General features: G+C 67.6%; 122 protein-coding genes, 3 tRNA genes and 1 pseudogene (1 of these 126 running past the window's edge). 30 read left to right on the top strand and 96 right to left on the bottom strand.

Annotated elements, in window-relative coordinates; translation table 11 throughout:
• Nucleotides 1-82 precede the first annotated feature (82 nt).
• Nucleotides 83-1147 (top strand): LacI family DNA-binding transcriptional regulator, encoded by a 1065-nt coding sequence (locus AB0J62_RS05740; RefSeq protein WP_363864813.1) that lies wholly within the window; start codon nt 83-85, stop codon nt 1145-1147.
• Here the strand turns inward: AB0J62_RS05740 and AB0J62_RS05745 are convergent.
• From AB0J62_RS05745 to rplM, 4 genes are all read right to left on the bottom strand, one after another.
• Entirely contained in the window at nt 1077-1898 is an 822-nt protein-coding gene (locus AB0J62_RS05745) for a LysR substrate-binding domain-containing protein (protein ID WP_363864815.1), read from the bottom strand. The genes AB0J62_RS05740 and AB0J62_RS05745 overlap by 71 nt on opposite strands.
• A gap of 77 nt (nt 1899-1975) precedes the next feature.
• Nucleotides 1976-3322: a phosphoglucosamine mutase gene (gene glmM, locus AB0J62_RS05750; RefSeq protein ID WP_363864817.1), complete on the bottom strand. Its 1347-nt coding sequence runs from the start codon at nt 3320-3322 to the stop codon at nt 1976-1978.
• Nucleotides 3323-3329: 7 nt separating this feature from the next.
• Complete coding sequence (gene rpsI / locus AB0J62_RS05755) at nt 3330-3851, bottom strand: 30S ribosomal protein S9 (RefSeq protein WP_137258674.1); 522 nt, start codon at nt 3849-3851, stop codon at nt 3330-3332.
• A 35-nt stretch (nt 3852-3886) separates the two neighbouring features.
• Complete coding sequence (gene rplM, locus AB0J62_RS05760) at nt 3887-4330, bottom strand: 50S ribosomal protein L13 (protein WP_130441431.1); 444 nt, start codon at nt 4328-4330, stop codon at nt 3887-3889.
• 286 nt (nt 4331-4616) lie between these two features.
• Between rplM and AB0J62_RS05765 the strand changes: the two genes are divergently transcribed.
• The 8 genes from AB0J62_RS05765 to AB0J62_RS05800 all read left to right on the top strand — a co-directional run bounded on the left by AB0J62_RS05765 (nt 4617) and on the right by AB0J62_RS05800 (nt 12783).
• Entirely contained in the window at nt 4617-5903 is a 1287-nt protein-coding gene (locus tag AB0J62_RS05765) for a citrate synthase (protein WP_238160463.1), read from the top strand.
• A 102-nt stretch (nt 5904-6005) separates the two neighbouring features.
• Complete coding sequence (locus AB0J62_RS05770; protein WP_363864821.1) at nt 6006-6809, top strand: SDR family NAD(P)-dependent oxidoreductase; 804 nt, start codon at nt 6006-6008, stop codon at nt 6807-6809.
• Between the two features lie 32 nt (nt 6810-6841).
• Nucleotides 6842-7420: an AAA family ATPase gene (locus AB0J62_RS05775; RefSeq protein ID WP_363864823.1), complete on the top strand. Its 579-nt coding sequence runs from the start codon at nt 6842-6844 to the stop codon at nt 7418-7420.
• A 65-nt stretch (nt 7421-7485) separates the two neighbouring features.
• Nucleotides 7486-8487, top strand: coding sequence for a LacI family DNA-binding transcriptional regulator (locus AB0J62_RS05780; RefSeq protein ID WP_363864825.1), 1002 nt, complete (start codon nt 7486-7488; stop codon nt 8485-8487).
• Between the two features lie 45 nt (nt 8488-8532).
• Nucleotides 8533-9783, top strand: a complete 1251-nt coding sequence (locus AB0J62_RS05785; protein ID WP_363864827.1) for an extracellular solute-binding protein — start codon at nt 8533-8535, stop codon at nt 9781-9783.
• The gene (locus AB0J62_RS05790; protein ID WP_363864829.1) at nt 9780-10631 is read left to right on the top strand and encodes a sugar ABC transporter permease; all 852 of its coding nucleotides are present in this window, start codon (nt 9780-9782) and stop codon (nt 10629-10631) included. Before AB0J62_RS05785 ends, AB0J62_RS05790 begins: the two co-directional genes overlap by 4 nt.
• Nucleotides 10624-11451 (top strand): carbohydrate ABC transporter permease, encoded by an 828-nt coding sequence (locus tag AB0J62_RS05795; protein WP_363864831.1) that lies wholly within the window; start codon nt 10624-10626, stop codon nt 11449-11451. The genes AB0J62_RS05790 and AB0J62_RS05795 overlap by 8 nt, the downstream gene beginning before the upstream one ends.
• Before the next feature lie 9 nt (nt 11452-11460).
• Nucleotides 11461-12783, top strand: a complete 1323-nt coding sequence (locus AB0J62_RS05800; protein WP_363864833.1) for a sulfatase-like hydrolase/transferase — start codon at nt 11461-11463, stop codon at nt 12781-12783.
• Between the two features lie 66 nt (nt 12784-12849).
• On the opposite strand, the gene AB0J62_RS05805 is transcribed toward AB0J62_RS05800, so the two are convergent.
• Nucleotides 12850-13305, bottom strand: coding sequence for a nuclear transport factor 2 family protein (locus tag AB0J62_RS05805; protein ID WP_363864835.1), 456 nt, complete (start codon nt 13303-13305; stop codon nt 12850-12852).
• 121 nt (nt 13306-13426) lie between these two features.
• Here AB0J62_RS05805 and AB0J62_RS05810 point away from each other — a divergent pair, with 121 nt between their 5' ends.
• Nucleotides 13427-13975 (top strand): helix-turn-helix domain-containing protein, encoded by a 549-nt coding sequence (locus tag AB0J62_RS05810; RefSeq protein ID WP_363864837.1) that lies wholly within the window; start codon nt 13427-13429, stop codon nt 13973-13975.
• Nucleotides 13972-14979: a hypothetical protein gene (locus AB0J62_RS05815; protein WP_363864839.1), complete on the top strand. Its 1008-nt coding sequence runs from the start codon at nt 13972-13974 to the stop codon at nt 14977-14979. The genes AB0J62_RS05810 and AB0J62_RS05815 overlap by 4 nt, the downstream gene beginning before the upstream one ends.
• Here the strand turns inward: AB0J62_RS05815 and AB0J62_RS05820 are convergent.
• The 64 genes and pseudogenes from AB0J62_RS05820 to AB0J62_RS06135 form a co-directional block, all read right to left on the bottom strand.
• On the bottom strand, nt 14976-16727 hold the full coding sequence (locus AB0J62_RS05820) for a hypothetical protein (protein WP_363864841.1): 1752 nt from the start codon (nt 16725-16727) through the stop codon (nt 14976-14978). The two genes, AB0J62_RS05815 and AB0J62_RS05820, sit on opposite strands and share 4 nt — an antisense overlap.
• A gap of 38 nt (nt 16728-16765) precedes the next feature.
• Entirely contained in the window at nt 16766-18448 is a 1683-nt protein-coding gene (locus AB0J62_RS05825) for an ATP-binding cassette domain-containing protein (protein WP_363864843.1), read from the bottom strand.
• A gap of 60 nt (nt 18449-18508) precedes the next feature.
• Entirely contained in the window at nt 18509-19273 is a 765-nt protein-coding gene (locus AB0J62_RS05830) for a hypothetical protein (RefSeq protein WP_363864845.1), read from the bottom strand.
• Nucleotides 19266-19808 (bottom strand): SigE family RNA polymerase sigma factor, encoded by a 543-nt coding sequence (locus AB0J62_RS05835; RefSeq protein WP_134107211.1) that lies wholly within the window; start codon nt 19806-19808, stop codon nt 19266-19268. Before AB0J62_RS05835 ends, AB0J62_RS05830 begins: the two co-directional genes overlap by 8 nt.
• A 5-nt stretch (nt 19809-19813) precedes the next feature.
• Nucleotides 19814-20428, bottom strand: a complete 615-nt coding sequence (locus tag AB0J62_RS05840) for a methyltransferase (protein WP_363864848.1) — start codon at nt 20426-20428, stop codon at nt 19814-19816.
• On the bottom strand, nt 20421-21233 hold the full coding sequence (gene truA / locus AB0J62_RS05845; protein WP_363864850.1) for a tRNA pseudouridine(38-40) synthase TruA: 813 nt from the start codon (nt 21231-21233) through the stop codon (nt 20421-20423). Before truA ends, AB0J62_RS05840 begins: the two co-directional genes overlap by 8 nt.
• Before the next feature lie 61 nt (nt 21234-21294).
• Nucleotides 21295-21831: a 50S ribosomal protein L17 gene (gene rplQ, locus AB0J62_RS05850; RefSeq protein ID WP_363864852.1), complete on the bottom strand. Its 537-nt coding sequence runs from the start codon at nt 21829-21831 to the stop codon at nt 21295-21297.
• A gap of 68 nt (nt 21832-21899) precedes the next feature.
• Nucleotides 21900-22925: a DNA-directed RNA polymerase subunit alpha gene (locus tag AB0J62_RS05855; RefSeq protein ID WP_130384620.1), complete on the bottom strand. Its 1026-nt coding sequence runs from the start codon at nt 22923-22925 to the stop codon at nt 21900-21902.
• Nucleotides 22926-23028: 103 nt separating this feature from the next.
• Nucleotides 23029-23637, bottom strand: a complete 609-nt coding sequence (gene rpsD / locus AB0J62_RS05860) for a 30S ribosomal protein S4 (RefSeq protein WP_363864854.1) — start codon at nt 23635-23637, stop codon at nt 23029-23031.
• A 26-nt stretch (nt 23638-23663) separates the two neighbouring features.
• Nucleotides 23664-24071, bottom strand: coding sequence for a 30S ribosomal protein S11 (rpsK, locus tag AB0J62_RS05865; RefSeq protein WP_131286332.1), 408 nt, complete (start codon nt 24069-24071; stop codon nt 23664-23666).
• Between the two features lie 35 nt (nt 24072-24106).
• Complete coding sequence (rpsM, locus tag AB0J62_RS05870; RefSeq protein ID WP_130441462.1) at nt 24107-24478, bottom strand: 30S ribosomal protein S13; 372 nt, start codon at nt 24476-24478, stop codon at nt 24107-24109.
• A 182-nt stretch (nt 24479-24660) separates the two neighbouring features.
• Entirely contained in the window at nt 24661-24774 is a 114-nt protein-coding gene (rpmJ, locus tag AB0J62_RS05875; protein ID WP_008361054.1) for a 50S ribosomal protein L36, read from the bottom strand.
• 33 nt (nt 24775-24807) lie between these two features.
• Entirely contained in the window at nt 24808-25029 is a 222-nt protein-coding gene (gene infA, locus AB0J62_RS05880) for a translation initiation factor IF-1 (protein ID WP_012923661.1), read from the bottom strand.
• Nucleotides 25030-25127: 98 nt separating this feature from the next.
• Complete coding sequence (locus AB0J62_RS05885; protein WP_363864857.1) at nt 25128-25910, bottom strand: hypothetical protein; 783 nt, start codon at nt 25908-25910, stop codon at nt 25128-25130.
• 23 nt (nt 25911-25933) lie between these two features.
• On the bottom strand, nt 25934-26386 hold the full coding sequence (locus tag AB0J62_RS05890; RefSeq protein ID WP_363864859.1) for a DUF1707 domain-containing protein: 453 nt from the start codon (nt 26384-26386) through the stop codon (nt 25934-25936).
• A gap of 63 nt (nt 26387-26449) precedes the next feature.
• Nucleotides 26450-27271 (bottom strand): type I methionyl aminopeptidase, encoded by an 822-nt coding sequence (gene map / locus AB0J62_RS05895; RefSeq protein WP_363864861.1) that lies wholly within the window; start codon nt 27269-27271, stop codon nt 26450-26452.
• Nucleotides 27272-27281: 10 nt separating this feature from the next.
• The gene (locus AB0J62_RS05900) at nt 27282-27854 is read right to left on the bottom strand and encodes an adenylate kinase (RefSeq protein ID WP_363864863.1); all 573 of its coding nucleotides are present in this window, start codon (nt 27852-27854) and stop codon (nt 27282-27284) included.
• Nucleotides 27854-29155 carry a preprotein translocase subunit SecY gene (gene secY / locus AB0J62_RS05905; protein WP_134107199.1) on the bottom strand — a complete coding sequence of 434 codons (1302 nt, stop codon included), beginning with the start codon at nt 29153-29155 and terminating at the stop codon, nt 27854-27856. The genes AB0J62_RS05900 and secY overlap by 1 nt, the downstream gene beginning before the upstream one ends.
• A gap of 135 nt (nt 29156-29290) precedes the next feature.
• Nucleotides 29291-29731 carry a 50S ribosomal protein L15 gene (gene rplO, locus AB0J62_RS05910; RefSeq protein ID WP_130441472.1) on the bottom strand — a complete coding sequence of 147 codons (441 nt, stop codon included), beginning with the start codon at nt 29729-29731 and terminating at the stop codon, nt 29291-29293.
• Between the two features lies 1 nt (nt 29732).
• Nucleotides 29733-29915, bottom strand: a complete 183-nt coding sequence (rpmD, locus tag AB0J62_RS05915; protein ID WP_020388092.1) for a 50S ribosomal protein L30 — start codon at nt 29913-29915, stop codon at nt 29733-29735.
• Nucleotides 29915-30514: a 30S ribosomal protein S5 gene (gene rpsE / locus AB0J62_RS05920; RefSeq protein ID WP_134107195.1), complete on the bottom strand. Its 600-nt coding sequence runs from the start codon at nt 30512-30514 to the stop codon at nt 29915-29917. Before rpsE ends, rpmD begins: the two co-directional genes overlap by 1 nt.
• A 106-nt stretch (nt 30515-30620) precedes the next feature.
• On the bottom strand, nt 30621-31004 hold the full coding sequence (gene rplR / locus AB0J62_RS05925; RefSeq protein ID WP_363864867.1) for a 50S ribosomal protein L18: 384 nt from the start codon (nt 31002-31004) through the stop codon (nt 30621-30623).
• 3 nt (nt 31005-31007) lie between these two features.
• The gene (gene rplF / locus AB0J62_RS05930; protein ID WP_363864869.1) at nt 31008-31550 is read right to left on the bottom strand and encodes a 50S ribosomal protein L6; all 543 of its coding nucleotides are present in this window, start codon (nt 31548-31550) and stop codon (nt 31008-31010) included.
• A gap of 27 nt (nt 31551-31577) precedes the next feature.
• Complete coding sequence (rpsH, locus tag AB0J62_RS05935) at nt 31578-31985, bottom strand: 30S ribosomal protein S8 (protein WP_134107189.1); 408 nt, start codon at nt 31983-31985, stop codon at nt 31578-31580.
• 91 nt (nt 31986-32076) lie between these two features.
• Nucleotides 32077-32262: a type Z 30S ribosomal protein S14 gene (locus AB0J62_RS05940; RefSeq protein WP_012923674.1), complete on the bottom strand. Its 186-nt coding sequence runs from the start codon at nt 32260-32262 to the stop codon at nt 32077-32079.
• 1 nt (nt 32263) lies between these two features.
• On the bottom strand, nt 32264-32836 hold the full coding sequence (rplE, locus tag AB0J62_RS05945; RefSeq protein WP_134107186.1) for a 50S ribosomal protein L5: 573 nt from the start codon (nt 32834-32836) through the stop codon (nt 32264-32266).
• Nucleotides 32836-33225, bottom strand: coding sequence for a 50S ribosomal protein L24 (rplX, locus tag AB0J62_RS05950; RefSeq protein ID WP_134107184.1), 390 nt, complete (start codon nt 33223-33225; stop codon nt 32836-32838). Before rplX ends, rplE begins: the two co-directional genes overlap by 1 nt.
• A gap of 1 nt (nt 33226) precedes the next feature.
• Complete coding sequence (rplN, locus tag AB0J62_RS05955; RefSeq protein ID WP_012923677.1) at nt 33227-33595, bottom strand: 50S ribosomal protein L14; 369 nt, start codon at nt 33593-33595, stop codon at nt 33227-33229.
• Nucleotides 33596-33686: 91 nt separating this feature from the next.
• The gene (rpsQ, locus tag AB0J62_RS05960) at nt 33687-33983 is read right to left on the bottom strand and encodes a 30S ribosomal protein S17 (RefSeq protein ID WP_134107182.1); all 297 of its coding nucleotides are present in this window, start codon (nt 33981-33983) and stop codon (nt 33687-33689) included.
• Nucleotides 33980-34258 carry a 50S ribosomal protein L29 gene (gene rpmC / locus AB0J62_RS05965; protein WP_134107180.1) on the bottom strand — a complete coding sequence of 93 codons (279 nt, stop codon included), beginning with the start codon at nt 34256-34258 and terminating at the stop codon, nt 33980-33982. The genes rpsQ and rpmC overlap by 4 nt, the downstream gene beginning before the upstream one ends.
• Nucleotides 34258-34677: a 50S ribosomal protein L16 gene (rplP, locus tag AB0J62_RS05970; protein WP_134107178.1), complete on the bottom strand. Its 420-nt coding sequence runs from the start codon at nt 34675-34677 to the stop codon at nt 34258-34260. Before rplP ends, rpmC begins: the two co-directional genes overlap by 1 nt.
• 3 nt (nt 34678-34680) lie before the next feature.
• Nucleotides 34681-35544: a 30S ribosomal protein S3 gene (gene rpsC, locus AB0J62_RS05975; RefSeq protein ID WP_134107176.1), complete on the bottom strand. Its 864-nt coding sequence runs from the start codon at nt 35542-35544 to the stop codon at nt 34681-34683.
• Between the two features lie 160 nt (nt 35545-35704).
• Nucleotides 35705-36145 (bottom strand): annotated as a pseudogene (gene rplV / locus AB0J62_RS05980) (50S ribosomal protein L22); the annotation flags it as partial.
• A gap of 52 nt (nt 36146-36197) precedes the next feature.
• On the bottom strand, nt 36198-36479 hold the full coding sequence (gene rpsS / locus AB0J62_RS05985) for a 30S ribosomal protein S19 (protein WP_130441496.1): 282 nt from the start codon (nt 36477-36479) through the stop codon (nt 36198-36200).
• Nucleotides 36480-36494: 15 nt separating this feature from the next.
• Entirely contained in the window at nt 36495-37328 is an 834-nt protein-coding gene (rplB, locus tag AB0J62_RS05990) for a 50S ribosomal protein L2 (protein ID WP_130441498.1), read from the bottom strand.
• On the bottom strand, nt 37328-37633 hold the full coding sequence (rplW, locus tag AB0J62_RS05995; protein WP_130441500.1) for a 50S ribosomal protein L23: 306 nt from the start codon (nt 37631-37633) through the stop codon (nt 37328-37330). Before rplW ends, rplB begins: the two co-directional genes overlap by 1 nt.
• Nucleotides 37630-38322 (bottom strand): 50S ribosomal protein L4, encoded by a 693-nt coding sequence (rplD, locus tag AB0J62_RS06000; RefSeq protein ID WP_363864876.1) that lies wholly within the window; start codon nt 38320-38322, stop codon nt 37630-37632. The genes rplW and rplD overlap by 4 nt, the downstream gene beginning before the upstream one ends.
• On the bottom strand, nt 38319-38978 hold the full coding sequence (rplC, locus tag AB0J62_RS06005) for a 50S ribosomal protein L3 (protein ID WP_134107168.1): 660 nt from the start codon (nt 38976-38978) through the stop codon (nt 38319-38321). Before rplC ends, rplD begins: the two co-directional genes overlap by 4 nt.
• 16 nt (nt 38979-38994) lie before the next feature.
• A complete protein-coding gene (gene rpsJ, locus AB0J62_RS06010; protein ID WP_012923688.1) occupies nt 38995-39303 on the bottom strand; it encodes a 30S ribosomal protein S10 in 309 nt (102 codons plus the stop codon).
• A gap of 358 nt (nt 39304-39661) precedes the next feature.
• Nucleotides 39662-40855 carry an elongation factor Tu gene (gene tuf / locus AB0J62_RS06015; protein ID WP_134107166.1) on the bottom strand — a complete coding sequence of 398 codons (1194 nt, stop codon included), beginning with the start codon at nt 40853-40855 and terminating at the stop codon, nt 39662-39664.
• 72 nt (nt 40856-40927) lie between these two features.
• Nucleotides 40928-43039: an elongation factor G gene (gene fusA, locus AB0J62_RS06020; RefSeq protein WP_363864879.1), complete on the bottom strand. Its 2112-nt coding sequence runs from the start codon at nt 43037-43039 to the stop codon at nt 40928-40930.
• Nucleotides 43040-43110: 71 nt separating this feature from the next.
• Complete coding sequence (gene rpsG / locus AB0J62_RS06025) at nt 43111-43581, bottom strand: 30S ribosomal protein S7 (RefSeq protein WP_131286359.1); 471 nt, start codon at nt 43579-43581, stop codon at nt 43111-43113.
• Complete coding sequence (gene rpsL, locus AB0J62_RS06030; RefSeq protein WP_130384649.1) at nt 43581-43955, bottom strand: 30S ribosomal protein S12; 375 nt, start codon at nt 43953-43955, stop codon at nt 43581-43583. The genes rpsG and rpsL overlap by 1 nt, the downstream gene beginning before the upstream one ends.
• A 559-nt stretch (nt 43956-44514) precedes the next feature.
• Nucleotides 44515-45672 (bottom strand): nuclear transport factor 2 family protein, encoded by a 1158-nt coding sequence (locus tag AB0J62_RS06035; protein ID WP_363864881.1) that lies wholly within the window; start codon nt 45670-45672, stop codon nt 44515-44517.
• A 311-nt stretch (nt 45673-45983) separates the two neighbouring features.
• The gene (locus AB0J62_RS06040; protein WP_363864883.1) at nt 45984-49844 is read right to left on the bottom strand and encodes a DNA-directed RNA polymerase subunit beta'; all 3861 of its coding nucleotides are present in this window, start codon (nt 49842-49844) and stop codon (nt 45984-45986) included.
• 68 nt (nt 49845-49912) lie between these two features.
• Nucleotides 49913-53395, bottom strand: a complete 3483-nt coding sequence (gene rpoB / locus AB0J62_RS06045) for a DNA-directed RNA polymerase subunit beta (protein WP_363864885.1) — start codon at nt 53393-53395, stop codon at nt 49913-49915.
• Between the two features lie 263 nt (nt 53396-53658).
• Nucleotides 53659-54351 (bottom strand): hypothetical protein, encoded by a 693-nt coding sequence (locus AB0J62_RS06050; RefSeq protein WP_363864887.1) that lies wholly within the window; start codon nt 54349-54351, stop codon nt 53659-53661.
• On the bottom strand, nt 54351-54821 hold the full coding sequence (locus tag AB0J62_RS06055) for a hypothetical protein (protein ID WP_363864889.1): 471 nt from the start codon (nt 54819-54821) through the stop codon (nt 54351-54353). The genes AB0J62_RS06050 and AB0J62_RS06055 overlap by 1 nt, the downstream gene beginning before the upstream one ends.
• 17 nt (nt 54822-54838) lie before the next feature.
• Nucleotides 54839-56128, bottom strand: coding sequence for an MlaD family protein (locus AB0J62_RS06060; RefSeq protein WP_363864891.1), 1290 nt, complete (start codon nt 56126-56128; stop codon nt 54839-54841).
• Complete coding sequence (locus AB0J62_RS06065) at nt 56125-57369, bottom strand: MCE family protein (RefSeq protein ID WP_363864893.1); 1245 nt, start codon at nt 57367-57369, stop codon at nt 56125-56127. Before AB0J62_RS06065 ends, AB0J62_RS06060 begins: the two co-directional genes overlap by 4 nt.
• Nucleotides 57366-58556, bottom strand: a complete 1191-nt coding sequence (locus AB0J62_RS06070; protein WP_363864895.1) for an MCE family protein — start codon at nt 58554-58556, stop codon at nt 57366-57368. Before AB0J62_RS06070 ends, AB0J62_RS06065 begins: the two co-directional genes overlap by 4 nt.
• Nucleotides 58556-59569: an MCE family protein gene (locus tag AB0J62_RS06075; RefSeq protein WP_363864897.1), complete on the bottom strand. Its 1014-nt coding sequence runs from the start codon at nt 59567-59569 to the stop codon at nt 58556-58558. Before AB0J62_RS06075 ends, AB0J62_RS06070 begins: the two co-directional genes overlap by 1 nt.
• Nucleotides 59566-60597, bottom strand: a complete 1032-nt coding sequence (locus AB0J62_RS06080) for an MlaD family protein (protein ID WP_350859598.1) — start codon at nt 60595-60597, stop codon at nt 59566-59568. Before AB0J62_RS06080 ends, AB0J62_RS06075 begins: the two co-directional genes overlap by 4 nt.
• 160 nt (nt 60598-60757) lie before the next feature.
• Nucleotides 60758-62086: an MCE family protein gene (locus AB0J62_RS06085; protein ID WP_363864900.1), complete on the bottom strand. Its 1329-nt coding sequence runs from the start codon at nt 62084-62086 to the stop codon at nt 60758-60760.
• On the bottom strand, nt 62083-62901 hold the full coding sequence (locus AB0J62_RS06090) for an ABC transporter permease (RefSeq protein WP_363865151.1): 819 nt from the start codon (nt 62899-62901) through the stop codon (nt 62083-62085). Before AB0J62_RS06090 ends, AB0J62_RS06085 begins: the two co-directional genes overlap by 4 nt.
• A gap of 13 nt (nt 62902-62914) precedes the next feature.
• A complete protein-coding gene (locus AB0J62_RS06095; RefSeq protein WP_137258634.1) occupies nt 62915-63688 on the bottom strand; it encodes an ABC transporter permease in 774 nt (257 codons plus the stop codon).
• A 115-nt stretch (nt 63689-63803) separates the two neighbouring features.
• Nucleotides 63804-64751, bottom strand: a complete 948-nt coding sequence (locus AB0J62_RS06100; RefSeq protein WP_134107140.1) for an ABC transporter ATP-binding protein — start codon at nt 64749-64751, stop codon at nt 63804-63806.
• Nucleotides 64752-64987: 236 nt separating this feature from the next.
• A complete protein-coding gene (gene rplL / locus AB0J62_RS06105) occupies nt 64988-65377 on the bottom strand; it encodes a 50S ribosomal protein L7/L12 (protein ID WP_134107138.1) in 390 nt (129 codons plus the stop codon).
• Nucleotides 65378-65444: 67 nt separating this feature from the next.
• Nucleotides 65445-66068, bottom strand: coding sequence for a 50S ribosomal protein L10 (gene rplJ, locus AB0J62_RS06110; RefSeq protein WP_363864903.1), 624 nt, complete (start codon nt 66066-66068; stop codon nt 65445-65447).
• A gap of 215 nt (nt 66069-66283) precedes the next feature.
• Complete coding sequence (locus AB0J62_RS06115; RefSeq protein ID WP_363864905.1) at nt 66284-67468, bottom strand: MFS transporter; 1185 nt, start codon at nt 67466-67468, stop codon at nt 66284-66286.
• Nucleotides 67468-68277, bottom strand: a complete 810-nt coding sequence (locus AB0J62_RS06120; protein WP_363864907.1) for an IclR family transcriptional regulator — start codon at nt 68275-68277, stop codon at nt 67468-67470. The genes AB0J62_RS06115 and AB0J62_RS06120 overlap by 1 nt, the downstream gene beginning before the upstream one ends.
• A gap of 79 nt (nt 68278-68356) precedes the next feature.
• On the bottom strand, nt 68357-68761 hold the full coding sequence (locus tag AB0J62_RS06125; protein WP_363864909.1) for a RidA family protein: 405 nt from the start codon (nt 68759-68761) through the stop codon (nt 68357-68359).
• A gap of 15 nt (nt 68762-68776) precedes the next feature.
• On the bottom strand, nt 68777-69511 hold the full coding sequence (locus tag AB0J62_RS06130) for an IclR family transcriptional regulator (RefSeq protein ID WP_363864911.1): 735 nt from the start codon (nt 69509-69511) through the stop codon (nt 68777-68779).
• Nucleotides 69508-70494 (bottom strand): sugar kinase, encoded by a 987-nt coding sequence (locus AB0J62_RS06135; protein ID WP_363864913.1) that lies wholly within the window; start codon nt 70492-70494, stop codon nt 69508-69510. The genes AB0J62_RS06130 and AB0J62_RS06135 overlap by 4 nt, the downstream gene beginning before the upstream one ends.
• A 132-nt stretch (nt 70495-70626) precedes the next feature.
• Here AB0J62_RS06135 and AB0J62_RS06140 point away from each other — a divergent pair, with 132 nt between their 5' ends.
• From AB0J62_RS06140 to AB0J62_RS06150, 3 genes are read left to right on the top strand one after another with little or no spacing between them, the layout of a single operon-like run.
• Nucleotides 70627-71931 carry an amino acid deaminase gene (locus AB0J62_RS06140; RefSeq protein ID WP_363864915.1) on the top strand — a complete coding sequence of 435 codons (1305 nt, stop codon included), beginning with the start codon at nt 70627-70629 and terminating at the stop codon, nt 71929-71931.
• A 1-nt stretch (nt 71932) separates the two neighbouring features.
• The gene (locus tag AB0J62_RS06145) at nt 71933-73522 is read left to right on the top strand and encodes a D-aminoacylase (RefSeq protein ID WP_363864917.1); all 1590 of its coding nucleotides are present in this window, start codon (nt 71933-71935) and stop codon (nt 73520-73522) included.
• A 12-nt stretch (nt 73523-73534) separates the two neighbouring features.
• Nucleotides 73535-74167, top strand: a complete 633-nt coding sequence (locus AB0J62_RS06150) for a bifunctional 4-hydroxy-2-oxoglutarate aldolase/2-dehydro-3-deoxy-phosphogluconate aldolase (RefSeq protein WP_363864919.1) — start codon at nt 73535-73537, stop codon at nt 74165-74167.
• Here the strand turns inward: AB0J62_RS06150 and AB0J62_RS06155 are convergent, their stop codons facing one another.
• From AB0J62_RS06155 to AB0J62_RS06165, 3 genes are read right to left on the bottom strand one after another with little or no spacing between them, the layout of a single operon-like run.
• Complete coding sequence (locus AB0J62_RS06155; RefSeq protein ID WP_363864921.1) at nt 74168-74839, bottom strand: DUF4097 family beta strand repeat-containing protein; 672 nt, start codon at nt 74837-74839, stop codon at nt 74168-74170.
• 20 nt (nt 74840-74859) lie between these two features.
• Complete coding sequence (locus AB0J62_RS06160) at nt 74860-75504, bottom strand: response regulator transcription factor (RefSeq protein WP_363865153.1); 645 nt, start codon at nt 75502-75504, stop codon at nt 74860-74862.
• 1 nt (nt 75505) lies between these two features.
• Nucleotides 75506-76783, bottom strand: a complete 1278-nt coding sequence (locus AB0J62_RS06165; protein WP_363864923.1) for a sensor histidine kinase — start codon at nt 76781-76783, stop codon at nt 75506-75508.
• Nucleotides 76784-76949: 166 nt separating this feature from the next.
• On the opposite strand from AB0J62_RS06165, the gene AB0J62_RS06170 reads away from it, so the two are divergent.
• The gene (locus AB0J62_RS06170) at nt 76950-77459 is read left to right on the top strand and encodes a hypothetical protein (protein WP_363864925.1); all 510 of its coding nucleotides are present in this window, start codon (nt 76950-76952) and stop codon (nt 77457-77459) included.
• Here the strand turns inward: AB0J62_RS06170 and AB0J62_RS06175 are convergent.
• A complete protein-coding gene (locus tag AB0J62_RS06175; protein WP_363864926.1) occupies nt 77446-78567 on the bottom strand; it encodes a hypothetical protein in 1122 nt (373 codons plus the stop codon). The two genes, AB0J62_RS06170 and AB0J62_RS06175, sit on opposite strands and share 14 nt — an antisense overlap.
• 234 nt (nt 78568-78801) lie before the next feature.
• On the opposite strand from AB0J62_RS06175, the gene AB0J62_RS06180 reads away from it, so the two are divergent.
• Nucleotides 78802-79641, top strand: coding sequence for a formyltransferase family protein (locus tag AB0J62_RS06180; protein WP_363864928.1), 840 nt, complete (start codon nt 78802-78804; stop codon nt 79639-79641).
• 63 nt (nt 79642-79704) lie between these two features.
• Here AB0J62_RS06180 and rplA read toward each other — a convergent pair whose 3' ends face one another.
• The 5 genes from rplA to AB0J62_RS06205 form a co-directional block, all read right to left on the bottom strand.
• Entirely contained in the window at nt 79705-80427 is a 723-nt protein-coding gene (gene rplA, locus AB0J62_RS06185; RefSeq protein ID WP_363864930.1) for a 50S ribosomal protein L1, read from the bottom strand.
• Between the two features lie 76 nt (nt 80428-80503).
• Nucleotides 80504-80935, bottom strand: coding sequence for a 50S ribosomal protein L11 (rplK, locus tag AB0J62_RS06190; RefSeq protein WP_363864932.1), 432 nt, complete (start codon nt 80933-80935; stop codon nt 80504-80506).
• Between the two features lie 12 nt (nt 80936-80947).
• Nucleotides 80948-81676 carry a transcription termination/antitermination protein NusG gene (gene nusG / locus AB0J62_RS06195; RefSeq protein WP_363865155.1) on the bottom strand — a complete coding sequence of 243 codons (729 nt, stop codon included), beginning with the start codon at nt 81674-81676 and terminating at the stop codon, nt 80948-80950.
• A gap of 512 nt (nt 81677-82188) precedes the next feature.
• Nucleotides 82189-82431 carry a preprotein translocase subunit SecE gene (gene secE, locus AB0J62_RS06200; protein ID WP_134107100.1) on the bottom strand — a complete coding sequence of 81 codons (243 nt, stop codon included), beginning with the start codon at nt 82429-82431 and terminating at the stop codon, nt 82189-82191.
• 55 nt (nt 82432-82486) lie between these two features.
• Nucleotides 82487-82559: transfer RNA gene (locus AB0J62_RS06205), tRNA-Trp, on the bottom strand.
• Nucleotides 82560-82827: 268 nt separating this feature from the next.
• On the opposite strand from AB0J62_RS06205, the gene AB0J62_RS06210 reads away from it, so the two are divergent.
• The 4 genes from AB0J62_RS06210 to AB0J62_RS06225 all read left to right on the top strand — a co-directional run bounded on the left by AB0J62_RS06210 (nt 82828) and on the right by AB0J62_RS06225 (nt 87138).
• The gene (locus AB0J62_RS06210) at nt 82828-84021 is read left to right on the top strand and encodes a pyridoxal phosphate-dependent aminotransferase (protein WP_363864935.1); all 1194 of its coding nucleotides are present in this window, start codon (nt 82828-82830) and stop codon (nt 84019-84021) included.
• A 79-nt stretch (nt 84022-84100) separates the two neighbouring features.
• Nucleotides 84101-85135 (top strand): adenosine deaminase, encoded by a 1035-nt coding sequence (locus AB0J62_RS06215; RefSeq protein ID WP_363864937.1) that lies wholly within the window; start codon nt 84101-84103, stop codon nt 85133-85135.
• Entirely contained in the window at nt 85102-85704 is a 603-nt protein-coding gene (locus tag AB0J62_RS06220) for a histidine phosphatase family protein (protein ID WP_363864939.1), read from the top strand. The genes AB0J62_RS06215 and AB0J62_RS06220 overlap by 34 nt, the downstream gene beginning before the upstream one ends.
• Nucleotides 85705-85767: 63 nt before the next feature.
• Entirely contained in the window at nt 85768-87138 is a 1371-nt protein-coding gene (locus AB0J62_RS06225) for a TrpB-like pyridoxal phosphate-dependent enzyme (RefSeq protein ID WP_363864941.1), read from the top strand.
• Here the strand turns inward: AB0J62_RS06225 and AB0J62_RS06230 are convergent.
• Entirely contained in the window at nt 87135-87638 is a 504-nt protein-coding gene (locus AB0J62_RS06230) for a hypothetical protein (protein ID WP_363864943.1), read from the bottom strand. The genes AB0J62_RS06225 and AB0J62_RS06230 overlap by 4 nt on opposite strands.
• 279 nt (nt 87639-87917) lie before the next feature.
• On the opposite strand from AB0J62_RS06230, the gene AB0J62_RS06235 reads away from it, so the two are divergent.
• Genes AB0J62_RS06235 through AB0J62_RS06245 form a run of 3 tightly spaced genes read left to right on the top strand, consistent with a single transcriptional unit; the run spans nt 87918 to nt 90519 of the window.
• A complete protein-coding gene (locus AB0J62_RS06235) occupies nt 87918-89225 on the top strand; it encodes a hypothetical protein (protein WP_363864945.1) in 1308 nt (435 codons plus the stop codon).
• Nucleotides 89222-89866 carry a 2'-5' RNA ligase family protein gene (locus tag AB0J62_RS06240; RefSeq protein ID WP_363864947.1) on the top strand — a complete coding sequence of 215 codons (645 nt, stop codon included), beginning with the start codon at nt 89222-89224 and terminating at the stop codon, nt 89864-89866. Before AB0J62_RS06235 ends, AB0J62_RS06240 begins: the two co-directional genes overlap by 4 nt.
• A complete protein-coding gene (locus AB0J62_RS06245; protein ID WP_363864949.1) occupies nt 89863-90519 on the top strand; it encodes a hypothetical protein in 657 nt (218 codons plus the stop codon). The genes AB0J62_RS06240 and AB0J62_RS06245 overlap by 4 nt, the downstream gene beginning before the upstream one ends.
• Here the strand turns inward: AB0J62_RS06245 and AB0J62_RS06250 are convergent.
• The 9 genes from AB0J62_RS06250 to AB0J62_RS06290 all read right to left on the bottom strand — a co-directional run bounded on the left by AB0J62_RS06250 (nt 90513) and on the right by AB0J62_RS06290 (nt 100050).
• A complete protein-coding gene (locus AB0J62_RS06250) occupies nt 90513-92732 on the bottom strand; it encodes an FAD-dependent oxidoreductase (RefSeq protein ID WP_363864951.1) in 2220 nt (739 codons plus the stop codon). The two genes, AB0J62_RS06245 and AB0J62_RS06250, sit on opposite strands and share 7 nt — an antisense overlap.
• An 11-nt stretch (nt 92733-92743) precedes the next feature.
• Nucleotides 92744-93664 carry a MurR/RpiR family transcriptional regulator gene (locus tag AB0J62_RS06255; protein WP_363864953.1) on the bottom strand — a complete coding sequence of 307 codons (921 nt, stop codon included), beginning with the start codon at nt 93662-93664 and terminating at the stop codon, nt 92744-92746.
• A 10-nt stretch (nt 93665-93674) separates the two neighbouring features.
• On the bottom strand, nt 93675-95051 hold the full coding sequence (locus tag AB0J62_RS06260; protein WP_363864955.1) for a hypothetical protein: 1377 nt from the start codon (nt 95049-95051) through the stop codon (nt 93675-93677).
• Nucleotides 95048-95863: a carbohydrate ABC transporter permease gene (locus AB0J62_RS06265; protein WP_134107078.1), complete on the bottom strand. Its 816-nt coding sequence runs from the start codon at nt 95861-95863 to the stop codon at nt 95048-95050. The genes AB0J62_RS06260 and AB0J62_RS06265 overlap by 4 nt, the downstream gene beginning before the upstream one ends.
• A complete protein-coding gene (locus AB0J62_RS06270; protein ID WP_363864958.1) occupies nt 95856-96785 on the bottom strand; it encodes a sugar ABC transporter permease in 930 nt (309 codons plus the stop codon). Before AB0J62_RS06270 ends, AB0J62_RS06265 begins: the two co-directional genes overlap by 8 nt.
• Nucleotides 96785-98044 carry an ABC transporter substrate-binding protein gene (locus tag AB0J62_RS06275; protein ID WP_363864960.1) on the bottom strand — a complete coding sequence of 420 codons (1260 nt, stop codon included), beginning with the start codon at nt 98042-98044 and terminating at the stop codon, nt 96785-96787. Before AB0J62_RS06275 ends, AB0J62_RS06270 begins: the two co-directional genes overlap by 1 nt.
• A 163-nt stretch (nt 98045-98207) precedes the next feature.
• Nucleotides 98208-99233: a UDP-N-acetylmuramate dehydrogenase gene (locus tag AB0J62_RS06280; RefSeq protein ID WP_363864962.1), complete on the bottom strand. Its 1026-nt coding sequence runs from the start codon at nt 99231-99233 to the stop codon at nt 98208-98210.
• Complete coding sequence (locus AB0J62_RS06285; protein ID WP_363864964.1) at nt 99230-99631, bottom strand: MaoC/PaaZ C-terminal domain-containing protein; 402 nt, start codon at nt 99629-99631, stop codon at nt 99230-99232. Before AB0J62_RS06285 ends, AB0J62_RS06280 begins: the two co-directional genes overlap by 4 nt.
• A complete protein-coding gene (locus AB0J62_RS06290) occupies nt 99628-100050 on the bottom strand; it encodes a MaoC family dehydratase N-terminal domain-containing protein (RefSeq protein WP_363864966.1) in 423 nt (140 codons plus the stop codon). The genes AB0J62_RS06285 and AB0J62_RS06290 overlap by 4 nt, the downstream gene beginning before the upstream one ends.
• A gap of 106 nt (nt 100051-100156) precedes the next feature.
• On the opposite strand from AB0J62_RS06290, the gene AB0J62_RS06295 reads away from it, so the two are divergent.
• Entirely contained in the window at nt 100157-100903 is a 747-nt protein-coding gene (locus tag AB0J62_RS06295; protein ID WP_363864968.1) for a hypothetical protein, read from the top strand.
• 93 nt (nt 100904-100996) lie between these two features.
• On the opposite strand, the gene rpmG is transcribed toward AB0J62_RS06295, so the two are convergent.
• From rpmG to AB0J62_RS06315, 4 genes are all read right to left on the bottom strand, one after another.
• A complete protein-coding gene (gene rpmG, locus AB0J62_RS06300; protein ID WP_130384703.1) occupies nt 100997-101164 on the bottom strand; it encodes a 50S ribosomal protein L33 in 168 nt (55 codons plus the stop codon).
• A 63-nt stretch (nt 101165-101227) separates the two neighbouring features.
• Nucleotides 101228-101304 (bottom strand) — tRNA-Met (locus AB0J62_RS06305).
• Between the two features lie 44 nt (nt 101305-101348).
• Nucleotides 101349-101421: transfer RNA gene (locus tag AB0J62_RS06310), tRNA-Thr, on the bottom strand.
• A gap of 122 nt (nt 101422-101543) precedes the next feature.
• Nucleotides 101544-102485 (bottom strand): NAD-dependent epimerase/dehydratase family protein, encoded by a 942-nt coding sequence (locus AB0J62_RS06315; RefSeq protein ID WP_363864970.1) that lies wholly within the window; start codon nt 102483-102485, stop codon nt 101544-101546.
• A gap of 127 nt (nt 102486-102612) precedes the next feature.
• Here AB0J62_RS06315 and AB0J62_RS06320 point away from each other — a divergent pair, with 127 nt between their 5' ends.
• The 3 genes from AB0J62_RS06320 (at nt 102613) to AB0J62_RS06330 (ending at nt 105054) form a co-directional block, all read left to right on the top strand.
• Nucleotides 102613-103239, top strand: coding sequence for a DUF899 family protein (locus AB0J62_RS06320; RefSeq protein ID WP_363864972.1), 627 nt, complete (start codon nt 102613-102615; stop codon nt 103237-103239).
• Nucleotides 103240-103557: 318 nt separating this feature from the next.
• Nucleotides 103558-104475, top strand: coding sequence for a M23 family metallopeptidase (locus tag AB0J62_RS06325; protein WP_363864974.1), 918 nt, complete (start codon nt 103558-103560; stop codon nt 104473-104475).
• A gap of 78 nt (nt 104476-104553) precedes the next feature.
• The gene (locus AB0J62_RS06330) at nt 104554-105054 is read left to right on the top strand and encodes a hypothetical protein (protein ID WP_363864976.1); all 501 of its coding nucleotides are present in this window, start codon (nt 104554-104556) and stop codon (nt 105052-105054) included.
• Here the strand turns inward: AB0J62_RS06330 and AB0J62_RS06335 are convergent.
• Nucleotides 105051-105560, bottom strand: coding sequence for a GNAT family N-acetyltransferase (locus tag AB0J62_RS06335; protein WP_363864978.1), 510 nt, complete (start codon nt 105558-105560; stop codon nt 105051-105053). The genes AB0J62_RS06330 and AB0J62_RS06335 overlap by 4 nt on opposite strands.
• 160 nt (nt 105561-105720) lie before the next feature.
• Here AB0J62_RS06335 and AB0J62_RS06340 point away from each other — a divergent pair, with 160 nt between their 5' ends.
• Nucleotides 105721-106296: a M15 family metallopeptidase gene (locus AB0J62_RS06340; RefSeq protein ID WP_363864980.1), complete on the top strand. Its 576-nt coding sequence runs from the start codon at nt 105721-105723 to the stop codon at nt 106294-106296.
• Here AB0J62_RS06340 and AB0J62_RS06345 read toward each other — a convergent pair.
• Nucleotides 106293-106814 (bottom strand): N-acetyltransferase family protein, encoded by a 522-nt coding sequence (locus tag AB0J62_RS06345; RefSeq protein WP_363864982.1) that lies wholly within the window; start codon nt 106812-106814, stop codon nt 106293-106295. The two genes, AB0J62_RS06340 and AB0J62_RS06345, sit on opposite strands and share 4 nt — an antisense overlap.
• Before the next feature lie 38 nt (nt 106815-106852).
• On the opposite strand from AB0J62_RS06345, the gene AB0J62_RS06350 reads away from it, so the two are divergent.
• On the top strand, nt 106853-107416 hold the full coding sequence (locus tag AB0J62_RS06350; RefSeq protein ID WP_363864984.1) for an XRE family transcriptional regulator: 564 nt from the start codon (nt 106853-106855) through the stop codon (nt 107414-107416).
• Here the strand turns inward: AB0J62_RS06350 and AB0J62_RS06355 are convergent.
• Nucleotides 107383-108903 (bottom strand): FAD-dependent monooxygenase, encoded by a 1521-nt coding sequence (locus tag AB0J62_RS06355; protein ID WP_363864986.1) that lies wholly within the window; start codon nt 108901-108903, stop codon nt 107383-107385. The genes AB0J62_RS06350 and AB0J62_RS06355 overlap by 34 nt on opposite strands.
• Before the next feature lie 64 nt (nt 108904-108967).
• Nucleotides 108968-109576: a TetR family transcriptional regulator gene (locus AB0J62_RS06360; RefSeq protein WP_363864988.1), complete on the bottom strand. Its 609-nt coding sequence runs from the start codon at nt 109574-109576 to the stop codon at nt 108968-108970.
• A gap of 101 nt (nt 109577-109677) precedes the next feature.
• Between AB0J62_RS06360 and AB0J62_RS06365 the strand changes: the two genes are divergently transcribed.
• Nucleotides 109678-110807, top strand: partial view of a TerC family protein gene (locus AB0J62_RS06365; protein ID WP_363864990.1) — the 5' portion only. It continues 79 nt past the right edge of the window; the window shows 1130 of its 1209 coding nt (coding positions 1-1130); the start codon lies at nt 109678-109680; its stop codon lies beyond the right edge, outside the window.

A 110807-nucleotide genomic window follows, 5' to 3' on the forward strand; every position in this document is an offset into this window, starting at 1 on the left:
CGGTAAACCGCTTAACTGAGGCGTTGAAGGACTATGTTCCGTAGGTCACATCGCTGTCAAGAGGTCAGAGGGGGTTGAATCGATGGTCACGATGCGGGACGTCGCTCAGCGTGCCGGGGTGTCGATCGCGACCGTCTCGTTCCTGCTGAACGACACCAAACCGGTGACGGCGGCGACCCGGGCGCGGATCGAGCAGGCGATGGTCGAGCTCGGCTATCGACGCAACATGGTGGCCCGCGCGCTGGCCAGCCGGCGTACGCACATCATCGCGATGGCCTACCCGGCGCTGGAGCACCGGTTCGGGATGTCGACCGCGGAGTTCTTCACCAGCGCGGCCGAGGCAGCGCGTAAGGAGGACTACCACCTGGTGCTGTGGCCGGTCGGCAACGATGGGGTCGAGTTGCGCGAGCTGCTCGGGCAGGGCCTGGTCGACGGCGTGGTGCTGATGGAGGTGCAGCTGGACGATCCGCGGGTCGACGTACTGCAGCAGGCCGGTACGCCGTTCGCGATGATCGGCCGGACGACCGAGCTCGAGGGTTTGTCGCACGTCGACATCGACTTCGACACGACGGTCGAGGATGCGGTCAAGCATCTGTACGACCACGGGCATCGCGAAATGGCCTTGATTTCGGGCGATCTGGACGATCCCCGGTTCCACGCCTACGGCCCGTGGGTCCGGACCGAGGACGCCTATCGGCGGGTCGCGGCGTCGTACGGGCTGCCCGTCGTCGTACTGCCCTGCTCGGACACCACTCAGGCCGGCAAGCTCGCCGCGGAACGCTTACTGACGGAGCATCCGGAGACGACGGCGGTCCTCGTCCTGAACGAGTACGCCGCGCTGGGCGTCGTGTCCGGGCTGAGGCGCAGCGGCCGCGAGATCCCGGCCGACGTGTCGGTCCTGTCCCTGCTGATGGTCCCGGAAACCGCGGCGATGACGGACCCCGAGCTCACGATGATGCGAACTCCGGGTCCCGAGCTCGGCCAGCTCGGCACCGAGGCCCTGATCCGCGAACTCGAAGGCGCCGACCCGCTCCCGCCCCAACTGGTCCCCGCCAAACTCTTCCCCGGAGCGACGGTCACAGCCCCCAAAGCGCCGCGACCAAAGGCCTCCGCAGGTCGCCGCGCCGCACGCAAAGCCCGATCGTAAGCGGCTCCAACTCCCCCGGCACCTCGACCAGCCGCTCCCGCACAACCGACGACTCCAGCACCAGCCGCGGCACAATTCCTGTCCCGCATCCGAGTGCTACCAGCGCGAGTAGCGCTTCATGCCCGTCCGGCTCCGCGGCAACCACAGGCTTCGTCCCTGTCTTCCGGAACCACCGGTACGCCGCCTCCCGGACCAGCCCCCGCGCCGGTACGACGTACGACCCGTCGGGTTCGCTGTCGCGTGCGTGCACCAGCACGAGATCCGTGACAGCAACCGGACGACTCACAAGGGTCTGCGGAAGACGCTTCGGGATGCCGGCGACCGCCGCATCCACGTCGCCCTCGTCGAGTCGCGCGAGCGCGGCCGCCGCGTCACCCGTCCGTACGTCGAGCCGGATCTGCGGATGCGTTGCCCGCAAGGGCTCGAGAAGGTCGGGCAGCAGCGTCTGGCAGGCCGTGACGGTCGCGAAGATCCGCAGGTCGCCGGTCAGCCCGGCCGGCTCGTCGGATCCGGCCCGGTAGTCGTCCCACAGCCCCAGCGCCTGCTCGGCGTACGCCGTGAACCGCCGACCCTCTTCGGTCAGTACGACGCCCCGCGGCCCGCGATCGAGCAGCCGGGCGCCGGCCCGCGTCTCCAGCCGCTGGATCGTGCGGGTCAGCGTCGCCGCGCTGACGTGGCATTCGAGGCTGGTGCGTCCGTAGTTCAGCGTCCGCGCCAGATGCAGGAACAGCTCCAGCTCCCGATGCTCCACGCTCACCACCCTGGCACACGAAATGGGACCTTGAACAAGCTATTGCTTGTCCAAGGTCCCCATTTCGTGTGTTGACGTCAGAGTTTGAGTGAGGTCGCAACCACGTCGGCCAGTGAATGGGCGATCTCGTGCGCGGTGTCCGAGGACTCGGCCTCGACCATGACGCGGACGAGCGGCTCGGTGCCCGACGGGCGGAGCAGAACCCGGCCCGAGTCACCCAGGCGGGAGGTGGCATCCGCGACGGCGGACTGGACTGCGGCATCGGTGCCCGCGCGGTTCTTGTCCACGTCCTTCACGTTGACCAGGACCTGCGGCAGGCGGGTCATCGCGCCGGCCAGGTCGGCCAGGCTCTTCCCCGTCTGCGCGACCCGGGCCAGCAGCATGACCGCGGTCAGCGTGCCGTCGCCGGTGGTGGCGTGGTCGGACAGGATCACGTGCCCGGACTGCTCACCGCCGAGCTTGTGGCCGCCGGCCTTCATTGCCTCGAGCACGTACCGGTCGCCGACCTTGGTCTGCTCGACCGCGATCCGCTCCCGCACCATCGCCTGGACGAAGCCCAGGTTGCTCATCACGGTCGCGACGACCGTGTCGTTCGACAGCCGGCCGCTGTCGCGCATCGCGAGCGCCAGCACCGCGAGGATCTGGTCGCCGTCGACGAGCTCGCCGTTCGCATCCACCGCCAGGCAGCGATCCGCGTCGCCGTCGAGCGCGATGCCGACGTCCGCGCGGTGACCGATCACCTCACGCTGGAGACCCTCGATATGCGTGGATCCGCAGTTCAGGTTGATGTTCAGGCCATCCGGGGCGGCGGCAACCGTGACGACCTCGGCGCCGAGCCGGCGCAGTGCCTCCGGCGCGGTCTGCGAGGCCGCGCCGTTCGCGCAGTCGATGACGACCTTGAGACCGTCGAACCGGTTCGGGGCCGAGCGGACGAGGTGCGAGACATAGGTCTCGAAGCCCTGCCCGTCGTCGGTGACGCGGCCGACGTCGGCGCCGGTCGGGCGCTGCCACTCCTCGTTCATCCGGGCCTCGATGGCGTCCTCGATCACGTCGTCGAGCTTGATCCCGCCGCGGGCCAGGAACTTGATGCCGTTGTCCGGCATCGGGTTGTGGCTGGCGGACAGCATCACACCGAGATCGGCGCCGGTCGAGCCGGTCAGGTACGCGACGGCCGGGGTCGGCAGTACGCCGAGCCGGACGACATCGACGCCGGCGCTGGCAAGACCAGCGACGACGGCGGCTTCGAGGAACTCACCACTGGCACGAGGATCCCGGCCCACAACGGCGCGTGGCCGGTGCCCTTCGAAGGCACCGGCCTCGCCGAGTACGTGAGCTGCCGCGACCGAGAGGTCGAGCGCCAGCTCCGCGGTCAGGTCCACGTTCGCCAGGCCACGGACTCCGTCCGTACCGAACAAACGCCCCATCAGGTGATCAGCGCTTGCTGTACTGAGGCGCCTTACGGGCCTTCTTGAGACCGGCCTTCTTACGCTCCTTGATCCGCGCGTCGCGGGTGAGCAGACCGGCCTTCTTCAGACCCGGACGGTTGGCCTCGAGGTCGGCCGCGTTCAGGCAGCGGGCGACACCGAGCTGCAGCGCACCGGCCTGGCCGGTAATGCCGCCGCCGTTGATCCGGGCAATCACGTCGTACGAGCCCTCGAGGCCCGCGACGACGAACGGCTCGTTCACGTGCTGCTGGTGGACCTTGTTCGGGAAGTAGACGTCGAGGTCCTTCCCGTTGATCTTCCACTTGCCGGTGCCCGGGACGATCCGGACGCGGGCGACGGCCTCCTTGCGGCGACCAGTGGCGCCGGCCGGGTTGATGACCGCGACCCGACCCGTCTCGGCGCGCTGCTCCGGAGCCGGGTTCGTCTCGGAGGTGTAGGCGACCGGGCCCTCGTTGTCGATGGGGACCTCGGGGTCGAACTCTTCGGTCTCGGTGGTGATGTCGCTCACGCTGTGAATCCTCGTTTACCTGGTTCGTCGATCGCTTACTGGGCGATCTGGGTGATCTCGAACGGCTTCGGCTGCTGGGCCGTGTGCGGGTGCTCCGGGCCGGCGTACACCTTCAGCTTGGTCAGCAGCTTCCGGCTCAGGCGGTTCTTCGGCAGCATCCCCCAGACGGCCTTCTCGACGGCCTTACGCGGGTCCTTGTCGAGGATCTCGCCGATCGGCGTCGCGGTCAGACCACCCGGGTGACCCGAGTGGCGGTACGCCAGCTTGTCGGTCCGCTTGGTGCCAGACAGGGCCACCTTGGAGGCGTTGACGACGATGACGAAGTCCCCGCCGTCCACGTGCGGGGCGAACGTCGGCTTGTGCTTGCCGCGCAGCAGGGTGGCGATCTGGACGGCGAGCCGACCGAGCGTGACGTCGGTGGCGTCGATCACGTGCCACTCACGAGTGACGTCAGCAGGCTTCGGGCTGTACGTGCGCACGGTCGTTGACCTTCGTTTCTCAGAGGTTGACTAAAACTGGACGTCGGCGAGCGGTCAGCCGACACGGCAGTGCCTGTAACGGACCTGGAACGCACAACAGCAGCCCAGAATACCGGCGACGGCACGCGTGGGTCAAAGCGAGCCCACACGCCGAGGGGACCCCGGCTTGGAAGCAGCTGAGGACCGCACTAGTTTAGCGGTGAAGATTGCAGTCCGAACCCGCGTCCCGCCGGCTGATCTACCCTCATTCATCCAGGCGATGACGCCAGCTTCCGAAGAGGGCATTGTGACCGAACAGTCGCTCACCGTCCGGGACAACCGGACCGGCAAGGACTTCGACCTTGCCATCACCGATGGCACTATCCGTGCCGCCGACCTCAAGCAGATCAGCGCATCCGACGGCGACGGTGGCCTGGCCACCTACGACCCGGGCTTCGTCAACACCGCGTCCTGCCGCTCCTCCGTCACGTTCATCGACGGCGACAAGGGCATCCTGGAGTACCGCGGGTATCCGATCGAGCAGCTCGCCGAGCAGTCCAACTACCTCGAGGTCGCGTACCTCCTGGTGAACGGCAAACTGCCCAACAAGGCGGAGTACGAGGCCTGGGCCCACGACGTGACGTATCACACGTTCGTGCACGAGAACCTGAAGACCTTCATGCAGGGCTTCCGGTACGACGCACACCCGATGGGCATGCTGCTGGCCTCGGTCGGCGCGCTGTCCACGTTCTACCCCGAGTCGCGCAACATCTTCGACGAGGAGTCGCGGGCGCTGCAGATCCGCCGGCTGATCGCGAAGATGCCGACGCTGGGCGCGTTCGCGTTCCGGCACGCGCAGGGCAAGCCGTACGTGTACCCGGACAACGAGCTCAGCTACACGGCGAACTTCCTGTCGATGCTGTTCAAGATGAGCGAGCCGAAGTACGCCGCCGACGACCGCCTGGTGCGGGCGCTGGAGATCCTGTTCATCCTGCACGCCGACCACGAGCAGAACGCGTCCACCAACGCGGTCCGCGCGATCGGCTCCACCCAGGTCGACCCGTACACCGCGGTGGCCGGCGGGATCGGTGCCCTCTACGGCCCGCTGCACGGCGGCGCCAACGAGGCCGTGCTCAAGATGCTCCGCCGGATCGGTTCGGTAGACAACGTCGGTTCGTTCATCGAGGGCGTGAAGAACGGCGAAGAGCGGCTGATGGGCTTCGGCCACCGGGTCTACAAGAACTACGACCCGCGCGCGAAGATCATCAAGAAGGCCGCCGACGACGTCTTCGAGGTCACCGGCATCAACCCGCTGCTGAAGATCGCCGTCGAGCTGGAGAAGATCGCGCTGGAGGACGAGTACTTCGTCTCCCGCAAGCTCTACCCGAACGTCGACTTCTACTCCGGCCTGATCTACGAGGCCCTGCAGTTCCCGCCGGAGATGTTCACAGTCCTGTTCGCCATCCCCCGCACCTCCGGCTGGCTGGCCCAGTGGCTGGAGATGCTCGGCGACGGCGACCAGAAGATCGCCCGCCCCAAGCAGATCTACACCGGCGCCCGCGGCGTCCAGTACGTCCCCATGGGCGACCGCTGACCCTGTTCCCCAAACCGGCCCCTCGACCACTCCCGGTCGAGGGGCCGTTTGCTGTGTGCCCGCTCTGCGGTTTCTGTCTGTGGGGGCTGTTAGCTTCGGTTGATGGGGACGTTGGTGGGGAAGGTTGCGCTCGTCACCGGGGCGAGTCGTGGGGTTGGGAAGGGGATCGCTCTCGGGCTTGCCGAGCAGGGGGCGACTGTCTATGTGACCGGGCGGACGACGGCTGGCGGGGCGCCGCCGACGCCACTGCCGGGGACTGTCGAGGAGACCGCGGCGGAGGTCACCGCGCTGGGTGGGCGCGGGGTGGCGATCGCGTGTGACCATCGTGATGACGAGCAGACGCGGGCGGCTGTGCGGCGGGTGATTGATGAGGCCGGGCGGATCGACGTACTCGTCAACAACGTCTGGGGCGGTTACGAGTACTTCTGGGACGGTACGCCGTTCTGGGAGGAGGCCGGCTTCTGGACGCAGCCGATCGACCGCTGGGACTCGGCGTTCCAGGCCGGGGTTCGCGCCCACTACGTGACGACTGTCGCGGCAGCTCCGACGATGGTCGCCGCGGGGTCAGGCTTGATCGTCAACGTGTCGTCGGAGGGTGCCGAGAAGACCGACACCGGGGTCGCGTACGGCGCGGCGAAGGCGGCCACCGATCACATGATCGCGTGCATGGCTCATGAGCTCCGCGACCACGGCGTCACCGCGGTGTCGCTCTATCCAGGCCTGGTCCGCACCGAGTCGGTCCTGCGCGCCGCGGAGTACATCGACCTGACCGTCTCCGAATCCCCACTCTTCGTAGGCCGCGGAGTAGCCGCCCTGGCCGCAGACCCTGACGTGATCCGCCACACCGGCCAGGTGGTCCGCACCGGCGCCCTCGCCGAGGAGTACGGCTTCACGGATATCGGCTGACGCTGCACCGTTCCCGGCGTAGGCTCGTTCGAATGCCTTTCGCAACCCCCACGGACAGCCTCCCGAGCCGTCCTCGTCGCGTGCTGGTGGCCGGCACCTCGGCGTCGGGAAAAACGACCCTTGCCCGAGCCATCGGCGAGCGACTGTCGATCCCGCACATCGAGATCGATGCCCTCTTCCACGGTCCGGACTGGACACCGCGGGAGACCTTCGTGGCCGAGGTCGAGGAGTTCAGTTCCAGGCCCGGGTGGGTCACCGAGTGGCAGTACGACGCGGTGCGTCCGATGCTCGCCGACCGGGCGGACCTGCTGGTCTGGCTCGACCTGCCGAGGGCACTCGTGATGAAGCAGGTACTCCGCCGGACCTGGGGCCGCGGGATGCGGCGGCAGGAGTTGTGGAACGGGAACGTCGAGCCGCCGTTGTGGACGGTGTTCACCGATCGCGACCACATCATTCGCTGGGCCTGGACATCGCATCACCAGAACGCGGAGCGGGTCCAAGAGCTGCACGAACGGCGGCCGGAGTTGACGATCGTCCGGTTGCCGAGCCATCAGGCTTCGCAGAGCTGGCTCGACGGGCCGGTTCGGGACGCCGCCACGAAGGCTGGTTAAGCGCCCGGGAATTAACCACCGCGCAGTGGTTGATCCTTCCAGCGGGGCTGGTTAATGCTTTCACCATGGTTCGGGCAGGGCGGACGACGCTCAGGGATGTGGCGGAGGCGGCGGGGGTTTCCGTTGCCACCTGCTCCTATGTGCTGAGTGGGCGGGCCGATCGGACCACGCCGTTGCCGGAGGCAACCCGGAAGCGGGTGGAGAGCGCCGCGCAGAAGCTCGGGTACAAGGGGAACACCGCGGCGCGGAGCCTGCGGCGGCAGCGGTCGGAGTTGATCGCGATCGTTTACGCGCCGCCGGTGGGACCGTGGCTCGACCGGCTGACCTGGGAGTGCGAGGACGTCGCCGCCGCGCACGGGTACTCCGTGATCGGCGTCCCGGTACGCCGTCTCGACCGGGCAGCGCAGTCCCTGCGGGTCATCACCCGCGGCCATGTCGACGGCGCGATCTTCACCCCGGGGCTGAGCGACGACCTCGACCTGACCGCGGCCCGCCGTTCGACCCGCGCGCTGATGGCCTTCAGCGACGGCCTGCGAATGCCGGGGGCCGACGTCGTCCGCAACAACGTGCGTACGGCGCTCATGGAGGCGACGTCCTACCTGATCGACGCCGGCCGCGAACGGATCGCCTTCCTGTCCCACACCGGCGCCCCCGAGGATCGCTACCTCGGGTACGTCGATGCGCACCGGCGGGCCGGCCGCGACGTCGACCCGAACCTTGTCCGGGTCGGAGCCGCCTCCCGCGAGGACGCCGTACTCGTGGTCCGTGAGCTGCTGGACTCACCGAGCCCGCCGGACGCGGTCGTCTCCGAGTCCGACCGGGGCGCGTTCGCCGCGTTGCAGGCGGCCGTCGACCGGGGCGTCAAGGTGCCGGACGACCTGGCCGTGATCGGCACCGGCAACACCCGGGAGGCGACGTACTCCCAGCCGCCGCTGACCAGCGTCGGCATGCATCAGCTCGACTTCACCGAGATGGTCGAGGCGCTGTTCGCACGGATCGACGATCCCGCACTGCCGGCCCGGGAGCTGTTCATGCCGTGGGTGCTGAACCACCGCGCCTCCGCCTGACCTCCCAACCACCGCGCCACCGCCTGCCCGTCGAAAGGTTTCGTCATGCCCTCCTTCAACCGCCGCTCGTTCCTCCAGCTCGGCCTCGGCGCCACCGTGCTCGGCGCCGTCGGCTGCTCGCCCGCGAAACCCGCCTCGAAGAAGGCCGACAGCCGGACGTTCACGATCTACTGGAACGCCGGGCACGGCTATCAGGCCTACAAGGAGGTGATCGACCAGTTCGGCAAGGACCACGACCTGCAGATGAACTGGCAGAAGTTCCAGTGGCCGGACCTGACCACGAAGCTGACCGCGGACTTCCGCTCCGGCAACGTGCCCGACCTGGTCGAAGAGGTCAGCGCCGGAACCGGTACGCAGTACGGCCTGGCCGGCAACGTCCTCGCCCTGGACGAGTTCGCGGCGAACGACAAGGCGTTCGGCTTCCCGGACGACTTTCTCGACCAGGCCGTGGTCGCCCGTCAGTACGAGGGCAAGACGTACTCGATCCCGCTGCACCTCACCGCCAACGGCCTGCTCTTCTACAACAAGGCGATGGTCGACACCCCGCCGACGACCTGGGACGAGTTCCTGGAGGCGGCCCGGTCGACCACCAAGGACAAGGTCTCGGGCTGCGCGCTGAACTCCGACGCGAGCTACGCGGCGCCGTTCTACAACCAGCAGCGGGTGGACTTCAGCAACGTCGGCGCCAAGCAGTTCATGATGCCGGACGACGCCGCGGTGAAGGCGCTGCAGTTCATGCAGGACCTGATCTACGCCGACAAGGTCTCGCCCGCGCCGGTCGCGACCACCGACTACTCGGGTCCGCAGAAGCTGTTCTCCGCCAAGCGCGCCGCCATGTTCGTGTCCGGGCCGTGGGACATCGGGCCGATCCGGCAGGGCAGTCCGGACATCGAGCTCGGTGTCGCCGTACCGCTGACCGGCGCGATCCAGTCCGCGTCGATGGCCGGGTCCGGGTTGATGATCCCGTCGAAGGCGAAGGACCCCAAGCTGTCCTGGGAGCTGATCACCAAGCTCGCCGCGGTGAAGGTCGAGCTGGCCGCCACCAAGGAGGCCGGCATGTCGATGCCGCGGAAGAGCTGGGCCGCGGATCCGTCCGTCACCGCCGATCCGAACCTGGCGGTCATCGCCAAGTCGCTCGCGGTCGTGGCCAAGCAGGACATCGCGCTGTCGGCGAGCGGCAAGGCCGCGCAGATCAACGAGCTGTGGAAGAAGGCCTACCAGCAGATGATCATCCAGCACGCGCCGGTCGGACCGACGCTGGACGACTTCCGCAAGCAGGCCGGGGCGGCGCTGTGATCCGTCGCCGGCAGGCGCTGACCGCATGGCTGTTCCTCACCCCGGCAGTGCTGTTCTTCGTCCTCCTGTTCTTCCTCCCGATCGGCAATCAGTTGCTGACCGGCGTGTACGACTCCGACGGCGCCTCGTTCGTCGGCCTGGGCAACTTCAGTCGTGCGTTCGGCGATCCCGAGGTGATGCACTCGTTCCTGATCACGCTCGCGTACGCCGCCGGCACGTTGATCGTCGGTACGGCGGTGGGCCTCGGACTGGCCGTGATCCTCAACCAGTCCCTGCGCGGTCGCACTCTGTTCCGCTCGGTGCTGCTGATCCCCTACCTGACGTCGGTGTCGATCATCGGCCTGCTCTGGCGGAACATCCTCGACCCGCAGGTCGGCATCCTGAACCGGTTGCTCGAGGCGATCAGCCTACCCGGCCAGACCTGGCTCAGCACGCACCCGTTATCCACGATCGTCGGCATCACGGTCTGGTCCAGCGCCGGCTACACGATGGTCCTGTTCCTGGCCGGCCTGCAAGGCATCCCCGGCCTGTACTACGAAGCCGCGCGGATCGACGGCGCCGGGCCGTGGCGACGGTTCTTCGCGATCACGCTGCCCCTGCTCGCCCCGACCACGTTGTTCGTCTCGATCATCGGGCTGATCAGCACGCTGCAGCAGTTCGCGCTGCCATACATCGTGACCGGCGGCGGACCCGGCAACGCGACCTCGCTGTACGCGCACCGGCTGTTCATCGTCGCGTTCAACGACAACGACTTCGGGTACGCGTCGGCGCTTTCGCTGCTGTTGCTGATCGTCGTACTGATCCTGTCCCTCGTGCAGCTGCGGATCGGAGACCGGACCGATGCGTGAACGACTCTTCCCCGGTGACCGCATCGCGGCGTACGTCGTCCTCGTCGCGCTCGCCCTGGTCACCGTACTTCCGCTGCTGTACATGATCGTGCTCGCGCTGCAGAGCGACGGCGAGGTGCAGTCGGGTGATCCGGTGCTGTGGCCGGCCGAGCTGCACTGGGACAACTTCACCCGGCTCTTCGATGCCGCGCCGTTCGGGCGGTTCTTCCTGAACAGCTTGGTGATGGCCGGCGCGATCACGGTCTCGCACCTGATCTTCGATCCGCTGGTCGGGTACGTGTTCGCGAAACTGGAGTTCCCGGGCAAGCGGATCGCGTTCGTCGCGGTGCTGTCGACGCTGATGGTGCCGTTCTTCGTCCGGATGCTGCCGATCTACTCGATCTTCGCGAGCCTGGGCTGGATCGACAGCTACCAAGGGCTGATCGTGCCGTTCCTGATGGATGCCTACGGCATCTTTCTGATGCGGCAGTTCATCCGGCCGCTGCCGGACGAGCTGATCGAGGCGGCCCGGGTGGACGGCGCCGGCGAGTTCCGGATCTATCTGCGGGTGATCCTGCCGCAGTGCAAGCCGGCGCTGGCCGTGCTCGGACTGTTCACCTTCGTCTTCCAGTGGAACGAGTTCCTCTGGCCGCTGATCGTCACCAGCCGGACCGAGATGCGCACACTGCCGATCGGGTTGACGCTGTTCAACCAGGAGTACTTCACGCAGTGGAACCTGACCGCCGCCGGCGCGCTGATCCTGTTCATCCCGACCGCCGTCTTCTTCGTCATCACCCAGAAGTTCCTGGTGGAGGGCATCGCCCTCTCCGGACTGAAATGAGACCTCTTGATGCGCCCTAATGTGATCGTCTTCTTCACCGACCAGCAGCGCTGGGACACCGTCGGGAGCCCGTTGGGCATCACGCCCAACCTCGACCTGATGGCCCGCCGCGGTACGACGTTCGAGACCGCCTGCACCACCAACCCGGTCTGTGCACCGGCCCGCGCCGCGATGCAGACCGGGATGTACCCGACCAACGCCGGCGTCTTCCGCAACGGCGTACCGCTGCCGACGGACGCACCGACGCTCGGGCGCCTGTTCGGCGACGCAGGCTACCGGACGGCGTACATCGGCAAGTGGCACCTGGGCACGCAGGATCCGGTGCCGCGCGACGAGCAGGCCGGATACGACTACTGGCTGGCCTCGAACCTGCTCGAGTTCACCTCGGACGCCTATCGGACCGTCGTGTACGACGGGGACGGCGAACCGGTCTTCCTGCCCGGCTACCGGCCGGACGCGCTGACCGACGCGGCGATCCGCTTCATCACCAAAGCCGACGGGCCCTTCATGCTGTTCCTGTCGCTGATCGAGCCGCACCACCAGAACGAGCACGACGACTACCCGGCGCCGCACGTCTACCGGGACACCTACGCCGGAGCCTGGCTACCGCCCGACCTGGCGACCCTCCCTGGTACCGCGCATCAGCATGCCGCTGGGTACTACGGCCAGATCAAACGTGTCGACGAGTGTCTGGGCCGACTGCGCGACGCCCTCGTCAGCCTCGACCTGACGGACGACACGCTGCTGCTGTACACGTCTGACCACGGCTCGCACTTCAAAACCCGCAACAGCGAGTACAAGCGCTCTCCACATGACGGATCGGTCCGGGTGCCGTTGGTCGTCGAGGGGCCCGGGTACCGCGGCGGCAGTCGCGTCAGCACACCGGTCAGCACTGTGGACGTCGTACCGACGCTGCTGGACGCGGCCGGGATCGCACTGCCCGACCACCTGGACGGCGTACCGCTGCGGGAGTCTGCACGCGACGGTGTGTTGATCCAGGTGAGCGAGTCCGAGGTGGGTCGGGCACTGCGGACAGACCGGTGGAAGTACTACGTGCACGCCCCCTCGGCTGGTGATGTGCCGGCGGCCGAGACGTACGTCGAGCGAGCGCTCTACGACCTCGACGCCGATCCGTACGAGCTGGACAACCTGATCGACAGCGTGAACCACCAGGAGATCGCTTCGGAACTGCGGGAGCAGCTCATGGCCGAGATCGCTCGGGTCGAGGGGCAGTCCGCGACTGTGACGCCGTACCCCGAGACGCGGGATCGTGGGCGCTTCCCGGAGACCACTGTCCGTCGGCTGAACCTGGACGGGCGTCGGCTGGAGTAGGTGAATTGGAGATGGCCCCGGGCGGGCTCGGTACCTCGGTCCGGGGCCATCTGGCGCCTCTGGGGGCTAGGACGTGGCGGGGGTGGCGGACGGTTCCCGGAGGTGGGTGATGAGCTGGTCGACTTCGCCGCGGGCTCGGATCATCGCGAGGTGGTCGATGTAGTCGCGGGACTCGACGATCAGGCCGTCGCGGACCCGGAGTACGAAGATCGCGGGGGCGGTGAACGGCTCGCCGGTCGCCAGCACGGTTCCGGCATACTCGAATTCGGCAACGATCACCTCCGGGTCGGCGGTCTGGTGGACGCGGATGTTGGCCGGCTGGAAGCGGACCACCTCGCTGACCCGCGGGCCGTTGACGCCGAAGTGCTCGACCAGGGCGGCGCGGGACAGCAGCGGGTGGTCGCCGTACGGGCTCATCGGGTGGCGTACGTCGGTCTGCTCGGCGTACAGGCCCGGGAGGACGTCGAAGTCGCGGTCGGCGACGCCGTGGACCAGCTTCAGGAAGACCTCTTCGGGAGTCATCGGATTCCTCACAGGAGATAAACGGAGTGATGACTTCGAATATATGGAGTAACGACTTCGTTTACAACCCTGAGCCGGTTCGCAGCGTCTCTTAGGCTGAGGGCGACGAAGAGGAGCTGGGGTGCGAGCAGACGCGCGCGACAACCGGGCCAGGATCATGACCGCGGCCGACGACGTCTTCGGGCGATCGCCGAGCGCGTCCACCGACGATGTCGCGCGGCTGGCCGGGGTCGGCATCGCCACCGTGTTCCGGCACTTCCCCACCAAGACCGAGCTGCTCGAGGCCGTGCTGACGCTGCGGCTCGAGCGCCTGCGGGACCGTGCGCTCGAGCTGGCCGGCAGCGACGATCCGGGGAAGGCGTTCTTCGAGTTCTTCACGCAGGTCGTGTCCGAATCGGCGTCGAAGCTGGCGATCAGCGAGGCGCTGACCGCGGCCGGCGCAGCTGCCGGCGAGGACGCACGGGCTGCCGGTCGCGGCATGCGGGAGGCATTCAACGGCTTGCTCACCGCGGCGCAGCGGGCCGGCGCCGTGCGATCGGACGCGGAGACGGCCGAGGTGTACGCGCTGATGATCGGCGCGTCCCGCGGCGCGACCGCGGCCAACCTCGAGCCGCGGGTCCGCGACCGGATGCTCGGTCTGATCTACGACGGCCTGGCGCCGCGTTCGTGAGACGCCGCTGGCGCTCCTGGTCCCGCCTCCACCGAGTCCTCGTCTCGATCGCGCTCGCGGTCGTAGTTCTGGTGATCGCCCCCCTCACCACCTACGCAGCCTCACTGAGACTGCAGTACGCCGGTGAGCCGTCAGCCGAGGCGCGCACCCGCAACCACGACGCACTCTGGCTCGGACACGCCTGGGTCGACGGCCGCAAGACCGCCGCCGACGTGACCGCGCTGGCACAGCGCCTGCGAAGCACCGGCATCCGGGATGTGTACGTGCACACCGGTCCGCTCGAGCACGACGGTTCGTTGCCGTTGGCAAAGGTTTCGCCGAAGGCGGCCTGGTTCGTCGACGCGATGCACGCGGCGGCCCCCGCCGTACGCGTGCAGGCCTGGCTCGGCGACGTCGTACAACCGGGCAAGAACCCTGGCATGAACCTCGACGACCCAGCTGTCCGCCGCGAGGTGGTCGCGTCAGCGAAAGCCGTGCTGGCACAGGGCTTCCAGGGCATCCACTACGACTTCGAGCCGGTCCGCTCGGGCTCGAAGGGCTACCTGGCCGTTCTGGACGAGACACGCGCGCTCGGCACCACGCTCTCGGTCGCGGCCGCGCAGATCGACCCACTCTGGTATTTGCATGCCATCCCGATCGACAAATGGTGGTCGCAGGAGTACTTCGCCAAGGTGGCGAGCCGCGTCGACCAGATCGCCGTCATGTCCTACGACACCGCGATGCCGCTGGAGTCCTTGTACGGCGGGTACGTCGCAAAGCAGACCAAGCTGGCGCTAAAGGTCACACCCCCGAACACGGTCCTCCTCATGGGCCTCCCGGCGTACTGGGAGAGCAACCCATCGCACTGGGGCCACGCAGAGACGGTCACCGCAGCAGTCCGCGGCGCCCGGCTCGGCCTGGGCGACTCAAACCGCCAGAACTTCGGCCTGGCTCTGTACGTCGACTTCACCGCGACCGAGGACAACTGGACCGCCTACCGCGACGGCTGGTGTCTCGCGCCCTAGAACGAGTTCCAGCGCGCCAGCACGAGGATCAGTGCGCAGACGGTCAGGAAGACCACATCGATCACCAGACAGGGCGCGACCCGACGACCGACGGCCTCCTCCGGCAGACCGGTGCGAGACCGCAGCCGCAGCGTCTCGAACACTACGGCCACGCGGGCTACCTGCTTCTTCTCGATGCCGCCCACAACGTGCCAGTCGTCCCCACTCTCGAGGTTCAGCCGGTCCTCGTCGACCTCCACCGTCTCGACGGACCGCCAGGGCACGCGCCGCTCGAACCAGCCGCTGCGGATCCACAGGTCCGTCGCGGTGGCCGTCACCCGGTAGAACGTCCGTACGCCGGCAAAGTGAACCAACTGCCCGGCAGTCAGAGTCCCCAGGATCGCCAGGAACCACTCGCCCCACACCGCTAGGGCTCCGATCGCGACGGGTGCCAGCACCAGTACGGCGACGAGCCCTGGGCGGTCCCACCACGGCTTGGTTTCCAGAGGCACCTCCCAGGGCAGGGTCGGCAACTCCTGGGTCGGCTCCAACGGCACGCCCTTGGTTGCTCGAGCGACTCGGTCCTGAGGCAGTCCGGCCGCCGACTCGGTCTGCCATGGCATCCGGCGCGGAGCCCGGAACGGACCTATCGGCCGGAGGACCTGGTCACCGAGCATCAGCGACGGCCAACTGCCCTCCGCCAGTTCTCCTAGCAGCAACGCCTCTCCGCGGTACCGCCCAAGGGTGTCCTCCCACTCCCTCTTCAGCTTGGCCGGCGCCTCGTTCTCCTCCTGGTCCAACGCGTCGAAAGCGTCGAACAGCCGCGCATCGCCCTCGTCGTCGTCCAGTTCGGTGTTCAGGAAACCCAGCAGGACCGCACCATCCGCCGATCGGACCGCGAAGGCGCCGGAGGAATCCGGGTCGATGCGGACCGGAAGGCCTTGCCCCGTCCAGGCTCTGCGCGGGCGGGCCCGGCGGAGGCGGACGTCGCGCAGTACGAACAGGATCGCCAGCACCCAGGCACCGCCCGCGACCGTGTACCAGTAGGTGTAGTCGGCGAGCTCTGCGCGTGGCCGGAGCCAGCCGCTGTCGGCGGGGTCGACGAGGACCGGGATGCCGGCGCCGACGGCGTAGTCGTCCAGCATGGTCACGGTGTGGTGGCGACCGTCAGGCAACTGAAGAACGAGATCCCCGTCGTCGGTCTGACTCTTCACAACAGCTGTCTGCTCGACAGCGCGGCGCAGGTGAGTCTCCTCGCGCTGGTCCTGCCATCGCATCAGACCGAGCGCACCGACGCCCACGAGCACCAGAGCCCCGGCTACGAGGAGCCTGGGGGTCACACCGATCCGGGCGGCCGCCGGAACCCGCACCTCTCGCCGCGGCACACCGGCTGCCATGGATCGTTGCCTCAGACGACTGACAACGAGCCAGACGAGCAAGGCGGTGCACGCCGCGCCGTAGACCGTCCACGCGGTGCGCGCGCCTGCCACATCGTCGTACCGCAGCTCGATGACCAGGAACAGCAAGCCGGCTGCCGCTGCCAGGACCGGCTGCCACCAGAGCAGCACAACCGCCGCGAAGCAGGCGATCAACGCCAGTGAGAAGGTCCGGTCCGGTCCGCACACTGTCGGGTCCTCGACCGAGCACCGACTGGTGTCCGACGCGACCGACACCACGATGGCCGCGACCCAGCCTGCGGGCATCAGCCAGCGGTAGATCCAGCTCGGGACAACGGTGCCGGCCCAGCGAGCGGCCACATCTGCTGTCATCGGAGCTCCCCCTCTACGGTGTGGGAGAACTCTAAGGGTCAGCGTGCGCGCTGGACGCGGCCTTCGTCCCAGACTGGTTCGTCGGGTTCGTAGACAGAGCCGTCGGCGCCGAAGACGAGGTAACGGTCGAAGCCGCGGGCGAACCAGCGGTCGTGGGTCACCGCGAGCACTGTGCCGTCGAAGGCGTCCAGGCCCTCCTCCAGCGCCTCCGCGGATTCGACGTCCAGGTTGTCGGTGGGCTCGTCGAGCAGGAGCAGCGTTGCGCCGGACAGCTCGAGCAGCAAGATCTGGAACCGGGCCTGCTGCCCGCCGGACAGACTGTCGAACGTCTGCTCGGCCGCATGCGCCAGCTCGTACCGGTCCAGCTTGCGTGACGCCAGCTCACGCCCCATGCCCTCACGGTGGTCGTCGCCGCGATGCAGGATCTCCAGCAATGTCCGGCCCATCAACTCCGGGTGCTCATGCGTCTGCGCGAACCAACCAGGACGTACGCGCGCACCGAGCTTCGCGTTGCCGGTGTGCGCCACCGGCGCGATCTTCACCTCACCGACCGGCTGGTGCTCCACATCCGGATCCGAGCCACCATTGGCGAGCAGTCGCAGGAAGTGGGACTTGCCGGACCCGTTCGATCCCAGCACGGCGACACGTTCGCCGTACCAGATCTCCAGGTCGAACGGCTTCATCAGACCGGTCAGCTCGAGCTGGGTGCACACGACGGCCCGCTTGCCGGTGCGGCCGCCGGTGAGGCGCATGCTGACCTTCTGCTCGCGCGGCAACGCCTGCGGCGGCCCGGCCTCCTCGAACTTGCGCAGCCGGGTCTGGGACGCGCGGTAGCGCGACGCCATGTCGGAGTTGTACGCCGCCTTCTGCTTGTACATCAGCATCTGCGCCCGCAGCTTCGCGTGCTCCTCGTCCCACCGCTTGCGCAGTTCCTCGAACCGCTCGAACCGGTGCCGCCGCGCTTCGTGGTACGTCGCGAAGCCGCCGCCGTGCGTCCACGCGGTGTTGCCGGCCGCACCCAGCTCGACAGTGACGATCCGGGTAGCGGTGTTGGCCAGCAACTCCCGGTCGTGGCTGATGTAGAGGACGGTCTTGTCGCTACTGCGGAGCTGCTCCTCGAGCCAGCGCTTCCCAGGTACGTCGAGGTAGTTGTCCGGCTCGTCCAGGATCAGCACCTCGTCCGGCCCGCGCAGCAACGCCTCCAGCACCAGGCGCTTCTGTTCGCCGCCGGACAGCGTCTTCACCTCACGCCAGCGACAGCGGTCGAACGGTACGCCGAGTGCTGCCGTCGTACACACGTCCCACAACACCTCAGCGTCGTATCCGCCGACCTCGCCCCAGTCCGACACGGCCTGCGCGTACTTGAGCTGGGTCTTCTCGGTGTCGTCCTCCATCATCGCCAGCTCGGCCTTGTCCAGCTTGGCCGCGGCCTGCTGGATCCGCTCCGGCGCAACAGCCAGCAGCAGGTCCCGGACGGTCGACGAGTCCCGCACCGAGCCGACGAACTGCCGCATCACGCCCAGCCCACCGGACCGGGAGATGCTGCCGCTGTGGGCCTTCAGGTCGCCCGCGATGATCCGGGTCAGCGTGGTCTTGCCCGAGCCGTTCGCACCGACCAGTGCGACCTTCGCACCGTCCCCGACCCGGAACGTGATGTCGTCCAGCAACACCCGCCCGTCCGGCAACTCGTACCCGACTCCGCCTACGTCCACGTGACCCATCCCCCCAGTCTGACCGCCCCTGGCCAACCCACGCGAGCAGTTATCGTCGCGTCGAGCGAGCTACCAGTCCTTGAGGGCGTTCAGGTAGGTGCCGCCGGACGGGCGGACCGAGCCGGTCATGAACAGCTTGAGCGGGGCCGAGAACAGGCCGTAGGTGTGCGTGCCGGTGAAGAACCCGGCCGACTCACAGCCGTCGTACCAGACCCAGATCTCGCGGATACCGGCCGCGGTGTCGAAGCGGAGCACGATCGCCTCGGACGGCTTGGAGACCTGCGGCGCGCACTTGAACACCGGGAGCTTCGCGTTCCGCTCCGGCAGCACCTTGATCTCGTTCACCACCTGCTGCGCGGTCGCCGCGTTGAACGACTCCTGCCCGAGCAGCCCGGTCCCGCCCTCGGCGAAGCCGTAGCGGCAGGCACGCAGCCCGGTCACGATGGTGTTCAGGTCGAGCCCGGTGCCGGGCGGCACAGCGTCCGGACCCGGAGCCGTCAGGACGGGGTGGTCGACGGGGCATCCCACCGCCTCTACCGAGGGCGCCACGCCTTGTGCCGTATTCGGAGCCGCGGCCTTGCTGTTCCCGCTGGAGTCGCTGTTGCTAGTGGCAACGGGCGAGTCTCCCCCGGCAAAGCTCCACACACCTCCGATCGCAGCAGCAACCAGTACGGCGCCTGCTGCCACCGACCACGTCTGACGACGCCGGTGCACACGTCGACGGGCCTCCCGGGCCAGTCCGGTCGTCTGCAGGTCGCTCTGTCCGGCGGCCTGGTTGTGCAGGGCAGACGTGAACTTGGGGCCGAGCTCCTGCTCAGGGTCGTGCTCAGGCATCCTCGGCTCCTTCCGTGCTCTCGGTACTCAGCGTGGTCTTCAGTGCAGCCAATGCGCGGTGGACATGCGACCGGGCGGTCGCCTCCGCGCAGTGCAGCAGCTGCGCGATCTCGGCGTACGACAGCTCCTCGTAGAACCGCAGTACGACGGCTGCTCGCTGTTTGTCCGGCAGCGTCGCGCACAGCGCCCAGATCGCCTCGGACTCGGCGCGTGCCGCCGTACCGTCGGAAACGGCTCGCGCGGTCCGCACCGGGTCCGCAGCGGGCGCCTCACGGCGACGGAACTTGCGCCACCAGGAGATGTGCGCATTCACCACCATCCGCTTCACGTACGCCTCAGGATCGTCGGCCCGGCTCACCCGGCCCCAGCGCGCACACGCGGTCGTCAGGGCATCCTGTACGGCGTCCTCTGCCAGGTTGGCGTCGCCGGTCAGGACATAGGCGAACCGCAGCAGGGCGTCCGCCTTCTCGCTGACCCACACCTCGAAGTCAAGCGGCCCTGTCCGTGCCTCCGCTGCCACCAAGGCTGCCTCCATACCCCTCAGGACGGCGCCGGGGCCGCGTTCGTTGCACGCAGTACCCGGAACCCTTTGGCGCTGCCGATCCGCTCGCACGGGTAGCCCTGCTCGGTCAGCCAGCGCTGCAACGAGTCGCCGCCAAGGTTCTTGCCGACGACGAACCATGCCACGCCGCCGGGGGCAAGGCGAGTCAGCCAGCGGAGAAGCATCTTGTGGAGCTCCGGCTTACCGATGTGGATCGCCGGGTTCGACCAGATCTGGTCGAACCGCAGGTCCTCGGGTACGTCGTCCGGCAGCGCCGCATGCACCCGCTCGGCAACTCCCGCGGCCGCCGCGTTCACCCCGGTCAGCTCGAGCGCCCGGCTGTTCACGTCGACCGCCCACACCGTCGCCTTCGGGACTTCCAGTGCCAGCGCGCAGGCGATCGGCCCGTAGCCACAGCCCAGGTCGAGGAAGGTGCCGGCCTGCTTCGGCGGCTCGGTCTCCCGCAGCAACACCGCAGTACCGATGTCCAGACGGTCCCGGGAGAAGACACCGGTCGCCGTGGTGAAGACATACGGCTTCCCCCAGATCCGCGCCTCGACGGTACGCCGTACGTCCGCCGACTGCGGGTCCGCCGAGAAGAAGTGGTCACCCACGCTGATGCACCTCTCCCCTGACCTGCCTGGCCTGCAGCGCCCGTGCGGCCAGCTCGTCGTCCGCCGGGTACCGCACTTCCTCCAGCGTCAGCCCGTGTGCCGGCAGCACCGACACCGCCGAGTCACGCACCTTCCCCGCCAGTACGACGCCCGGCCACTCCACGTCCCGCCGTCCGTCGCCCACCGGGATCATCGAACCGACCAGCGCCCGCACCATCGAGTGACAGAAGGCATCCGCGATCACAGTGCCCTCCAGCTGGCCGATAGCAATCCGCCGCCAGGAGAAGTCCAGCAGGGCCCGCACCGTGCTGGCACCCTCCCGCTTCTTGCAGTACGCCGCGAAGTCGTGCTCGCCGAGCAGACCTGCCGCGGCGGCGTTCATGCGGTCCACGTCGAGCGGCCGCCCAACCCGGAGTACATGCCCCCGGGTCAGCGGGTCCCAACCGGCCGGGTCGTCGCACAGGCGGTACACGTACCGGCGGGCCAGAGCGGAGAACCTGGCGTCAAAGCCCTCTGGAGCCGCCGTGACGGCTGTGACAGCTACATCCTCGGGCAGGACGCCGTTCAGCCCTCTCAGGAGCCTCAGCGGGTCTACAGCGCCTTCTACGTCCACGTGGGTGACCTGGCCGCGAGCGTGCACGCCTGTGTCGGTCCGGCCGGCACAAGTCACGATCAGCGGGTCCGGCAGCCGCAGTACGACGCGGATGGCCTCCTCCAGCGTGCCCTGCACCGTACGGAGTCCCTCTTGACGGGCCCAGCCGTGGAAGCCCGTTCCGTCGTACCTGAGGTCTATCCGCCAACGCACACGGCAATCTAACGCAGACAGCGCCCCTCACCGCACGGTGAGGGGCGCTGTCCGGAGGTTGTTACTTGTCCTCGGTCTCCGCCGGAGCGTCCTGGACCTTCTCGTCCACGACGTCCTCGACCTTGGCGTCGTCCTCGACGACCTCGTCCTTCGGCTCCTCGGCCTTCTCCTCGGCCTGCGGAGCGGCCGCCTTCTTGGCCGGAGCCTTCTTGGCGGTCTTCTTCGCCTTCGGCGAGTCGGCCAGCGCCTCGACCAGCTCGATCTTCACCATCGGCGCGTTGTCGCCCTTACGCGGACCGAGCTTGGTGATCCGGGTGTAGCCACCCGGACGGTCGGCGTACCGCTCGCCGATCTCGGTGAAGAGCACGTGCACGACGCTCTTGTCCTTGATCCGCTTCATCACCTGACGGCGCGAGTTCAGGTCACCACGCTTCGCCTTGGTGATCATCTGCTCCGCCAGCGGCTGCAGGCGCTTGGCCTTGGCCGCGGTGGTGGTGATGGCGCCGTGCTCGAACAGCGACGTCGCGAGGTTGCTGAGGATCAGCTTCTCGTGCGCCGGGCTGCCGCCCAGCCGGGCACCCTTGGTGGGGGTTGGCATCTCATAACTCCAGGAATCTAAGGCCCGTCGGGCCGAAGGGTTGTAGGGCCCGACGGGCCTCGGTCAGCTCAGTACTGCTCGGTCTCGGCGAAGCTCTCGTCCTCGTCGTCCGCCTCGTTGCCGTAGGCACCGGACGCGGCGCGGAGGTCGAACCCGGGCGGGGAGTCCTTCAGCGACAGGCCCATCTCGGCCAGCTTCAGCTTGACCTCGTCGATCGACTTGGAGCCGAAGTTCCGGATGTCCAGCAGGTCCTGCTCGCTGCGCGAGATCAGCTCACCCACGGTGTGGATGCCCTCGCGCTTGAGGCAGTTGTACGACCGGACGGTCAGCTGCAGGTCCTCGACCGGCAGGGCCAGGTCGGCGGCCATCTGCTCGTCCACCGGGGACGGGCCGATGTCGATGCCCTCGGCCTCGACGTTCAGCTCGCGGGCCAGTCCGAACAGCTCGACCAGGGTCTTACCGGCCGACGCGACGGCGTCGCGGGGCAGCATCGACGGCTTGGTCTCGACGTCGACCACGAGGCGGTCGAAGTCGGTGCGCTGCTCGACACGGGTCGCCTCGACCTTGTAGGTGACCTTGAGGACCGGCGAGTAGATCGAGTCGACCGGCATCCGGCCGATCTCGGCGTCGGCGGACTTGTTCTGAACGGCGGACACGTAACCGCGGCCGCGCTCGACGACCAGCTCCATCTCGAGCCGGCCCTTCTCGTTCAGGGTGGCGATCTTCAGGTCCGGGTTGTGCACCTCGACACCGGCCGGCGGCGCGATGTCGGCGGCGGTCACGTCACCGGGGCCCTGCTTGCGCAGGTACATGGTGACCGGCTCGTCGTGCTCGGACGAGACGACCAGGTCCTTCAGGTTCAGGATCAGCTGGGTGGCGTCTTCCTTGACCCCGGCAACGGTCGAGAACTCGTGCAGGACACCGTCGATCTTGATGCTGGTGACCGCGGCGCCGGGGATGGAGGACAGCAGGGTCCGGCGGATCGAGTTACCGAGGGTGTAACCGAAGCCCGGCTCCAGCGGCTCGATCACGAACCGCGAGCGGTACTCGTCGACGACCTCTTCGGTCAGGGTGGGGCGTTGTGCGATAAGCAACTTCGTGTTCCTTCTCTGTCGCGACGACCACTATTTGAGGTCGCGAGGGGTGAAGAAGACACCGGTCCGGCTGGCAGCCCTGGGGCCGCCGGCCGGCACGCGGTCAGTTCTTCGAGTAGAGCTCGACGATCAGGTGCTCGGCGACCTGGGTGTCGATCTGCTGCCGGGTCGGCAGCTGGTGGACGAGGATCCGCAGCCGCTCGGGCATCACCTCGAGCCACGCGGGGACGACGCGCTCGGCGTGCGTCTCGCGGGCGATGATGAACGGCGTCGTCTCGGCCGACTTCTGCTTGACATCGATGATGTCGTGCGCAGCCACCCGGTACGACGGGATGTTCACCTTGACGCCGTTCACGGTGAAGTGACCGTGGACGACGAGCTGACGGGCCTGCCGGCGGGTCCGGGCCAGGCCGGAGCGGTAGACCACGTTGTCCAGGCGGGACTCGAGGATCTGCAGCAGGTTGTCACCGGTCTTGCCGGAGCGCCGCGAGGCCTCCTCGTAGTACCGGCGGAACTGCTTCTCGAGAACGCCGTACGAGTAACGCGCCTTCTGCTTCTCGCGCAGCTGGAGCAGGTACTCGCTCTCCTTCGGACGGCCGCGGCCGTGCATACCCGGCGGGTACGGACGACGCTCGAACGCCTTGTCGCCACCGACGAGGTCGACCCCGAGACGGCGCGACTTCTTGGTCATAGGTCCGGTGTAACGGGCCATGGTTCGCTACCTTCCTCTCTCTGGGGTCAGACCCGGCGCCGCTTCGGCGGGCGGCATCCGTTGTGGGCGACTGGGGTGACGTCCTGGATGGTGCCGACCTCGAGGCCGACTGCACCCAGCGAACGAATGGCGGTCTCACGGCCGGAGCCGGGACCCTTGACGAACACGTCGATCTTGCGCATGCCGTGCTCCATCGCGCGGCGTCCGGCAGCCTCGGCGGCCATCTGCGCGGCGAACGGGGTCGACTTGCGCGAACCCTTGAAGCCGACGGTTCCCGCGGAGGCCCACGAGATGACCGCGCCGGTCGGGTCGGTGATCGTCACGATCGTGTTGTTGAACGTGCTCTTGATGTGCGCGTGGCCGGCGGCCACGTTCTTCTTCTCCTTGCGGCGCACCTTCTTCGCGCCGGCCGCGGTGCGGCTCTTGGGAGGCATAGGTCAGTTGCTCCTGGGGTCGACGGTCATCCGGGTCACTTCTTCTTCTTGCCGGCGATCGCCTTACGACGACCCTTACGGCTGCGGGCGTTCGTGCGGGTGCGCTGACCGCGCACCGGCAGTCCGCTGCGGTGCCGGCGACCCTGGTACGACCCGATCTCGATCTTGCGGCGGATGTCCGCGGTCACCTCGCGACGGAGGTCACCTTCGATCTTGTAGTTGCCTTCGATCCAGTCCCGGAGCTTCACCAGCTCGTCGTCGCCCAGTTCGTGGACGCGCTTGTCACCGGAGATGCCGGTGGCTTCGAGCGTCTTCAGGGCGCGAGTGCGACCTACACCGAAGATGTAGGTGAGAGCGACCTCGATGCGCTTGTCGCGCGGCAGGTCGACCCCTACGAGGCGTGCCATGTGGCGGTGTTCCTTTCGTCAGCAGAGGTGTGGTGGCGCGCCGCGTCCCCGCCCGCCTCGGTGAGAAGTTGTTTTCACCGGCAGGGCCCCGGCCTCTGTTCCGGGGGCAACATCCGGGACGTTCTCCCGGATGAGCGTGCGCGCTGTGGTGCGAAAGTGCCTGTGTACTGCGTAGAGCTTTGTCAGCCCTGCCGCTGCTTGTGCCGCGGGTTCTCGCAGATCACCATGACCCGGCCGTGACGGCGGATCACCTTGCACTTGTCGCAGATCTTCTTGACGCTCGGATTGACCTTCATCGAGCTACTTTCTTCGACAGGTGTTGGTGGGTGTTACTTGTACCGATAGACGATGCGACCCCGGGTGAGGTCGTACGGCGACAGCTCCACGACGACCCGGTCCTCGGGGAGGATCCGGATGTAGTGCTGCCTCATCTTGCCGCTGATGTGCGCGAGCACTTTGTGCCCGTTGGACAGCTCAACACGGAACATCGCGTTCGGCAGGGCCTCGACGATGGTGCCCTCGAGTTCGATTACTCCCTCTTTTTTGGGCATGTCCTCGCACTTCTGTAGACGTGACTGGCTATGGCTACAAAGAGCCAAGGAAAAAGTGTACGCCACGCACCCACATGAAACCCAATCGAGCCCTACGGTCAGGTATTGGTGGCCGCCCACTGCTCGCCCTCGCGCCAGACCTGCTCGGGCATCAGATCCAGAAGGTCACAGGCTGCATCCAGCTGTGCGAGCGCAGTGACGGAATCGCGGTACGCCGGGAGGATCGCGACGAACCGGCGCCCCTCGCAGCTGAAGCCGAACGGGGGTACGTCGGCCAGCGCCTCGACCGCCCGCGGGTGCAGGATCGCCATCGCGTGGTCCTCGCGGCCGTTGAACAGGCGGTACTGCGCCGGCAACCCGTCGATGGCGAGCGGCAGCGGCAGCAGACTCGCCGCCGCAACCGGCGAGAGACCGGCGGGCAGGACCTGCAACGGCGGCAGCGGCCGATCCACCTGGAGGTCGAGGAAGTCGAAGCCGAGCTCACGTCGCCCTACCTTGTGCCGGAACCGCCCGGTCCAGAACTCCCGGCCGCGGTGCCGGCCCGTGGTCACGTCCACGATCGCGGCGCCCGGATCGACGTCGAACGGTGGGAACGGCCAACGATCCCGCAGCTCCTCACCCGACGCGCTGATCCGCCAGCCGAGCTGGTGCGCCGTGTCGGCCCACGACTGCTTGCGGCGGCCGTCACCGATCCGCAGCGCCACCGTGAACCCGATCAGCACCAGGAACCAGGCCAGCACGAACCAGCCCACCCAGCGCGGCTCCAGCAGCAGCCCGACGATCGCCAGCGGTACGGCGACCGCGAACCAGATCACGTAGACGACCGCAGACCCCTGATGCAGCTGCCACGCCCAGTCCGGCCGAAGCCGGGGGGCAGCCACGCGGCGACTGACCGGGGCCGCCGTCAACGGCGCCTGCCGAGGCCGCCGAGGGCGATGATCGCCCAGGGAATCAGCAGCCAGACCGGCCAGAAGTGCGGCCAGTGGCCGCCGTTGCCGAGCCCGATCACGAACCAGATCACGACGTTGATCATCACCACGCCGGTGAAGCCACCACCCAGCGCACCGATCCCGTGGCGGTGCGGGCGCGCGTCCTTCTTCCGCTCCGGGAAGTCACCGGGGGCAGGAGCCGGTTTGCTGTCCTGCACGACGGCGGGCGTCTGGTACGTGCGCACCGGCGGGAGGTCCCGCACCAGCGGCTCGAGCTCGCCGTACGTCTGCACGGTGTAGAGCTGGTCGAGGCGGGAGGAGAACTCGGGCTGATCCAGCCGGCCGTCCGCGAACGCGTCCCGCAGCCGTCCGGCGATCTTGTCGCGGTCGGCTTCGGTGAAACGCTGGTACGGCTGGTACTGAGGCATGTCTCAAGTGTGCCTCAGCTCCGGTCCCCTCCGCGTCCCCCGACAGGTGGACCGCGGTGTCCGTCAATCAGCCAGGGGGCCGAAGGTGATGCCGAGCTCGGCCAGCTTGGCCTCGCCGCCGTCGATCGCGGTCAGCACCCACGGTCCTCGCGGAGTGAGAGTGAACGTGTGCTCGGTGTGCGCGGCCGAGCGGCCGTCGTCGGTGACGACCGTCCAGTCGTCCTCGAGCGTGTGGTTGTCCTGCTTGCCGAGGGTGAGCATCGGCTCGACGGCCAGTGCCATCCCCTCGACCAGCTTCGGGCCGCGGCCAGGACGGCCGAAGTTCGGCACGTTCGGCGGCTGGTGCATGGCCGAGCCGATCCCGTGCCCGACGAAGTCCTCGACGATCCCGTACGACGAGTTGGCGCGGACGTGCGCCTCGATCGCCGCCGAGATGTCGGTCAGCCGACCGCCGAGCCGCGCCGCGGCGATCCCGCGCCACATCGACTCCTCGCAGATCCGCGCGAGCTCGAGCAGCTCGTCCGCGGCCTCGCCGACCGGGACGGTGATCGCGGCGTCGCCGTGCCAGCCGTCCACGATCGCGCCGCAGTCGATCGAGATCAGGTCGCCGTCGGCCAGCACGCGACCGCCGGGGATGCCGTGCACGATCTCGTCGTTCACCGAGGCGCAGATCGAGCCGGTGAAGCCGTGGTACCCCTTGAACGACGGGGTCGCGCCGGAGGACCGGATGTTGTCCTCGGCGATCGCGTCGAGATCACCCGTGCTGATACCGGCCTTGACCTCCCCGCGGAGCAGCTCCAGCGTGCGGCCGACCACCAGGCCGGCCTTGCGCATCGCCAGAATCTGCTCGCGGGTCTTGATCTCGATTCCGCGGTCCCTGAACATCTCGCCTTACTTATTCGGTGACGGTCTTCAGCGCGGCGAGCACCCGCTCGCTCACTTCGTCGATCTCGCCGACACCGTCGACCTCCACCAGCAGTCCGCGCTCGGCGTACACCTGCAGCAGCGGCTTGGTCTCGGCGGTGTAGACGTCCTGCCGGTGCCGGACGACCTCTTCGGAATCGTCGGTCCGGCCTTCGATGTGCGCCCGCTTGGTCATCCGCTCGACGAGCACGTCGATATCGGCGACCAGCGCGACCACCGCATCCAGCTTGTGGCCGTGGTCGGCCAGGATCTCGTCCAGCGTGCCCACCTGGGCCAGCGTCCGCGGATACCCGTCGAGCAGGAAGCCCTCGCCCGCGTCGGCCTCGGACAGCCGGTCGCGCACCATGGCGTTCGTGATCTCGTCCGGGACGTAGTCGCCGGCATCCATGTACCGCTTGGCCTCGACGCCCAGCGGCGTCTCGTCCTTGACGTTCGCACGGAAGATGTCGCCGGTGGACACGGCCGGGATATTCAGGCGTTGCGCAAGCACCTTTGCCTGCGTGCCCTTGCCCGCCCCGGGCGGACCCATCAGCAACATTCTCATCAGCGCAGGAACCCTTCGTAGTTTCGCTGCTGCAGCTGAGACTCGATCTGCTTCACCGTGTCGAGACCGACGCCGACCATGATCAGGATCGACGTACCACCGAAGGGGAAGTTCTGGTTCGCGTTCAGCAGTACGAGAGCGACCAGCGGGATCATCGAGATCGCCGCGAGGTAGATCGCGCCCGGCAGCGTGATGCGGTCCAACACGTACTTGAGGTATTCCTCCGTCGGCCGACCCGCCCGGATGCCCGGAATGAAGCCGCCGTACTTCTTCATGTTGTCCGCGACCTCCTTCGGGTTGAAGGTGATCGAGACGTAGAAGTACGTGAAGAAGATGATCAGGGCGACGTACGTCACCATGTAGATCGGGTGGTCGCCCTTGACCAAGTTGCCCTGGATCCAGTTCGACCAGCCCTTGCCTTGCTGGAACTGACTGACCAGGACGGGGAGATACAGCAGGCTGGACGCGAAGATCACCGGGATGACGCCGGCCTGGTTGACCTTCAGCGGGATGTACGTCGACGTACCGCCGAACATCTTCCGGCCGACCATCCGCTTGGCGTACTGCACCGGGATCCGGCGCTGGGCCTGCTCGATGAAGATGACCGCGGCCATGATGACCAACCCGATCGCGATCACCACGACGAACGTGGCAACACCCTTCTGCTTGCGGATGCTCCACAGCTGGGTCGGGAAGGTGGCGACGATCTGGGTGAAGATCAGGATCGACATACCGTTGCCGACGCCGCGGTCGGTGATCAGCTCACCGAGCCACATGATCACGCCGGTGCCAGCGGTCATGGTCAGCACCATCACGCTGATCGTGAACCAGTCGTCCTTGTACAGCAGCGGCTCGGTGCAGCCCTGGAACAGCCGGCCCGGGGTCCGGGCCAGCGCCACGAACGCGGTCGACTGCAGGATCGCCAGACCGACGGTCAGGAACCGGGTGTACTGGGTGATCTTGGCCTGTCCCGCCTGGCCCTCCTTCTTCAGCGACTCCAGCCGCGGGATCACCACGGTGAGCAGCTGCAGAATGATGCTGGCGGTGATGTACGGCATGATGCCGAGCGCGAAGATCGCGAGCTGCAGCAGCGCACCGCCGGAGAACAGGTTGATCAGGTTGTAGAGGTTCGCGTTCGCGCCGCCCTGCGAGATCTTGATACAGGTGTGCAGCGACTGAACGTTCACGCCCGGGGCCGGCACGACCGAGCCGATCCGGAAGATCACGACGATGAAGAGCACGAACAAGATCTTCCGGCGCAGGTCCGGAGTCTTGAACGCGTTGGCAAAGGCGCCTAACACCCTGTCCTCCCACAAGTTTCCCTCGCCGCAGGCACGGCAGGGGCCTAGCTAAGCCGCTGGGCAAGAGACGAGCCAGGGCTCGTCCGACCGGCGCAGGATATCAAGCACCGGGCGTTACGAGCCCTGGACCACGTGTCACACCTCGGTCGTGGTTCCCCCGGCCGCCTGGATCTTGTCCGTGGCGGACTTGGAGAACTTGTGCGCCGAGACCTGCAGAGCCACGGTCAGTTCGCCGTCACCCAGCACCTTGACCGGCTGACCACGACGGACCGCGCCCTTGGCGACCAGTTCGGCTACGCCGACCTCGCCACCTTCGGGGAACAGTTGTCCGAGCTTGTCCAGGTTAACGACCTGGAACTCCACCCGGTTCCTGCTCTTGAAGCCCTTCAGCTTCGGCAGCCGCATGTGCAGCGGCATCTGGCCACCCTCGAACCACTCGGGGATGTTGTTGCGGGCCTTGCTGCCCTTGGTACCGCGGCCGGCCGTCTTGCCCTTGCTGCCCTCACCACGACCCACGCGGGTCTTGGCGGTCTTGGCACCGGGCGCCGGACGCAGGTGATGAACCTTGAGCGCCATGTCAGTCGACCTCCTCGACGGTGATGAGGTGGCGAACCGCACGGACCATGCCGCGAACCTCAGGCTTGTCCTCGTGGACGGCGGTGTCGCCGATCCGCTTGACGCCCAGGGTACGCAGCGTGTCGCGCTGGTTCTGCTTGCCACCGATGCCGGAACGGGTCTGGGTCACCTTCAGGCGTGCCATCAGGACGACACCTCCGCCCGGGCCTTCAGCAGGGCCGCCGGAGCGACGTCCTCGACCGGCAGACCACGGCGCGCGGCCACGGCCTCCGGGGTCTCCAGGCTGCGCAACGCCTCAACGGTGGCGTGCACCACGTTGATGGAGTTGGACGAGCCCAGCGACTTGCTCAGGATGTCGTGGATCCCGGCGCACTCCAGTACGGCGCGCGCCGAGCCACCCGCGATCACACCGGTACCGGGAGCGGCCGGACGCAGCATCACAACGCCTGCGGCCTTCTCGCCCTGGACCGGGTGCGGGATGGTGCCCTGGATCCTCGGCACCTTGAAGAACGCCTTCTTGGCCTCCTCGACGCCCTTGGCGATCGCCGCGGGCACCTCCTTGGCCTTGCCGTAACCCACACCGACGGTGCCTTCACCGTCACCGACGACCACGAGGGCGGTGAAGCTGAAGCGACGACCACCCTTCACGACCTTGGCGACACGGTTGATGGCTACCACGCGCTCGATGTAGGCGGTCTTGTCCGCCTGCTGACCGCGACCACCGTCGCGGCCACGGCGCTCACCACCGGCGCCGCCTCCGCGACGCTGCTGGCCTCCGCTCATTTCATCTCCTCGCTTCGCTCGGCGATTCCATTCGCGGAGCGCTGCTGTGCTTTCTGGTTCACTCGCTGGCGCTCGCTCACGGAACTACCTTCTTCCCTTGTCGCCATCAGAAGCCGAGCCCGCCCTCGCGGGCGGCGTCGGCCAGGGCTGCGATGCGGCCCTGGTACTTGTTCCCGGCCCGGTCGAACACGACCGAGTCGATCCCGGCAGCCTTGGCCCGGTCGGCGATCAGGCCACCGACGGTCTTGGCCTTGTCGGTCTTGCTGGCCTCGGCGCCGCGCAGGTCGGCCTCCATGGTGGAGGCGGAGACCAGCGTCTTGCCGGCCACGTCGTCGATGACCTGAACGAACAGGTGCCTCGAGGACTTGGTGACCACCAGCCGCGGCCGCTCGGCCGTGCCGCTGATCTTCTTCCGGACCCGGATCTGCCGACGCAGCCGGGAAGCCGTCTTCTTGGCGGAGTGCTTGTGCGGACGCAGTCCGATCGCCATGGGTTACTTACCAGCCTTTCCGACCTTGCGGCGCACCTGCTCGCCGGCGTACCGCACACCCTTGCCCTTGTACGGCTCGGGCTTACGCAGCTTGCGGATGTTGGCGGCGACCTCACCGACCGACTGCTTGTCGATGCCGATCACCGAGAACCGGGTCGGCGCCTCCACGTTGAACGTGATGCCTTCCGGCGCGTCCACCGTGATGGTGTGGCTGTACCCGAGCGAGAACTCCAGCTGGGTCGGTCCCTTGGCCAGGACGCGGTACCCGACGCCGACGATCTCGAGCTTCTTCTCGTAGCCGTCCGTGACACCGGTCACCAGGTTGGCGATCAGGGTGCGGGACAGACCGTGCAGTTCCTTGCTCTTGCGCTGGTCGTCCGGACGGGTGACGGCGATCGCGCCGTCCTCGTCGCGGTCGACCGCGATCGGCTCAGCGACGACGTGCGACAGCTGACCCTTCGGACCCTTCACAGTGACCGTCTGGCCGTCGATCGTGACGTCGACGCCGGACGGGACCGTGACCGGGAGCTTACCGATGCGAGACATTTCAGTGGTCCTCCTTCCGGTTCTTCGTCACCAGACGTAGGCGAGGACTTCCCCGCCAACGCCCTTGTTCTTGGCCTGACGGTCGGTCAGCAGTCCCTGGGACGTCGAGATGATCGCGACGCCCAGGCCACCGAGGACCTTGGGCAGGCTGGTCGACTTCGCGTAGACCCGCAGGCCCGGCTTGCTGATCCGGCGGACGCCCGCAATGGAGCGCTCCCGGCTCGGGCCGAACTTGAGGTCCACGATGAGGGTCTTGCCGACGGCGCCCTCCTTGGGCTCCTCCACCTTGTAGGAGGCGATGTAGCCCTCCTGCTGGAGAATGTCGGCGATACCCTGCTTGATCTTGCTGTACGGCATCGCGGTCGACTCGTGGTACGCCTGGTTGGCGTTCCGCAGACGCGTCAACATGTCTGCGATCGGGTCGGTCATCGTCATGGCCTGGGGCCTCTTTCCCGCCGTGGTTTCGCCGTGCGGCGACCTACGGTGACTAGATTTTGAATGGGGAGAAGTTCGGGGGTGGAGACGGTCACCAGCTGGACTTGGTCACACCGGGCAGCTCGCCCCGGTGCGCCATCTCCCGCAGGCAGATCCGGCACAGGCCGAACTTGCGGAAGACCGCCTTCGGCCGGCCGCAGCGCTGGCAGCGCGTGTAACCGCGCACCGCGAACTTCGGCTTCCGGGCCTGCTTGACCTTGAGTGCTGTCTTCGCCACGTCAGTTCTCCTTGAACGGGAAGCCGAGCGCCCGCAGCAGGGCCCGACCCTCGTCGTCGTTCTTCGCGGTGGTCACCACGGTGATGTCCATACCCCGGACCCGGTCGATGCGGTCCTGGTTGATCTCGTGGAACATCACCTGCTCGGTCAGACCGAAGGTGTAGTTCCCGGTGCCGTCGAACTGCTTCGGGGACAGGCCGCGGAAGTCGCGGATCCGGGGCAGCGCGAGCGCCAGCAGCCGGTCCAGGAACTCCCACATCCGGTCGCCGCGCAGCGTCACGTGGGCGCCGATCGGCATCCCCTCGCGCAGCTTGAACTGCGCGATCGACTTGCGGGCCTTGGTGACCTGGGCCTTCTGGCCGGTGATCGCGGCCAGGTCCTTCACCGCGCCCTCGATCAGCTTGGAGTCACGCGCCGCCTCACCGACACCCATGTTCACCACGATCTTGGTGAGCCCGGGCACCTGCATGACGTTGGCGTAGTGGAACTCGTCCTGCAGCTTGCCGACGATCTCCTCGCGGTACTTCGTCTTCAGCCGCGGCTGGACCTTGTTCTCCGTTACTGCGGTGGTCATCAGATCTCCTCGCCGGTCTTCCGAGCGATCCGGACGCTCCGGAAACCGGTGTACGTCGAACCGTCCGGCCGGCGCTTCTGCACCTCGACGCGGTTGTAGCCGACGCGGGTGGTCACCTTCTGCTTCTTGCCGTCCTTCTCGACCTCGACCAGAAGCGCCACGTTCGAGACGTGGATCGGGGCTTCCTGGGTGACGATGCCACCGGTGGTGCCGCCGCGCTGGGCCTGCTGCACCTTGGTGTGCTTCTTCACCCGGTTGACGCCCTCGACGATGACCTTCTCGTCGTCGGGGAAGACCTGGATGATCTTGCCCTCGAGGCCCTTGGACTTACCGGCGATCACACGAACCTGATCGCCCTTCTTCACGTGCAGCTTCTTCTGCTGGGCCATCTCAGAGCACCTCCGGCGCGAGCGAGATGATCTTCATGAAGCGCTTCTCCCGCAGCTCCCGGCCGACCGGCCCGAAGATACGGGTGCCGCGCGGCTCGCCGTCGGCCTTCAGGATCACCGCGGCGTTCTCGTCGAAGCGGATGTAGGAGCCGTCCGGACGCCGGCGCTCCTTCACGGTCCGCACGACGACCGCCTTCACGACGTCACCCTTCTTCACACCGCCGCCGGGGATCGCGTCCTTGACGGTGGCGACGATCGTGTCACCGACACCGGCGTAGCGCCGACCGGAGCCACCGAGAACGCGGATGCACAAGATCTCCTTGGCACCCGTGTTGTCGGCGACCTTCAGTCGCGACTCCTGCTGGATCATCTGTTGATCTCCTGGTTGTCTCGCTGGTTCTCACTCACGTGAGCCTTGCGGAACGAATAATTTCGAATGGTTTCCGGCCGGGGGCCGGGAACTACTTGGCCTTCTCGAGAATCTCGACGACGCGCCAGCGCTTGGTCGCCGACAGCGGCCGGGTCTCCATCAGGAGGACGCGGTCGCCGATGCCGGCGGCGTTCTGCTCGTCGTGCGCCTTGAGCTTGCTCGTCCGCCGGATGACCTTGCCGTACAGCTTGTGCTTGACCCGGTCCTCGACCTCGACGGTGACGGTCTTGTCCATCTTGTCGCTCAGCACCAGACCCTCACGGGTCTTCCGGCGGCCTCGCGCCTCGGTGGTCGTGCTCACGGTCTCGTCCTTCACGTTCTCGGTCATGCGTTGGCCTTCTCACTGTCGTCCGCAGTCTCGTCGGACTCCGCCTCGGCAACCGGGGCGTCGACCTCCTCGGTGATCCCGAGCGCACGCTCGGACAGCACCGTGTAGATGCGGGCGATGTCCTTGCGGACGGCGCGCAGCCGGCCGTGGGACTCCAGCTGGCCCGTGGCAGCCTGGAACCGGAGGTTGAACAGCTCCTCCTTGGCTTCACCGAGCTTGGTCATCAGCTCGTCCCGCCCGAGGTTCCGCAGCTCGGCGGCGGTCAGGGTAGCCATCAGTTCTCACCTGCCTCTCGGGAGATGAAGCGGCACTTCATCGGCAACTTGTGGATCGCGCGGCGCATCGCCTCGCGAGCGATGTCCTCCGGCACGCCGGAGAGCTCGAACAGCACGCGGCCGGCCTTGACGTTGGCGATCCACCACTCCGGCGAACCCTTACCGGAACCCATCCGGGTCTCGGCAGGCTTCTTGGTCAGCGGACGGTCCGGGTAGATGTTGATCCACACCTTGCCGCCACGCTTGATGTGCCGGGTCATCGCGATACGCGCGGCCTCGATCTGCCGGTTGGTGACGTAGTGGTTCTCCAGCGCCTGGATACCGAAGTCACCGAACGCCAGCGTCGTACCGCCCTTGGCAGCGCCGGAGCGCTTCGGGTGGTGCTGCTTGCGGTGCTTGACCTTGCGGGGGATGAGCATCGGTCAGCTCTCCGTTCCGGTCGTCTCGGCGGCCTTGTCGGCAGCCGGCGCAGCCTCGGCGGCCGGAGCCGCGTTGGTGTTGCGCGCGTTGTCCCGACGGTCGTCGCCACGGCCACCACGGCCGCCACGGTCTCCACCGCGACCACCACGGTCGCCGCGGTCGCCACCGTCACGACGGGCCGGACGGCCACGCTGCTGGGTGGCGGCGCGGGCAGCGGCCTGCGCCTCCCGCTCGGCGCGGGTGCCGGCGACGTCGCCCTTGTAGATCCAGACCTTCACGCCGATCCGGCCGAAGGTCGTGCGGGCCTCGTAGAAGCCGTAGTCGATGTCGGCCCGCAGCGTGTGCAGCGGGACGCGGCCCTCGCGGTAGAACTCCGACCGCGACATTTCCGCGCCACCGAGCCGGCCGGAGCACTGGATCCGGATGCCCAGGGCGCCGCCACGCATGGTGGTCTGCATCGCCTTGCGCATCGCGCGGCGGAACGCCACGCGGCCGGACAGCTGCTCGGCCACACCCTGTGCGACCAGCTGCGCGTCGACCTCGGAGTTCTTCACCTCGAGGATGTTCAGCTGCACCTGCTTGCCGGTGAGCTCCTCCAGCGATCCGCGGATGCGGTCCGCCTCGGCGCCACGGCGGCCGATCACGATGCCCGGACGGGCGGTGTGGATGTCGACCCGGACCCGGTCACGGGTGCGCTCGATCTCCACGCGGGAGATGCCGGCGCGCTCCATGCCCTTGCTCAGCAGGCGGCGGATCTTGACGTCCTCACCCACGTAGTCCTTGTACAGCTTGTCGGCGTACCAACGGCTCTTGTGGTCGGTGCTGATGCCGAGACGGAACCCGTGCGGGTTTACCTTCTGTCCCACGTCAGGACTCCTTCTTCTCAGCGGTGGCCTTCTTGGCGGCCGACTTCTTCGCGGTCGCCTTCTTGGCCGGCTTCTCGGCGGCCTCTGCCGTGTCGGCGGCCTTCTTGGCCGTCTTCTTGGCGGGAGCCTTCTTCGCCGTCGCCGCGGTGTCCGCGGACTTCTTGGCGGCCGACTTCTTGGCCGGGGCCTTCTCGACCGGCTCGTCGGTGACCCGCGGGGTGACCACGATGGTGATGTGGCTGGTCCGCTTGTCGATCCGGGTGGCCCGGCCCTGCGCACGCGGGCGGTGACGCTTCAACGTCGGCCCTTCGTCCACGAGGACCTTGGCCACGACCAGGTCGGCCCGGCTCAGGTGCTCGGTGCCCTCGGCGTTCGCCGCGGCGCTGTCGACGACCTTGTACACGGTCGCGGCAGCGGCCTGCGGGGCGAACTTCAGAGTGGCGAGTGCGTCGTCGACGCCCAGACCGCGCACCAGATCACCCACGCGGCGCGCCTTCATCGGCGTCACGCGGACGAAGCGCGCGACCGCGAAGGCCCCGGGCTCGTCGCCCAGCAGGCTCTCGCGACGGGCGCTGATCGCCCTACGCTCTTGAACGCTCATGATGTTCGAATCTCTCCGTAGGTTGCTTTCGCTTCGTCACTGTCCCTGAGGATCAGCGACGCCGTGACTTCCGGTCGTCCTTCTCGTGACCCTTGAACGTCCGGGTCGGTGCGAACTCGCCGAGCTTGTGCCCGACCATCGCGTCCGTCACGAACACCGGCACGTGCTTGCGGCCGTCGTGCACCGCAATCGTGTGGCCGATCATGTCCGGCACGATCATCGATCGGCGGGACCAGGTCTTGATGACGTTCTTGGTGCCCTTCTCGTTCTGCACCTCCACCTTCTTCGCGAGGTGGTGGTCGACGAACGGGCCCTTCTTCAGGCTGCGTGGCATTCTGGCCGGCTCCTATCAGCGCTTCTTGCCGGCCTTGCGGCGCCGGACGATCATGCGGTCGCTTTCCTTGCGGGTGCGGGTGCGGCCCTCAGGCTGACCCCACGGGGACACCGGGTGGCGACCACCCGAGGTCTTACCCTCACCACCACCGTGCGGGTGGTCGACCGGGTTCATCGCGACACCGCGGACGGTCGGGCGCTTGCCCTTCCAGCGCATCCGGCCCGCCTTGCCCCAGTTGATGTTCGACTGCTCGCCGTTGCCGACCTCACCGAGGGTGGCGCGGCAGCGCACGTCGACCATCCGGACCTCGCCGGACGGCATCCGCAGGGTGGCCATCCGGCCTTCCTTCGCGACCAGCTGGATGCTGGAACCGGCGGAGCGGGCCATCTTGGCGCCACCGCCCGGCCGCAGCTCGACCGCGTGGATGGTGGAACCGACCGGGATGTTGCGCAGCGGCAGGTTGTTGCCGACCTTGATGTCCGCGGCCGGGCCGTTCTCGACGACCGTGCCCTGCTGCAGGTTCGACGGGGCGAGGATGTAGCGCTTCTCGCCGTCCACGTAGTGCAGCAACGCGATCCGCGCGGTGCGGTTCGGGTCGTACTCGATGTGCGCGACCTTGGCCGGCACGCCGTCCTTGTCGTACCGCTTGAAGTCGATCAGCCGGTACGCCCGCTTGTGACCGCCACCGTGGTGCCGGGTGGTGATCTTGCCGGAGTTGTTCCGGCCGCCCTTCTTCGGCAGCGGACGCAGCAGCGACTTCTCGGGGGTCGAACGGGTGAGCTCGACGAAGTCGGCCACGCTCGAGCCACGGCGGCCCGGGGTCGTCGGCTTGTACTTGCGGATTCCCATTACGACTGGCCTCCGAAGATATCGATGCGGTCGTCGCCCTTGAGGGTCACGATCGCCCGCTTGGTGTCGGGGCGCTTGCCGAAGCCACTGCGGGTACGGCGGCGCTTGCCCTTGCGGTTCAGCGTGTTGACGTCGGCGACCTTGACCTTGAACACCTTCTCGACCGCGAGCTTGATCTCGGTCTTGTTGGCGTCCGGGTCGACCTCGAACGTGTACTTCTGCTCGTCCAGCAGGCCGTAGCTCTTCTCGCTCACGACCGGCCGGCGCAGCACGTCGCGGGGGTCTTTGTTGACTCCGTGGCTCATGCTTCTACCTCCTCGGCCTCAGTCGACGTAGCGACGGCCTTGACGGACTTGCCCTTGGGCGCGCCGGCGACGAACGAGTCGAGCGCGCTCTTGGTGAACACGACCGCGTCGCTGCACAGCACGTCGTACGCGTTGAGCTGGTCGGCCGCGATCAGGTGCACGTGCTGCACGTTGCGCAGGCTCAGCCAGGTCAGCTCGTCGGCGCGGTCGACCACGACCAGCGCCTTACCCGGGTCGGTGACCTGGGAGAGCACGTTCAGCGCCGACTTGGTGGAGGGCGTGTCGCCGTCCACGAAGCTCTCGACGACGAACACGCGGCCGTCGCGGGCCCGGTCCGACAGCGAGCCGCGGAGCGCGGCGGCGATCATCTTCTTCGGGGTCCGCTGGCTGTAGTCGCGCGGCACCGGGCCGTGGACGACGCCACCACCGGTGAACTGCGGCGCGCGGGTCGAACCCTGGCGGGCGCGACCGGTGCCCTTCTGGCGGTACGGCTTGGCGCCACCGCCGGACACCTCGCCCCGGCTCTTGGCCTTGGCCGTACCCTGACGGGCCGCCGCCAGCTGGGCCACCACGACCTGGTGGATCAGCGGCACGTTGACCTGGACGTCGAACAGCTCGGCCGGAAGCTCGGCGGAACCCTTCTTGCTGACCTTGTCGCCCTTGACGGCGACGACGTCGACGGTGCTCACTTCGCAGCTCCCTTCGCGGCGTTGCGGATCAGCACCAGGCCGCCCTTGGGGCCGGGAACCGCACCCTTCAGCAGGATCAGGCCGCGGTCGGTGTCGATCGCGTGCACGGAGACGTTCTGCGTGGTGACCTGCTCGCCACCCATCCGGCCGGCCATCCGCAGACCCTTGAAAACCCGGCCCGGGGTTGCGCAGCCGCCGATGGAGCCCGGCGAACGGTGCTTCTTGTGCACACCGTGGGTGGCCCGCAGACCGCCGAAGCCGTGCCGCTTCATGACGCCGGCGAAACCCTTGCCCTTGCTGGTCGCGGAAACGTCGACCCGCTCACCGGCCTCGAAGGCCTCGGCCTTGATCTCCTGGCCCAGCGTGTACTCGCTGGCGTCGGCGGTGCGCAGCTCCAGCAGGTGGCGCCGCGGCGTCACGCCGGCCTTGTCGAAGTGGCCGCGCAGGGGCTTGGTCACCTTGCGCGGGTCGATGTCGCCGAAAGCGATCTGGACGCCGTCGTAGCCGTCGCGGTCCGCGGTGCGGACACCGGTGACGACACAGGGCCCGGCCTGGATCACGGTGACGGGGACGACACGGTTGTTCTCGTCCCAGGTCTGGGTCATGCCGAGCTTGGTGCCCAGCAGACCGCGCGTGTTCTTGGTAGCAGTGCTCATTGGCTGTTCGCGTCCCTCAGAGCTTGATCTCGATGTCGACGCCGGCCGGCAGGTCGAGACGCATCAGCGAGTCGACGGTCTTCGGCGTGGGGTCGATGATGTCGATGAGCCGCTTGTGGGTGCGCATCTCGAAGTGCTCGCGGCTGTCCTTGTACTTGTGCGGCGAGCGGATGACGCAGAACACGTTCTTTTCCGTCGGCAACGGCACCGGGCCAGCAACCTTCGCACCAGTACGCGTCACCGTGTCGACAATCTTGCGTGCCGAGCTGTCGATGACCTCGTGGTCGTAGGCCTTCAGCCGGATGCGGATCTTCTGTCCCGCCATCGCTTCGCTTCGTCCTTCTCTATCGTCTTTCGGTGCGTTGCTCCGACCCCCGCGGTCGGGTGTGTCGCGTACGCGGCACGCGCGTGACCCACCGCTTCTTCGACCTGGGATGGTGATCGGGGCCCGGTCTCGGACCGAACCTCGGCATGGTCTCCGGTCCGGCGCACCAGCCAGATCGGAAGATCTGGGGCGCACCCCGGCGGCCTCGCCTGAGCAACCTGAATATTGTGCCAGAGATCGGCGCCGAAACGCCAATCGGGTGGCTCCACGCCTGATCCGGTACCACCTGAGCGCCGGATCAGGCGCAAAGCAGAGGTCCGCGGGGCTCAGACTGCGAGCCCTCGCGGACCTCGTGAGATCACTTGACGATCTTGGTGACCCGGCCGGCGCCGACGGTGCGGCCACCTTCACGGATCGCGAACTTCAGACCCTCCTCCATGGCGATCGGCTGGATCAGCTCGACCGACATGTCGGTGTTGTCGCCCGGCATGACCATCTCGGTGCCCTCGGGCAGCGTGACGACGCCGGTGACGTCCGTGGTCCGGAAGTAGAACTGCGGACGGTAGTTCTGGAAGAACGGCGTGTGCCGGCCGCCCTCCTCCTTCGACAGGATGTAGACCGAGGCGTCGAAGTTGGTGTGCGGGGTCGTGGTGCCCGGCTTGATGACGACCATGCCGCGCTCGACGTCCTCGCGCTTCGTACCACGGAGCAGCAGACCGACGTTCTCACCGGCCTGGCCCTCGTCGAGGAGCTTGCGGAACATCTCGATACCGGTGACCGTGGTGGTCTGCTTCTCCGGACGGATGCCGACGATGTCCACGGTCTCGTTGACCTTGATGACACCGCGCTCGATCCGGCCGGTGATGACCGTGCCGCGACCCGTGATGGTGAAGACGTCCTCCACCGGCATCAGGAACGGCTTGTCGATCTCGCGCTCCGGCTGCGGGATGTAGGAGTCGACCGCGTCCATCAGCTCGATGATCGACTCGCCCCACTTGGCGTCGCCCTGCAGCGCCGGGTGTGCGGCAACCCGCACGATCGGCGCGTTGTCGCCGTCGAACTCCTGCTCCGAGAGCAGCTCGCGAACCTCGAGCTCGACGAGCTCCAGGATCTCCTCGTCGTCGACCATGTCGCACTTGTTCAGCGCGACGACCATCGCCGGCACGCCGACCTGACGGGCGAGCAGCACGTGCTCACGCGTCTGCGGCATCGGGCCGTCGGTGGCGGCAACGACCAGGATCGCGCCGTCCATCTGGGCCGCACCGGTGATCATGTTCTTGATGTAGTCCGCGTGACCCGGGCAGTCGACGTGGGCGTAGTGCCGGGCCTCGGTCTGGTACTCGACGTGCGCGATGGAGATGGTGATACCGCGCTGACGCTCTTCCGGCGCCTTGTCGATCTGATCGAAGGCCGATGCCTCGTTGAGCGTCGGGTACTTGTCGTGCAGCACCTTGGTGATCGCCGCGGTAAGAGTGGTCTTACCGTGGTCGATGTGACCGATGGTGCCGATGTTGACGTGCGGCTTAGTCCGCTCGAACTTCGCCTTAGCCACTGGGGCCCTCCTGGAAAATGTTGACTTACGCCGTACGCCGACGCGCTGTGGGTTGGTTGGACCGGAGCGAGATTACTCGCCGCGGGCCTTCTTGATGATCTCTTCCGCCACGTTCTTCGGAACCTCGGCGTAGGAATCGAACTGCATCGAGTAGGACGCGCGGCCCTGGGTCTTCGACCGCAGGTCACCGACATACCCGAACATCTCGGACAACGGCACCAGGGCCTTGACCGCCCGGCTGCCGCCGGGACCCTCGTTCATGGACTGGATCTGGCCACGGCGCGAGTTCAGGTCGCCGATCACCTCACCCATGTAGTCCTCGGGGGTGATCACCTCGACGTCGAACATCGGCTCGAGGATGACCGGGGTCGCGCGGCGCGCGGCGTCCTTGAACGCCATCGAACCGGCGATCTTGAACGCGAGCTCCGAGGAGTCGACGTCGTGGTAGGCGCCGTCCTGCAGCGTCACCTTGACGTCCACCATCGGGTAGCCGGCCAGTACGCCGAACTCCATCGCCTCCTGGGCGCCCTCGTCCACCGACGGGATGTACTCCCGGGGGATGCGGCCACCGGTGACGGCGTTGACGAACTCGTAGCCACCCTCGCCACCGGCCTCGACCGAAGTCGGCTCGATGTCGATGATCACGCGCGCGAACTGACCCGAACCACCGGTCTGCTTCTTGTGCGTGTAGTCGACCTTCTCGACCTTCTTCTTGATGGTCTCGCGGTAGGCGACCTGCGGCTTGCCGACGTTGGCCTCGACGCGGAACTCGCGCTTCATCCGGTCGACCAGCACCTCGAGGTGCAGCTCGCCCATGCCGGCGATGATCGTCTGGCCGGTGTCCTCGTCGGTCCGGACCTGGAAGGTCGGGTCCTCCTCGGCCAGCCGCTGGATCGCGACGCCCAGCTTCTCCTGGTCGGCCTTCGACTTGGGCTCGATGGCGACCGAGATGACCGGGGCCGGGAACTGCATCGACTCCAGCACGACCTGCTTGGCCGGGTCGCACAGCGTCTCACCGGTGGTGGTGTCCTTCAGACCCATCACGGCGACGATGTGGCCGGCGCCGATCGACGCGATCTCCTCACGCTTGTTCGCGTGCATGCGGTAGATCTTGCCGATCCGCTCCTTGCGGCCCTTGGTCGGGTTCATCACCTGGGTGCCGGTCTCGAGCTTGCCCGAGTACACCCGGATGAAGGTCAGCTTGCCCAGGTGCGGGTCGGCCGCGATCTTGAACGCCAGCGCCGAGAACGGCTCGTCGTCGGACGGCTTGCGCAGTACGACGGCCTCCGGGTCCTTGACGTCGTGGCCCTCGATGGCCGGGACGTCGAGCGGGCTCGGCAGGTAGGCGTTGATCGCGTCGAGCAGCGGCTGGACGCCCTTGTTCTTGAACGCGGTGCCGGTCAGCACCGGGGTCAGCTTGCTGGCGATGGTCGCCCGCCGGATACCCGCGACGATCTGCTCCTGGGTGGGCTCGTCGCCCTCCAGGTACATCTCCATGATCTCGTCGTCGGCCTCGGCCAGCGTCTCGATCAGCTTGTCGCGCCACTCGGCGGCGATCTCGGTGTGGGTGGCCGGGATCTCCTCGACGGTGTAGTCCTCACCCATCGTGGTCTCGCCACGCCACGTCAGCGCGCGCATGCCGACCAGGTCGACGACACCGATGAAGTCGGCCTCGGATCCGATCGGCAACTGCAGCACCAGCGGCACCGCGGCCAGCCGGTCGACGATCATGTCGACACAGCGCATGAACTCCGCGCCGGTCCGGTCCAGCTTGTTGACGAAGCAGATCCGCGGCACGCCGTACCGGTCCGCCTGGCGCCACACGGTCTCGGACTGCGGCTCAACGCCGGCGACACCGTCGAACACCGCGACAGCGCCGTCGAGGACGCGCAGCGAGCGCTCCACCTCGACGGTGAAGTCGACGTGCCCCGGGGTGTCGATGATGTTGATGGTGTGGTCTTTCCAGGTGCAGGTCGTCGCGGCGGACGTGATCGTGATGCCGCGCTCCTGCTCCTGCTCCATCCAGTCCATCGTGGCGGCGCCGTCGTGGACCTCACCGATCTTGTAGGTGATACCGGTGTAGAAGAGGATCCGCTCGGTCGTCGTCGTCTTGCCGGCGTCGATGTGGGCCATGATCCCGATGTTGCGGACCTTGGCCAGGTCGGTGGTGATTTGTACGGCCACCTCGGTGGTCTACCTCTCGATTCTGTCTTGCTTCAAAGGGGTGAGCGCTGGGGTCCGGATCGGACCCCGGATCACCAGCGGTAGTGGGCGAAAGCCTTGTTGGCTTCGGCCATCTTGTGCGTGTCCTCGCGGCGCTTCACCGACGCACCGAGACCGTTGGACGCGTCCAGGATCTCGTTCATCAGCCGCTCGGACATGGTCTTCTCGCGACGAGCCCGCGAGTACGTCGTCAGCCAGCGCAGCGCCAGCGTGGTGGACCGGCCGGGCTTGACCTCGATCGGCACCTGGTACGTGGCACCACCGACGCGGCGGCTCTTCACCTCGATGCTCGGCTTCACGTTGTCCAGCGCACGCTTCAGCGTGATCACCGGGTCGGTGCCGGTCTTGGTGCGAGTGCCCTCGAGCGCGCTGTACACGATGCTCTGTGCGATCTGCTTCTTGCCGTCGACCAGGATCTTCGAGATCAACTGGGTGACGAGCGGCGAACTGTAGACCGGGTCGATGATGACCGGGCGCTTCGGGGCCGGGCCCTTGCGCGGCATTAGCTCTTCTCCTTCTTCGCGCCGTACAGGCTGCGAGCCTGCTTCCGGTTCTTCACACCCTGGGTGTCGAGCGAACCGCGGATGATCTTGTACCGGACACCCGGGAGGTCCTTCACGCGGCCGCCGCGAACGAGCACGATCGAGTGCTCCTGCAGGTTGTGGCCGACGCCGGGAATGTAGGCGGTGACCTCGATACCGCTGGTCAGGCGGACACGCGCAACCTTACGAAGCGCCGAGTTCGGCTTCTTCGGCGTGGTTGTGTAGACGCGCGTGCACACACCACGACGCTGAGGGGAACCCTTCAGGGCCGGCGTCTTGTTCTTGGACACCTTGTCCTGGCGGCCCTTGCGGACCAGCTGGTTAATGGTGGGCACCGCGTGGGTCTCTTTCTGTCGTCCGGCTGGGTTTGTTGCTCTTACCTGACCCCCGCGGTCGGGTGTGTCGCGTGCACACGGGCGCACCGAGGCCTTAATCTCAAGACTGTCGGCAAGAAGTCCCGTGTCACGCGGCCCGACCCGTTGGACGAGGGGCACGCATGACGGCCCAAGGAAGACCCCGGGCACGATCGTTAAGACTAGCGGGTGCCTCAAGCACGGTCAAAATGAGTAATCGACCGGGGTCGAGGAGCTTCCGCTTTTCCAGTGTACAGGGCTCGCGGAGTGGCTCTTCCCGCGAGCGAACCGGCCACCACACCGGCGTCGCGCCGACCGCCGGAACCGCCCTCGGAAAACGCTTCCACAGGCACAGATCGAGCTCCGACGCGCCCCTGACAGGACCGCCTCCCCGGCTTGCCCGGGACCGGGATCAACCCTGTTCGGCTGCGACCAGTCAGGTCTGAGTCGGGTCCACCAGGTGGATCGCCGTCTCATGCAGACGGGCGGCCGAGAGGTCCTCGGCCGCCCGCTCGAACTCGGAGGGACTGTCGATCAGGAGTCAGGCGCGGAACTCGACGTCGGTGATCAGGCCGTCGACGACGCGGTACAGACCGAGCTGCGGGGTGGGCCCGCCGTCGTCGTACGACACCACGTGCTCGACGACCCACTCCCCCAGCATCAGCCGCTGGACGACTTCGGTCTTGCACTGGCCGGCGTCGAAGCGCGGGCGGTAGTGCTCGCGCAGGAACCGCCGGCCCTTCAGCTCGGTGCCGTCGGCGAGCAGGATCCGCGCCGTCGGCGAGTACATGGCCAGGAACGCCTCGAGGTCGTGCGCGTCGAACGCGGCGTGCTCGCGGCTGATCACCCGGGCTGCCGGGGTGTCGGCGGTGACGGCCGCGACCGTCGCCATCCCCAGGTCGGCCAGCGGAGCCTGCACAGAAGCTGCAGAGGGAGCTGTCGAGGGAACTGCAGAAGGAGCCACAGAAGGCGCTACAGAAGGAGCTGGAATGGCTTTGGGGGCCGGGGGTGGGGTCTGCCGGGTAGCGGGGCCGGCAGACGTCTCCTTGACCGCTGTGGCCGGTTTGGCGGCGGACGTCGTCCGCCGGGTCGAGGTCGTCTTCTTGGTGGCCGGGGGTGGGACGAGGAGCTTGCCGTCGTCACCGGGCTCCTGGCCGAGGTGGGCAATAGCCCAGTCCAGAGCCTTGGTGACGGCGGCGCGTGATTCTTCGGTGTGGTCGAGCATGTCGAACCCGTGGTGCCCTTTCGGTACGTCGATGATGTCCAGCGCGGCGCCTCCCGCGGAAACGAACTCCGCGACCGGACCGGCGAGCTCCTCACGCTCGAGTCCAGCTCTGGTCAGCAAAACCGGCAGGTCCTTGTGTTTGCCGATCACTTCGGCGGCGGTTACCAAATCGTCGACACCGGGCGGGGTGGCGAGCAGGGGGTAGGTCAGGGCGACGAACCGCAACCAGTCGGGGCGGCTGTCCAGCCACTCCCCGGCCAGCAGGCCGGCGCCGGAGAAGAACCACAGGCCGACCCGATCAGGGTCCACCCGCGGATCCGAACGCAGTACGCCGACCGCGGCCTCCACCTCGTCCGCGGCCGCGACCAGCCGGTCGAGACCGTGGATCAGGCTGTGGTCGACGACCGCTGCAACCAGGCCACGCCTGGCGGCAGCGGTCGCATAACCCTTGTAGACCGGCCACTCCCGAGGCATGACCTCGAGACCGGCAGGTCCAGGACCCCCGTGCACAAAGAGAATTGCACCGCCTCGGGCGGTCCCGGGCGGGCGGTACAGGTCGATCTCCCCCAAGCGATCGACACGTACATCGGGACCATCCAGAACCCCCAAGACGAAAGGCCGCAGGTAGGCCGGCAGATCCGTCATGCACCAATCTTGGCCTATCCCGCGCACACTTTCAGCCGCCACCCCGAGTGTCTTTCCCAGCCGCCTCCGTCAGGGCCCCGAAATGCCGCGAGGGCGGCACCCCCGGATGGGGATGCCGCCCTCGGCGTTGTGACTGCGAATCAGTTCTGGTACGAACCGAGGTCGAAGTCGTCGAGCGGGACCGACTGGCCCGAGGACGGGCCGAAGTCGTAGTCGTACGACTCGTAGCCGACCATCGAGTACATCGCGGCCTTCGCCTCCTCGGTGGGCTCCACCCGGATGTTGCGGTAACGGTCCATGCCCGTACCGGCCGGGATCAGCTTGCCGATGATGACGTTCTCCTTCAGACCGACCAGCGAGTCGGACTTGCCGTGGATCGCGGCCTCGGTGAGGACGCGGGTCGTCTCCTGGAAGGAGGCGGCCGACAGCCACGACTCGGTCGCCAGCGAGGCCTTGGTGATACCCATCAGCACCGGACGACCCGAGGCCGGCGTACCGCCCTCGGCCACGACGCGGCGGTTCTCCGCCTCGAACATGATCCGGTCCGCGAGCTCACCCGGCAGCAGCTGGGCGTCGCCCGACTCGATCACCGTGACCCGGCGCAGCATCTGCCGGACGATGATCTCGATGTGCTTGTCGTGGATGGCCACACCCTGCGACCGGTACACCTCCTGGACCTCGTCCACCAGGTGCTCCTGCGCCTTGCGGACGCCCAGGATCCGCAGAACCTCCTGCGGGTCCGGCGTACCCTGCGTCAGCTGCTGACCGACCTCGACGTGCTGACCCTCTTCGATCAGCAGGCGGCCACGCTTCGACACCGGGTAGGCGACCTCCTCGGAACCGTCGTCCGGGGTGAGCACCAGCTTCCGGGTCTTGTCGGTGTCCTCGATCGAGATCCGGCCGGCGGCCTCCGAGATCGGCGCCTTGCCCTTGGGCTGGCGGGCCTCGAACAGCTCGACGACACGCGGCAGACCGTGGGTGATGTCATCACCCGCGACACCACCGGTGTGGAAGGTACGCATCGTCAGCTGCGTACCCGGCTCACCGATGGACTGCGCCGCGATGATGCCGACCGCCTCGCCGATGTCGACCGGCTTACCGGTCGCCAGCGAACGGCCGTAGCACTTCGCGCAGGTACCGGTCTTGGCGTCACAGGTGAGCACCGACCGGACCTTGACCTCCTCGATCCCGGCCGCGACCAGCTTCGCGATCGACACGTCACCCAGGTCGGCGCCGCCGGCGAGCACGACGTTGCCGTCGGCGTCCAGGGCGTCGGTGGCCAGGGTCCGCGCGTACGCGCTGGTCTCCACGTTCTCGGCGTGCACGACCTTGCCGCTCGGGTCCTTCTCGCCGATCTGCTTCGGCAGGCCCCGCTCGGTGCCGCAGTCCTCCTCGCGGATGATCACGTCCTGCGAGACGTCCACCAGACGACGGGTCAGGTAACCCGAGTCGGCGGTCCGCAGCGCGGTGTCGGCCAGACCCTTCCGCGCACCGTGGGTGGCGATGAAGTACTCGACCACCGACAGGCCCTCGCGGAAGTTGGACTTGATCGGCCGGGCGATGATCTCGCCCTTCGGGTTGGCCACCAGACCACGCATACCGGAGATCTGCCGGATCTGCATCATGTTGCCTCGGGCACCGGAGTGCACCATCATCCAGATCGGGTTGTCCTTGGCGAAGTTCTCCTCCATCGCCTTACCGACCTCGGCGTTGGCGCCGGTCCAGATCTCGATCAGCTCCTGGCGCCGCTCGGACGAGGTGATCAGACCCCGCTCGAACTGCTTCTGGACCTTCTCGGCCTGGGCCTCGTACCGAGCCATGATCTCCGGCTTGGACGGCGGCGTGCTGAAGTCGTCGATCGACACGGTCACCCCGGAACGGGTGGACCAGTAGTAACCGAGGTCCTTCAGCGCGTCGAGGGCGTGTGCGACCTCGACCTTGGTGTACCGCTCCGCCAGGTCGTTGACGATCCCGCCGAGCTGCTTCTTGCCCACCTCGGTGTCGACGAACGGGTAGTCCGCCGGCAGCGCCTCGTTGAACAGCGCCCGGCCCAGCGTGGTCTCCAGCGCGAAGCCGCCGTCGGCCAGCTCGACCGCCTCGGCCGGTGCCGCGGAACCGCTCAGCCGCAGCGTGATCTTGGCCTGCAGCGCCAGCTCGTGGCGGTCGAAGGCCATGATCGCCTCGGCCACCGAGCTGAACGCCCGGCCCTCGCCCTTGGCGCCGTCCTTCAGCATCGTCAGGAAGTAGATGCCGATGATCATGTCCTGCGTCGGCATCGTGACCGGACGGCCGTCGGCCGGCTTCAGGATGTTGTTGGTCGACAGCATCAGGATCCGGGCCTCGGCCTGCGCCTCGGCCGACAGCGGCAGGTGCACCGCCATCTGGTCACCGTCGAAGTCCGCGTTGAACGCGGAGCAGACGAGCGGGTGGATCTGGATCGCCTTGCCCTCGATCAGCTGCGGCTCGAACGCCTGGATACCCAGCCGGTGCAGGGTTGGTGCACGGTTGAGCAGAACCGGGTGCTCGGTGATGACCTCTTCCAGCACGTCCCAGACCTGGGCGCGCTGACGCTCGACCATCCGCTTGGCGGACTTGATGTTCTGCGCGTGGTTGAGGTCGACCAGCCGCTTCATCACGAACGGCTTGAACAGCTCCAGCGCCATCGCCTTCGGCAGACCGCACTGGTGCAGCTTCAGCTGCGGGCCGACCACGATGACCGAACGGCCCGAGTAGTCGACGCGCTTGCCCAGCAGGTTCTGACGGAACCGGCCCTGCTTGCCCTTGAGCATGTCGGACAGCGACTTCAGCGGCCGGTTGCCCGGGCCGGTGACCGGACGACCACGGCGGCCGTTGTCGAACAGCGCGTCGACGGCCTCCTGCAGCATCCGCTTCTCGTTGTTGACGATGATCTCCGGCGCGCCCAGGTCGAGCAGCCGCTTGAGCCGGTTGTTCCGGTTGATCACCCGGCGGTACAGGTCGTTCAGGTCCGAGGTGGCGAACCGGCCACCGTCGAGCTGAACCATCGGCCGCAGGTCCGGCGGGATCACCGGGACGCAGTCGAGCACCATGCCCATCGGGCTGTTGTTGGTGGCCAGGAACGCCGTGACGACCTTGAGCCGCTTCAGGGCACGCGTCTTGCGCTGGCCCTTACCGGTCTTGATCGTCTCGCGCAGGTTGTCCGCCTCGGCCTTCAGGTCGAAGGTCTCCAGCCGGCGCTGGATCGCGGCGGCACCCATGGCGCCCTCGAAGTACTTGCCGAACCGCTCCTTCATGGCGCGGTAGAGGATCTCGTCGCCCTCCAGGTCCTGGACCTTGAGGTTCTTGAACCGGGTCCAGACCTCGTCGAGCCGGTCGATCTCGCGCTGCGCGCGGTCGCGCAGCTGCTTGACCTCACGCTCGGCGCCTTCCTTCACCTTGCGGCGTACGTCGGCCTTGGCGCCCTCGGCCTCGAGCTGCGCCAGGTCCTCCTCGAGCTTCTTCATCCGCTGCTCGATGTCGTTGTCACGACGGTTCTCGAGCTGCTTGCGCTCCACGTCCACCCGGCCCTCGAGCGAGGACAGGTCGCGGTGCCTGGCCTCGTCGTCGACGTCGGTGATCATGTACGCCGCGAAGTAGATGACCTTCTCCAGGTCCTTCGGGGCGAGGTCGAGCAGGTAGCCGAGCCGCGACGGGACACCCTTGAAGTACCAGATGTGGGTGACCGGCGCGGCCAGCTCGATGTGGCCCATCCGCTCGCGGCGCACCTTGGAGCGGGTGACCTCGACGCCACACCGCTCGCAGATGATGCCCTTGAAGCGAACGCGCTTGTACTTGCCGCAGTAGCACTCCCAGTCCCGGGTGGGACCGAAGATCTTCTCGCAGAAGAGACCGTCACGCTCGGGCTTGAGCGTCCGGTAGTTGATCGTCTCCGGCTTCTTGACCTCGCCGTGCGACCACTGGCGGATCTCATCCGCGGTCGCCAGGCCGATCCGAAGCTCGTCGAAGAAGTTCACGTCGAGCACGATGTGTTATCTCCCGTTGCTAAAAGTGGTCTGAGTGAGTTGGTTGTTGATCTCAAGCGGCAACCCGCTCAGACCTCCTCGACACTGTTCGGCTCGCGCCGGGACAGGTCGATGCCCAGTTCCTCTGCCGCCCGGAAGACGTCCTCCTCGCTGTCGCGCATCTCGACCCGGCTTCCGTCGGACGAGAGCACCTCGACATTGAGGCAGAGGGACTGCATTTCCTTGACCAGAACCTTGAACGACTCCGGGATACCCGGCTCCGGGATGTTCTCGCCCTTGACGATCGCTTCGTACACCTTGACCCGGCCGACGACATCGTCGGACTTGATCGTCAGCAGTTCCTGCAGCGCGAAGGCGGCACCGTAGGCCTCGAGGGCCCACACCTCCATCTCGCCGAACCGCTGGCCGCCGAACTGGGCCTTACCGCCCAGCGGCTGCTGCGTGATCATCGAGTACGGACCGGTCGAACGCGCGTGGATCTTGTCGTCGACCAGGTGGTGCAGCTTCAGGATGTACATGTAGCCGACACCGATCGGGTCCGGGAACGGCTCACCCGAACGGCCGTCGAACAGGCGCGCCTTGCCCTGCCCGTTGACCATCCGGACACCGTCCCGGTTCGGCAGCGTGGAGGACAGCAGGCCGGTGACCTCGTCCTCGGTCGCGCCGTCGAAGACCGGGGTGGCGACGTTCGTCATCGGCTCGGCCGAGCCGGCGCCGATCTTGATCAGCCGCTGCGCCCACTCCTCCTCGTTCTCCGGGTCGACCTCCCAGCCGCGGGAGGCGATCCAGCCGAGGTGGGTCTCCAGCACCTGGCCGACGTTCATCCGGCCGGGCACGCCCAGCGGGTTGAGGATCACGTCGACGTGGGTGCCGTCCTCGAGGAACGGCATGTCCTCGACCGGAAGGATCTTGGAGATGACGCCCTTGTTGCCGTGCCGGCCGGCCAGCTTGTCGCCGACCGAGATCTTCCGCTTCTGGGCCACGTACACGCGGACCAGCTGGTTGACGCCCGGCGGCAGCTCGTCGCCGTTGTCGCGGTCGAAGACGCGGACACCGATGACGGTGCCCTCCTCGCCGTGCGGCACCTTCAGCGACGTGTCGCGGACCTCGCGCGCCTTCTCACCGAAGATCGCGCGGAGCAGCCGCTCCTCCGGGGTCAGCTCGGTCTCGCCCTTCGGGGTGACCTTGCCGACCAGGATGTCGCCGGTGGTGACCTCGGCGCCGATCCGGATGATGCCGCGCTCGTCCAGGTCGGACAGCATCTCGTCGGAGACGTTCGGGATGTCCCGGGTGATCTCCTCCGGACCCAGCTTGGTGTCACGAGCGTCGACCTCGTGCTCCTCGATGTGGATCGAGGTCAGCAGGTCCTGCTGTACGACGCGCTGGCTGAGGATGATCGCGTCCTCGTAGTTGTAGCCCTCCCACGTCATGAACGCGACCAGCATGTTCCGGCCGAGAGCCATCTCGCCCTCGTCGGTGCACGGACCGTCGGCCAGCGGCGTACCGACCTCGACCCGCTGCCCGGCGTCGACCAGCGGACGCTGGTTGATGCAGGTGCCCTGGTTCGAGCGGCGGAACTTCGCCATCCGGTAGGTCTGGTACGTGCCGTCGTCGGCGGCGATCTCGATCAGGTCGGCCGAGACCTCCTTGACCACACCCGCCTTGTCGGAGACAACCACGTCTCCGGCGTCGACCGCACCGCGGAACTCCATGCCGGTGCCGACCAGCGGCGCGTCCGAGGTGATCAGCGGCACCGCCTGGCGCTGCATGTTCGAACCCATCAGCGCGCGGTTGGCGTCGTCGTGCTCGAGGAACGGGATCAGGGCCGTCGCGACCGACACCATCTGGCGCGGCGAGACGTCCATGTAGTCCACGTCGTCGACCGGCACGAGCTCGACCTCACCGTGGCGGCGACGGACCAGCACGCGCTCCTCGGCGAACCGGTTCTCGTCGTTCAGCGCGGCGTTGGCCTGCGCGATGACGAACCTGTCCTCCTCGTCGGCGGTCAGGTAGTCGACCTGGTCGGTGACCTGGCCGTCGACGACCTTGCGGTACGGCGTCTCGACGAAGCCGAACGCGTTCACCCGGCCGTACGACGCGAGCGAGCCGATCAGGCCGATGTTCGGGCCTTCCGGGGTCTCGATCGGGCACATCCGGCCGTAGTGGGACGGGTGCACGTCGCGGACCTCGAAGCCGGCCCGCTCACGGCTCAGACCACCCGGGCCGAGCGCGTTCAGCCGGCGCTTGTGGGTCAGACCCGCGACCGGGTTCGTCTGGTCCATGAACTGCGACAGCTGGGAGGTGCCGAAGAACTCCTTCAGCGCCGCCACCACCGGACGGATGTTGATCAGGGTCTGCGGCGTGATCGCCTCGACGTCCTGGGTCGTCATCCGCTCGCGGACCACCCGCTCCATCCGGGCCAGGCCGGTGCGGAGCTGGTTCTGGATCAGCTCGCCGACCGTACGCAGACGGCGGTTGCCGAAGTGGTCGATGTCGTCTTCCTCGACGACGATCTCGCCCTTCGGTGCGGGCAGCTCGGTCTTGCCTTCGTGCAGCGCGACCAGGTACTTGATCGTGGCGACGATGTCGTCGACGGTCAGCACCGCCATGTCGTGCGCCTCGTCACGGCCGAGCTTCTTGTTGATCTTGTAGCGACCGACCTTGGCCAGGTCGTAGCGCTTGCCGTTGAAGTAGTAGTTCTCCAGCAGCGCCTGCGCGGCCTCGCGGGTCGGCGGCTCACCCGGACGCAGCTTGCGGTAGATGTCCAGCAGCGCGTCGTCCTGCCCGGAGGTGTGGTCCTTCTCCAGGGTCAGCCGGATCGACTCGTACTCGCCGAACTCCTCCAGGATCTGCGCGTCGGTCCAGCCGAGCGCCTTGAGCAGCACGGTGACGTTCTGCTTGCGCTTGCGGTCGAGGCGGACGCCGACCATGTCGCGCTTGTCCACCTCGAACTCCAGCCACGCGCCGCGCGACGGGATGATCTTGGCGGTGAAGATGTCCTTGTCGGACGTCTTGTCCGGGGTGCGCTCGAAGTACACACCGGGCGAGCGGACGAGCTGGGACACGACGACCCGCTCGGTGCCGTTGATGACGAAGGTGCCCTTGCGCGTCATCAGCGGGAAGTCGCCCATGAAGACGGTCTGGCTCTTGATCTCACCGGTTTCGTTGTTCATGAACTCGGCGGTGACGAACAGTGGCGCGGAGTACGTGACGTCGCGCTCCTTGCATTCGTCGACCGTGTTCTTCGGAGGCTCGAAGCGGTGGTCGCGGAACGACAGCGACATGGTGCCGCTGAAGTCCTCGATCGGGGAGATCTCCTCGAAAATCTCTTCCAGGCCGCTGGGGCCGGACAGGTCCGACCGCCCCTCGGCCTCGGCGGCGGCCACACGGGCCTGCCAGGTTTCGTTACCGACCAGCCAGTCGAAACTATCCACCTGAAGCGCAAGCAGATCCGGAACCTGGAGCGGCTCGGAGATCTTTGCGAAGGAGATGCGGCGGGGGCCGGTGACGTTGGAAATGCTGTCGGACTGGGGGTTGCGCGAGGCGACCAAGGGGCGTCCTTCCACGGGCTCGCAAAATCACATCGGTGCTGGGAGCGCACGCCAAGCCGCCCCAGTCAAGTCGAGACCCGAAGCCGAGGCGAGGAAAAAGGCAGCGCAAAGCAATAGGCTACATGATCCAGGCAAGCCTGTCCAATGGGGTCCAATAGTTTGCCGTTGGACCACCCTGTCCGTCAAGGACCGACCCGGGGTCTCCAGTGGGTAGATCACCCACGAGACATCCAGCGTCCTCTTGGTGCGGAGTCACCTAGAGATTACAGTCCGGCGATCTCTTGGACCAGCCATCGGTCGCCGTTTCGGACCATTGTGAACCGGGTCCGGTTCAGATCCACCCGGGGACTACCCTTCGTGATCGTACTGGTGGTGGTCTGGTTGACGAAGATGATCAGCGTGACCCGGTCGGCGTCGCCGTCGCGGACCCCGACCTCGCGGACGTCGGCCTTCACAGTGGCCTTGGTCTTGGTGGCCAGCTCGCCGGCCACCTTGGCGGTGGCGTCGAACTTCTGGGCGAAGTCCGGCGTCATCGTCGCGCGGGCCGCGGCGAAGCTTTTGTCCAGGTCACGGTAGTCGTAGCTGAGTGCGGTCTCGGCCGCTTTCCGGCCCGCGGCGGCGGCCTGGTCGCGAGCGTCCTCGGCCTGCTTCCCGTGCCACGCCTTGACCCCGAGCACAGCCGCGACGACCAGCGTGATGACGACGACCAGACCGAGGGCCGCCAGCAGTACGTCGCTCTGCCGACGGTCACGCTGTGTGACGACAGGAGCCTCGGGTTCGGGCTTCTGAGGCTCGGGTGTGGCTGGTGTCACATCCTCCGCAGGGGTATCGGACACCTTTTCTTCGACGACCGGGGTCTCGTTCTCCTCGACGACCCGGGTCTCGTCCAGCGTGGGCGTCGTCCCGGAGGTGCGGCGCTGGCCTGCGATGCGGGGGCGGTTGCGTCGGTCTGCCATCAGCCCACCACCTGGAGGTCGGCGGTCAGCCAGTGGTCCTTCTCCCGGACCAGGTCCAGCTTGATCCGGTACCGGCGTTCGACCCCGTCGGTCGAGGCCGTGTTCGTCACCACTGCGTTCACGATCACCAGCACCTGGGCGGAGTCCTTGTCGTTCGAGACCACGGCGGCCTCCTTCACGTCCCCCTTGGAGGTCGCCTTGTTGGCCACCACGTCGGTCTTCACGGCGTCGATCCCGGACTGGAACTCCTGTTTGAACTGCCCGGTCGAGTCGTCCAGCACCCGCTTCGAGTCCGCGTCCCAGGTCTGGTAGTCGTACGTCGTGAAGTCCAGCGCCAACTGCCGCGCGGCCTTCATCGCGCCGTCGCGCTGTGAGTCGGCGGCCCGCTGCTTGCTCAGGCCGACCACCGACAGCGTCAGGCCGGCGAGCGCCACCAGGAGCAGCACGCTGAGCGCCCACGCCAGAATCATCCGGCCGTTCCGTGCGATCACTTGCTCGTCACCGGTCCGAGGATCAGGGCCTTCCAGGAGTCACTGCCGAGCAGCTCCTCCTGTCCGCCGGTCGAGCCGAGCGTCAGCGCCGGCATTCCGCCCGACCCGCCGGCCTCGCCGGTCACCGGGTCGTACCCGACGCCGTAGCCGGTCCGGTTCAGATCCCGCGACGACGGGCTCGGCTTGTTCTGCGAGCCGCGGACGTTGATCCCGCTCGACGGGCTCGCCGTACAGCGGGCGTTGGTGTTGGCCGGGGTGTTCGCGGTGTTCTGCGGGACCCGCTTGGCGGTGCCGCCGTACCCGGGCCGGCAGGCCGGCGGGGTCAGACCGACGACCAGGCCGAAGTGCGCGTCGTAATGCCCCGTGCCCGGGTCCTTGGCCGGTACGACGTACCCGCCCATCGCCACCGCCGGGTAGACGACGAACAGCTGCTCGACGGCATCCAGCCGGACCGCGGTCAGTTCGCTCACCGTCAGCAGGTTACCCAGCAGCACCGCGATGTCCGCGCGGTTGTCCTGGATCAGGCCGGTGAGCTGGGTGGATGCGAGCGAGCCCTGGTCGATCACCTTGCGCAGGTTCGCGTCGGAGCTGACCAGGGTGTCGGACAGCAGCGCGAGGTTCTTCGCCCAGGTCTTGATCGCGTCGCCGCTGGCCACCTGGGTGGCGAGTACGGTGTCGCCGTCGTTGATCAGCTTGATCGTCTGCAGCACGTTCGCGTCCGCGGTGTCGATCAGCTGTCCGGAGCTGTCGATGATCTTCTGCAGGTCGGCGCCCTTGCCCTTCAGCGCCTCACCCAGCTCGCGGACGGTCGTCCGTAGGCTGTTCTTGTCGACCGAGTTCACCAGCTGGTCGAGGTTGAGCAGCAGCTCGGTGGTGTCGATCGGTACGGCGGTGTCCTGGCGCGCGATCTTCGAGTTGTTCTGCAGGTACGGCGCTCCGTCGCGGCGCGGCTGCAGGTCGACGTACTGCTCGCCGATCGCGGATCGGTTCGCGACCACGGCCATCAGGTCGTTCGGGATCTTGAACTTCTTCTCGATCACGAGGTTCACGTCGACGCCGTCGGACAGCAGCTTGAGCTGACCGACCCGGCCGACCGGCTGGCCGCGGTACGTCACCTCGGCGCCGGAGAAGATGCCGCCGGACTCGGCGAAGCTCGCGCTGACCGTGTAGTCGGTGTCGACGATCAGCTTGTCGACCTGGGCGTACTTCGCGCCGACGAACGCGACGCCGACGACGGTGATCAGCAGGAACACCATCAGCTGGATCCGGACGGCTCTGGTGATCATTTGACCGCCCCCGGCATCAGCGCACGGGCCAGGTCGGGATCGAACCCGGACCGCTTCAGTTGCGGCGTGCAGACCGGCAGGCCGAGCACGGTGATGCAGGTGGTCGCCGTACCGGTCGGGACCGGGAGCGTCGGCAGCACGCCGCTCTTGCCCGGACTGGTCGGCAGGTGCACCGGGAGGCTGATCCGGCCGGTCGGCAGCGCGGTCGGGCCGACCGTCGGCAGGTCCAGGCCGAGCAGACCCTTGAGCGCTTTCTGGGTGTTCACGTCGAGGGTGATCCCGAGGTTGGTGAAGTCGCCCTTCGCGGCGTTGGCAGCCTGGTCCGGGAACGGATAGGTGAACAGCAGCTCCAGCGACTTCGGCAGGTTCGCCCCGGCCTCGGCCAGCTTGGTCAGGATCGGGTACAGCGACTGCAGGTTGGCCACCAGGTCCTTCTGCGCCGAGGTGATCACCCGGGTCGCGGTGTTGCCCAGCGTCGCCAGCGCCTGCAGCGTCTTGACCAGCGCGGCCCGCTGCTTGTCCAGGGTCGCGATCGACTTCGGTAGCGAGTCGATCGCGGTCGCCAGCGTCGCCTTCTGCGCGTTGAGCTTCTTGGCCAGCGCATCCACCGAGGTGATCGCGGTGACGATCCGGGCCTTGTTCTGGTCCAGGGTGCCGACGAAGGTGTTCAGCTGGGTCAGCACGTCCCGGATGGCCGGCTCGTTGCCGGTCAGCGCCTTGTTCAGCTCCTGGGTGATGATCTGCAGCTGGGCCACGCCGCCGCCGTTCAGCAGCAGCGAGAGCGCGGACAGGACTTCCTCGACCTCGACGTTGCTGGTCGTCCGCGACAACGGGATCAGTTCGCCGTTCTCGAGCTTGCCGCGCGGCTGCTCGGACCCGGTCGGCCGCGACAGCGACACGAACTTCTCGCCGAGCAGGCTGGTCTGGCGGATCGTGGCGTGCGTGTTGTCCGGCAGCGCGAGGCTCTTCGGCAGCTTGATCCGCACCTTCGCGACGTACCCGTCCAGCCAGACCTTCTCGACCGTGCCGACGGTGACGTCGTCCACCTTCACCGTCGACTTCGGCACCAGGTCCAGGACGTCGGCGAACTCGACGGTGACCGTGTACGACGGGCCCTTGATCTTCGCGCCACCGGGCAACGGCAGCGAGTACACGCTGAAGTCGCAGCCGGTCAGCAGGGTCGCAAGCGCGATCACGCCGGCGACGATCGACGTACGGCGCTGGATTCTGGGGAGCTTCACTTGACCAGCCCCCCGAGCGTCGGATCGACCGGGTCGGGGCTGTTCAGCGGGGCCTTCGGCAGCGGGGCCCACGGCGTACCGGCCGGGCCGCCGCTCACGGGCGCGTTGGCGCCGGTCAGCTGGGTGATCAACGGCAGCTTGGCCAGGGCGTCGAGGACCGGCTTCAGCGCCGAGCAGGTAGACATCGACTGGTTCGCCTGCAACAGGATCGAGCAGATGAACGTCGCCGGGTCGTCGAGCTGAGCCAGGTTGATGCGCTGGTCCAGCGTGCCGAACTGCGGGTTGTAGATCCGGGCCAGGTTGCCGAGGCCGAGCGGAGCGGTGTCGAGCACCTCGGCGATCGCGGCCTTCTCCTTGACCAGGATCTGCGACAGCTGGGTCGCACTGCTGACCGTGGTCTTCACCAGACCGCGGTTGTCCTTGACGAACGTCGCGACCTCGCCGAGCGCGGTCGCCAGCAGCGACAACGCGGAGCCGAGGTCCTGACGCTCACCGGCCAGCGTGGTCGAGACCGAGGCGAAGTTCGAGTTGAACTGCCGGACCAGCTGGTCGTTCGCCGCCAGCGCGGACACGAACGTCTGCAGCTGCCGGATCGTATTGAACAGTGCGGACGAGTTGCCCGACAGCGTGCTGGTGAGCTTCGAGACGTCGGTGATGGTCTGGTTCAGCTTGGCGCCCTGACCGTTCAGGTTCTTCGCCGAGACGTCCAGGAGTCGCGCCAGTGCGCCCTGGTCGTTCGCGCCCTTCGGCCCGAGCGCCACGGACAGGTCGTTCAGGCTCTGGTAGATCTGGTCGAGCTCCAGCGGTACGGCGGTGCGCTCGATCGGGATCTGTGCGCCGTCGGCCATCACAGCGCCCTTGGAGTACGCCGGGGTGAGCTGGATATACCGGTCAGCGACGATCGACGGCGAGGCGATGACGGCCTTCGCGGTCGCCGGCACCTTGTGCTTGGCGTCCCACCAGAACTTCACCCGGACGGTCCGCCCGGCCGGGGTGATGCTCTCCACCTCGCCGACCTTGATTCCGAGGATCCGGACGTCGGACCCGGGATACACCGAGACCGCCCGCGGGAAGTACGCCGTCGCGGTCACCCGGTCGGGCTTCGGCCACAGCGTCACGGCGCTGACCGCGAGGATCACCACGACCACGCCGATCGCGATCAGCCGGGACAGGGCGTTGACCTTCATCAGCCGCCACCTCCCAGGATCGCCGGCAGGCCGGGAATCGGCACCTTCGGCAGCGGGATCTCCGGGACCGGCGCCAGGTTCTGCAGGTAGGTGTCGAACCACGGCCCGGTGCCGAGCGTGTTGGTGAAGACCCGGACGAACGGCGCCAGGCCCTTGATGCTCGCGTCCAGGGAGTTCTGGTTCTGCAGCAGGACGGCGAGCACCGCGTTGACCTTCTGCAGCGTCGGGGCGAGGTCCTTGCGGTTCTCCCGGACCAGCGCGGTGATCTGCGAGGCCAGCTGCTGCGTCGACACCAGCAACTGGTGGATCAGCGCCCGCCGCGCCTGGACGGCCTGGAACACGGTGTTGCCGTCCTTCATCAGCTTGATCAGCTGCTGATTGCGGTCGGCAAGGACCTTGGTGACCACGTTCGAGTGCTGGAGCAACAACTTGAGCTGCTCGTCCCGGGCGGCCACATTGCGCGACAGCCGGGAGAGCCCGGTCAGCGAGGCCTGCACCTCCTCGGGCGTGTTCTTGAACGTCGCCGAGAGCGTGTCCAGGGCCTTGGCCAGCTGGGCGGTGTTGATCCGCTCGGTCGTGTTGGCAAGGTCGGTGAACGCGTCCACGACGTCGTACGCCGAAACCGTCCGCGCCAGCGGGATCTCCGAACCGGGCTTGAGCTTGCCCTGACCGGCCGGGTCGAGCTTCAGGTACTTCTGCCCGAGCAGGGTCTTGATCTTCATCTCGGCGCCGGTCTGGTCGCCGAGCTTCACGCCCTTGTCGACCACGAAGTCGACCCGGACGTGGCTGCCCTCGAGCTCGACCTTGCGGACCTTGCCGACGCGGACACCGGCCACTCGGATCTCGTCGTTCGCCTTCAGGCCGCCGGCCTCGGAAAACTGCGCGGAGTACTTCGTGCCGCCGCCGATCAGCGGCAGGTCCTGGGCCTTGAACGCGGCCAGCATGATCAGGCCGATGACGGTCAGGCCGATCACGCCGATCGTCACCTGGTTCTGCTCGCGGAACGGCTTCACTTCTTGCACCTCGCCGAGTTGAGGTCGTAGGCGACCGGAACGCGGGTCCCCGTCGGCAGCGTGACGTTGCCGTCGAAGTTGCACAGGTAGAAGTTGAACCAGGAGCCGTACGACGCGGTGCGGGTCATCGTGTTCAGCTTCTGCGGCATGAACTGCAGCGTCTTCACCCAGATCGCCTGGGTGTCGTCGAGTGTCGAGGCGGTGATCCGGAGCTTGTCCAGGTCGGCCTTGATCGGCACCCGGGTCTGTTGCAGCAGGCCGGCTGTCTTGGTGTTCAGCGAGTTGATCGAGCCGAGCGAGTTCAGAATCGGGGTGACGTCCTGGCTCAGGCCGGTGATGAACTGCTGCAGGTTGACCAGCAACTGGGAGAAGTTCTGCTGCCGCTGCGAGACGATCTGCAACGTCGAGGTCAGGTTCGTGATCAGGTCGCCGATCACCTGGTCCGCGTCGGCCAGCGTGGTGGTCAGCGACGCGGTCTTGGCCAGCAGCGACTCGATCGTGCCGCCCTCGCCCTGCAGCACCTTGATCACCTCGAACGCGAACTGGTTCACGTCCGCGGGCGTCAGCGCGGTGAACAGCGGCTTGAAGCCGTTGAACAGCACCGACAGGTCCAGCGCGGGGGTCGTGTGCTCCTTCGGGATGATCCCGTTCTTCTTCAGCCGCTGACCGCCGCCGACGCCGTCGGTCAGCGCGATGTACCGGTTGCCGACCAGGTTCCGGTAGCGCAGCGTGGCGTGCGTCGAGGTGTCGACGACCTGGTCGGAGTCGACACTGAACGTCACCATCGCCAACGTGTCCTGGTACAGCTGGATCTTGTCGACCTGGCCGACCTTCACACCCGCGATCCGGATGTCGTCACCCTGGTTCAGCCCGACCGCGTCGGTGAACACGGCCCGGTACTTCGTTGTCGAGTTGAAGGTGATGTTGCCGATCGTCACCGCGAGCAACGCGGTCGCGATCGTGGTCACCACCACGAAGATCCCGAGCCGGACGGTGTCGAAGGTCGTCTTCTTGTCGAAGAAGCTCATGAGATGACCCCCCTCGGCTGTTGGTGCGTAGCTCGGGTGTCCAGGTGGGTGCATCGCAAGGCGGAGGAGGGGCGCGATGCGGGTTTCATCGTGCCCCGACGACAACGCGGCGAGGTGCCCGCCTGGGCGCCGGAGATGCGTGCCGAATAGTCGAGGGGGGTCATCCTAGATTCACCTGGCCTCCGCGCAGGAGCGGGCCGACCAGTAGCGTGGTCAGGTCCGGTACGTCGCTCGGTGCCAGACCCATCTCCGGGCCGACGACCGAATCGACGACCTTCTGCTCGGCCGGCGTGCCGACGCCCTGGGTGTCCATCGCGAACCCGGGCATCGCGCGGTTCAGCTGCACGTTGAGCGGGAAGCGCTGGTTCTTGTTGTGGTCGCCGATCACGCCGTCGTCACCGGTCACGTAGGGCGCCGGGTTCTGCTGGTTGTACGGGCCGGGCTTCTCCCCCGGGACGCTGTAGTTCCTGCCGACACAGGTCGGGCCGCGGTGGTCCTTGTACGCCGGGAGCTCGTTCGGCTCGTACGGCGTGGGCTGGTTGGTGATCAATTCGAGGTTGATGTTCAGCCGGCCGTCGCGGAACGTGTCGTTGAGGATCGGTGCGGTGTCGGACATCACCTGGAGGAAGCACGGCACCTCGGGCGAGTACTTCTCGAGCAGGTCGAGCACCGGGCGGCTGACCTGGCCGAGCCGGATCACGCGGTCCTCGTTCTCCTTGAGGAACGCGTTGCCGGTCGTCGACAGGTTCTGCACGTTGCCGAAGAACTGCTGCAGTTGCTGTTCCTTCTCCACCACGGTGTTGCCGGTGATGGTCAGGTTGCGCAGGGCACGGACCAGGTCGGGCGTGACGTCGCCGTACAGATCGGAGACCTGGGTGAGTTTGACCAGGGCGTCCATCAGCTTGGGGATGCTCGGGTTCAGCTTCTTCAGGTACCCGTCGAGCTGGGTCAGCGTGCCGGCGATCTCGGTGCCGCGGCCCTCGAGGGCGGTCGCCAGCGTGTTCAGCGTGGCGTTCAGGTCGGCCGGGTCGACGGCCTGCAGCAGCGGCAGCGCGTCGTTCAGCACCTTCTCGATCTCGATGCCGACCGCGGTCTTGTCCCGGCTGATCACGTCGCCGGCCTTGATGTGGCGGCCTTCCGGTCCGCTCGGCGGCACGAGTGCGACGTACTTCTCGCCGAACAGCGTCTTCGGCAGGATCCGCGCGCTGACCGCGCTGGAGATCTCGTCGACCTGATCGGGCTTCAGCGAGAGCTTGACGGTCGCCTCGTCGCCGTCGGTGGAGACCCCGCGGACCTCGCCGACGATGATCCCGCGCAGCTTCACGTCCGCGTGGTCGTTCAGCTGCAGACCGATGTGGCTGGTCTTCAGCTCGACGTCGACGGTCTTGGTGAAGACCTTCGCGTAGAACGCGTAGGTCAGCCACAGCAGGAAGCACAGCACGCCGATGAAGGCGACGCCGAGGATCTTGTGCGAGATCAATCGGGTCATCCGGCCAACCTCACCGTGGTCGTCGTACCCCAGATGGCCATCGACAGCAGCAGGTCGACGACGTTGATCACGACGATCGACGTCCGTACGGCGCGACCGACCGCGACGCCGACGCCGGCCGGACCGCCGGTCGCGTGGTAGCCGTGGTAGCAGTGCACCAGGATGACCAGCACAGAGAAGACCAGCACCTTGCCGAACGACCAGAGCACGTCTCCGGGTGGCAGGAACAGATGGAAGTAGTGGTCGTACGTGCCGGTGCTCTGCCCGTAGAACGTGGTGACCGTGAGCCGCGTGGCGAAGTACGACGCGAGCAGGCCGACGACGTACAGCGGGATGACGGCGATGAGCCCCGCGATGATGCGGGTGGTGACGAGGAACGGCAGCGACGGGATCGCCATCACCTCGAGGGCGTCGATCTCCTCGCTGATCCGCATCGCGCCGAGCTGTGCGGTGAAACCACAACCGACGGTCGCGGCGAGCGCGATACCTGCGATCAGCGGGCCGATCTCACGGGTGTTGATGTACGCCGAGACGAAGCCGGCGAACGCCGACGTCCCGATCTGGTTCAGCGCCGAGTAGCCCTGCAGGCCGACCTCGGTGCCGGTGAAGAAGGCCAGGAACGTGATCACGCCGACCGTGCCGCCGATGACCGCGAGCGCGCCGGTGCCCAGCGTCACCTCGGCCAGCAGCCGGAAGATCTCCTTGCGGTACCGGGTGACGGACTTGCCGGACCAGGCGAGCGCCTTTATGTAGAACGCGAGCTGCTCGCCGAGGTGGTCGAGCGAGTTCAGCGGCTTCTTGACCAGGTTGTCCATCAGGGCCGACACGTCACGCCCCCTTCGGCGGGACGAGCTGGAAGTAGATCGCGGTCATCGAGAAGTTCGCGACGAACAGCAGCATGAACGTGATCACGACGGACTGGTTCACCGCGTCGCCGACACCCTTCGGGCCACCGCCCGCGTTCACACCCTTGTACGCCGCGACGACCGCGGCGATGAAGCCGAACACCAGCGCCTTCGCCTGGCCCTGCCACAGGTCGGGCAGGTGGGCGAGCGCGGTGAAGGACGCGATGTAGCTGCCTGGTGTGCCGTCCTGCAGCACGACGTTGAAGACGTAGCCGCCCATCACACCGACCACGCTGACGAACCCGTTCAGGAAGAACGCGACCAGCATCGTCGCCAGCACCCGCGGTACCACCAGGCGCTGGATCGGGTCGATGCCGAGCACCATCATCGCGTCGAGCTCTTCACGGATCTTCCGCGAGCCGAGGTCCGCGCAGATCGCCGAGCCACCAGCCCCGGCGATCAGCAACGCGGTCGCGATCGGCGACGCCTCACGGACGACGGCCAGCACCGCGGCGGAGCCGGTGAACGCCTGCGCGCCGAACTGCTTGATCAGGCCGCCGACCTGCAGCGCGATCACCGCGCCGAACGGGATCGCGACCAGCGCGGTCGGGATGATCGTCACGCTCGCGACGAACCAGGCCTGCTGGAGGAACTCCTTCACCTGGAACGGCCGGCGGAACGTGGCCCGGCCGGTGTCGAGTGCGAAGGCGAACAGCGAACCTGCATGCTTCAGCGGGGCGGTTGCAGACACGGTCACGGGGCCTCCCGGTCTGGACTGAGGAGCGCAGGGAGCGCAGCGACCGGAGCGACGAGGGAAGACCGGGAGTTAAAGCCCCGTGAGCGGCCGCGCGGCAGCGCGGCGTCCAGTACTGTCACCTGGCGCCCACCACGTTCGACTCGAACGATCCCGGCGGCGGGGTCACCCCGTTCTCGCGGCACCAGGCACCCGGCTCGCGCTGGGTCGGCCGGAGCATGCCGCTGCTGGGCAGCTGCTGGATCGGGATCGGCGGCAGCGGCGGCAGCTCCTGGCCGGCCTCGGCGGCCAGCTCCTCGGCGTCCTTCTCCTCGGACATGCCGATCGGGCCGACCATCTGCGCGTTCAGGAACTGGCGGACCACCGGCTCCTCGCTGGACAGCAGCATCTCCCGCGGACCGAACATGGCCAGATGCCGGTGGTACAGCATGCCGATGTTGTCCGGGACCGTCCGCGCGGTGTTCACGTCGTGGGTGACGATCAGGAACGTCGGGCTGAACGCCTCGTTCAGGTCGATCATCACCTGGTTGAGGAACGACGTACGGACCGGGTCGAGACCGGAGTCGGGCTCGTCGACGAGCAGGATCTCGGGGTCGAGGACCAGCGCGCGGGCCAGGCCGGCCCGCTTGCGCATCCCGCCGGAGATCTCGCCGGGCAGCTTCCGCTCGGCGCCGACCAGGCCGACCATCTCCATCTTCTCCATCACGATGGAGCGGATGTCGGACTCGGATTTCTTGGTGTGCTCGCGCAGCGGGAACGCGACGTTGTCGTACAGGTTCATCGAGCCGAACATCGCGCCGTCCTGGAACAGCACGCCGAACAGCCGGCGGATGTCGTACAGCTCACGCTCGCTGCAGGTGGCGATGTCGGTGCCCTCGATCCAGACATGCCCCTTGTCGGGCTTCAGCAGCCCGATCAGCGTCTTCAGGAACACCGACTTGCCGGTGCCGGACGGGCCGAGCATCACGCAGATCTCACCGGCCGGCAGGGTCAGGGACACGTCGCCCCAGATCAGCTGGCTACCGAACGACTTGGTGAGACCTTCGACGCGGACTTCGACGCCCACTTGGCCCTCCAATCGGCTCTGCCTCACGGGAATGTTCTGGCTGCCCCGAACCGACGAGTACGCGGGTCCAACGAGGGAGCAGTGGCCTAGGTTACGCACGAGTACGTTTTTTCGTAACCCCTGGCTGTCAAGCGGTTGCGATACTAACCATCAGGTAATCGCAGAAGGGCGGCCCCCTTGCGGGGACCGCCCTTCTCTACACATTCGTTACGTCCCTTAACAGGACGTAATCGAGGTCACTTCAGGGTGACGGTGGCGCCGGCGCCCTCGAGGGCCTCCTTGGCCTTCTCCGCGGCAGCCTTGTCGACCTTCTCGAGGACGGCCTTCGGGGCCGACTCGACGAGGTCCTTGGCCTCCTTCAACCCAAGGCTGGTGAGACCGCGCACCTCCTTGATGACCTGGATCTTCTTGTCGCCGGCGCTCTCGAGAACGACGTCGAACTCGTCCTGCTCCGCGGCCTCTTCGGCCGGGGCGCCTCCACCCGCGGCCGGGGCAGCGGCAACGGCGACCGGGGCGGCGGCGGTGACGCCGAACTCCTCCTCGAACGCCTTAACGAACTCCGACAGCTCCAGCAGGGTCAGTTCCTTGAACTGGCCGAGGAGCTCTTCGGTGCTGAGCTTCGCCATGATGGCGGTCCTTCCTGACAAATGTTGCTTGGTGATCACTGATGGGGTGTTGCGGATGAGATCTGCCTCAGCTCTCGGCTGAAGCGGTCTCCTCGGTGCTCGCCTCGGCAGGTGCCTCGACCGTGTCCTGCACGGCCGGTGCCTCGTCCGCCACTGCATCTTGCGCAGGAGCGTCTTCGGCCGGCAGCTTGTCCTGCAGCGCCGCGAACAGGCGCGCGGCCTGCGACAGCGGAGCAGCGAACAGCGACACCGCTTGCTGCGGGGCCGCCTTCATCGCACCTGCGAGCTTCGCGAGGAGGACCTCACGCGACTCCAGGTCAGCGAGCTTGCTGATCTCGTCAGAGCCGAGTGCCTTGCCTTCCAGCACTCCACCCTTGATGACGAGCAGGGGGTTCGCCTTGGCGAAGTCACGCAGTCCCTTGGCCGCAACCACCGGGTCGCCCTTGATAAAGGCGATCGCGGAGGGGCCTTCGAGCAGCGCGTCGAACGTGTCGACACCTGCGTCCTTGGCCGCGATCTTGGTCAGCGTGTTCTTCACCACGGCGTAGTTCACGTCGTCACCGAGCGCAGTCCGGAGTTGCTTGAGCTGCGCAACGGTGAGACCGCGGTACTCGGTCAGCACGGCGCCGTTGGAGCTACGGAACTCGTCCGTCAGCTCCGCGACAGCGGCTGCCTTGTCCGGCCTCGCCATGGGGGTCTCCTTCTATCGGCTTCCACGCCTAGGACCCCTGAACAAAGAAACGCCCCTGCGCAGGCGCAAGGGCGTGAACATACGTGCTTCACTTTCCAAGTCACCTGCGCGGGCCGCCCACCTGAGTGGGACTTTCAGCTACCTAGGGCAGCAACCAGCGGTCTTCGGCAGCAACCAGTGTGCCTGGTGCAGCGGCGTTTGACCAAATCGGTTGTTCAGGCGGGCTGCTCCCTTCGTGGATGAGGCGGGATCCAGCGGTGCATCGCCGTGGCCGCCGCCCAGCCGGTTCCCGCCATGATGACGATCGCCGGGCCCAGCCCGACGAGCGCGGTCGCGCCGGCCAGCAGCAGTGGCCCCGCACCGTTTCCGGTGTCCGCGAACAACCGGAAGGCGCCCAGGAACTGCGCCCGTCCGACCGGCGGCGACGCGTCCGCGCCCAGCGTCATGATGACGCCCGCGCCGAGCCCGTTCCCGATTCCCATCAGCAGCGCGACCAGAGTCAGCGTGACGGTGGTGTGTGTGAGCGGTAATAAGAGGTGCGCCAGCCCCAGCACGAACATCGACGGTACGGCGACCCACTTGCGGCCTAACCGGTCCATCACGGATCCCGCTGGATAGAACAGCAGCATGTCGACCGCCCCGGACAGTCCGAAGATGATGCTGGTCGTCTGCGGATCCAGCCCGATGTGCAGCGCCCACAGCGGGATCACCACCTGCCGGGACGCGCGGACAGCTCCTACGAGTAGTGCTCCGACGCCGAGAGTTCGCAGTACCGGGAAATGGTCGCGGATGACGATCCAGGTCGACTGTGCGGCGACCGGGGTACGACCGCGGGTGTGTGCGACGTCGGGCAGGCTCAGCAGGACTGCACAGGCAAGCAGTGCGGCCACCAGGTGGACCCAGTAGGCACCGTCCGTACCGAGGAACTTCATCACGCCGGCGCCGAGGAACGGGCCGATGAAGGAGCCGATGCGTTGTACGCCGCCCAGCGTGGACAGCGCGCGAGCGCGGAGCTCGATCGGCACCGCCTCACTGAGATACGCCTGCCTAGCAAGGCCCCAGACCGCGCCGGCCAGTCCGGTGCAGCCGATTGCGATAGCCAGTCCCCAGACGTTCTGTACGAGCAGACAGGCGGCCAGTGCGAGCGCAACCAGCACGGTGGCGCCGAGCATTGCTTTGCGTTCACCGATGCGGTTGGTCAGTGCACCAGCTGGGATGTCGCCGATCACCTGGCCCAGTCCGGCCGCTGCCACGACCAGGCCGGCGACAGCTACCGAAGCGCCGAGGTGGGTCGCCGAGAGCGCCACGACCGGAGCGATGGCGCCCTGGCCGATTCCGTACAGCAGAGCGGGCAGATAGACCGCCGGTGCGATCTTCCAGAGGCTTCGGGCCTGGGACATCACCGGCCGCCGGCCAGCGCCGTACTGCGGTCTCGTGCCGCCGGGGTGGCGCCCAGCAACTCCGACACCGACCAGGCACCCGCGACGACCCTCATCCCGAACTCCTCCATCCGCTCCACCGGCATCCTCATCTCGGGGCCGGACACACTCAGACAGCCCACGACCTGTCCGGAGTAGCCGAACACCGGCGCCGCCACGCTGCAGATCCCTGCGGTCCGCTCGGTCCTAGACATCGCGTACCCGCGGCGGCGGATGTCCGCGAACTGCTCGGCCAGTACGCCGGGATCGGTGATGGTGGCCGGCTGCACCTGCTCGAGCGGCCCCTTCAGGACCTCCTGCTGCCGCTCGAACGGCAGGAACGCGAGCAACGACTTCCCCGGCGCACCGAGCGGTAACGCGACCGGCAGGCCGAATTCCGTGTAGGTACGGCGCAGCTGGTGGTGACTCTCGACCTGGTCCAGTACGACACGCTGCCCGGACGGCAGCAGCTCGTGCACGGCCGCGGTCTCCCCTGTGTCATCGCGGAGTGCACGGAGCACTGGCATCGCAGCGTCTCGCAGACCGGCCGGAATCCCACCGCTGTGCGCGAGCTGCACGACCAGCGGACCGATCGCGTACCGCCGGTGAGCCGTCTGCCGGACGAGCCCGTTCTCCTGCATCGCCAGCAACAGCCGATGCACCGTGCTCGTGGACAGACCGGTCGCCCGGGCCAGATCACTGATCCCGAGATCCGGAGTACGCGCGTCGAAACACCGCAGGATCGCCACAGCCCGGTCTATCGACTGCACCGATCCTCGGGTTTCCTGCATTGTGAAACCATATCCCGCCATACGGGATCTCGCGCGGGCATATCGAAGCCCGGACCACCTGGCCCGGGCTTCGGGTGAATCAGCTCAGAACGGCGAGGGCGTCGATCTCGACGAGCATGTCCGGCAGCGGCAGGCCGGTGAAGACGGTGGTGCGGGATGGGAGGACGCCGCTCGGGGTGCGGGTCGACACGAAGTCGGCGTACGCCTCGTTCATCGCGGTGAAGTTGTCGCGCTCGGTGAGATAGACGCGGAGCATCACCACGTCGTCGATACTCGCCCCGCCTGCCTTCAGGATCGCTTCGATGTTCTGCAGGACGCGGGTGGTCTGAGCCTTGACGTCACCGTGGAACACGAAGTCGCCGCTGGCCGGGTCGACCGAGCCCTGGCCGGACACCTGCAGGATGTTGCCCTTGCGGACGCCCTGGGAGAACACGGGCATCGGCGGCGGCGCGTCGGTGGTGGAGACGACGGTCTTGTCGGACATCAGGTCTGACACCTCTCAGTTGTAGTCGGCACTGATCGCGTTGGCGGTGGCGAGCAGCTCGGGTAGCAGTTCGAGCACCTGCTCATAGTTCAGCAGTACGTCGGGAACCGACAGCGACACGGCCCCCACAACGCGACCGCCGCTGTCCTTCAGCGGTGCACCGATGCAGTTGATGAACGCCTCGTGCTCCGCCTTGTCCTGGGCCCAGCCACGCTCTCTGACGGTGTCCAGTTCGTCCCGCAGCCGGTCCGGGTCGGTGATCGTGTTCGGCGTGTACACGTGATAGTCCAGCGACTCGATCAGCGCCTCCCGCGGCCGCTTGGGCTGCGCGGCGAGCAGGACCTTGCCGACAGCAGTGCAGTGCAGAGCGGCCGGTACGCCGATCTGCGAGTACATCCGCACCGATCGCACGCTGTCGAGCTTGTCGACGTAGATGACCTCGCCGTTCTCCCACGCCGCCAGGTGGACGGTCTGGCCGGTCTTCTGGTTCAGCTCACGCAGATGCGGTGCAGCAACCTCGCGTACGACGTGTTGCTCGCGCGCCACGTCCGCGAGAGCGAACAGGCGCGACCCCAGCCGGTAGCGGTGCGCGGCGTCCCGGCGTACGAATCGGTCTGCTTCCATCGTGCGCAACAGCCGCAGCACTGTGGTCTTGTGAACGCCCAGCTCCGTGGCGAGCTGGTCGAGCGAGCGCTCGCCCTCACCGAGGCTGGTGAGGATCTGCAGCGCCCGACCGAGGCTCTGACTCATGCCGGGCCGATCTTCGTAGCCGCCCACTCCTCGTCGGTGCAGTTCAGCAACCGCTCCCTCGCCTCCGGCGCCGGAGGTGGCGCATGATCCTCTGGCGCCGTCAGCACAGCCGCCGCCGTCAAATGCCCCAACCGCAACCGCTGCACCATCGGCAGCTCCTGCAGCGTGCCGGTGAGGAACCCCGCCGCAAACGCATCGCCAGCCCCGACTGTCTCGACCACGTCGACGGACAGCGCTGGGACCTCGGTGCGTCCGTCCGGCTCAAGCACCATCGCGGTGTGCGCGTCGTCCTTCACTACCAAGGTCTGCGCCCCCAGGCGCTCGTACAACTCGTCCGGATCACGGGTCCCCGCAAAGACCTCCGCCTCATCCGCACCGATCAGCACGATGTCGGCCGCCTTCAGCAACCGCCACAGCGGTGCCGGATCCTTGTCCCGCCACAGCATCGGCCGCCAGTTCAGGTCGACGCTCAACAGGAATGACCGCGGCTCCGTCGCCAACCGCTCCAACATCTGCGCGCTGCTCGCAGAGATGGCCGCCGTGATGCCGGTCGTGTGCACCAGCCGCGCCTGCTCGAGCCGTTCGCGCACAGCGGGCCGGTCCAGAAACGCAGGGTCCATAGCGGCAGCCGCAGAGCCGGTCCGGTAGTAGTGCATCCGCGACCGGCCACCCTCCGACTCCTTCACATACAGAGCCGTCGGCCGGACCGCATCCACCTCCACGCCCCCGACCTCAACGCCCCGCTGCTGCAGATCCCGCAGTACGTGCTGACCGAAACCGTCATCCCCCAGCCGCGAGATCCACGCCGTCGGAACACCCAGCGCAGCAAGGCCGCCGGCCACGTTGCACTCCGCGCCGCCGACCGACCGCCGGAACACCTCGACGTCCGCGAGCGCCCCCGGCCCGCCGGCCAGCATGATCATCGCCTCACCGATGCAGACCGCGGCTGTCTCGGGGGCCGTCTCAGGGAGCGGGTCGGGCATCGGCACTCCTTGGCGGCGGGGTGATGGGATGGGGGTGTGCGTTGACGCAACTTTGGCCGCGATGCTACAACCGACGAGTCAGAATACGCAATGAGCGTTGCGTATTCTGCAACTTCGACCCCAGGGGATCAGATGCCTGCTTACGATGCCGCCGCCGTCGCCGCTCTCGCTGACCAGCAGGTGAGCTGGCGGGACAAGGCCCTGCCGCCAGGCTTCTGGGGCCGGACCGTGGCCGAGATCGTCGCCGAGCGGCCACGGCTCTCCCAGCTGCCCACCCCACTGATGACGCTGTCCGCACCCGGTCTGCGGCACAACGTCGACACCCTCGACACCTGGTGCAAACGCCACGGCGTCGAACTCGCACCGCATGGGAAGACCACGATGGCGCCCGCGCTCTGGGCTATGCAGCTGGATGCCGGGGCCTCGGCGATCACGCTCGCCAACGGTTTCCAGCTCGGTGTCGCCCGCGCGTACGGCGTACAGCGGGTGCTGATCGCGAACGCCGTGATCTCCCCGCTGCAACTGCGCTGGATCGCGGACGAGCTCGCCGCGGACCCGTCGTTCGAGGTGATGGTGTGGGCTGACTCGGTCCGCACCGTCGAGATCATGGAGGCAGCGCGGTCGGCGTACGTCGGACCCGACGCGCGCCCGCTCGATGTCATGGTCGAGGTCGGCGGCATCGGCGGCCGGACCGGCGCCCGCGATGCCGAGACCGCTCTGGCCGTCGGCCATGCGATCGCGGACGCGTCGACGCTGCGGCTCGTCGGCGTGGCCGGGTACGAAGGTGCGATCGGGCACGGTGTCGACGAGGCCAACCTCGAGGAGGTCCGCGCGTACCTGCGCGACCTGGCCGAGGTGCACCACCGTCTCAAAAGCGTGTACGACGCGGACGTCGTACCCATCGTCAGTGCGGGCGGCAGCCAGTACTTCGAGCAGGTCGCGAAGGTCCTCGCTTCGGAGGCCGGCGAGGGCGCGCGGGTCGTACTACGGTCCGGCGCGTACATCACCCACGACGACGGGCTGTATCGCCGGGTGTCTCCGCTCGGCGAACACCCGCGGACCGACGGCGAGCAACTCGTCTCGGCGATGCACGGCTGGATGCGGATCACGTCGCAGCCCGAGCCCGGCCTGGCGATCTTCGACGGCGGGCGTCGCGACTTCCCCTTCGACCAGGACTGGCCCGAACCGCAGTTGATCAGGCCGCGGTCCGAGGGTTCGCCGATCCTGCCGGCCACCGGGATGACCGTCACCAACCTGAACGACCAGCACGGCTACCTGCGCTTCGGCGACGAGCAGTCGGTGGTCATCGGCGACGAACTCCGCGTCGGCCTCTCCCACCCCTGTACGGCGTTCGACAAGTGGGGCCTGATCCCGGTCATCGACGACCCGGACGCGGCCGATCCGGTCATCGTCGACCTGGTCCGGACGTTCTTCTGAGATGACGGATCTACGCATCACGGGGGCGCTGGTCATCGACGGCTCCGGCTCCCCCGGGTACCGCGCCGACGTCGCGGTCGACGCCGGGCGGATCGTGGCCATCGGCCACGACCTGCCTGCCGCGGACCGGACGATCGACGCCGACGGACTGGTGCTGTCGCCCGGGTTCATCGACATGCACTCGCACTCCGACCTGCAGATCCTGGTCAACCCCGACCACACCGCGAAGGTCAGCCAGGGCGTCACGCTCGAGGTGCTCGGCCAGGACGGGTTGTCGTTCGCACCGATCGACGATCCGACGCGGGCCGTCGTACGTCGTCAGATCGCCGGCTGGAACGGCGAACCGGACGACTTCGACTTCAGCTGGTCCACCGTCGCCGGGTACCTCGACCGCCTCGACCAGGGCATCGCCTGCAATGCGGCGTACCTGGTCCCGCAGGGCACGCTGCGGATGATGGTCGTTGGCACCTCCAACCGTCCGGCGACAGCTTCAGAACTGGCGACGATGAAGCAACTGCTCGCGGACGGCCTGCGGGACGGCGCGGTCGGGATGAGCAGCGGGCTGACGTACACGCCCGGCATGTTCGCCGGCACTGATGAGCTCGTCGAGTTGTGCGAGGTCGTCGCGCAGTACGGCGGGTACTACGCGCCGCACCAACGCTCGTACGGCAAGGGCGCGCTCGAGGCGTACGCCGAGATGATCGAGGTGGCACGCCGTTCCGGATGTGCGCTGCATCTCACGCACGCGGTGATGAACTTCGCGCCGAACGCCGGCCGCGGGGTCGAACTGGTGGCGATGATCGACGAGGCGCTCGCCGGCGGGATCGACGTCACTACGGACACCTACCCTTACTTGCCTGGCGCAACCACTCTGGCCGCGATCCTGCCGAGCTGGACCGCCGAGGGCGGGCCGGACGCCCTGCTGTCCCGGCTTCGCGATCCGGGAGCGCGTTCACGGATCACCTACGAGCTCGAGCAGGTCGGCTCGGACGGGTGCCACGGCTGCGTCGTCGAGTGGGACACGATCGAGATCGGCGGCGTCCGCAACCCCTTGCTGTCCGACGCGGTCGGCCACACCGTCGCCGAGCTTTCGGCGCGCTCCGGCACCCCCGCCGCCGACATCTTCTTCGACCTCCTGGTCGGCGACGACCTCGCCACGTCGATCCTGCAGCACGTCGGCCACGAGGAGAACGTCCGCGCGATCATGCAGCACCCGTCGCACACCGGCGGCTCGGACGGGATCCTGGTCGGCGGCAAACCGCACCCGCGTTCGTGGGGGACGTTCCCCCGGTACCTCGCCCATTACGTCCGTGAGCTCGGCATACTCGAGCTCGCCGACTGCATCCACCACCTGACCGGCCGTCCGGCACGCCGCCTCCGCCTGCCCGACCGAGGCCTTGTCCGCGAGGGATACGCCGCCGACCTGGTGCTCTTCGACCCGGACAGGATCCGGGACGCGGCCACCTTCCCCGAGCCGCGTCAGCAGGCCGAAGGCATCCCGTACGTCTTCGTCAACGGCATCCCCGTCATCGACGACTCGCATCGAACGACCGCCCGCCCCGGCCACGCCATCCGCCGTACCACCAGCTGAGAGGAACTCGTTGTGAACACCTTGGAGCTGCTTCGAGCCGACCGGGTGCTGACCGTCGTCCGCGCCCCGGAGATCTCCGACGCCCGCGACCTCTGCGCCGCATTGGTTGCCGGCGGCATCCATGTCGTCGAGCTCACCTACACCACCCCCGATCTCCCCCGGCACCTGGAACGCGCCGCATCCACCGCCGTCGAGACCGGGGCCGTGGTCGGCGCCGGCACCGTGCAGACCGCCGACCAGGCAACGCGGGCGATCGACGCCGGGGCCCAGTTCCTCGTCACGCCCGGCCAAGGCCCCGAGGCCGCCGCCATCGCCGAGGCAGCGCGTACGGCGGGGATCCCCGTCGTACTGGGTGCGTTCACTCCCTCCGAGGTGATGACCGCGCTGGCTCTCGGCTCGACCGCGGTGAAGATCTTCCCGGCGCACCACCTCGGCCCGAAGTACTTCAAGGACCTCAACGGCCCGTTCCCGGGCGTACCGCTGATCCCCTCCGGCGGCGTGAACGCCACCAACGCCCACGACTTCCTCGCCGCCGGCGCCCTGGCGGTCAGCGCGGGCACCGACGTCGTCTCGCCCGCTGATGTCGCCGCGGCCAACTGGTCGTCGATCACCACCAAGGCAAAGACCTTCTGCGCCGCCCTGTAGCTACTGGATCGTGACGCTGCCGTAGCTGGATCGCAGGTACAGGTGCCGGGCGGCAGCGGGATCGCTCGGCACGTGGAGGTCGGTGGAACCCTGCGCGGCGATCGCGTCGATCGCGTACGTCGCGCCGGGCGGCACCCGGACCGTCAGCGATCCGTCGCTCGTGGTCGCCGACACCTGGTCGGGCGGGCTGTCGAAGCTCAGCGTGGCCGAACCGCGCTGGACGTCCACCGATACGCGCGTACTCCGCACCCGGACCAGGTCGACCGACCCGTCCTTGACGGCCAGGTTCAGCGGCGACGAGACACCGATCACGTTGACCGAGGCTGTCTCGACCTTCGCCTGGACCGCCGCGGCCGTCGGGACCTCGACCGTCAGATCCACCGAGCAATGCGTATCCGGACATCTGGTCTCGACGAGCAACTGGCCGCCCTCCGTCGACACCTTCACGTCCGGCTTCGCCGCCGCATACGTCCCGTCGACGTTCACATGCACGTGCTCGTCGACGCTGGCCAGCACCTGGGTCGGCACGTCGGCCGTGATCCGCGTGCCCTGGGCACCCGGCGCGAAGGTGGCCGAGTAGCTGTACGGCAGCTTGCCGCGAATTGTCGACACCGTCACCGCGGCGCCGGTGATGACGAACACCAGCAACGGCACCAGTCCGATGATCAGCATCCTTCGCTGCGCGCTCGTCATCACGTGCCCAGGAACTTGAGGACCGCGAGTACCCGGCGATGCTCCCCGTCGGTCGGCGTGAGGTTGAGCTTCAGGAAGATGTTGCTGATGTGCTTCTCCACGGCGCCCTCGCCGACCACCAGCGCCTGCGCGATCCCGCCGTTCGACTTCCCCTCGGCCATCGCGCGGAGAACGTCCTGTTCCCGCGGACTCAGCACCGCCAGCGGATCCGCGCGCCGCGAACGCACCAGCAGCTGCGAGATCACCTCCGGGTCCAGCGCCGCGCCACCACCGGCGACCCGGCGCAGTCCGTCGATGAACTGATCCACATCAGCCACCCGGTCCTTCAGCAGGTACCCGACACCGCCTGGGTTCCCACCGATCAGTTCACTCGCATACCGCTCCTCGACGTACTGCGAGAGCACGAGTACGCCGACGTCCGCGTACTGCTCGCGGATCACCAGCGCCGCCCGCAGCCCTTCGTCGGTGAACGTCGGCGGCATCCGTACGTCGACCACGCAGACGTCGGGCCGATGCGCCTCGACAGCCTTCAGCAGGGCGTCGCCGTCGCCGACTGCCGCGACCACCGTGCAGTCCTGCTCCTCCAGCAGTCGCACAATGCCTTCGCGCAGCAGCACCGAGTCCTCGGCGATCACCACCCGCAGCTCAGCCACAGGGCACCTCCGCGATCAGCGTTGTCCCGCCACCAGGCGGGCTGTCCACCGTGAGTCGTCCGTCCACGCCCGCCACCCGATCGGTCAGCCCACGCAAACCGCTACCGCCGGCCGGATCGGCACCACCTTGTCCGTCGTCACGTACTTCGACCCGCAGTACGTCGCCGACCCGCGTCACCCGCACCTCCGCTTGAGCCGCCTCCGCGTGTTTGGCCACGTTGGCGAGCGCCTCCGTCACGACGAAGTACGCGATCGACTCGATCGTCAGCGACGGCCGGGGTTGTACGTCGACACTCAGCCGGACCGGCACCGGTGAGCGGGCCGCGACCGCGGACAGTGCCGCGTCCAGACCGCGATCGGTCAGCACCGGCGGATGCAGTCCGCGAGTGAGGTCGCGGATCTCGGCGATCGCCTGCATCGCCTCCGAGTGCGCCTCCTCGATCAACGTGCGTACGGCGGGCTCCTTGTCGCCCAGCCGGTTCTTCGCCCGCCCGAGTGTCATCGCGAGCGAGACGAGCCGCTGCTGCGCGCCGTCGTGCAGGTCGCGCTCCATCCGCCGGCGCTCCGCCTCAACGGAGTCGACGACCTGCTGCCGGCTCGTCACCAGCTGGGAGACGCGCTCCGCCAGCGCACCGGTCTCGGACCGTCCGAGCAGCGACCGCGCGAGCTCCGCGTCCAGCGCCGACGCGGCGCGCATCAGGAAGGGCGAGGCGAGCAGCAAGAACAGCGCCGCGATCGCCGCCACCACCGACGCCTTCGTGACCGTGTCGATCACGAACGGCCCGATCTGCGCCTGTGCGGCGGCGTAGTTCGAGTAGTACGCCGGCAGCGCGATCAGCACCGGCGGGACGGACCAGGCAACCAGGATCAGCACGATCCAGGTCATTGCCAGCGGCAACAGCAGGACGTAGTACAGGAACTGCCGCCAGAGTCCTTCGTCCGTCACCGCCTGCCGGGCGTCGGCGATTCGCGAACCGGTCGGCAGCGGCGGCACCAACGGCTGGATCTGCTGCCCACGGGTGATCCGCGCCCGGGCCAGCTCCCAGCCGGCCACGTGGTAAACGAGCCGGTTCGCACCGACGGTCAGCGGTATGCCGACGTACGCCAGCGGCCAGGCGAGGATCGCGACCGCGACCGTCAGCAGAACCAGCAGGCCGGACGTCAGCACGACCAGCGCGTCGCCGAGGAGGTGGATCGTTGCCAACCACAAGTACGGCGAACGCCACAGCCGCCACGGAGCCCGGGGAACCGGGTTCGCCGCAACCGTCATCCGGACCACCTCCCCGTGTCAGCGCCTGCTCGCCGTCACAACTTACGTCGTCGGGACGGGCAGCCGGCATGAGGACATCCCACGGAGCCGGCCGGGGGTTATCCCCACCCCGGTTCGTGGGCTGACCGGACTGTGCCCGGCGACCGCCGCCGGGATGCTCGAAGTCATGACGACGACACTCGGCAACAGGGTCGCTGACACCCTGGACGGCAAGCTCGGCGACGCGATCGACGACCGGGTGGCCGACGCCCTCGAGGACTACATCGCCGAGGGCCGGCTGGACGGCCGGATCCGCCCGCGCCGCTCCCCTCACGGTCTGGCCGCGCTGGTCGCCGCGGGCGTTGCGGCGGTGTTGCTTCCGTGGTGCCTGATCCTCGCGGTCACGCTGCCGAGCACCTACCAGGCCGGCCATTGGAAGCTCACCTGGATCGGGCTCGACTGCGGCACCGCGATCGCCGCGGGCCTCACGGCGTACCTGCTGTACAAACACAACAGGTACGCCGCCCTGACCGCGATGGCCGCCGGGACCCTGCTGACGGCCGACGCCTGGTTCGACGTGAGTACCGCTTCGGCCGGCTTCGACCGCACCCTCTCGTTGACCGAGGCCCTGCTGCTGGAGCTGCCCCTCGCCGTGTGCGCGTTCGTGGTCGCGGCCCGCGAACTCAAGAGGCGATGAGCTCCATCACCGGACCTTCGTGCAGCGCCAGGTACACCTTGTCCCGCAGGGAATTGGCTTCCGCGTCGGTCAGAGTGCGGTCTACCGGCCTGAGGACCAGCCTGACCAGCAGATTGCGTTGACCAGGCGTCAACCGGAGGCGTTCGCGGGCAGCCGTCGGCAAGTCGTCGTACGACGTTTCGCCCAGCACCTCCAGCGACTCCGCGGCATCGGCATCCGGCCCGAGAGCGGCACGGACCTTGTCACCAAGGACTTCCGCCGACACATCCGCTGACGCTCCGACCACGACGGACAAGTCGCGTCGTACCGGCGGCATGGACGAGACCGGCTTGTACGGCGAGAGATCCAGCATCTGGCTCGCCACCCGGGGCTCCGTCGACCTGAGCAGGCGGATGTCCCGGATGCCCTTGCGGAGCATCAGGAGCCGGTCGAGACCAGGGCCCATCGCGAGCCCGGTCCAGCTCTCGTCCAAGCCGGCCAGGCGGAGGACGTGCGGCGCCGCCACCCCGCACTCACCGATCTCGATCCACTGATCGTCCAGCAGAACGTCGATCTGACGGCCGTGGATCGTGTACGGGTGCACCGCAGGCACGGTGCGGTAGGTCTGGCCGGGGAGGATCGTGTCGACCAGGCGGGCGATCATCTCCTCCAGCTCCGGCTCGCCCAGCGTGACGTTGCGGCTGACCCGCCACAGATCGAGCTGGTGCGGGGTCCCGGTGTGCTGCCAGTCGACGGAATCACGGCGGTAGCAGATGCCCGCGCAGATCATCAGCACATCGGATGCGTCGGAGTTCGCCAGCTCGCGCAGCGCGGGCGGCATCATCGCGGACGTGTGACTTCGCAGTACTTCGGTGTCCGAGACGTAGCGCGTGTAGCGGGCCTCGCGGGTCACCGCGTCGGTCGCGTAGCCGAGGTTGTCGTAGTTGTCGGCCAGCGGTACGACGGGATGGTCGCGGCGCGTCCAGATCTCGGTGTAGGGCCAGGCCGCGCCCAGCGACGTACGGATCGAATCGACGATCAACTGGATGGCGTGTGGTCCCTGAGCGGGGTCCGTGAGGTCGCGGAGCGCTAGGGCAGCGTGCAGTTCTTCAGTAGTGAGGACAGACATGAGTTTCTCTCCAGAATGACGGTCTCGACGGGGGTCCACCCCGGTCGGCCGCGGTCACCTCAGGAGAGAGCGCAGCAGCAGCTCACCCCGTCGGCACCGTCGTGCCGGCCGGGGCGCAGAAATCGCCGCCCGTACTGCGTCATGCCGTCAACTGTACCGCCCGCACACCAGCCCCGCCCACGAATTCATCGGGCCCCGTCCGACATCGTCATCTGACCATGCCACCCTCAGGAGATGAGGTTGCGGCTCGTTGCCCTGAACGCGTTCCTGCCCGGCTTCCGGCTCGTCCACGAGTTCGCCGAACAGAACGGGCACGAGCTCGTGCTGGTGGTGACGTTGCCCGAGACCGGCAGGTACGGCGCTGCCGATCCGATGGTCGCCGGCCTGCCGGACGACACGAATGTCCTGATCACCCGCAAACTCCGGGCCGTCGCCGCACCGGTGATCGCCGCGCTCCGGCCGGACGTGGTGATCTCCGCCGCCTTCCCCCGGCTGATACCGGACGAGATCCTCGAAATCCCGAAGTACGGCGCGATCAACTGCCACCCGTCGCCGCTCCCAGCTGGACGCGGACCGACTCCGCAGCGGCTGATCTACGAAGGTGACGAGCGCGTCGGAGCGACGGTGCATCGGACCGCGTCGGAGTTCGACACCGGCGCGATCCTCGCTCAGCGCATCACGCCGCTGCCGGACGACCTCAGTGGCACCGGGCTGATGCAGTCCTGGGGCAAGCTGCTGCGCGAGTGCCTCGCCGAGGCCGTACCGCGTCTGGTGGCCGGCGATCCCGGAGAGCCGCAGGACCCCGCTTCCGCCTCTGAAGCGCCCTTCTTCACCGACGCCGAACGAGCCCTGGATCTGACCGAGCCGGCCCGCGTCATCCGCCGCAAATGCGCCGCCCTCAACGTCACCGCTCCGAGCGCTCTGGCCGATCTGGACGGCGCGACCCACCTCATCATCCGCACCGACCCGGCCGACGCCTCCCGCTCAGCTGCGCCGGGCACCATCCTCGCGCGCCACGACGACGGCTGGACCGTCCAGACAGCCGACCACGCCCTCCGACTGACCCGGGGCTGACAAGCAGAAAGCCCCCGGGAGATCCGGGGGCTTTCTGTGTGAATCTGGGTGAAGACGTGAGGCTCAGGCCTCGACCGACTCCTCGGTCAGGTTGCGGGTCAGGTTGGGGTCAACCTGGACACCCGGTCCCATCGTGGTCGAGAAGACCGTCTTCTTGATGTAGCGACCCTTCGAGCTGGCCGGCTTGAGCCGGAGGATCTCGTCGAGCGCGGCACCGTAGTTCTCCACCAGCTGGGCCTCGTCGAACGACGCCTTGCCGATGATGAAGTGCAGGTTCGCGTGCCGGTCGACCCGGAACTCGATCTTGCCGCCCTTGATGTCGTTCACGGCCTTCACCACGTCCGGGGTGACCGTGCCGGTCTTCGGGTTCGGCATCAGACCACGCGGGCCGAGGACGCGGCCGAGGCGGCCGACCTTGCCCATCAGGTCAGGGGTCGCGACGACGGCGTCGAAGTCGAGCCAGCCGTCGGTCACCTTCTTGATCATGTCGTCGTCGCCGACGAAGTCGGCTCCGGCGGCCTTCGCCTGCTCGGCCTTCTCACCGGTGGCGAAGACGAGGACCCGTGCCGTCTTGCCAGTACCGTGCGGAAGGTTGACGGTGCCACGCACCATCTGGTCGGCCTTGCGAGGGTCGACCCCGAGACGCATCGCGACGTCCACGGTCGAGTTGAACTTCTTGCTGCCGGCGGCCTCCTTGGCCAGCCGGATCGCCTCGAGCGGCGTGTACAGGTGATCGAAGTCGATCTTCTCCGCGGCGGCGCGGTAAGCCTTGCTGCGCTGTGCCATAACTGTTCCTCTCTGGGATGTGGTCTCCGGGCGGCGCTTCGCCCTGCCACTACTGCGTGCTGAAAGTGTGTGCCGGTCAGCCGTCGATGGTGACGCCCATGGAGCGGGCCGTACCCTCGATGATCTTCATGGCAGCGTCGATGTCGCGGGCGTTGAGGTCCGGCATCTTGGTGGTCGCGATCTCGCGGACCTGGTCCTTGGTGATCTTGCCGACCTTGTCGCGCTGCGGAACGGCGGAGCCCTTCTGCAGCCCGGCAGCCTTCTTGATCATCTCCGGCGCCGGCGGCGTCTTGGTGATGAAGCTGAAGGAACGGTCTTCGTAGATCGTGATCTCGACCGGTACGACGTTTCCGCGCATGGACTCCGTCTGGGCGTTGTACGCCTTGCAGAACTCCATGATGTTGACGCCGTGCGGACCGAGCGCGGTACCGACCGGCGGGGCCGGCGTCGCGGCACCGGCCTGGAGCTGCACCTTGACCAGCGCAGCGATCTTCTTCTTGGGAGGCATTCTGTCGGGTCCTTAGACTTTCTGGATCTGGTTGAAGCTGAGTTCCACCGGGGTCTCCCGGCCGAAAATCTCCACCAGGGCCTTGATCCGCTGGGCCTCGGCATTGATCTCCGTGACTGTGGCGTGCAGGGTCGCGAACGGCCCGTCGACCACCATGACCGAGTCACCGACACCGAAGTCGGCGACCTCGACCTTCTTCTTGGCCGCGGTCTTGGCGGGTGCGGCGCCGGCTTCGGCTGCCGCCGCCTCGGCCGCCGCCACGACGGCCGGAGCGAGCATCTTCTCAACCTCTTCGAGGCTGAGCGGGACCGGCTTCTGGCTGTTCCCGACGAAGCCGGTCACCGACGGCGTGTGCCGCACGGTCGACCAGGACTCGTCGGTCAGGTCCATCCGGACCAGCACATAACCGGGGAGGACGGTGCGCTTGACCATCCGGCGCTGACCGTTCTTGATCTCGGCGACCTCTTCGGTCGGCACGATGATCTCGAAGATGTAGTCCTCCATGTTCAGGGAGTTGATCCGGTTCTCCAGGTTGCCCTTGACCCGGTTCTCCATCCCTGAGTACGTGTGGACGACGTACCAGTCGCCGATCTGCGAACGCAGCCGGCTGCGGAGCTCCTCGAGCGGGTCGCCCGGCTCCTCCGGCTCCGGCTCCGCCTCGACGGCCGCCTCGGCGTCCTCGTCATCGGCGGAGTCTTCGGTGTCTTCGGAGTCCTCGGCGTCCGCGCCGCTCGAGAACACGACCGCGTCCGGCTCGGCCGGCGCCTCGGTGGTGTCCTCCGGCGCGGTCTCGGCGGTCTCCTCGGCCAGCTCCTCGGTGGCGTCCTCGACGTCCTCCTCGGTCACGACCTCGGGCTCCTCGGCCTCGTCGTCGGCCGCGACCACCACCAGCGGCTCGTCGTCGGAGTCGTCCGCGTCCGCCGGCGGCTCCTCGGAGTCGTCGTCCGCGGCGTACTCGGCGTCGTCGGCCTCGTCGGTCGCCTCGATGACGTCGTCGTCCTCGTCCTCGTCGTCGTCGAGATCCGCGAACGGGTCGTCGTCATCGTCGTCGTCACCGAAGAGGTCATCGTCGGTGTCGTTCTCGTCGAACTCGAGATCGTCGTCGGACTCGGATACGTCGAACTCGTCCTCGAGCTCGAGGACCTCGTCGTCGCGATCGGACACGTCGTACTCCGTCATCTGTGGATCGGGGGTGGTCTGGCTTGGGGTCGGGCGCGGGCCCGTGACCTCCGGCGAAGGGCGGGTGGCCGACCTCAGCCGAAGATCTTGAACATCGCCCAGCCGAAGGCGAGGTCGAGGACCGAGACGATCGCGATGACGAACACCACGAAGGTCAGCACGACCACGAAGTAGGTGGAGAGCTGCTTGCGGGTCGGCCAGACGACCTTGCGGAGCTCGGCGACCACCTCGCGGTAGAAGCGCACCAGTCCACGGCGCTGCTTGCCTTCCGCAGGCTTGCCGGCGCCGGACGGTGCCGGGGTGCGCGTCTCCGTCACGACCTACCTCTTTCGCTAGCGGCGGCCTGACCGGCCCTGCGCCGGTCAGGATTTGCAGGGCACGAGGGACTTGAACCCCCAACCTTCGGTTTTGGAGACCGATGCTCTGCCAGTTGAGCTAGTGCCCTCTGCAATCCATCTGGACGCCGCGTCGGACCTGATCTCAGGCATGCCGGATCAGGGCCACCAACGCCCGGACTAGAAGAGTGTACGGGGTCTGAGCCACCTGGTCGAACTGAGGCTCCACCCGAACGACCCCTTACCCGGGCGCCGCACCGCGGTCAGAACCATACAGCCTCTACCGGTTCTCAACGGACCGCACCCCTGGCGTGTTCCCGGGACCGTGGAGTGAAACCCGCGCGCACCGCCGGACCGCCTGGTGCCAGGATGGAGGCCATGGGTTCCAGGATCTCGGCGCGGATCGGCGCCATCAGTGAATCGGCGACGCTGGCGGTCGACGCGAAGGCGAAGGCACTCAAGGCGGCCGGACGCCCGGTCATCGGGTTCGGCGCGGGTGAGCCGGACTTCCCGACCCCGGACTACATCGTGGAAGCAGCGGTCGCGGCGGCACGGGATCCGAAGAACCACCGGTACAGTCCGGCCGGCGGCCTGCCGGAGCTGAAGCAGGCGATCGCGGTCAAGACCAAGCGGGACTCCGGCTACGAGATCGAGGCGGCCCAGGTCCTGGTCACGAACGGCGGCAAGCACGCGGTGTACAACGCGTTCGCGACGCTGCTCGACCCGGGCGACGAGGTGCTGCTGCCGGCGCCGTACTGGACGACGTACCCGGAGACCATCCGGCTGGCCGGCGGCGTGCCGGTCGAGGTGTTCGCGGACGAGTCGCAGGACTACTCCGTCACGGTCGAGCAACTCGAGGCGGCGCGGACCCCGCGGACCAAGGCACTGCTGATCTGCTCGCCCTCGAACCCGACCGGTGCCGTCGACAGCCCGGAGACGCTCGAGGCGATCGGCCGCTGGGCGCTCGAGCACGACCTGTGGGTGATCACCGACGAGATCTACGAGCACCTGACGTACGGCGGTGCCCGGTCGACGTCGATCCCGGTCGTCGTACCCGAGCTGGCCGACAAGACCGTCGTACTGAACGGGGTCGCCAAGACGTACGCGATGACCGGCTGGCGGGTCGGCTGGATGATCGGCCCGAAGGACGTGATCAAGGCCGCGACCAACTTGCAGTCGCACCAGACCTCGAACGTCTGCAACGTCGCCCAGCGGGCCGCGCTGGCCGCGGTCTCCGGCGACCTGAGTGCGGTCGAAGAGATGAAGAAGGCGTTCGATCGCCGCCGCCGGACCATGCTCCGGATGCTCAACGAGATCCCCGGCGTCGAGTGCCCGGAGCCGACCGGCGCGTTCTACGCGTATCCGTCGGTCAAGGGTGTGCTCGGGAAGGAGATCAACGGGCGGACGGCTTCCACCTCGGCGGAGTTGGCCGACCTGATCCTGGACGAGGTCGAGGTGGCGGTCGTGCCGGGTGAGGCGTTCGGTGCGCCGGGGTACCTGCGGCTGTCCTACGCGCTCGGCGACGACGATCTGGCCGAGGGGCTGAGCCGGATCGCCAAGCTGCTCGGCTGAGCCGGCTCGTCTGCCGGATTCAGCGCTGGATCTCGGCGCTGATTTCGTCGGGCGGGTAGGGCCTCGGTAACCTTCGGTAATGACGCAGCGGGATCTGCGGGTGCTGCCGAAAACACACCTGCATCTGCACTTCTCCGGGTCGATGCGGCACCTGACGCTGGTCGAGCTGGCGGACAAGCACGGCGTCCGGCTGCCGGACGCACTCCGGACGGACTGGCCGCCGGAGCTCTCGGCGGCGGACGAGCGCGGCTGGTTCCGGTTCCAGCGGTTGTACGACATCGCCCGTTCCGTGCTGCGGACGGAGGACGACGTACGGCGGCTGGTCCGGGAGGCGGCCGAGGACGACCGCGCCGACGGATCACGCTGGCTGGAGATCCAGGTCGACCCGTCCGGGTACGCGAACCGGTTCCACGGGATCACGGAGTTCACGGACCTGGTGCTCGACGCCGCGCGCGATGCGTCGGAGTCGACAGGCATCTCGGTCCAGGTGATCATCGCCGCCAACCGCACCCGTCATCCGCTCGACGCACGGACGCTGGCCCGGTTGGCATCGCAGTACGTCGGGCGCGGGGTGGTCGGGTTCGGCCTGTCCAACGACGAGCGCCGCGGTACGACGTCGGAGTTCGCCCCGGCCTTCCGCATCGCCCACCACGCGGGGCTTCTCGCAGCACCCCATGGCGGCGAGCTGTGCGGTCCGGCCACGGTGCGCACCTGCCTCGACGAGTTGGGCGCCGGCCGCATCGGCCACGGCGTACGCGTCGTCGAAGACCCTGACCTCCTGAAGCGCGTGGTCGACGCCCAGATCGCTCTCGAGGTCTGCCCCGCCTCCAACGTCTCGCTCGGCGTCTACCGCCGCCCCGAAGACGTCCCTCTCCGCCACCTCTACGAGGCGGGCGCCCGCATCGCCCTCGGCGCCGACGACCCGCTGCTCTTCGGCTCCCGCCTCGCCGAACAGTACGAAACCGCCCGCACCGTCCACAACTTCACCGACCCCGAACTCGCCGACCTGGCCCGAAGCTCGGTCCTGGCCTCCACCGCCCCACCCGAAACCCAAAAAACCCTCCTAACCGAAATAGACCAATGGCTAGGAACCCCCGCCACAATCCCAGCCTGACCATCTACCTTGCTCGGCACGGCCAGACCGAGTGGAACGTCACCGGCCGCCGCCAAGGCCGCTTGGACTCACCACTCACGGCCCTCGGCCTGCAACAAGCTGGTCAGAACGCCGAACTGCTGTCTGACGAGGGCATCGACGCAGTCTTTGCGAGCCCACTCGGCCGGGCTGGACGGACAGCTTCGATCATCGGCTCGAGGCTCGGTCTGGCCGTGACAGTGCTCGACGAGCTGGCCGAGATCGATCATGGGTTGTGGTCGGGACTGACATCGGTCGAGATCGACGCGGGCTGGCCGGGGCAGCGTGGCGTTCGCGAGCGGGACAAGTACGGATTCCGTTTTCCCTCCGGCGAGAGTTATGCGGACGCAGACGTACGGGCTGCTCAGGCACTGGCTGAGGTTGCGGGGACCGGCGTACGGCGGCCGTTGCTGGTGTCGCACGAGATGATCGGGCGGATGCTTCTGCGGCAACTCGGCGTGCCGGATGCGCTCAGCACGAAGCAGCCGTCCGACGTGGTCTACCGCGTGCAGGGCGACGGCACGGTCGAACGGTTGAGTAGTGCAAACTAAGTGCTGGGAGAGTTCCGGTTCGGGTCGTTGCCTGGGGGTGGGGGCGGGCCTAGTTTTGCTGGCATGACGCCGACGAAGATCCTGCTGCCAGAAGACGAGATGCCCACGCGGTGGTACAACGTGCTGCACGATCTGCCGACGCCTCCGCCGCCGGTGTTGCATCCGGGGACGGGGCAACCGATCGGGCCGGATGATCTGGCGCCGCTGTTCCCGATGGACCTGATCATGCAAGAGGTTTCCCAGGAGCAGTACGTCGATATCCCGGGCGAGGTGCTCGACGTCTACCGGCTGTGGCGACCCAGCCCGCTGTACCGCGCCCATCGGCTGGAGAAGGCGCTTGATACACCGGCACGCATCTACTACAAGTACGAAGGCGTCTCGCCCGCGGGATCGCACAAGCCCAACACCGCCGTCCCACAGGCGTACTACAACGCGAGATCCGGCGTCCGGAAGCTCACCACCGAGACGGGCGCAGGTCAGTGGGGGACGGCGTTGGCGTTCGCCTGCGCGCAGTACGACTTGGAGTGCGAGGTCTGGCAGGTGCGGGCGTCGTACGACCAGAAGCCGTACCGGCGGACGATGATGCAGGTCTTCGGCGCGACCGTGCATCCGAGCCCGTCGGACCTGACGGAGGCCGGGCGGAAGATCCTTGCCGAGCACCCCGACTCCACCGGTTCACTGGGGATCGCAATCAGCGAAGCAGTCGAGGCCGCGGTCCAGGATCCGCAGGTGCATTACGCCCTCGGCTCGGTGCTGAACCACGTTCTGCTGCACCAGACGATCATCGGCGAGGAAGCGTTGATCCAGCTCGCGATGGTTGGCGAGACCCCCGACCTGCTCGTCGGCTGCACGGGCGGCGGGTCGAACTTCGGCGGCCTGGCGTTCCCGTTCCTGCGGGAGAAGTGGGCCGGCCGGATGTCACCGGTCGTCCGCGCGGTCGAGCCCGCGGCGTGCCCGTCACTGACGCAAGGCACGTATGCGTACGACTTCGGCGACACCCTCGGCATGACACCGCTGATGAAGATGCACACGCTCGGCCACGACTTCATCCCCGACCCGATCCACGCCGGCGGCCTGCGGTACCACGGGATGAGCCCGCTGATCAGCCACCTGTACGAGTCCGGCGAGATCGAGGCCGTCGCCAAACCCCAGTCCGAGTGCTTCGCCGCAGGCATCCAGTTCGCCCGCACCGAAGGCATCGTCCCGGCACCCGAGCCTACGCACGCCCTGGCCGCCGCCATCGAGGAAGCCCAACGCTGCAAGGAGTCCGGCGAGGAGAAGGTCATCCTCACCGCACTCTGCGGCCACGGCCACCTGGACCTGGCGGCGTACGACGCCTACCTCTCCGGCGCCATGACCGACCGCAGCTGGGACGACGCGGAGATTCAATCAGCAGTCGCCGATGCCCTGACCCGTCTGCCCGCCCTTGGCTAGCTTCCGCCGCGTTTCCACCACGGCTTCGGGCGCTTGGCGACCGCGGTGAGCCAGTCCGGCGGGATGGCCCAACCGCGCGAGCTCAGCGCGTCGAAGTAGTCGGTCTTCAGGCTGTCCGGCAGCCAGTACGTCGCTCTGCGCTGCCCGGACGCCTCGAAGTACGTCGTCCGCCGGCGCGGACTCCACACCGTTGCCTGGCTCGAGCTGTACGCGAGCCGCACGTAGTCCCAGCGTGCCTGCTCGTCGTCCATGTCGAACTCGCGCTCGGGCACCCGCGCCGTACCGCGGACTTCCTGGTCGATCTCGTCGATCAGCTTCTGTACGACGGCGCGGTCGTCGGTCATCTCCTCCGGCAACCGCAGTCCGACCGGATCCAGCACGACCGCACCCAATCGCGGCCGAGCCACCTCGAGAAACACCTCGAGCAACGCGAACCCCTCCTCGGGCCGCCCGAACAGCTCCAGCTCCGCACGCAAGGTAGTAACGGCTTCCTCGACCACCCGACAACCCTAAGGGCTGCCGGCCCCGAACGGAGGGGCTGCCCCTATCTGCCCCGGGTTGCCCCGCGATGCCCCGCCATGGTCACGCTCAGCAAGCGCGAAGGAGAGGCGCCACCGGCTCCGATGCCCTGATTTACGGCCACGAAGCGGTCCGCGATTGCGGCCAAAAACCCTTTCCCAGCAGCGTTTTCGGGGCAGCTCGGGGCATCGTGGGGCAGATCGTCCACAAGGCCCGATTTCGTGGTCGCAGAGGGTGTTCGGCGTCTTACAGTTACCGCCATGTCAGAGCCCAACGAGATGTTGCGCGGCGCGCGAGAACGCACCCCGTCGCGCCGCGCGCCGGGCGAACACATGTCCCGGGCCGAGCTCGCCGACGCGATCTGTGCCTGGCTCTGGGACACGACCGAGATCAAGTACGAGCTCGACGGTCACTACATCGCCAAGCTGGAACGCGGCGCCGTCCGCTGGCCCGGCGCCGCGTACCGTTCCGGTCTGCGTCATGTCCTCGATGTTGCTGCCGACAACGAACTCGGGTTCTACCCGCCGTCCGGCGTCGCCGTCGCCGAGCCGGAGCCGACGCCGCCGTCGATGCTCGGCCACGACGACCTGATCCACGCGAGTGACGAGTCCATCGCACTGCTGTCGTTCGCCGAGGAGTCCAACGTCGGCGAGCTCACCGTCGAGCAACTGCAGGCAGACATCGAGCGCATCGCGCAGTCCTACCTCCGGACGCCGACCAGACCGCTGTTCGCCAAGAGCCGCGCGATCCGCGACCGCGCCTTCGCACTCCTCGCCGGCAATCAATCCCCACGCCAGTCCCGCGACCTGTACTCCGCGGCCGGCTGGGCGATCACCATGCTCGCCTGGATGTCCGTCGACCTCGGCCGCCCCGACATCGCCGAGAGCCACACCCGCACCGCCTGGGCATGCGCCGAAGCCGCGGACCACGACGTACTGCGCGGCTGGATCCGCGCCACCCAACACACTGCCGCCTTCTGGCAGGAGGACTTCGCCCGTGCCGCGTCGTACGCCGAGGACGGGCTGCGGTACTCCGCCGGCACCGCACGACTGTTCCTGGCCAGCGCGGCGTCGGTCGACAACGCCCGCGCCGGCAAGCCCGACAAAGCCCGCGACATGCTCGAGCTGGCCCAGCAGCTCTCCGTGCGCCAGGCCGACTCCGAGCCAGGCGGCTTACTGCTCTGTACGCCGGAACGCGCCGAGGCGTTGTGGGCGGATACGTATCTCGCCTTCGGCCAGCCGGAGCACACGTCGAACCACGCCGATCACAGCGTCGCGCTGTTCGAGGCAGCGCCGTACACGCTGCGGAATCCAGGCTCGGAACGCATGGCCCGCCTGCAGCAGGCGAAAGCACGGCTGCTCCTCGGCCAGCTCGACGGTGCGATCGAAGCCGTCGAGCCGGTGCTGGACCTTCAACCGGAGTACCGCGTCCGGCCGCTGATTCATCGCCTCGCGGAGGTCGCGGCGCTCACGTCGCCGTACGCCCGCACGCCGAAGGCGCGGATGCTCCGCGCGCGCATCGCCGAGTTCACCCAGCTCCCGGCACGGAGGAAAGAGGACCAGACATGATCAAGGACGTTCGCGATCACTGGTACTGGCGTCCCAACTGGCGCCCCGGGCGATCGTTCTACACCTGGCATGTTGTCTTTCCCGAAGACTCCGTGGTGACCGAGGTACACGCGGCGTACCAGCACCTGGTCGACTCGCTGCCCGGGATCACGCCGGTGCCGGCGCGGTGGCTGCATCTCACGGTGCAAGGAGTCGGGTTCACCGACAAGGTGCCGCGGCCGGATCTCGACCTGATCGTCGAGGCCACGCGTCGGCGGCTCGAGCACTTCCGGCCGTTCGAGATCAAGCTCGGCTCGCCCGTCGTCGATGTCGAGAGCCTGCAGCTCCCGGTGGAGCCCGTCGATCGGATGCGCCGCCTCCGCGCTCAGCTGCGCGCGGCGATCACCGACGTGTGGGGCCGCGACTCCGTGCCCGCCCTGCCCGAGCTCGATCCGCACATCTCCCTGGGCTACTGGAACCAGGTCGCCCCGGCCGAGCCCCTCGAGAAGCGCGTGAAGGCACTCGGCGGCGGCGTCGCCAAGACCGAGCTGACCGACGTCACGCTGATCGAGCTCAACCGCGACCACAACCAGTACGAGTGGACCACATACGCGACCGTGCCGCTGGGCATCCAAGTGCCACGTGACGGGACCGGCGGATGAACGCGACCGCAACCAGCCTGTACGCCGGAGACGCGGCCGCGCGAGTCATCCGAGCCCTCCTGGACTTCCGCAGCCTGTGGACTACCCACGACCTGGTCACCACCAGCGGCGTACCGGCCCAATCGGTACGCCGAATCGTCGACGCCCTCGACCAAGAAGACCTGGTCGAACGCCGCGCCCCAGGAGTAGTCACCGTCCCTAGCTGGCTCGCCCTCCTACGCCGCTGGAACGAGGACTCCCGCTTCACGCAAACCACCCACCTCACCTACTGGCGCACCAAGCTCAGCACCCCACCCCTGCTGGACCGAATCCCCACCACTCCGATCCGCCACGCCGTCACTGGCACCGCTGCAGCCCACCACTGGTCCCCAGAAACCCCCACTGGCCGCACACTCATCTACACCCCAGACGCCCAAGCAGCAGCCGCCCTCTGGGACCTAGTCCCAACCAACACGAGGTACAAGTCCGTCGTGCTAGCCCAGCCCGAGTCAGACCTCGTCTACACCCGCACCCGCAAAACCCCCACCGGCCTCCGCCTCGCTGCCCCCGCCCAGGTCCTCGCCGACCTCCTCACCGGCGCAACGCTCCCCCGCCGAGCAGCCGACCCACTCACCCAATGGATGCAAGAAAACGAACTCGAATGGCGCTACTGACCGTAGGCGCGGATTGAGACGACGTGGGCTCTTGGGGCGCCGTTGGTGGTGTGGGTGGTTAGGCGGAGGTGGGTGGCTTGGGTGGGGGTGTCGAGGTGGTGGCGCTGGGTTCGGTGGTGGTTGGCGGTGACGGTGGCGATGGGGTGCCAGGGGGCCTTGGTGCCGTTGCGGGATTCGAGGGTGTAGTCGGAGAGGAGGGTGGGCAGGGCCTCGAAGGGGGTGCGGTGGTGGTGGAGGTTGATGAGGTCTTCCTGGACGTCGGCGTCGAGGATGACGACGACCTCCGAGAGCTCGACCGCCTCGGGCCAGGTCAGTTCCAGCCAGGGATTCGGGTCCCACGCGAGGTCTTCGGAGGACCAGAGGTTGGGCCCGCCGTACGGGCGCGAGTAGCCGCCGATCACCTTCGAGGGCGAGTACGCCGCAGTCTCGCCGAGGCGGATGCACAACCCGCCGCGGGGCAGGATGTGCTTCCACGCACGGAACTGTTCGGTCCATTGCTCATCAGGCCCCGGCTCACGATGAGCGAAATGCAGCGTGCCCGGCAGCGCGGTCGACGCTGTGTGGACCGAGATGTCCGGCGTCTTCCGCAGTACGACGAAGGCGTTGGCCGGAGCGGACGGGTGCCACGACAGCGGCACCTGGATCCAGCGCTTCTCGCCAGCGGGTACGTCGATCGTGCAGGAGTCGACCAGTGCGGCGGGCAGGTAGTTCTGCGGCTTGACCGGATCGTGCAACTCGACGGTCAACGACCCACCCGCGGAGTCGACGAGCAGCTCGAAACCGTCCAAAGCCGGGTCAACCGGGATGACCATGCCAAGGTCGTCAGTCAGCGGCAGAGTCCCCGACGAAACCTCGACCACCGGCCGGGTCAAACTCGACGACGCGCTCACCGACGCGGACAACGCAAGGTTCGCAGGATCGTCATCGACCACACCGAGGACCGATGCGTCGGCGCGGGTCAGTGCGTGCTTCACCAGATCGAAACGCGCGCGCGCCAACTCCCGCGGCGACAAGCCGTTGCGCAGGGCAACAGCAGCGCCGACCCCGGCCGCCTCACCGAGCAGCGCACACGTCGCCATCACCCGCGTTGTACCGAACGCTACGTGACTCGCGCTGATGTTGCGCCCAGCCATCCACAGATTCCGCACATTCCGCGAGTACAGCGACCGCAGGGGGATGTGGTAGTTCCCGTCCGGATGCCAATGCTTCGACCCGCGCTCGGCCGCATAAACCCCACCGGGCGGGTGCAAATCGATCGACCAACCACCGAACGCAACGCGGTCCTCGAACGGAGTCTGCGACAGTACGTCGTCCTGCGTCAGCACGTGATCGCCCAGGAACCGCCGGTATTCGCGCTTCCCCGGCACCGAGCCGATCCACTCCAGCGTCAGGTTGTCCGCATCGAACCGCCCGGAGTTCTTGATGTAATCCCAGATCCCGTAAACGACGGCCTGCAACTCGTCCCGGATCGCCTCGTTGTCGTCGACGACGTCGAGCGAGCCGCCCCACTCGATCCACCAGAACGCGCATCCGTTCATGTCGGTGCGGATCACCCGCCGCTCCGGGATCGCGGTCTCGGTCACGTCCTTCGCAAACGACGGCGGCACGAACCGCACCGGCTCCCCCGCGTCCTTGGTGTAGAAGAGGATCGTGCTGCCGAGCGTGTTCGAGTCCGGCACGAGCGGCGCCCACGACTCGTCGTACTCCGATCGCGGCTCGCGCCCGGTGCGGAACTCCGCGCCGGCGAGCAGCCCGACCAGGCCGTCACCCGAGCAGTCGACGTACGCCGGACTGACGAACCGGATCTCCTTCTCCGACCCCATCTGCCAGCCGGTCACCGAGCGGATCTCCCCGTCCGCCGCGTCGACCGACCGCACGTCGGTGTTCAGGTAGAGCGTGATCAGCGGTTCGGCGCGGACCGCTTCCAGCAGCACGAGATCCCAGTAGTACGGGTTCCCCAGCGGGTTCTGGTACTGGTTCTCGAGGAACAGCTCACCCATGATGCCGGTCTCGCGGGCGAAACTCTGGACGCCGTGCGCGGTCGCCCCGCACACCCACACCCGCACCTCGCTGGACGAGTTGCCGCCGAGCACCGGCCGGTTCTGCACCAGCGCCACAGTGCTCCCCTGCCGCGCGGCGCCGACCGCCGCGCAGATCCCGGCGAGCCCGCCGCCGACGACGGTCAGATCGGTCTGGACCTCGAGCTGCTGCATTCAGAAACCTTTCACGTATCAGGATTGACGAAGGTGTCGGGATGGAGATCGGCGTCCGGACGTACGACGGGTTGGCCCGGCCCGTTCGGGTGATTAGCGGTGAGGTGATCGGGCACCCGCTGCGCGACCAGCACGAACAACAGGCCGGCCGTCAGTACGTCGCTCGCACGGCCGGCGAAGAACTCGGTCCAGTTCGCGCCGTTCGGCGTACCGGTGTCGAGGGTGACATCGGCCAGCCGCGCGATCGGCGAGCCGACCATCCCGGTGATCGCAACCGTCAGGGCACCCTCGTCGTGCGCCCGGCGGACGAACTCCAGCGTCGTCGGGTCGGTCCCGGAGCGGGTGACGGTCAGCGCCACGTCCCCCGAGCCCAGCAGACCGGCGCCGATCTGCGACGACTGCGGTCCGTCGAAGAACCACACCGGGATCCCGATCCGCAGCAACCGGATGTAGAGCTCCCGGGCCGGGACCGCGTCGCCCCACTCGCCATAGATATGAGTACGGCGTGCGCCCGCGATGGCATCCGCGACCCGGGTCGCCGCGGCGAGGTCGATCGCGGCGAGCGCGTTGCGCAGCGCATTCGCCTGGGTGGACGCGAGCACGTTCAGCACCTGCTCAGGCGGATCGGCCGGACCGATCGCCATCCCGATGTCGCTCGCCCACCCTGCTTCCAGCCCGCGGCCGACCTCCATCGCGAGCGCGGCCCGCAGGGCGGGATACCCGGCGTACCCGAGGTGCGTGGACAGGCGTGTCACCGTCGCGGCCGAGGTCTGCGCGGCCTCGGCCAGCTTGGTGATCGACCCGCGCGCGACCTCGTCCGGGTTCGCCAGGATGTGCTCGGCAACCCGCTGCATCGCACCGTTCAGCTCGGGCAACGCTCGCTTGACCAACTGCAACGGGCTCGCAGTACCAGCTCTGTCCATGTCTGCCATCCAGCGATCATCACGTATAGACGAACTGGGCACTGGCCACACCGTCGGTGTCGCTCACCACCCGCACCCAGTGCGCGCTGAACCCGGGCGGGAACACGTGCGTCCGGATCTGCCCTGGCTCGACCGTCAACTCCGCGGCCGCACCGAACCGCCCGTGCCCGTGGAAGTCGATCTCGACGGTGAAAGTCAAAGCGGTGTCCGAGAAGTTCTCCAGATGCAGACACTTCCCGTCGAAGCCCGTCATCAGATACGGATCAGACGGCACGCCGGCCTCGACCGGCGTCTCCCACCACGGTCCACCCCAGCCGGCGGGCTTTCCGAAGCTCCACAGGTCGTCGGTCTTCCCGAACCACAGCCCCGATTGCGGCTCCGCGGTGGTCGGGTTCAGCCCGTGACTCGGCGACGCGTTGTCCGCGCCGGCGACCAGCATCCCGCGCCAGGAGCAGAAGTCGCCCAGCACCCACAAGTGTGTCGAGATCGGCCGCACGCCCCAGATCCGCCCGCCGTACGCCCATGGCGACAGCTCGTAGAACATGCCGTGGTGGTCGAGCAGCAGACGCTCGTGCTCGACCTCCCGGATCCGCGGCCATTCGGTCTGCCACTTGTGGTCGAAACAGTGTGAGGCCTTCGGCAGCCGGTACCGCGTCCACTGCTGATCGGCCTCGGTGAAGACCTCGAGGATCGCCGACGCCCGGTCCCACCCGGTCGCGAAGATCGTCCCGCCGAATTCGTGCCGCCCGCCGATCGCGGTGAACGGGTCCTCCCGCAGCACCTTCCACGTCCGACCGTCGTACTCCGCCAGCCGTCCCCGCGACCGTACGCCGGCCCACTCGGGTTCGGCGTACTCGTTGGAACACACGACGAGCCGACCGAACGACGTGTAGCAGTCCTTGTAATGCACCTTCATCTCGCCGTCGGTGCCGAGCTCGTCGTTGAGGTCGAACAGCTGCGTGCACTCGTACGTCGTGAGGTCGAGCTCGAGCAGCTCGCCTTCCATCGCGAGCACATACACGTGGGTGTCCGGCTTGGTCAGGTGGCGCGACGTACCGCAAACCCGGAGCGGCTGGAGCTCGGGGATGGTGACGATCTTGTGATCGGCCGAGATGACGTGCGGGCCGAGGACCATTTGCGACGTGGGGAAGTGCACGAACCGGTTGGTGTACGTGCCGTCCACCCCGAGCGTCTCCGCGACGATCTCCATCGAGAAGTCGGCGTCGATCCGGCGGAGGCTGACTCCCGCGCCGGACGGAGCCTTGTGGGAGTTGTAGTTCTGGACGTAGAGCTTCCCGTTCCACGGCATCAGCGATCCGACGCCGAGCTCGCTGCGCGGCGGACCGAAGTCGCCGACCTGGGCGAGATGCGGGAAGACACCTGAGACGTTGTTCATTTGATCCCCGTGTGAGTCATGGCGGCGATGAACCGGCGTTGCAGGACGACGAACACGATCAGCACCGGGACGATCGAGATCACCGAGGCGGCCATCGTCAGGCCGGGTGCGATCTGGCCCTGTTCGTCGACGAAGTTGGTCAGGCTGAGCGGGAGCGTGTAGCGATCCGGGTTGCTGATCAGCACCAGCGGCGTCTCGTAGTCGTTCCACGACCAGACGAACGCCAGGATGCCGAGCGCGCTCATCACCGGCGTTGCCAACGGCAAGTAGATCCGGGTGAACACCCGCCACTCGTTCGCGCCGTCCATCCGGGCCGCTTCGGCGAACTCGGCCGGCTGGCTGATGAAGAACTGCCGCATCAGGAACGTGCCGAGAACGGTGAACATGCCGGGCAGGATCAGCGCCCACAACGTGTCGTACAGCCCGAGCTTCTGGAAGTAGATGAACCGTGGCACGAGCAGCAACTGCGCCGGGATGATCGCGGTCGCGAGATAGAGCAGGAACAGCTTGTCGCGGCCCTTGAACGACATCCGCGCGAAGGCGTAGCCCGCCATCGTCGCGGTGATCAGCTCGCCCGCGACCCGCAGTACCGCGACGAAGATCGAGCGGCCGAACGCCGGGAGCACCGAGGTCGCGCCGGTCAGCACCGTCGTGAAGTTATCCCACTGGAACGGGTTCGGGATCCACTGCATCGGGATCTTGTACGCGTCCACGTCCGGCTTCAGCGCGGTCGAGATCATCCACGCGAACGGCGCGAGGAATGCCAGCGCCAGGATCCACAGCGGGATCCCCCACCACCATTTCTTACTCATTGAGAGTCCTTCCTCGCTGCGCTCGCCAGGTCAACAGCGTCAGGACGAGTACGCCGACGAACGTCACCAGGCCGATCGCGGACGCATAGCCGAACCGGTAGAACTGGAAGCCTGTTTGGTACATGTAGTACGAGATCGTCGTGGTCGAGTCGCCGGGACCGCCGGCAGTGATCAGCGCGATCAGCCCGAAGCCCTGCGACGCTCCGATGATGAGCGTGACCAGCAGGAAGATCGTTGTCGGTAGCAACGACGGCCAGGTGATCACGCGGAATTTCGCCCACGCCGATGCGCCGTCGATGTCGGCCGCTTCGTACAGCTGCAGAGGCGCGTCCTGCAGCGCGGACAGGTAGATCAGCGAGCAGTACCCGACGCCGCCCCAGATCGCCATCACGATCAGCGCGGGCAGCGCCCAGTGCGACGAGGCGAACCAGCCCGGCCGGATGCCGAACACGTCCAGCACCTGGTTGACCAGGCCGGCCTTAGGGTTCATCAGCATCAACCAGGTCATGCCGATCGCGACCACGTTGACGATATAGGGCAGGAAGAAGATCGCCCGCAGCACGGCGCGTCCCGGCAGCGGGCGGTTGAGCGCGATGCCCAGGGCGAGCCCGAGTACGACGGTCAGCGGGACCGACACCACGACGTACACCAGCGTCAGGCCGATCGCGTGCCAGAAGCCCGGGTCGCGGGCGATCGCGACGAAGTTGTCGATGCCGTTGAAGGTGATCCCGCCGAGACCGGACACCAGGTTCCAGTCGGTGAAGGCAAGGACAACCACGCTGATCAGCGGGATCAAGGTGAACGCGATCACGCCGAGCAGGTTCGGCGCGATGAACAGGAACCCGATCCAGCCGCGCGGCTTGATCCCGGGCGCCTTCTCGGTCCGGACCGCGGAGGCGGTGGCAACTGCGGCGGTGGCCATCAGGGCCTCCTCTCGTTACGGGCGATCGCGGCGTCGGCGAGCCGCCGTACCTCACGGATCGCGACGCCCGGGTCCTTCTCGCCCAGCCAGCACAGGTCGCGCTGCTGCTTCACGGCGAGCGTGATCTCGGGGAACCCGGTCAGCCGGGTATCGGTCGCGAGCTTGGGATCCGCCTCGAGTACGACACGGCGGAAGGAGTCCAGGTCGAAGTACTTGTCCGGCTCCTTGCCGAGCATGCCGGTGATCACCTGGTCGTCAGTCACGCCGCCGAGCGCGGGGAGTTTGCCGCCCTTGAGCATCGGCGTCGCGCCCTCGGTCAGCCAGAACTTCACGAACGCCCAGGCCGCCTCGAATTTCGGCGACTTCGGGTTGATCATGATGAAGTTGCTGAACGAGCCGCCGTTCCAGTCCTTGCCGTCGACAGTCGGCGACGGGGCGAACGCGACCTTGAAGTCGTGCGGGTACTTCTTCGCGTCGTACAGGTAGCGCAGGTTGAACGGTGCGGTCGACCAGAGATGGAACTCCTCGGTCAGGAACGAGTTCTGCTGGTACGCGTCGAGGTGGCGGGCGAGCACCTCCGTCCACGGGAACGCCGTACCGTCGGCGATCATCTCGCGGCCGACCCGGAACCCCTGTTCGAAGTGCGGGTCGCCGAAGTTGCTGCGGTTGCCGTCGTACCAGTAGTTGGGTCCGAGGGCGATCCGGGCGAGGTCCGGGACCGTGTAGGCGCCGACGGTCTTGTCCGTGGTCAGTCGCTTCGCCGTACTGCGGAACTCGTCGATCGTCCACGCCTGCGGGAGCTCGACGCCGGCCTGCTGCCGGAGCTTCTCGTTGAACAGTACGAAGAACGGTTCGCGCGCGGTGGCCAGCGCCTTCACCTTGCCGTTGTCGATGTACGACCGCGGCTGTTCGGTGTCGAGGAACACCTTCAGGTCCGGGTCGTCGGTCACCCGGTCGGTCAGGTCCGCCGCGAGTCCGGACCCGGCCCTGAGCGCCATCGCACCCTGCGAGTAGGTGAAGTACACGTCGATGTCGACGCCACCCTGCAGCGCGGTATCGAGCTTGAGGTTGCCGCGATCGTCGTTGACGAACCGCGTGTAGTTCACCGCGTACTGCGGAAACTTCTTCTGGAAAGCCTTCACCACATCCCCAGGCCCGGACGCGGCCGGCACTCCACCCCACACCTGCAAAGCCCCGGACCGCCCGCCGCCACCGCTCCCACACCCCGGCACCACAGCGGCCGCCAGCCCCGCACCCATCCCCGCGAGAACCTCCCGCCGAGAAAATCTTTTGCGCCTCACACTCCACCTCCCGCCAACTTTCGCAAAAGATTACCGAGCCCGACCCTGCGGCGGAAGAGGATCTGCAAAACTTTTTCAGATGCGGCGTACGGCGACCACGCGGTCGGGGAGGGCAGCGAGCTCAGAGAGAGCAGTTCACCAGAACGGGTTCGTTGACCAGGGTGATGTTGAAGGAGTGCTGGACCTGGGTGCGGACGTGGGTGGCCAAGGCGAGGAGTTCCTTGGCGGTGGCGCCGCCCTGGTTGGTCAGGGCAAGGGTGTGTTTGGTGGAGACGGCGGCGGCGCCGATGGCGTAGCCCTTGGAGACGCCGGCGTGTTCGATCAGCCAGGCGGCGCTGGTTTTTACCCGGCCGTCGGGTTGGGGCCATTGAGGGGCGCCGGCGGGGACCTCGGCAGGGGTGTCGAGGATGGGATTGGTGAAGAAGGAGCCGGCGCTCCAGGTGTCGTGGTCGGCGGGGTCCAGGACCATGCCCTTGCTGCGACGCAGGCCGAGGACGGCCTCGCGGACCTCGGTCATCGGCGCGCGGGAGCCCGGTTCCACGTCCAGGACCCGGGCCAGCTCGGCGTACCCGACTTCCGCCGACAGATCGCCCAGCGTCAACTGGAAGGTGACCTCGAGTACGACGTAGCGCGACGGGTCGGCCTTGAACCGGGAGTTGCGGTAGCTGAACCCGCAGTCCGCGGCGAAGATCGTCTCGACCCGCCCCAGAACCCGGTCCCACACCCGCACGGACGCGATCGTCTCCGCGACCTCGTGACCGTAAGCCCCGACATTCTGCACCGGTGTCGAGCCGGTCAGGCCGGGGATGCCGGACATCGACTCGAGGCCGCTCCACTCCTCGGCGATCGCGCGCTGCACGACGCCGTCCCAGTCCTCGCCGGCTGCGATGTGCACCATCGCGCCGGAGCACATGTCCGCGTCGACCCGGATCCCCGAGGTCGCGATCTTGATGACGGTGCCCCGGAACCCGTCGTCACCGATCACCACGTTGCTGCCGCCCGAGAGCAGCAGCACCGGCTCGCCGGCCGCGTCCGCGTCGCGGACCGCGGTGATCAGGTCGTCCTCGGTGCTGACCTCGACGAACTTGTCGGCCGGCCCGCCGATCCGCAGCGTGGTGTAGTCGGCCAGCGACACATGCGTTCTCACTGGACGCGCACGACCGCCCTGGCCCGGCCGAGCACCTTCTCCTCGCCGGCAACCGCAGTGATGTCGATCTCGGCGCGGCCATCGGTGACCTTGTCGACCTTGGCAGAGAACGTCACATTCACACCCTTGTCGTCATCCGGTACGACGACGGGCTTCGTGAACCGCACGCCGTACTCCAGCAGGTCGGCCGGATCGGAGATCCAGTCCGTGACGACGCGCACCGCGGACGCCATCGTGAGCATGCCGTGCGCGATCACACCGGGCAGCCCGAGCGCGCCGGCCATCCGGTCGCTCCAGTGGATCGGGTTGAAGTCGCCGCTCGCACCGGCGTACCGGACCAGGTCCTCGCGCCGGAACGTAACGGTCAGCGGCGGGAGCTCGGTGCCTACCTCGATCACGATTCACCCCGGTTGTGCGAGATCGTCGACGTCGACGTGGCGATCGGTTCGCCGTCGACGGTGGTCAGGGCGGTCTCGTACATGATCACCTCGACGTCACCGGCCTTGCGCACGGTGGTGATGGTGGCGGTCGCGGCGATGTCGTCGCCGGCCTTGATCGGGCGGGTGTAGCTGAACTTCTGCGCGCCGTGCACGATCCGGTCCAGCCGCAGGCCGAGCTCCTCGTCGTTCAGCAACTGCTCCAGCGCGCGGCTGCCGAGCATGAACGCGAAGGTCGGCGGCGCGACCGCGTCGTCACCGGTGTACGCCGGGTTGGGGTCGCCGATCGCGTCGGCGAACTCGCGGATCTTCTCCCGGCCGACCTGGTAGGACTCGGCGGCCGTGTAGCTCCGGCCGACCATCGTGGCGTCGATCGTCATATCCGCTAACCCTACTGGCAGACTGTCGGAGCGCGCCTGGCGGTCCCACGCCGCGCGCGCTCGTCCTGGGTTGCCGCCGCCCACGATCCGACTGGGGAAGGTTGACGTGACGGCAGTCGCTGGGCTGGCGCGGTACGCGCCGAGGTACAAGCTGGAGATCGGTACGCCGGAGGGCGACGAGTGGCTGCGCGTGGACCGGATCCTGGAGCCCGGCAGCCCTGAGCTCACCGAGCTGCTCAAGCGTGACGACGAGGCCAGCAACCACCGCACAGCTCATGCGAACGCGCTCAGCATGATGTCGTTCTACGCCGGCCGGGCACCGGCGACCGCGCTCCTGCTCTGGGCGTTGGAGGGCCGCGTCCTCGACATCCGCCCGCAGAACCTCTGGGTCCGGCCGCACGAAGGCCACGGCCTCGCGGCCGTCGCAATCCGCTCCGCCACCTTCCTGCCCGGCGGATTGGCGACGCTCTACGACGTCGTACTGCGCCAGCATCTGCTTCCGCTGTCCGAGGAGCTGCACCGACGTACGCGAGCCGGACTTCGCCAGGTGCACGGTGCGGTCGCGGCCGGATGCGCGATGGGTTTCTGCGCGGCGACGCGCGAGGAGATCACTGTGGAACCGGCCTATCTCCTGGAGCGCTGGCAAACCTTCGTGGCCAAGGCGCCCGGCGGACTCGAGCGGCTCGGGGACGTGGAGGTCGCCGCCGGGAAGCTTGTCTATCTGCGGAACACCTGCTGCCTCTACTACACGAGCGAGGTGGGCAAGGGCTCGCTCTGCGGCTCCTGCTGTCTGACTCCGCGTGAGGAGCGCCTCACCGCTTATGAGGGCGGCCGCCCGATCCTGACCGTGTGAGGGCACAGAGGGCATAGAGGGCACAGCAAAGGGCCGCTTCGGCAATCCGAAGCGGCCCTCGCGAAGCTGATGAGGTCTAGGAAAGACCTGAGGTCAGCGGGTCTCGCGGTGGTCGGTGTGGTCGTTGCACCGGTGGCAGTACTTCTTCAGCTCAAGACGGTCCGGGTCGTTACGCCGGTTCTTCTTGGTGATGTAGTTCCGCTCCTTGCAGACCGTGCACGCCAGCGTGATCTTCGGGCGAATGTCGGTTGACTTGGCCACTGCTGCCTCTTCTTGTCAGGAGTGCGCAACTGAGGTGATCGCACTCTCGAGATACTGCGTCGGTGGTAGCGGGGGCGGGAGTCGAACCCGCGACACCACGATTATGAGCCGTGTGCTCTAACCACCTGAGCTACCCCGCCGGGAGAGTTCGTCATCCCACCCGGAGGTGGGACGCCGTTCTCAGAGCCCCTTTACGGAATCGAACCGTAGACCTTCTCCTTACCATGGAGACGCTCTGCCGACTGAGCTAAAGGGGCGGGCCGAGGAGAGAGATTACACGGTCCGCCACCTCGATGTGAAATCGAGCCGGCCGACCCTGCAGGCCCCTCAGTCCGTCCCGGAAAGCATACCGGTTCCCCGGAGTGCTTCTGACCAATTTTCAGTCCAGTACGGCGTCATCCGCGGAGAAGTCGTCCGACGCATCGGCCGGCGGGTTCGCCAGGTGCCACCGGACCGAGGTCAGCAGGGTCCCGGCCGGGTCCGCGGGCGTCCACCCGAGCACCGTCCGCGCCTTCGACGAGTCGACCAGTAGATGCTGGTCGACGGTCCCGGTGAGCGCCAGATCCTCCGGCAGCAGGTCGTCCCGCACCCTCACCAGCTCCACGTCTGCAGCGTCCGCCGCAGCCAGGATCTGCTCGGCAAACAGCCGGTACGGCGCAGTCGACGGCTCCGCCAGGTTGAAGGCGCCTGGGAAATCTCCCGCCAGCACCAAGGACACTGCGGCGGCCACGTCCCCGACGTACACGCGACTGAAGAGGAACTGCCCGGATCCGACCGGTATCCGCTTCCTGCCGGCCCGGACCCGACGCAGTACGAACTCGAATCGCGTCTGGTAGTCGTGCTCGCCGTAGACCGCACCCAACCGCAGCACAGTCGCGCCACGCGGCAGGTACCGCTCTTCCATCTCCAGGTTCTCGTACTGCGATCCGTCGATGAACCGTCGCTCCCGCAGCGGCGACTCCTCCGTCAGCGGCAGTGCATCTGTCGTCCGGTTCGAGTGCACACCGTCGTACGCGCGGTAGACGTCACAGCTCGAGATCGCGACCAGCTTGACCGCCGGTCCGACCGCGCCGAGCGCCGCGTCGGCCGCCGCCGCGTTCATCCCGGAGATGTCGACCAGCGCCTCCGGGTCGAACGGCTTGAGCGCCGCAGCCAGCGCCGCGCCGTCATGGCGGTCCACGTGGGCGTGCTCGACGGGCGGCAGGCCGGACGGCTCGTGGTCGCCGCGGTGAACCACCAGCAGCGTGTGCCCCTCCGCCGTCAGCCGCTCCACGACGGCCCTGCCGATGAACCGGGTTCCACCCAGAATCGCGATCCTCATGTGCACAGTCCTATCGGTCCGGGCACCCCGAACCCAGACTCGTCTGCGACAGGCAGAAATCGGATGTCGAGAAGGCTCTGCCGGCTTCGTCATTAGAAGTAAGGACCTAAAGAAGGAAGGACAGCTCATGACTGCAATGCCGACGGTGGTCTCGGCCGAGGAGTGGGAGAAAGCTCGCGCGGAGCTGCTGGTCGCCGAGAAGGCGGCCACTCGTGAGCAGGACCGGATCGCCGCGCAGCGCCGGCGGCTGCCGATGGTGGAGTTCGGTGAGTACACGTTTGCGGCGCCGGACGGGCCGGTGACCCTGCTGGAGCTGTTCGGCGACCAGCGGCAGCTCGCGCTCTACCAGTTCATGAACGCCGGTCCGGACAGCTTCTGCCCGGGCTGCACGTACTTCACCAAGAACGTCGCCAACCTCACCGGCCTGGCCCGCGGCGGTGTCGCCTGGGCGACCGTGTCCGACATGCCGCTCGACCAGATGGCCGGCTATTGGAAGGAGATGGGCTGGAGCGACATCCCCTTCGCTTCCTCGGCCGGTACGACGTTCTCCGCGGACTGCGGTGCGGGCGGCGGGTTCCTGCTCAATGTGTTCCTGCGCGACGGCGACACCGTCTATCGGACGTACACGACCGGTCAGCGGGGCGTCGACCGCATCCTGTTCAGCAACAACATTCTCGACCTCGCGCCGTACGGCCGCCAGGAAGACTGGGAGGACTCCCCCGAGGGCTGGCCGCAGGAGCCTACGTACGGGTAGCACCGGACGGTAGGCGCGGAGGCGGGCGTACGGCGTTGTGTGCCGTGCCCGCCTCCGCGTCGTGGACGCCTTATACCGGTCCGGGGGGCCTGCTCGACGCCAATCGGCTGGTGATCCGTGTCACGCCGATAGTTGAGTCTTCACTGGGCAGTTTCACGCCTGAGCGCGTACACGGCGGCAGGACGGCCTCACCGAGCGTGTTCGATTTCGTTCATCTTTTCGCAATCCGTGTTTGAGGCCGTCGAGATCTCCTCGTTATGGTCGTTGGCGTCGCCGTACCCCTCAAACGGCGAACGCCCCTCCCTGGAAGGTTTTCTCGTGCCCACGCACCAAGACGTGCCGGAAGCGGATCGGCCGGCACTTCGCCCTTCGACTGCCCCGCGCCGGGTGGCCAAGCACCGCTCGATCAGTCGCCTCGCAACCCGCCGTACCCAGCTGATCGGTCTGACCGCCGCTCTGGCTGCCGCTGCCGGCACCACCGCCGTCGGACTCAGCTCTTCCGCGGCCGGCCCGGCCGCCGCGAACGAGAGCCCCGGCCTGAGCCCCTCACAGGCCGACGCCCTCACCTCGGCCCGGGTCGAGCGCCGTGACCTCGGGTCGCGGGATGCGACCCGGATCGACCTGTCGCTGGCGGCGACCCGCGAGGCGGCGGCCAAGAAGGTCGCGCAGCAGCGCGCCGCGAAACTGGCTGCGAACGCGACGCTGACGCAGCGCCGGGCACTCGCCCTGGCGGCGGCGAAGGCGGCCGCGGCGAAGAAGGCGGCCGACTCGGCCAAGGCTCTGGCCGCGGCGAAGAAGGAGGCGCTCGCGAAGGCGGCCGCCATCGCGAAGGCCGCGCCGAAGATCGTCCTCCCGACCACCGGCTACCACCTGACCGCCCGCTTCAACCAGGCGGGCGGCCGCTGGGCGCACAACCACACCGGCCTCGACTTCGCGGCCCCGATGGGGACGCCGGTCCGTTCGGTGATGGCCGGCGAGGTCATCCAGGCCGACTTCGAAGGCGCGTACGGCCGCCAGGTCAAGGTCCGTCACGCCGACGGCACGGTCACGTCGTACAGCCACATGGAAGAGTTCGACGTCTCCGTCGGCGACTCCGTCCAGGCCGGCACCATGGTCGGCCGCATCGGCATGACCGGCAACACCACCGGCCCCCACGTCCACTTCGAGGTCCTCCCCGGCGGCGGCGCCCCCATCGACCCCGAACCCTGGCTCCGCAACCACGGCCTCAACCCGTAGTCCGCTAGCGTTCCCCCACACACTTCCAAGAGGGGGAACTCTTGAAGCTTCCCGCTGGGGAGCGACTGTCCGGCGACGATGGTTGGCGGCGCCTGGACGGCAACCTGGAAGAACGGCTACAGCCTCAGTGTCCTGTGCCAGCGGGGTAAGTGCCCTCACATCTCGCTGTCGACGAAGTATGTGCCGGTCGGCAAGGTCACCTGGGTCGGCGACGCCAGCGGCGGCGTCGACGAGAACAACCAGAAGGTCGCAACCTTGCTGCCGGCCTACACGGAGATCAGGTTCGCATCGTCCGCGAGCGTCAACGCAGGGCGGAAGGGCACGAGGACGGCTTTCTTGACGACGGTTTGGTACTTCAACCCGAAGACCAACACCTACTCCCGCTGGGCCGGCCGCAAACTCCTGTTGCAGTACCAGGAGATCGGCACGACGACCTGGAAGGGTCTCGCGTACACGACCACGAATGCCAGCGGGCAAGCGGCGTACACCTACTACCCCGGTCGGACCCGCAGGTATCGCGTGTACGTCCCGGCATCGACGTCCGTCTGGGACTACTACTCGCCAACCATCAGCCGCTAGAGCGTTTTTGCCATGTCGAGGGCGGCTATCAGGGTGCCCTCGATGAGGAATTCGTTGGGGTGGGTGCCTTCGACGACGTAGCCGTGGCGTTCGTAGAGGCGGCGGGCGGCGGTGTTCGTGCTGTGGACGTGGAGCGAGATCTTGCGGGCGCCCCGCAGTACGCCCTCGGCCGTCGCCGCCTCCAGGAGCGCGGACGCTGCCCCCAGCCGTCGCGCGGTCGGCGCGATCGCTAAACCGTTGATCGTCAGCACGCCGGCGCCTTCCGGGAACGGGTACTTGTCCTGCAGGCGCAGATACCCGACAACCTCACCGTCGTACTCCGCGACAAGATGCGCCTCCGGGCCGCTGCGCGCGAAGAACGTGGTCCCCAGAGTGTCCTGGTACGACGGGAATCCCGACGACGCGTCCCACGACACCTGCTCGATCGCGAGCAGCGCGGCATCGTCTTCCTCGACGGCATGCCGAACGGTCACCTCATGGTCGGCGGAAGGGCGTTCGTCACTCACCGCACCATCCTCTCCCGCAGACCAGGCCAACCGGTTGCCGGGTCAGGTATCGCCGCCCGTGCCCAGCGCCGTACTGCTGGTCGAGCTCGGCCGGGCGTATCGAAAACGTATCCGGATTTGCAGACGCTCTCGCAACGTCGCCTTGGATGAACTGTGAGGCATGCTGACCGATCACCACATTGCCAACCGGACAACCGTCCTGGCGATCGTTGCCGCAGTCACCTGTCTCACTCTGACCTCGTGCACGACGGTCTCCGCCCAGGACGACGCGACCCCGTCGGCGTCAGGCTCGAGCGGACCTCCTCGCGCGGCAGACGGCGTACTCCCGGATCACACGTCGGCGTACGACACCGACCTTCCGGGCATCGCCAAACTGGACCCGGCACTCCGCAAGGCGGTCCAGCAAGCCGAGACCGCCATGAAGGACGACGGCATCAAGATGCAGGTCACCACGGGCTGGCGCAGCAAGAAGTACCAGGAAGAGCTGCTGGACAAGGCGATCCGCAAGTACGGCAGCAAGAAGAAGGCCCTCGAGTACGTCGCCGAACCCGACGCCTCGCACCACGTAACCGGCCACGCCGTAGACATCGGTCCCACCAAGGCCGACGACTGGCTGATCCGCCACGGCAGCCGCTACGGCCTCTGCCAAACCCTCTCCAACGAAATCTGGCACTTCGAACTGGTCACCAAGCCAGGCGACGATTGCCCACCCATGACAGACCCCACGAAGAACTAGATGGGTTCGGTGGGGGGATCGGGGAGCACGGCCAGCGGGCGCTGGACCCAGGCGACGTCGTGCCAGTTGTCGAGTTTCCAGCCGATGTTCCGGTAGGTGCCGATCGGCTCGAAGCCCAGCGACTTGTGGAGACCTTCGCTGGCGGGGTTCGGTAGCGTCATGCCGGCTACGGCGGTGCGATAGCCGCGTTCGGTGAGGCGAGTGAAGAGGGCCTCGTAGAGGGCGCGGCCGGCGCCGGTGCGGCGGCGACCTGCTTCCAGGTAGACGCTGACTTCGCAGGACCAGCGGTACGCCGCGCGCGGTTTCATCGGCCCGCCGTACGCGTAGCCGACGACGCGGCCCTCGTCCTCGGCGACCAGCCACGCATGGGTCGACTGTGCTTGAGCGATCCGCGAGGCCATCTCATCAGGACCGGGCGGGTCGATCTCGAAGGTGATGGCGGAGTCGGTGACGTAGGGGGCGTAGATCGCCGCGCAGGCCTCGGCGTCGACCGCCGAGCCGTCTCTAACCTGAACCATGGCACGATAGTAGCCACAACTGCCGCTATAGTGGCAACGTGATTGACGATTTGTCTCGTTCTCTGGCCGCCACCGTGCAGCAAGCGCGCACAGCGCAGGACCTGTCCGTGAACGCGCTGGCGGAGCGGTCGGGGGTATCGCGGGCGATGATCGGGAAGATCGAGCGCGGCGAGGCCCAGCCCACCGCCGTACTGCTGGGGAAGTTGTCGGGAGCTCTCGGTATGACGTTGTCCGAACTCGTCGCCCGCGCGGAGAACACCGGCGAGCTGTTGCGCCGGGCGGCCGACCAGCCCGTCTGGACGGACCCGGTCACCGGATACCACCGCCGCGCGGTGTCCCCGGTGACCGAATCGACGCTGGAGCTGGTCGAGGTCGAGCTCCCGGCCGGCGCATCGGTCTCGTATCCGGCCGACGCCTACATCTTCAAATACCAGCAGCTGTGGATCCTCGACGGGCAACTCCGCTTCCACGAAGGACCGCAGGTCCACGAACTGCACACCGGCGACTGCCTGCAGCTCGGCCCACCCTCGGCGACAACCTTCCACAACCCGGGTACGACGCCGTGCCGCTACCTGGTCGCGCTCGTCAAAGGCCGCGCCTGAAACCACTGCGCCAGCGCATCCCGCAGACCGTCCCGCTCGGCAACCCCGTCCTGCTCCGCGGCCCACGCGACGTACCCGTCGGGCCGGATGAGCAACGCGATCGGCCGCTCACCACGACCGGTGACCACCTCGATCCCAGAAGGTACGTCGGTGGCAGCAAACGAACCGTCGGCGGTGAGGTCCACAAGGAGCGGACGGCCAGTGCGCATCAGCTCGGCCAACCGCGTCGAGCCGATCATCAGATCCGGCGCCCAGCGGCCGATCAGCGGGTGCGGGCCGTCGTGATACCGAACATCCGCGCCGGTGATCAGCTCCGCGATCCGCTGGACGTTCCGCGGCTCGGTCAGTAGCTCGCCGAACAGTTCCCGCAGCGCCGTCACTTCATTGCCTGGAGCAATCAATGCGGTCTGCGCCTGCGTCTGCATCACGACCCGCTCCCCCACCGGCCGCCGCTCCGACTCGTACGTGTCGAGCAGACCTTCCGGCGCCCTGCCCTGCACCTCGGCCGCCAGCTTCCAGCCCAGATTGATCGCATCCTGCAACCCGAGGTTCAACCCAGGCCCGCCCATCGCGGAGTGAACGTGGGCGGCATCACCGACCAGCAGCACCCGCCCTTCGCGGTACCGGTCGGCCAGGCGGCTGTTGCCACCGACGAGCCGGCGCAGCACCCGTGGCCCGTCACCGTCCGGCGGCGTCAGCGGGAGATGCACACCGAGTACGCGATCCGCGCTCGCCTGAAGCTCCTCGAACGTCATCTCGCTGCCATCGGCAGGATCGTCCCACTCTCCCGTACTCACCGCTTCTCGCCCGGGGAACGGCGCGAACACGAACATCCCGCGCTCGGTCCGGTGATGCATGAACGGCGGGATCACGCCGTATCCCGGAATCGTCAGCGCACCGGTCTCCGGGTCGATGAGCTCCGGCGGCACCAGGGCACTCGCCGTCCGGGAGACCATGCGGTCGTTGGTCACGCCCGGGAAGTCGATGCCAGCCAGCTTGCGGGTGAGGCTGTGGCCGCCGTCGGCGCCGACGAGATAGCGGGTCCGCAGCTCGTAGACCCCATCCGGACCAGTGACCTCGACCGTGACCGAGTCCGCATCCTGCGACAGGCCGGACAGCTCATGACCCTGCCGAATCTCGGCGCCGAGCTCGAGCGCACGCTCGCGGAGTACAGCCTCGACCCGGATTTGAGGAACGGGCAGCAAATACACGGGATTGTCCTCGAGCTCCGAGAGCGGCAGCTGCATGGCCCCGAAGATGTACGCCGCTTGCGGTTGCGGCGGACCCGGCGTACCGGCGAGACGCTCGTACAGCCCACGCCGGTCGAGCATCCGCACAACCTGGCCGACCAGGCCGTTCGCGCGGGGAGTGGAGTTGGGTTCGGGCAGCCGTTCCAGGACCAGTGGCCGGACCCCGGCCAAGCGCAGTTCGATCGCGAGCATGAGGCCGTTCGGTCCGGCCCCGGCAATGACGACTTCGGCATCCATGGCGTTCCTCCGTTGAGGCATGACTGACCACCCCGGCGACTCGCCAGGGGATCAACGAATTGGTTTATTCAGGCGCCGGCAGGCCGGCTTCGACCTGGTCGAGTGCCTCGGACAGCAGGTCGGCGATCGATCGCGGCGGGTCGGCCCGCATCCACTCGGCCATCACGACGCCCCGGACCGCGCCGATGACCTCGGCCACCAGCCGCGGATACATCCCGGTGGTGCCGGTGCGGTCGGCGATCGCGGCGGCCATCTCCTCGCCGACCCGCGCGTACGCCCGCGCGATCGCACCCTGCAGTGCGGGCTCGGTCATCATCACCCGGATGCCCTTGACCCATTGCTCATCCGGCGGCGTCCGTCCGCCGTGACCCTCCGCGCCGAGCGCGAAATGAGCCTCGATCGCGGCCCGGATCGCCACCCACAGCGGCTCGTCGGCCGGTCGCGCCCGCAACTCCTCGGCGATCTTCAGGCTGCGATCCACCTCGCGCGCGGCGATCGCGTCCGCCTTGCTGTCGAAGTAGTTGCGGAACGTCCGCAGCGAGACCCCGGCCTCCGCGGCGATGTCCTCGATCCGGACCGCGCCGTACCCGCGCTCGACGGCGAGCCGGACCGCCGCCCAGCTCAACGCGATCCGCGTCTCCTGCTTCTTCCGCTCCCGCAACCCTTCGGCCATGACCCGACGGTAGCAGAAGTTGCCGAAAGAGCAAAGATGCCTTTTAGGCAATTTTATTCCATCCCGGGAATCTCACCGGCCCGCCATGGTTGGGTTACGACATGACGGTGTCCCCGCTGGTCTGGGTGCTGACGTTGCTGGCGATTGCCGGCCTGCTGCTGTTCGACTACTTCTTCCACGTCCGGTCGGCGCACGTCCCGACGCTGCGCGAGGCCGCGGTCTGGTCCTCGCTGTACGTCGGGATCGCGGTCCTGTTCGGTCTCGGCGCGCTGATCATCGGCGGCGCGGAGTTGGGTTCGGAGTACTTCGCCGGGTACGTCACGGAGAAGGCGCTCTCGGTCGACAACCTGTTCGTGTTCCTGATCATCATGACCGGCTTCCGGGTGCCCCGCGAGAACCAGCAGAAGGTGCTGCTGGTCGGGATCGTGGTCAGCCTGATCGCGCGGGCGGCGTTCATCTTCGCCGGGTCGGCGCTGCTGCACACGTTCTCCTGGGTGTTCTACCTGTTCGGGGTCGCCCTGCTGCTGACCGCCGGCAACATGCTCAAGCCGGAGACCGAGGAGTCGCACCAGGCGCAGAACATCGTCGTCAGGCTGGCCCGCCGGCTCTTCCGGACCAGCGAGGAGTACGACGGCGACCGGCTGACCACCGTGGTCGACGGCCGCCGGATGCTGACGCCGATGCTGCTGGTGATGGTCGCGATCGGCGCCACCGACCTGCTGTTCGCGCTCGACTCGATCCCGGCGATCTTCGGCCTGACCCAGAACGTGTACGTCGTGTTCACCGCGACCGCGTTCAGCCTGCTCGGCCTGCGACAGCTGTTCTTCCTGCTCGACGGCCTGCTGGACCGGCTGATCTACCTGTCGTTCGGACTGGCCGCGATCCTGATGTTCATCGGCGCCAAGCTGATCCTGCACGCGCTGCACGAGAACAACCTCCCGTTCGTGAACGGCGGCGAGCACGTCGAGGTGGTCGAGATCAGCACCGGTCTCTCACTGGCGGTGATCCTGGTCGTCCTGCTGATCACGATCTTCGCCTCACTGTTCAGCACCCGCGGGCGGACGCAGACCGCGATGGCCCACATCCGCCGCGACGCGAACGCCTACCTCGACCCGGAGTACACCGACGACCCGGACGAGCGGGAGCGGGTCTTCCAGCGACTGGTCCGCGCCCGCGACCACATCACCGACCTCGGCCCGAAGGCCAAGCAGCACGTCCTGAACGAGGCCGA

The organism is Kribbella sp. NPDC049584, from assembly GCF_040675555.1.
GTDB lineage: Bacteria > Actinomycetota > Actinomycetes > Propionibacteriales > Kribbellaceae > Kribbella.

Coding starts and splice junctions, on each gene's coding strand:
- AB0J62_RS05740 (WP_363864813.1), top strand. CDS start 83: ATGGTCACGATGCGGGACGTCGCTCAGCGTGCCGGGGTGTCGATCGCG.
- glmM (WP_363864817.1), bottom strand. CDS start 3,322: ATGGGGCGTTTGTTCGGTACGGACGGAGTCCGTGGCCTGGCGAACGTG.
- AB0J62_RS05770 (WP_363864821.1), top strand. CDS start 6,006: ATGGGGACGTTGGTGGGGAAGGTTGCGCTCGTCACCGGGGCGAGTCGT.
- AB0J62_RS05775 (WP_363864823.1), top strand. CDS start 6,842: ATGCCTTTCGCAACCCCCACGGACAGCCTCCCGAGCCGTCCTCGTCGC.
- AB0J62_RS05780 (WP_363864825.1), top strand. CDS start 7,486: ATGGTTCGGGCAGGGCGGACGACGCTCAGGGATGTGGCGGAGGCGGCG.
- AB0J62_RS05785 (WP_363864827.1), top strand. CDS start 8,533: ATGCCCTCCTTCAACCGCCGCTCGTTCCTCCAGCTCGGCCTCGGCGCC.
- AB0J62_RS05795 (WP_363864831.1), top strand. CDS start 10,624: ATGCGTGAACGACTCTTCCCCGGTGACCGCATCGCGGCGTACGTCGTC.
- AB0J62_RS05800 (WP_363864833.1), top strand. CDS start 11,461: ATGCGCCCTAATGTGATCGTCTTCTTCACCGACCAGCAGCGCTGGGAC.
- AB0J62_RS05805 (WP_363864835.1), bottom strand. CDS start 13,305: ATGACTCCCGAAGAGGTCTTCCTGAAGCTGGTCCACGGCGTCGCCGAC.
- AB0J62_RS05820 (WP_363864841.1), bottom strand. CDS start 16,727: ATGACAGCAGATGTGGCCGCTCGCTGGGCCGGCACCGTTGTCCCGAGC.
- AB0J62_RS05825 (WP_363864843.1), bottom strand. CDS start 18,448: ATGGGTCACGTGGACGTAGGCGGAGTCGGGTACGAGTTGCCGGACGGG.
- AB0J62_RS05830 (WP_363864845.1), bottom strand. CDS start 19,273: ATGCCTGAGCACGACCCTGAGCAGGAGCTCGGCCCCAAGTTCACGTCT.
- AB0J62_RS05835 (WP_134107211.1), bottom strand. CDS start 19,808: ATGGAGGCAGCCTTGGTGGCAGCGGAGGCACGGACAGGGCCGCTTGAC.
- rplQ (WP_363864852.1), bottom strand. CDS start 21,831: ATGCCAACCCCCACCAAGGGTGCCCGGCTGGGCGGCAGCCCGGCGCAC.
- rpsD (WP_363864854.1), bottom strand. CDS start 23,637: ATGGCCCGTTACACCGGACCTATGACCAAGAAGTCGCGCCGTCTCGGG.
- rpsK (WP_131286332.1), bottom strand. CDS start 24,071: ATGCCTCCCAAGAGCCGCACCGCGGCCGGCGCGAAGAAGGTGCGCCGC.
- rpsM (WP_130441462.1), bottom strand. CDS start 24,478: ATGGCACGCCTCGTAGGGGTCGACCTGCCGCGCGACAAGCGCATCGAG.
- rpmJ (WP_008361054.1), bottom strand. CDS start 24,774: ATGAAGGTCAATCCGAGCGTCAAGAAGATCTGCGACAAGTGCAAGGTG.
- infA (WP_012923661.1), bottom strand. CDS start 25,029: ATGCCCAAAAAAGAGGGAGTAATCGAACTCGAGGGCACCATCGTCGAG.
- AB0J62_RS05890 (WP_363864859.1), bottom strand. CDS start 26,386: ATGCCTCAGTACCAGCCGTACCAGCGTTTCACCGAAGCCGACCGCGAC.
- map (WP_363864861.1), bottom strand. CDS start 27,271: ATGTTCAGGGACCGCGGAATCGAGATCAAGACCCGCGAGCAGATTCTG.
- AB0J62_RS05900 (WP_363864863.1), bottom strand. CDS start 27,854: ATGAGAATGTTGCTGATGGGTCCGCCCGGGGCGGGCAAGGGCACGCAG.
- rplO (WP_130441472.1), bottom strand. CDS start 29,731: ATGGCGCTCAAGGTTCATCACCTGCGTCCGGCGCCCGGTGCCAAGACC.
- rpmD (WP_020388092.1), bottom strand. CDS start 29,915: ATGGCACGCCTGAAGGTGACCCAGACCCGTTCCGGCATCGGTGGCAAG.
- rpsE (WP_134107195.1), bottom strand. CDS start 30,514: ATGAGCGGAGGCCAGCAGCGTCGCGGAGGCGGCGCCGGTGGTGAGCGC.
- rplR (WP_363864867.1), bottom strand. CDS start 31,004: ATGGCGATCGGACTGCGTCCGCACAAGCACTCCGCCAAGAAGACGGCT.
- rplF (WP_363864869.1), bottom strand. CDS start 31,550: ATGTCTCGCATCGGTAAGCTCCCGGTCACGGTCCCGTCCGGCGTCGAC.
- rpsH (WP_134107189.1), bottom strand. CDS start 31,985: ATGACGATGACCGACCCGATCGCAGACATGTTGACGCGTCTGCGGAAC.
- rplE (WP_134107186.1), bottom strand. CDS start 32,836: ATGACCACCGCAGTAACGGAGAACAAGGTCCAGCCGCGGCTGAAGACG.
- rplX (WP_134107184.1), bottom strand. CDS start 33,225: ATGGCCCAGCAGAAGAAGCTGCACGTGAAGAAGGGCGATCAGGTTCGT.
- rplN (WP_012923677.1), bottom strand. CDS start 33,595: ATGATCCAGCAGGAGTCGCGACTGAAGGTCGCCGACAACACGGGTGCC.
- rpsQ (WP_134107182.1), bottom strand. CDS start 33,983: ATGACCGAGAACGTGAAGGACGAGACCGTGAGCACGACCACCGAGGCG.
- rpmC (WP_134107180.1), bottom strand. CDS start 34,258: ATGGCTACCCTGACCGCCGCCGAGCTGCGGAACCTCGGGCGGGACGAG.
- rplP (WP_134107178.1), bottom strand. CDS start 34,677: ATGCTCATCCCCCGCAAGGTCAAGCACCGCAAGCAGCACCACCCGAAG.
- rpsS (WP_130441496.1), bottom strand. CDS start 36,479: ATGCCACGCAGCCTGAAGAAGGGCCCGTTCGTCGACCACCACCTCGCG.
- rplB (WP_130441498.1), bottom strand. CDS start 37,328: ATGGGAATCCGCAAGTACAAGCCGACGACCCCGGGCCGCCGTGGCTCG.
- rplW (WP_130441500.1), bottom strand. CDS start 37,633: ATGAGCCACGGAGTCAACAAAGACCCCCGCGACGTGCTGCGCCGGCCG.
- rplC (WP_134107168.1), bottom strand. CDS start 38,978: ATGAGCACTGCTACCAAGAACACGCGCGGTCTGCTGGGCACCAAGCTC.
- rpsJ (WP_012923688.1), bottom strand. CDS start 39,303: ATGGCGGGACAGAAGATCCGCATCCGGCTGAAGGCCTACGACCACGAG.
- rpsG (WP_131286359.1), bottom strand. CDS start 43,581: ATGCCGCGCAAGGGCCCGGCCCCGAAGCGCCCGGTCATCATCGACCCG.
- AB0J62_RS06035 (WP_363864881.1), bottom strand. CDS start 45,672: ATGCCTCGGGAGTGGCCGGTCTACAAGGGTTATGCGACCGCTGCCGCC.
- AB0J62_RS06050 (WP_363864887.1), bottom strand. CDS start 54,351: ATGGCAGACCGACGCAACCGCCCCCGCATCGCAGGCCAGCGCCGCACC.
- AB0J62_RS06055 (WP_363864889.1), bottom strand. CDS start 54,821: ATGATTCTGGCGTGGGCGCTCAGCGTGCTGCTCCTGGTGGCGCTCGCC.
- AB0J62_RS06060 (WP_363864891.1), bottom strand. CDS start 56,128: ATGATCACCAGAGCCGTCCGGATCCAGCTGATGGTGTTCCTGCTGATC.
- AB0J62_RS06070 (WP_363864895.1), bottom strand. CDS start 58,556: ATGAAGGTCAACGCCCTGTCCCGGCTGATCGCGATCGGCGTGGTCGTG.
- AB0J62_RS06080 (WP_350859598.1), bottom strand. CDS start 60,597: ATGAGCTTCTTCGACAAGAAGACGACCTTCGACACCGTCCGGCTCGGG.
- AB0J62_RS06085 (WP_363864900.1), bottom strand. CDS start 62,086: ATGACCCGATTGATCTCGCACAAGATCCTCGGCGTCGCCTTCATCGGC.
- AB0J62_RS06090 (WP_363865151.1), bottom strand. CDS start 62,901: ATGGACAACCTGGTCAAGAAGCCGCTGAACTCGCTCGACCACCTCGGC.
- rplL (WP_134107138.1), bottom strand. CDS start 65,377: ATGGCGAAGCTCAGCACCGAAGAGCTCCTCGGCCAGTTCAAGGAACTG.
- rplJ (WP_363864903.1), bottom strand. CDS start 66,068: ATGGCGAGGCCGGACAAGGCAGCCGCTGTCGCGGAGCTGACGGACGAG.
- AB0J62_RS06115 (WP_363864905.1), bottom strand. CDS start 67,468: ATGTCCCAGGCCCGAAGCCTCTGGAAGATCGCACCGGCGGTCTATCTG.
- AB0J62_RS06120 (WP_363864907.1), bottom strand. CDS start 68,277: ATGCAGGAAACCCGAGGATCGGTGCAGTCGATAGACCGGGCTGTGGCG.
- AB0J62_RS06125 (WP_363864909.1), bottom strand. CDS start 68,761: ATGTCCGACAAGACCGTCGTCTCCACCACCGACGCGCCGCCGCCGATG.
- AB0J62_RS06130 (WP_363864911.1), bottom strand. CDS start 69,511: ATGAGTCAGAGCCTCGGTCGGGCGCTGCAGATCCTCACCAGCCTCGGT.
- AB0J62_RS06135 (WP_363864913.1), bottom strand. CDS start 70,494: ATGCCCGACCCGCTCCCTGAGACGGCCCCCGAGACAGCCGCGGTCTGC.
- AB0J62_RS06140 (WP_363864915.1), top strand. CDS start 70,627: ATGCCTGCTTACGATGCCGCCGCCGTCGCCGCTCTCGCTGACCAGCAG.
- AB0J62_RS06145 (WP_363864917.1), top strand. CDS start 71,933: ATGACGGATCTACGCATCACGGGGGCGCTGGTCATCGACGGCTCCGGC.
- AB0J62_RS06155 (WP_363864921.1), bottom strand. CDS start 74,839: ATGCTGATCATCGGACTGGTGCCGTTGCTGGTGTTCGTCATCACCGGC.
- AB0J62_RS06165 (WP_363864923.1), bottom strand. CDS start 76,783: ATGACGGTTGCGGCGAACCCGGTTCCCCGGGCTCCGTGGCGGCTGTGG.
- AB0J62_RS06170 (WP_363864925.1), top strand. CDS start 76,950: ATGACGACGACACTCGGCAACAGGGTCGCTGACACCCTGGACGGCAAG.
- AB0J62_RS06175 (WP_363864926.1), bottom strand. CDS start 78,567: ATGTCTGTCCTCACTACTGAAGAACTGCACGCTGCCCTAGCGCTCCGC.
- AB0J62_RS06180 (WP_363864928.1), top strand. CDS start 78,802: ATGAGGTTGCGGCTCGTTGCCCTGAACGCGTTCCTGCCCGGCTTCCGG.
- rplA (WP_363864930.1), bottom strand. CDS start 80,427: ATGGCACAGCGCAGCAAGGCTTACCGCGCCGCCGCGGAGAAGATCGAC.
- rplK (WP_363864932.1), bottom strand. CDS start 80,935: ATGCCTCCCAAGAAGAAGATCGCTGCGCTGGTCAAGGTGCAGCTCCAG.
- AB0J62_RS06210 (WP_363864935.1), top strand. CDS start 82,828: ATGGGTTCCAGGATCTCGGCGCGGATCGGCGCCATCAGTGAATCGGCG.
- AB0J62_RS06215 (WP_363864937.1), top strand. CDS start 84,101: ATGACGCAGCGGGATCTGCGGGTGCTGCCGAAAACACACCTGCATCTG.
- AB0J62_RS06220 (WP_363864939.1), top strand. CDS start 85,102: ATGGCTAGGAACCCCCGCCACAATCCCAGCCTGACCATCTACCTTGCT.
- AB0J62_RS06225 (WP_363864941.1), top strand. CDS start 85,768: ATGACGCCGACGAAGATCCTGCTGCCAGAAGACGAGATGCCCACGCGG.
- AB0J62_RS06235 (WP_363864945.1), top strand. CDS start 87,918: ATGTCAGAGCCCAACGAGATGTTGCGCGGCGCGCGAGAACGCACCCCG.
- AB0J62_RS06240 (WP_363864947.1), top strand. CDS start 89,222: ATGATCAAGGACGTTCGCGATCACTGGTACTGGCGTCCCAACTGGCGC.
- AB0J62_RS06245 (WP_363864949.1), top strand. CDS start 89,863: ATGAACGCGACCGCAACCAGCCTGTACGCCGGAGACGCGGCCGCGCGA.
- AB0J62_RS06250 (WP_363864951.1), bottom strand. CDS start 92,732: ATGCAGCAGCTCGAGGTCCAGACCGATCTGACCGTCGTCGGCGGCGGG.
- AB0J62_RS06255 (WP_363864953.1), bottom strand. CDS start 93,664: ATGGCAGACATGGACAGAGCTGGTACTGCGAGCCCGTTGCAGTTGGTC.
- AB0J62_RS06260 (WP_363864955.1), bottom strand. CDS start 95,051: ATGAACAACGTCTCAGGTGTCTTCCCGCATCTCGCCCAGGTCGGCGAC.
- AB0J62_RS06265 (WP_134107078.1), bottom strand. CDS start 95,863: ATGAGTAAGAAATGGTGGTGGGGGATCCCGCTGTGGATCCTGGCGCTG.
- AB0J62_RS06270 (WP_363864958.1), bottom strand. CDS start 96,785: ATGGCCACCGCCGCAGTTGCCACCGCCTCCGCGGTCCGGACCGAGAAG.
- AB0J62_RS06275 (WP_363864960.1), bottom strand. CDS start 98,044: ATGGGTGCGGGGCTGGCGGCCGCTGTGGTGCCGGGGTGTGGGAGCGGT.
- AB0J62_RS06290 (WP_363864966.1), bottom strand. CDS start 100,050: ATGACGATCGACGCCACGATGGTCGGCCGGAGCTACACGGCCGCCGAG.
- AB0J62_RS06315 (WP_363864970.1), bottom strand. CDS start 102,485: ATGAGGATCGCGATTCTGGGTGGAACCCGGTTCATCGGCAGGGCCGTC.
- AB0J62_RS06320 (WP_363864972.1), top strand. CDS start 102,613: ATGACTGCAATGCCGACGGTGGTCTCGGCCGAGGAGTGGGAGAAAGCT.
- AB0J62_RS06330 (WP_363864976.1), top strand. CDS start 104,554: ATGGTTGGCGGCGCCTGGACGGCAACCTGGAAGAACGGCTACAGCCTC.
- AB0J62_RS06340 (WP_363864980.1), top strand. CDS start 105,721: ATGCTGACCGATCACCACATTGCCAACCGGACAACCGTCCTGGCGATC.
- AB0J62_RS06345 (WP_363864982.1), bottom strand. CDS start 106,814: ATGGTTCAGGTTAGAGACGGCTCGGCGGTCGACGCCGAGGCCTGCGCG.
- AB0J62_RS06355 (WP_363864986.1), bottom strand. CDS start 108,903: ATGGATGCCGAAGTCGTCATTGCCGGGGCCGGACCGAACGGCCTCATG.
- AB0J62_RS06360 (WP_363864988.1), bottom strand. CDS start 109,576: ATGGCCGAAGGGTTGCGGGAGCGGAAGAAGCAGGAGACGCGGATCGCG.